The sequence below is a fragment of the Microcoleus sp. bin38.metabat.b11b12b14.051 genome (genome assembly GCF_013299165.1).
GTDB lineage: Bacteria > Cyanobacteriota > Cyanobacteriia > Cyanobacteriales > Microcoleaceae > Microcoleus.
Window position 1 is genome coordinate 57,672 of sequence record NZ_JAAFKD010000008.1, and the last position, 115,343, is coordinate 173,014.

Annotated in this window: 105 protein-coding genes, 1 tRNA gene and 1 pseudogene (2 of these 107 cut by a window edge); 52 read left to right on the top strand and 55 right to left on the bottom strand. The window is 45.9% G+C overall.

The genetic code is table 11. From position 1 onward, the window contains the following. Nucleotides 1-462, bottom strand: the beginning of a protein-coding gene (locus QZW47_RS10990) for an SEFIR domain-containing protein (RefSeq protein ID WP_293127027.1). The gene continues 2,121 nt to the left of window position 1, outside the view; the window shows 462 of its 2,583 coding nt (coding positions 1-462); the start codon lies at nt 460-462; the stop codon falls past the left edge of the window. Between the two features lie 377 nt (nt 463-839). On the opposite strand from QZW47_RS10990, the gene QZW47_RS10995 reads away from it, so the two are divergent. After that, entirely contained in the window at nt 840-1,391 is a 552-nt protein-coding gene (locus QZW47_RS10995) for a hypothetical protein (RefSeq protein WP_293127029.1), read from the top strand. A gap of 63 nt (nt 1,392-1,454) precedes the next feature. On the opposite strand, the gene QZW47_RS11000 is transcribed toward QZW47_RS10995, so the two are convergent. Both QZW47_RS11000 and QZW47_RS11005 read right to left on the bottom strand, forming a co-directional pair. Next, the gene (locus QZW47_RS11000; RefSeq protein ID WP_293127312.1) at nt 1,455-3,182 is read right to left on the bottom strand and encodes a succinate dehydrogenase/fumarate reductase flavoprotein subunit; all 1,728 of its coding nucleotides are present in this window, start codon (nt 3,180-3,182) and stop codon (nt 1,455-1,457) included. Nucleotides 3,183-3,312: 130 nt separating this feature from the next. Continuing rightward, complete coding sequence (locus QZW47_RS11005) at nt 3,313-3,627, bottom strand: hypothetical protein (protein ID WP_293127031.1); 315 nt, start codon at nt 3,625-3,627, stop codon at nt 3,313-3,315. A gap of 411 nt (nt 3,628-4,038) precedes the next feature. On the opposite strand from QZW47_RS11005, the gene QZW47_RS11010 reads away from it, so the two are divergent. Continuing rightward, nucleotides 4,039-4,764, top strand: a complete 726-nt coding sequence (locus QZW47_RS11010) for a 1-acyl-sn-glycerol-3-phosphate acyltransferase (protein WP_293127033.1) — start codon at nt 4,039-4,041, stop codon at nt 4,762-4,764. Nucleotides 4,765-4,925: 161 nt separating this feature from the next. Here the strand turns inward: QZW47_RS11010 and QZW47_RS11015 are convergent, their stop codons facing one another. Continuing rightward, nucleotides 4,926-5,126, bottom strand: a complete 201-nt coding sequence (locus tag QZW47_RS11015) for a hypothetical protein (RefSeq protein WP_293127035.1) — start codon at nt 5,124-5,126, stop codon at nt 4,926-4,928. On the opposite strand from QZW47_RS11015, the gene QZW47_RS11020 reads away from it, so the two are divergent. Beyond that, complete coding sequence (locus QZW47_RS11020; RefSeq protein WP_293127037.1) at nt 5,125-5,940, top strand: alpha/beta hydrolase; 816 nt, start codon at nt 5,125-5,127, stop codon at nt 5,938-5,940. The genes QZW47_RS11015 and QZW47_RS11020 overlap by 2 nt on opposite strands. A gap of 385 nt (nt 5,941-6,325) precedes the next feature. On the opposite strand, the gene QZW47_RS11025 is transcribed toward QZW47_RS11020, so the two are convergent. The 8 genes from QZW47_RS11025 to nadA all read right to left on the bottom strand — a co-directional run bounded on the left by QZW47_RS11025 (nt 6,326) and on the right by nadA (nt 13,727). Further along, a complete protein-coding gene (locus QZW47_RS11025) occupies nt 6,326-6,946 on the bottom strand; it encodes a DUF2996 domain-containing protein (RefSeq protein WP_293127039.1) in 621 nt (206 codons plus the stop codon). 93 nt (nt 6,947-7,039) lie between these two features. Then, nucleotides 7,040-7,927, bottom strand: coding sequence for a hypothetical protein (locus QZW47_RS11030; protein WP_293127041.1), 888 nt, complete (start codon nt 7,925-7,927; stop codon nt 7,040-7,042). A gap of 136 nt (nt 7,928-8,063) precedes the next feature. Further along, nucleotides 8,064-8,615: a hypothetical protein gene (locus QZW47_RS11035; RefSeq protein WP_293127043.1), complete on the bottom strand. Its 552-nt coding sequence runs from the start codon at nt 8,613-8,615 to the stop codon at nt 8,064-8,066. A gap of 700 nt (nt 8,616-9,315) precedes the next feature. Then, nucleotides 9,316-9,432, bottom strand: coding sequence for a photosystem I reaction center subunit VIII (locus QZW47_RS11040; RefSeq protein ID WP_293127047.1), 117 nt, complete (start codon nt 9,430-9,432; stop codon nt 9,316-9,318). A gap of 499 nt (nt 9,433-9,931) precedes the next feature. Next, on the bottom strand, nt 9,932-10,441 hold the full coding sequence (locus QZW47_RS11045; protein ID WP_293127049.1) for a photosystem I reaction center protein subunit XI: 510 nt from the start codon (nt 10,439-10,441) through the stop codon (nt 9,932-9,934). A gap of 114 nt (nt 10,442-10,555) precedes the next feature. Further along, a complete protein-coding gene (locus QZW47_RS11050) occupies nt 10,556-11,269 on the bottom strand; it encodes a TIGR04283 family arsenosugar biosynthesis glycosyltransferase (protein WP_293127051.1) in 714 nt (237 codons plus the stop codon). A 450-nt stretch (nt 11,270-11,719) separates the two neighbouring features. Next, nucleotides 11,720-12,337: a TIGR04282 family arsenosugar biosynthesis glycosyltransferase gene (locus QZW47_RS11055; RefSeq protein ID WP_293127053.1), complete on the bottom strand. Its 618-nt coding sequence runs from the start codon at nt 12,335-12,337 to the stop codon at nt 11,720-11,722. 421 nt (nt 12,338-12,758) lie between these two features. Next, complete coding sequence (gene nadA, locus QZW47_RS11060; protein WP_293127314.1) at nt 12,759-13,727, bottom strand: quinolinate synthase NadA; 969 nt, start codon at nt 13,725-13,727, stop codon at nt 12,759-12,761. A gap of 214 nt (nt 13,728-13,941) precedes the next feature. Between nadA and QZW47_RS11065 the strand changes: the two genes are divergently transcribed. From QZW47_RS11065 to QZW47_RS11075, 3 genes are all read left to right on the top strand, one after another. After that, complete coding sequence (locus QZW47_RS11065) at nt 13,942-14,862, top strand: TIGR04168 family protein (RefSeq protein ID WP_293127055.1); 921 nt, start codon at nt 13,942-13,944, stop codon at nt 14,860-14,862. 34 nt (nt 14,863-14,896) lie between these two features. Beyond that, nucleotides 14,897-14,983 (top strand) — tRNA-Ser (locus tag QZW47_RS11070). 401 nt (nt 14,984-15,384) lie between these two features. Further along, a complete protein-coding gene (locus tag QZW47_RS11075; RefSeq protein ID WP_293127057.1) occupies nt 15,385-15,903 on the top strand; it encodes a pentapeptide repeat-containing protein in 519 nt (172 codons plus the stop codon). A gap of 169 nt (nt 15,904-16,072) precedes the next feature. Here QZW47_RS11075 and QZW47_RS11080 read toward each other — a convergent pair whose 3' ends face one another. Then, the gene (locus QZW47_RS11080; protein ID WP_293127059.1) at nt 16,073-16,195 is read right to left on the bottom strand and encodes a hypothetical protein; all 123 of its coding nucleotides are present in this window, start codon (nt 16,193-16,195) and stop codon (nt 16,073-16,075) included. Nucleotides 16,196-16,333: 138 nt separating this feature from the next. Continuing rightward, complete coding sequence (locus QZW47_RS11085) at nt 16,334-17,470, bottom strand: transposase (protein ID WP_293127061.1); 1,137 nt, start codon at nt 17,468-17,470, stop codon at nt 16,334-16,336. A gap of 122 nt (nt 17,471-17,592) precedes the next feature. Between QZW47_RS11085 and QZW47_RS11090 the strand changes: the two genes are divergently transcribed. Beyond that, complete coding sequence (locus QZW47_RS11090) at nt 17,593-17,907, top strand: DNA-3-methyladenine glycosylase (protein WP_293127063.1); 315 nt, start codon at nt 17,593-17,595, stop codon at nt 17,905-17,907. A gap of 46 nt (nt 17,908-17,953) precedes the next feature. After that, the gene (locus QZW47_RS11095; protein WP_293127065.1) at nt 17,954-18,253 is read left to right on the top strand and encodes a hypothetical protein; all 300 of its coding nucleotides are present in this window, start codon (nt 17,954-17,956) and stop codon (nt 18,251-18,253) included. Nucleotides 18,254-18,456: 203 nt separating this feature from the next. Here the strand turns inward: QZW47_RS11095 and QZW47_RS11100 are convergent, their stop codons facing one another. Beyond that, nucleotides 18,457-19,953, bottom strand: a complete 1,497-nt coding sequence (locus tag QZW47_RS11100; protein WP_293127316.1) for a glycosyl hydrolase family 57 — start codon at nt 19,951-19,953, stop codon at nt 18,457-18,459. A 645-nt stretch (nt 19,954-20,598) separates the two neighbouring features. Here QZW47_RS11100 and glgA point away from each other — a divergent pair. From glgA to QZW47_RS11120, 4 genes are all read left to right on the top strand, one after another. After that, a complete protein-coding gene (gene glgA, locus QZW47_RS11105) occupies nt 20,599-22,074 on the top strand; it encodes a glycogen synthase GlgA (protein WP_293127067.1) in 1,476 nt (491 codons plus the stop codon). Nucleotides 22,075-22,605: 531 nt separating this feature from the next. Next, on the top strand, nt 22,606-23,361 hold the full coding sequence (locus tag QZW47_RS11110) for an SGNH/GDSL hydrolase family protein (RefSeq protein WP_293127069.1): 756 nt from the start codon (nt 22,606-22,608) through the stop codon (nt 23,359-23,361). A gap of 187 nt (nt 23,362-23,548) precedes the next feature. Next, the gene (locus QZW47_RS11115) at nt 23,549-24,370 is read left to right on the top strand and encodes a SirB1 family protein (RefSeq protein ID WP_293127071.1); all 822 of its coding nucleotides are present in this window, start codon (nt 23,549-23,551) and stop codon (nt 24,368-24,370) included. A 293-nt stretch (nt 24,371-24,663) separates the two neighbouring features. Then, nucleotides 24,664-25,338: an alpha/beta hydrolase gene (locus tag QZW47_RS11120; protein ID WP_293127073.1), complete on the top strand. Its 675-nt coding sequence runs from the start codon at nt 24,664-24,666 to the stop codon at nt 25,336-25,338. Between the two features lie 451 nt (nt 25,339-25,789). Here the strand turns inward: QZW47_RS11120 and QZW47_RS11125 are convergent, their stop codons facing one another. Further along, nucleotides 25,790-26,254, bottom strand: coding sequence for an SRPBCC family protein (locus tag QZW47_RS11125; protein WP_293127075.1), 465 nt, complete (start codon nt 26,252-26,254; stop codon nt 25,790-25,792). A gap of 148 nt (nt 26,255-26,402) precedes the next feature. On the opposite strand from QZW47_RS11125, the gene QZW47_RS11130 reads away from it, so the two are divergent. Both QZW47_RS11130 and QZW47_RS11135 read left to right on the top strand, forming a co-directional pair. After that, nucleotides 26,403-27,620 (top strand): transposase, encoded by a 1,218-nt coding sequence (locus QZW47_RS11130; RefSeq protein ID WP_293127077.1) that lies wholly within the window; start codon nt 26,403-26,405, stop codon nt 27,618-27,620. A gap of 85 nt (nt 27,621-27,705) precedes the next feature. Beyond that, nucleotides 27,706-29,406 (top strand): mechanosensitive ion channel, encoded by a 1,701-nt coding sequence (locus QZW47_RS11135; RefSeq protein ID WP_293127079.1) that lies wholly within the window; start codon nt 27,706-27,708, stop codon nt 29,404-29,406. 558 nt (nt 29,407-29,964) lie between these two features. On the opposite strand, the gene QZW47_RS11140 is transcribed toward QZW47_RS11135, so the two are convergent. From QZW47_RS11140 to QZW47_RS11150, 3 genes are all read right to left on the bottom strand, one after another. Then, on the bottom strand, nt 29,965-32,586 hold the full coding sequence (locus QZW47_RS11140; RefSeq protein WP_293127081.1) for a polynucleotide kinase-phosphatase: 2,622 nt from the start codon (nt 32,584-32,586) through the stop codon (nt 29,965-29,967). A gap of 168 nt (nt 32,587-32,754) precedes the next feature. Then, a complete protein-coding gene (locus QZW47_RS11145; RefSeq protein ID WP_293127083.1) occupies nt 32,755-33,015 on the bottom strand; it encodes an AbrB/MazE/SpoVT family DNA-binding domain-containing protein in 261 nt (86 codons plus the stop codon). A gap of 277 nt (nt 33,016-33,292) precedes the next feature. Continuing rightward, a complete protein-coding gene (locus tag QZW47_RS11150; protein ID WP_293127085.1) occupies nt 33,293-34,708 on the bottom strand; it encodes a 3' terminal RNA ribose 2'-O-methyltransferase Hen1 in 1,416 nt (471 codons plus the stop codon). 286 nt (nt 34,709-34,994) lie between these two features. On the opposite strand from QZW47_RS11150, the gene QZW47_RS11155 reads away from it, so the two are divergent. Further along, nucleotides 34,995-35,153, top strand: a complete 159-nt coding sequence (locus tag QZW47_RS11155) for a hypothetical protein (protein WP_293127087.1) — start codon at nt 34,995-34,997, stop codon at nt 35,151-35,153. Between the two features lie 78 nt (nt 35,154-35,231). On the opposite strand, the gene QZW47_RS11160 is transcribed toward QZW47_RS11155, so the two are convergent. The 4 genes from QZW47_RS11160 to QZW47_RS11175 all read right to left on the bottom strand — a co-directional run bounded on the left by QZW47_RS11160 (nt 35,232) and on the right by QZW47_RS11175 (nt 39,906). Continuing rightward, a complete protein-coding gene (locus QZW47_RS11160; RefSeq protein ID WP_293127089.1) occupies nt 35,232-36,251 on the bottom strand; it encodes a D-alanine--D-alanine ligase in 1,020 nt (339 codons plus the stop codon). Nucleotides 36,252-36,253: 2 nt separating this feature from the next. Continuing rightward, entirely contained in the window at nt 36,254-37,648 is a 1,395-nt protein-coding gene (locus QZW47_RS11165; RefSeq protein ID WP_293127090.1) for an ATP-grasp enzyme, read from the bottom strand. Nucleotides 37,649-37,813: 165 nt separating this feature from the next. After that, nucleotides 37,814-38,641 carry a class I SAM-dependent methyltransferase gene (locus QZW47_RS11170; RefSeq protein WP_293127092.1) on the bottom strand — a complete coding sequence of 276 codons (828 nt, stop codon included), beginning with the start codon at nt 38,639-38,641 and terminating at the stop codon, nt 37,814-37,816. Next, nucleotides 38,638-39,906, bottom strand: a complete 1,269-nt coding sequence (locus tag QZW47_RS11175) for a sedoheptulose 7-phosphate cyclase (protein ID WP_293127094.1) — start codon at nt 39,904-39,906, stop codon at nt 38,638-38,640. Before QZW47_RS11175 ends, QZW47_RS11170 begins: the two co-directional genes overlap by 4 nt. A gap of 77 nt (nt 39,907-39,983) precedes the next feature. On the opposite strand from QZW47_RS11175, the gene QZW47_RS11180 reads away from it, so the two are divergent. After that, nucleotides 39,984-40,175, top strand: a complete 192-nt coding sequence (locus QZW47_RS11180) for a hypothetical protein (RefSeq protein ID WP_293127096.1) — start codon at nt 39,984-39,986, stop codon at nt 40,173-40,175. 15 nt (nt 40,176-40,190) lie between these two features. Here QZW47_RS11180 and QZW47_RS11185 read toward each other — a convergent pair whose 3' ends face one another. Then, entirely contained in the window at nt 40,191-41,645 is a 1,455-nt protein-coding gene (locus tag QZW47_RS11185) for a GTP-binding protein (protein WP_293127098.1), read from the bottom strand. A gap of 673 nt (nt 41,646-42,318) precedes the next feature. Here QZW47_RS11185 and QZW47_RS11190 point away from each other — a divergent pair. The 3 genes from QZW47_RS11190 (at nt 42,319) to QZW47_RS11200 (ending at nt 44,262) form a co-directional block, all read left to right on the top strand. Beyond that, a complete protein-coding gene (locus QZW47_RS11190) occupies nt 42,319-43,146 on the top strand; it encodes a CPBP family intramembrane glutamic endopeptidase (RefSeq protein ID WP_293127100.1) in 828 nt (275 codons plus the stop codon). Between the two features lie 142 nt (nt 43,147-43,288). After that, nucleotides 43,289-43,798, top strand: a complete 510-nt coding sequence (locus QZW47_RS11195) for a hypothetical protein (RefSeq protein WP_293127102.1) — start codon at nt 43,289-43,291, stop codon at nt 43,796-43,798. Next, the gene (locus tag QZW47_RS11200) at nt 43,795-44,262 is read left to right on the top strand and encodes a hypothetical protein (RefSeq protein ID WP_293127104.1); all 468 of its coding nucleotides are present in this window, start codon (nt 43,795-43,797) and stop codon (nt 44,260-44,262) included. Before QZW47_RS11195 ends, QZW47_RS11200 begins: the two co-directional genes overlap by 4 nt. Before the next feature lie 267 nt (nt 44,263-44,529). On the opposite strand, the gene QZW47_RS11205 is transcribed toward QZW47_RS11200, so the two are convergent. Further along, a complete protein-coding gene (locus QZW47_RS11205; RefSeq protein ID WP_293127106.1) occupies nt 44,530-46,512 on the bottom strand; it encodes a bifunctional serine/threonine-protein kinase/formylglycine-generating enzyme family protein in 1,983 nt (660 codons plus the stop codon). Nucleotides 46,513-46,568: 56 nt separating this feature from the next. On the opposite strand from QZW47_RS11205, the gene QZW47_RS11210 reads away from it, so the two are divergent. Beyond that, nucleotides 46,569-46,889, top strand: coding sequence for an S-layer protein (locus QZW47_RS11210; RefSeq protein WP_293127108.1), 321 nt, complete (start codon nt 46,569-46,571; stop codon nt 46,887-46,889). Here QZW47_RS11210 and QZW47_RS11215 read toward each other — a convergent pair. From QZW47_RS11215 to psbH, 5 genes are all read right to left on the bottom strand, one after another. Next, nucleotides 46,851-47,246, bottom strand: a complete 396-nt coding sequence (locus tag QZW47_RS11215; protein ID WP_293127110.1) for a helix-turn-helix domain-containing protein — start codon at nt 47,244-47,246, stop codon at nt 46,851-46,853. The genes QZW47_RS11210 and QZW47_RS11215 overlap by 39 nt on opposite strands. A gap of 380 nt (nt 47,247-47,626) precedes the next feature. Next, the gene (locus QZW47_RS11220; protein WP_293127112.1) at nt 47,627-47,893 is read right to left on the bottom strand and encodes a DUF3146 family protein; all 267 of its coding nucleotides are present in this window, start codon (nt 47,891-47,893) and stop codon (nt 47,627-47,629) included. After that, nucleotides 47,890-48,552 carry an aminoacyl-tRNA hydrolase gene (gene pth, locus QZW47_RS11225; protein WP_293127114.1) on the bottom strand — a complete coding sequence of 221 codons (663 nt, stop codon included), beginning with the start codon at nt 48,550-48,552 and terminating at the stop codon, nt 47,890-47,892. The genes QZW47_RS11220 and pth overlap by 4 nt, the downstream gene beginning before the upstream one ends. Next, nucleotides 48,553-48,801, bottom strand: coding sequence for a TatA/E family twin arginine-targeting protein translocase (locus QZW47_RS11230; RefSeq protein ID WP_293127116.1), 249 nt, complete (start codon nt 48,799-48,801; stop codon nt 48,553-48,555). A 277-nt stretch (nt 48,802-49,078) separates the two neighbouring features. Then, a complete protein-coding gene (gene psbH, locus QZW47_RS11235) occupies nt 49,079-49,282 on the bottom strand; it encodes a photosystem II reaction center protein PsbH (RefSeq protein ID WP_293127124.1) in 204 nt (67 codons plus the stop codon). A gap of 211 nt (nt 49,283-49,493) precedes the next feature. Between psbH and psbN the strand changes: the two genes are divergently transcribed. From psbN to QZW47_RS11275, 8 genes are all read left to right on the top strand, one after another. Continuing rightward, nucleotides 49,494-49,625: a photosystem II reaction center protein PsbN gene (gene psbN, locus QZW47_RS11240; protein ID WP_193971847.1), complete on the top strand. Its 132-nt coding sequence runs from the start codon at nt 49,494-49,496 to the stop codon at nt 49,623-49,625. 9 nt (nt 49,626-49,634) lie between these two features. Then, a complete protein-coding gene (locus QZW47_RS11245) occupies nt 49,635-49,835 on the top strand; it encodes a hypothetical protein (RefSeq protein WP_293127130.1) in 201 nt (66 codons plus the stop codon). Between the two features lie 104 nt (nt 49,836-49,939). Then, a complete protein-coding gene (aroC, locus tag QZW47_RS11250) occupies nt 49,940-51,040 on the top strand; it encodes a chorismate synthase (RefSeq protein WP_293127132.1) in 1,101 nt (366 codons plus the stop codon). 1 nt (nt 51,041) lies between these two features. Beyond that, entirely contained in the window at nt 51,042-51,953 is a 912-nt protein-coding gene (locus QZW47_RS11255) for an MBL fold metallo-hydrolase (RefSeq protein WP_293127134.1), read from the top strand. A 910-nt stretch (nt 51,954-52,863) separates the two neighbouring features. Then, on the top strand, nt 52,864-53,787 hold the full coding sequence (locus QZW47_RS11260; RefSeq protein ID WP_293127136.1) for a hypothetical protein: 924 nt from the start codon (nt 52,864-52,866) through the stop codon (nt 53,785-53,787). A 590-nt stretch (nt 53,788-54,377) separates the two neighbouring features. Beyond that, nucleotides 54,378-54,971: a class II aldolase/adducin family protein gene (locus tag QZW47_RS11265; protein ID WP_293127138.1), complete on the top strand. Its 594-nt coding sequence runs from the start codon at nt 54,378-54,380 to the stop codon at nt 54,969-54,971. 351 nt (nt 54,972-55,322) lie between these two features. Then, nucleotides 55,323-55,877, top strand: coding sequence for an Npun_F5560 family protein (locus QZW47_RS11270; RefSeq protein ID WP_293127140.1), 555 nt, complete (start codon nt 55,323-55,325; stop codon nt 55,875-55,877). Continuing rightward, nucleotides 55,870-56,517 (top strand): hypothetical protein, encoded by a 648-nt coding sequence (locus tag QZW47_RS11275; protein ID WP_293127142.1) that lies wholly within the window; start codon nt 55,870-55,872, stop codon nt 56,515-56,517. The genes QZW47_RS11270 and QZW47_RS11275 overlap by 8 nt, the downstream gene beginning before the upstream one ends. A 212-nt stretch (nt 56,518-56,729) precedes the next feature. Here QZW47_RS11275 and QZW47_RS11280 read toward each other — a convergent pair whose 3' ends face one another. Together QZW47_RS11280 and QZW47_RS11285 are read right to left on the bottom strand one after the other, a co-directional pair. Continuing rightward, a complete protein-coding gene (locus tag QZW47_RS11280; RefSeq protein WP_293127144.1) occupies nt 56,730-57,074 on the bottom strand; it encodes an STAS domain-containing protein in 345 nt (114 codons plus the stop codon). Nucleotides 57,075-57,138: 64 nt separating this feature from the next. Next, nucleotides 57,139-57,339, bottom strand: a complete 201-nt coding sequence (locus QZW47_RS11285) for a hypothetical protein (protein WP_293127146.1) — start codon at nt 57,337-57,339, stop codon at nt 57,139-57,141. An 86-nt stretch (nt 57,340-57,425) separates the two neighbouring features. Here QZW47_RS11285 and QZW47_RS11290 point away from each other — a divergent pair, with 86 nt between their 5' ends. The 4 genes from QZW47_RS11290 to QZW47_RS11305 all read left to right on the top strand — a co-directional run bounded on the left by QZW47_RS11290 (nt 57,426) and on the right by QZW47_RS11305 (nt 60,970). Continuing rightward, a complete protein-coding gene (locus tag QZW47_RS11290) occupies nt 57,426-58,049 on the top strand; it encodes a DedA family protein (RefSeq protein ID WP_293127318.1) in 624 nt (207 codons plus the stop codon). A gap of 725 nt (nt 58,050-58,774) precedes the next feature. Continuing rightward, nucleotides 58,775-59,509, top strand: coding sequence for a hypothetical protein (locus QZW47_RS11295; RefSeq protein ID WP_293127148.1), 735 nt, complete (start codon nt 58,775-58,777; stop codon nt 59,507-59,509). Nucleotides 59,510-59,707: 198 nt separating this feature from the next. Further along, nucleotides 59,708-60,322 (top strand): Uma2 family endonuclease, encoded by a 615-nt coding sequence (locus QZW47_RS11300; protein WP_293127149.1) that lies wholly within the window; start codon nt 59,708-59,710, stop codon nt 60,320-60,322. Between the two features lie 75 nt (nt 60,323-60,397). Next, complete coding sequence (locus QZW47_RS11305; protein WP_293127151.1) at nt 60,398-60,970, top strand: Uma2 family endonuclease; 573 nt, start codon at nt 60,398-60,400, stop codon at nt 60,968-60,970. A gap of 57 nt (nt 60,971-61,027) precedes the next feature. On the opposite strand, the gene QZW47_RS11310 is transcribed toward QZW47_RS11305, so the two are convergent. Next, nucleotides 61,028-61,444 carry a hypothetical protein gene (locus QZW47_RS11310; protein ID WP_293127153.1) on the bottom strand — a complete coding sequence of 139 codons (417 nt, stop codon included), beginning with the start codon at nt 61,442-61,444 and terminating at the stop codon, nt 61,028-61,030. 44 nt (nt 61,445-61,488) lie between these two features. After that, nucleotides 61,489-62,070: a hypothetical protein gene (locus QZW47_RS11315; RefSeq protein WP_293127155.1), complete on the bottom strand. Its 582-nt coding sequence runs from the start codon at nt 62,068-62,070 to the stop codon at nt 61,489-61,491. A 550-nt stretch (nt 62,071-62,620) separates the two neighbouring features. Between QZW47_RS11315 and QZW47_RS11320 the strand changes: the two genes are divergently transcribed. Then, complete coding sequence (locus QZW47_RS11320; RefSeq protein WP_293127157.1) at nt 62,621-62,992, top strand: hypothetical protein; 372 nt, start codon at nt 62,621-62,623, stop codon at nt 62,990-62,992. Here QZW47_RS11320 and QZW47_RS11325 read toward each other — a convergent pair. The 4 genes from QZW47_RS11325 to QZW47_RS11340 all read right to left on the bottom strand — a co-directional run bounded on the left by QZW47_RS11325 (nt 62,983) and on the right by QZW47_RS11340 (nt 66,265). Next, a complete protein-coding gene (locus QZW47_RS11325; RefSeq protein ID WP_293127159.1) occupies nt 62,983-63,258 on the bottom strand; it encodes a type II toxin-antitoxin system Phd/YefM family antitoxin in 276 nt (91 codons plus the stop codon). The two genes, QZW47_RS11320 and QZW47_RS11325, sit on opposite strands and share 10 nt — an antisense overlap. An 83-nt stretch (nt 63,259-63,341) precedes the next feature. Further along, nucleotides 63,342-63,932 (bottom strand): Uma2 family endonuclease, encoded by a 591-nt coding sequence (locus QZW47_RS11330; protein ID WP_293127161.1) that lies wholly within the window; start codon nt 63,930-63,932, stop codon nt 63,342-63,344. 53 nt (nt 63,933-63,985) lie between these two features. Further along, nucleotides 63,986-64,678 (bottom strand): Uma2 family endonuclease, encoded by a 693-nt coding sequence (locus tag QZW47_RS11335; protein WP_293127163.1) that lies wholly within the window; start codon nt 64,676-64,678, stop codon nt 63,986-63,988. A gap of 384 nt (nt 64,679-65,062) precedes the next feature. Next, the gene (locus QZW47_RS11340; protein WP_293127165.1) at nt 65,063-66,265 is read right to left on the bottom strand and encodes an argininosuccinate synthase; all 1,203 of its coding nucleotides are present in this window, start codon (nt 66,263-66,265) and stop codon (nt 65,063-65,065) included. 338 nt (nt 66,266-66,603) lie between these two features. Between QZW47_RS11340 and QZW47_RS11345 the strand changes: the two genes are divergently transcribed. From QZW47_RS11345 to QZW47_RS11355, 3 genes are all read left to right on the top strand, one after another. Beyond that, nucleotides 66,604-67,542: a glycosyltransferase gene (locus QZW47_RS11345; RefSeq protein ID WP_293127167.1), complete on the top strand. Its 939-nt coding sequence runs from the start codon at nt 66,604-66,606 to the stop codon at nt 67,540-67,542. Nucleotides 67,543-68,135: 593 nt separating this feature from the next. Further along, nucleotides 68,136-71,351 carry a PAS domain-containing protein gene (locus tag QZW47_RS11350; RefSeq protein ID WP_293127169.1) on the top strand — a complete coding sequence of 1,072 codons (3,216 nt, stop codon included), beginning with the start codon at nt 68,136-68,138 and terminating at the stop codon, nt 71,349-71,351. Between the two features lie 511 nt (nt 71,352-71,862). Beyond that, nucleotides 71,863-73,977, top strand: a complete 2,115-nt coding sequence (locus QZW47_RS11355; protein WP_293127171.1) for a TIGR00300 family protein — start codon at nt 71,863-71,865, stop codon at nt 73,975-73,977. Between the two features lie 368 nt (nt 73,978-74,345). On the opposite strand, the gene QZW47_RS11360 is transcribed toward QZW47_RS11355, so the two are convergent. The 7 genes from QZW47_RS11360 to QZW47_RS11390 all read right to left on the bottom strand — a co-directional run bounded on the left by QZW47_RS11360 (nt 74,346) and on the right by QZW47_RS11390 (nt 83,926). Then, complete coding sequence (locus QZW47_RS11360) at nt 74,346-75,518, bottom strand: hypothetical protein (protein WP_293127173.1); 1,173 nt, start codon at nt 75,516-75,518, stop codon at nt 74,346-74,348. Beyond that, nucleotides 75,508-79,020: a hypothetical protein gene (locus tag QZW47_RS11365; protein ID WP_293127175.1), complete on the bottom strand. Its 3,513-nt coding sequence runs from the start codon at nt 79,018-79,020 to the stop codon at nt 75,508-75,510. The genes QZW47_RS11360 and QZW47_RS11365 overlap by 11 nt, the downstream gene beginning before the upstream one ends. Nucleotides 79,021-79,228: 208 nt before the next feature. Further along, a complete protein-coding gene (locus QZW47_RS11370; RefSeq protein WP_293127177.1) occupies nt 79,229-79,468 on the bottom strand; it encodes a hypothetical protein in 240 nt (79 codons plus the stop codon). A 226-nt stretch (nt 79,469-79,694) separates the two neighbouring features. Beyond that, nucleotides 79,695-80,840 (bottom strand): citrate synthase, encoded by a 1,146-nt coding sequence (locus QZW47_RS11375; RefSeq protein ID WP_293127179.1) that lies wholly within the window; start codon nt 80,838-80,840, stop codon nt 79,695-79,697. Nucleotides 80,841-81,064: 224 nt separating this feature from the next. Beyond that, nucleotides 81,065-81,559 carry a phosphohistidine phosphatase SixA gene (gene sixA / locus QZW47_RS11380; protein WP_293127181.1) on the bottom strand — a complete coding sequence of 165 codons (495 nt, stop codon included), beginning with the start codon at nt 81,557-81,559 and terminating at the stop codon, nt 81,065-81,067. Nucleotides 81,560-81,912: 353 nt separating this feature from the next. After that, nucleotides 81,913-83,187 carry a bifunctional oligoribonuclease/PAP phosphatase NrnA gene (locus tag QZW47_RS11385; protein WP_293127183.1) on the bottom strand — a complete coding sequence of 425 codons (1,275 nt, stop codon included), beginning with the start codon at nt 83,185-83,187 and terminating at the stop codon, nt 81,913-81,915. 241 nt (nt 83,188-83,428) lie between these two features. Then, nucleotides 83,429-83,926 (bottom strand): HNH endonuclease, encoded by a 498-nt coding sequence (locus QZW47_RS11390; RefSeq protein WP_293127185.1) that lies wholly within the window; start codon nt 83,924-83,926, stop codon nt 83,429-83,431. 377 nt (nt 83,927-84,303) lie between these two features. Between QZW47_RS11390 and QZW47_RS11395 the strand changes: the two genes are divergently transcribed. Beyond that, complete coding sequence (locus tag QZW47_RS11395) at nt 84,304-84,735, top strand: COP23 domain-containing protein (RefSeq protein WP_293127187.1); 432 nt, start codon at nt 84,304-84,306, stop codon at nt 84,733-84,735. A gap of 334 nt (nt 84,736-85,069) precedes the next feature. Here the strand turns inward: QZW47_RS11395 and QZW47_RS11400 are convergent, their stop codons facing one another. Next, on the bottom strand, nt 85,070-87,868 hold the full coding sequence (locus QZW47_RS11400; protein WP_293127189.1) for an AAA-like domain-containing protein: 2,799 nt from the start codon (nt 87,866-87,868) through the stop codon (nt 85,070-85,072). Nucleotides 87,869-88,094: 226 nt separating this feature from the next. Here QZW47_RS11400 and QZW47_RS11405 point away from each other — a divergent pair, with 226 nt between their 5' ends. Then, nucleotides 88,095-88,883 carry a 5-formyltetrahydrofolate cyclo-ligase gene (locus QZW47_RS11405; RefSeq protein WP_293127191.1) on the top strand — a complete coding sequence of 263 codons (789 nt, stop codon included), beginning with the start codon at nt 88,095-88,097 and terminating at the stop codon, nt 88,881-88,883. Nucleotides 88,884-89,374: 491 nt separating this feature from the next. On the opposite strand, the gene QZW47_RS11410 is transcribed toward QZW47_RS11405, so the two are convergent. Then, entirely contained in the window at nt 89,375-91,243 is a 1,869-nt protein-coding gene (locus tag QZW47_RS11410; protein WP_293127193.1) for an AAA-like domain-containing protein, read from the bottom strand. A gap of 278 nt (nt 91,244-91,521) precedes the next feature. Here QZW47_RS11410 and QZW47_RS11415 point away from each other — a divergent pair, with 278 nt between their 5' ends. From QZW47_RS11415 to QZW47_RS11425, 3 genes are all read left to right on the top strand, one after another. Further along, the gene (locus tag QZW47_RS11415; RefSeq protein WP_293127195.1) at nt 91,522-91,695 is read left to right on the top strand and encodes a hypothetical protein; all 174 of its coding nucleotides are present in this window, start codon (nt 91,522-91,524) and stop codon (nt 91,693-91,695) included. Between the two features lie 31 nt (nt 91,696-91,726). Continuing rightward, complete coding sequence (locus tag QZW47_RS11420) at nt 91,727-92,077, top strand: hypothetical protein (protein ID WP_293127197.1); 351 nt, start codon at nt 91,727-91,729, stop codon at nt 92,075-92,077. A gap of 261 nt (nt 92,078-92,338) precedes the next feature. Further along, entirely contained in the window at nt 92,339-93,661 is a 1,323-nt protein-coding gene (locus QZW47_RS11425) for a serine hydrolase (protein WP_293127199.1), read from the top strand. Nucleotides 93,662-94,438: 777 nt separating this feature from the next. On the opposite strand, the gene QZW47_RS11430 is transcribed toward QZW47_RS11425, so the two are convergent. From QZW47_RS11430 to QZW47_RS11455, 6 genes are all read right to left on the bottom strand, one after another. Then, nucleotides 94,439-94,804: a DUF4342 domain-containing protein gene (locus QZW47_RS11430; RefSeq protein WP_293127201.1), complete on the bottom strand. Its 366-nt coding sequence runs from the start codon at nt 94,802-94,804 to the stop codon at nt 94,439-94,441. Nucleotides 94,805-95,091: 287 nt separating this feature from the next. Then, nucleotides 95,092-97,005: a DNA mismatch repair endonuclease MutL gene (gene mutL / locus QZW47_RS11435; protein WP_293127203.1), complete on the bottom strand. Its 1,914-nt coding sequence runs from the start codon at nt 97,003-97,005 to the stop codon at nt 95,092-95,094. Nucleotides 97,006-98,158: 1,153 nt separating this feature from the next. After that, nucleotides 98,159-99,247, bottom strand: a complete 1,089-nt coding sequence (locus QZW47_RS11440) for an ATP-binding protein (RefSeq protein ID WP_293127320.1) — start codon at nt 99,245-99,247, stop codon at nt 98,159-98,161. A gap of 337 nt (nt 99,248-99,584) precedes the next feature. Continuing rightward, complete coding sequence (locus QZW47_RS11445) at nt 99,585-100,766, bottom strand: beta-ketoacyl-ACP synthase (RefSeq protein WP_293127322.1); 1,182 nt, start codon at nt 100,764-100,766, stop codon at nt 99,585-99,587. A 147-nt stretch (nt 100,767-100,913) separates the two neighbouring features. Continuing rightward, nucleotides 100,914-101,708, bottom strand: coding sequence for a peptidylprolyl isomerase (locus QZW47_RS11450; protein WP_293127205.1), 795 nt, complete (start codon nt 101,706-101,708; stop codon nt 100,914-100,916). A 139-nt stretch (nt 101,709-101,847) separates the two neighbouring features. Further along, a complete protein-coding gene (locus QZW47_RS11455) occupies nt 101,848-102,414 on the bottom strand; it encodes a photosystem I assembly protein Ycf4 (RefSeq protein ID WP_293127207.1) in 567 nt (188 codons plus the stop codon). Nucleotides 102,415-102,619: 205 nt separating this feature from the next. Here QZW47_RS11455 and psbD point away from each other — a divergent pair, with 205 nt between their 5' ends. From psbD to folP, 10 genes and pseudogenes are all read left to right on the top strand, one after another. Beyond that, a complete protein-coding gene (psbD, locus tag QZW47_RS11460) occupies nt 102,620-103,678 on the top strand; it encodes a photosystem II D2 protein (photosystem q(a) protein) (protein ID WP_293127209.1) in 1,059 nt (352 codons plus the stop codon). Nucleotides 103,679-103,834: 156 nt separating this feature from the next. After that, nucleotides 103,835-105,214 (top strand): photosystem II reaction center protein CP43, encoded by a 1,380-nt coding sequence (gene psbC / locus QZW47_RS11465; protein ID WP_293127211.1) that lies wholly within the window; start codon nt 103,835-103,837, stop codon nt 105,212-105,214. Between the two features lie 143 nt (nt 105,215-105,357). After that, the gene (locus QZW47_RS11470; protein ID WP_293127213.1) at nt 105,358-105,606 is read left to right on the top strand and encodes a hypothetical protein; all 249 of its coding nucleotides are present in this window, start codon (nt 105,358-105,360) and stop codon (nt 105,604-105,606) included. A gap of 264 nt (nt 105,607-105,870) precedes the next feature. Beyond that, nucleotides 105,871-106,671, top strand: a complete 801-nt coding sequence (locus tag QZW47_RS11475; RefSeq protein ID WP_293127215.1) for a GAF domain-containing protein — start codon at nt 105,871-105,873, stop codon at nt 106,669-106,671. 373 nt (nt 106,672-107,044) lie between these two features. Continuing rightward, complete coding sequence (locus QZW47_RS11480) at nt 107,045-107,872, top strand: hypothetical protein (protein WP_293127217.1); 828 nt, start codon at nt 107,045-107,047, stop codon at nt 107,870-107,872. Nucleotides 107,873-107,890: 18 nt separating this feature from the next. Then, a pseudogene (locus QZW47_RS30125) lies at nt 107,891-108,091 on the top strand (GAF domain-containing protein); the annotation flags it as partial. A gap of 96 nt (nt 108,092-108,187) precedes the next feature. Continuing rightward, complete coding sequence (locus QZW47_RS11485; protein WP_366930860.1) at nt 108,188-110,029, top strand: GAF domain-containing protein; 1,842 nt, start codon at nt 108,188-108,190, stop codon at nt 110,027-110,029. Between the two features lie 426 nt (nt 110,030-110,455). Continuing rightward, complete coding sequence (locus QZW47_RS11495; protein WP_006633749.1) at nt 110,456-110,641, top strand: PCP reductase family protein; 186 nt, start codon at nt 110,456-110,458, stop codon at nt 110,639-110,641. Nucleotides 110,642-110,709: 68 nt separating this feature from the next. Continuing rightward, nucleotides 110,710-111,435, top strand: coding sequence for a triose-phosphate isomerase (gene tpiA / locus QZW47_RS11500; protein ID WP_293127223.1), 726 nt, complete (start codon nt 110,710-110,712; stop codon nt 111,433-111,435). Nucleotides 111,436-111,768: 333 nt separating this feature from the next. Further along, on the top strand, nt 111,769-112,632 hold the full coding sequence (folP, locus tag QZW47_RS11505; RefSeq protein ID WP_293127225.1) for a dihydropteroate synthase: 864 nt from the start codon (nt 111,769-111,771) through the stop codon (nt 112,630-112,632). On the opposite strand, the gene QZW47_RS11510 is transcribed toward folP, so the two are convergent. Further along, on the bottom strand, nt 112,623-113,468 hold the full coding sequence (locus QZW47_RS11510; protein ID WP_293127227.1) for a stomatin-like protein: 846 nt from the start codon (nt 113,466-113,468) through the stop codon (nt 112,623-112,625). The genes folP and QZW47_RS11510 overlap by 10 nt on opposite strands. A gap of 773 nt (nt 113,469-114,241) precedes the next feature. Here QZW47_RS11510 and QZW47_RS11515 point away from each other — a divergent pair. Then, a complete protein-coding gene (locus QZW47_RS11515) occupies nt 114,242-115,009 on the top strand; it encodes a tetratricopeptide repeat protein (protein ID WP_293127229.1) in 768 nt (255 codons plus the stop codon). Nucleotides 115,010-115,191: 182 nt separating this feature from the next. On the opposite strand, the gene aroB is transcribed toward QZW47_RS11515, so the two are convergent. Continuing rightward, a protein-coding gene (gene aroB / locus QZW47_RS11520; protein WP_293127231.1) for a 3-dehydroquinate synthase crosses the window boundary here: on the bottom strand, nt 115,192-115,343 show its final stretch. It continues 943 nt past the right edge of the window; the window shows 152 of its 1,095 coding nt (coding positions 944-1,095); its start codon lies off the right edge, out of view; it ends in the stop codon at nt 115,192-115,194.

The following is a 115,343-nucleotide window of genomic DNA, read 5'->3' on the forward strand; positions in this document are numbered from 1 at the left end:
AGGGGTAGAACCCGGTAGAGGTGCCAGTCTTTGCAGCCAGTCAGATTTCCTAGACTCAGCCCTAGCTCGATGGATTAGATTGTATGTAGAAAGCCCTACATCTGGTCTGGGTTGAAATTTCTGTTTTGCCTTGCCAGGTTCCTTGCCAGATTCATAGCCATAGACTTTCGTGGCCGCTACCACGTCACCAAGGGCTACATCCTTGATGCCTCCAGCAATACCTACAAAGAATATGACGCTGGGATTGAAATAGGCGATCGCCCGTTCCGCCTCAACTGCTGCTCCCGCATTACCTGCACCCACCTCAACAATCCCGACTTCCCAAGACTTCCCGTTAGCAGCAAATTTGCCACGCTCGTAAATCGTTCCTTGGGGGTGCATCTCCTCCCGGAGGTCGTCAATATGGGTGCGAACAGCCATATACTCAATGGGGAGAGCAGTTACGATAACTGCACAAGGCATATTTTGACCCCCTTATTTGGTTTGAGTGTAGAATTCTATTCTTTATTCTGACGGTTTCATCAGTAATTTGCCTACCCTAAAAACCGAACAAAGTTCTGTCGATCGCGAATACCCTCCTTAACTTCAGGCAAGTTGTGGTATTTTCCATGCCCCAAGAATTAAAATATTGTTAGGCGATCGCCCCAAGGGCAGCACTTTTGTGACGAAATCTCTATCAAGTACAGTCCTGGACGCATCAAGAGCGAAGAAACCGGGCTTTTCACCTAATCTGCGGACTACAGCGAAGAATGTTCGTGAAAAACCCGGTTCTCGGCCACCGGTGCGTCCAGGACTAAAGTAGCTCAAAACGCGCCATCCATAAACTTGAGGAAAACAGTATGAGCGATCGAGAAAAAATATTTCAAGTATATCTACAAGAATATGAAAAATTAAAAGCAGAGCAGACGCAGCGAATAGGCTTTCGCGACAACCTGATTTACGCCACCCTCGGAGTATTTGGTACAATAGTCACCTTTGCCGTCTCCAGTCAAACAAATTATAATGCACTTCTGATTGTTCCTTGGGTTTGTCTGGTTTTAGGCTGGACTTATTTGGTCAACGACGAAAAAATATCGGCGATCGGCAGATACATTCGACTAACTCTAGTAGAAAAAATCAAAGAACAGACTGGTCACACAGACGTTGAATCTATTTTTGGATGGGAAATAGCCCATAGAAATGACACCCGCCGCAAACGGCGCAAGATAGAACAGTTGATTGTTGACCAAATTACCTTTGTTATTTCTGGAATAGTTGCCTTGATAGCCTTTTGGTTTGTCGTATCAAAGCCTCCCTTAGCAATTAGCATTATTTGGTGGATAGAACTGGTACTGCTGCTAATTTTGGGGGTAGAAATCATCATTTACGCGGACTTGGCAAAAGGTCGATAATGGAATTGATATCTAAACCTTGTTCCCGATTTTAACCAGGGAACAAGGATTTCAAACTAGCTTCTAATACTTCCTCTCCTGCGGCTCAAACATCGTAATCGCCACCGGCATATAAGCCAAATCAATCCCCGCAGGCGAATAATAGGCCAGCGTATGCTTCAAAAACTTCTCATCATCGCGATCGGTAAAATCTTCCCGCGAATGAGCTCCCCGGCTTTCCTGCCGATTTAAAGCAGAAGTTAAAATCATTTTTCCCACAATTATCAAACTCCGCAATTCCAAAGCTTCCACAATTTCCGTATTCCAAGATTTACCCTTGTCGTCCAAGTAAACTTCTTGATATTGCGTTTCCAATTCCTCCAATTTCCGCAAACCTTCCTGCATCAATTCGGCGCTGCGAAATACGCCGCAATACTCGGTCATCGTATCTTGGAACTTTTGCCGCACTTGATTGATACGGTATTGTCCGGGACGGTCTACAAGTGCTTGAATTTGTTCTTTTGCTTCGTTGATATAACGCTGTTCTTCTACTGTCGGCAACTTGCGATTTTGCACGAATTGTGCTATGGTTGCGCCAGTAACTTTGCCGTAAACTACGCATTCTAAGAGCGAATTACTGCCCAAACGGTTAGCGCCGTGAACTGATACGCAAGCTGCTTCACCGGCCGCAAAGAAACCGTCTACCAAACTGTCAGCACTGCCGCGAACTTGTCCGCCTATATTAGTTGGAATTCCGCCCATTGAATAGTGAGCTGTTGGACGCACGGGCATCGGTTGATCCACAGCATCAATTCCTAATAAGCGGTGCGCTTCTTCCCAAGCAAAAGGTATTTTGCTCATGATTTTTTCGCGTCCCATGTGCCGCAAGTCGAGGTAAATAAAGGGGCCGCCAGCACTACCATCAAGATTAATCCCGCGGCCTGCACGAATTTCTAAGGAAATCGATCGCGATGTAATGTCCCTAGGCGCTAATTCCATCCGCGACGGGGCATAATTCGCCATAAATCGATCGCCCTCGGAATTAATCAAATAAGCCCCTTCGCCCCGCACAGCCTCCGAAATCAACACTCCCACCGGATACAAACCCGTCGGGTGAAACTGCACAAACTCCATGTCTTCCAGGGGTAAGCCAGCCATCGCCGCCATCGCCAAACCGTCACCAGTCGAGGCGTAATCGTTCGAGGTGGTGTTGTAAACCCGACCGTAACCCCCCGTAGCAAACATCACCGCCTTCGCGCGCACGACGGCAATCTCGCCGTCTATGAGGTTGAACATCACCACGCCCTTGGCTTGGCCTTCTTCCAAAATTAGGCGCGTGACGTACCACTCCTGATAGATGTGAACTCCGTAACGGCGAAGATTGTTGACTAATTCGTGGAGAATAGCGTGACCGGTTTTGTCAGCGGCGTAGCAGGTGCGGCGGTGGGAATGTCCCCCGAAAGCGCGCTGGGCAATTCGGCCGTCTGGGAGGCGGGAAAACAGGACTCCCATGTGTTCTAAATCGATGATGACACCGGGTGCTTCGCGGGTGAGGATTTCTACGGCATCTTGGTCGGCTAAATAGTCTGAACCTTTTACGGTGTCAAAGGCGTGGGCTTTCCAACTGTCTTCTGGATCGACGTTTTGGAGGCTAGAGGCCATACCGCCTTGGGCTGCGACAGAGTGCGATCGAATTGGGTGAGTTTTGGCAACAACAGCTACCTTTAAACTGGGATCAGTCCGGGCAATTTCTACGGCTGCGCGGCAACCCGCTAAACCGCCGCCAACAATTATCACGTCGTGTTCTAGCATTGTTTGAGTCAAATGTTAAGTGTTCTCCTTCACATATATTGATGCAAAAAAAAAGTCCTCACCCAAAGGTAAGGAACTTTTTAACTTTTGATTGTTAGTTCTAAATCAAACCGTAAAATTTCAAATTGAATTAGCTGACACTTGGGACAGACTTTTGAGCCGATTGATTTCCCGTTGCAGAATGTTGAGCTTCGGTGGCGGGGTCTACCGAAAGCACTTCAATATTATTGAGCAGAGTTGTCACGAAAGCAAACAGCAAGAAAGGCAGAGACAGCACTAAAATCAAGCCGACGGTAGCCAAGGCGTAGATTTGGCGGGCGCTGCTCCAGAGGGCGAGTGCCGACGCTAGACTCAGGAAGATGACTATCAGCCAAACAATGATTTGACCGTAAATGTCGCCAAAGGTGAGGGTACATTTAAGGCGATAGTTTTGAATGTTATCCATTGATGCCTCGCGAGATTGCTATTACGACTTGTCGAAAAATACTTTTACAGTGCGTCAATGCCCACTGTTGAGTTTATAATTTTAGCTGGTGCAACTTGTTTTTGGCGCTGTTTTAAACATTTTTATAGAAGTTTGCAACAAGACTTTATAAACTTTTGCTTGTGACTGGGAAATTTTACCGAAATCAGAGTTACGCACTCCGACAAAGAAACCGGGTTTTTTACAGTTTTGGCGCCTGTAAGGAAGTATTTCGCAAAAAACCCGGTTTCTGACTCTCCCTGCGTGCAGCACTACGAAACCAAGGCACAAGGGGAAAGTCTACTTTTTGACCGATCGCGGATTTTGTAAAGTAATGTTAAGCTGCATGGGTATGGAATCAACGTTTATAGCGTCTTACCTGTGTTTTAGCCCATGTCTTCCGATCGCACATTGATGATTTCGCGCTGTTTCCTGGCTGGTGTGGGAACGCAGATGTTTGTACACCACCAGCCGCGGATTCCCCAACAGAGTCCGGTACTGGTGGTAAGCAATCACCGCAGTTTCCTAGATCCTGTGGTGTTGACGGCGGCTATGGGTCGATCGATTCGGTTTGCGTGTCATCATTACATGGGTCAAGTTCCGGTGATTCGGGAAATTGTCACGAATTTCGGCGCTTTCCCCTTGGAAGCACCGGAGCACCGACAAAAGCATTTTTTCTCTCAAGCGACGGCGCTGCTGCAAAGTGGGGAGATGGTGGGGGTGTTTCCTGAGGGTGCAGAACCGATGGTGAACTTTACTCAACCAAATACTATGGGGAAGTTTCAGCGGGGATTTGCTCACTTGGCTTTGCGGGCGCCAGTGCGGGATTTGGCGGTGTTACCGGTGGCGATTGCTTCGATGGAGGAACAGTCGGTGCGATCGGGTTTACCGCTGAAGTTGTTGAGTTTGTTCGATCCTTCGGAACCTTTGTTCGATCGCGCTGGGTGGCATCCTGTGATAGTTTATCAACGAGTAAATGTTTTAATCGGCCGCCCTTACTGGATTACAGTCGAGAGACAGCAGCAGTATCGAGGTAAAAAAGCCAAAGCAGTTGTGGCTGAACTTACAGAACACTGTCAAGGGGAAATTGCACAATTACTCGATCGAGGTTGTGTTTAACGCAGAAGTCAGTGGGCATGGGGCATGGGGCATGGGGCACTTGTCAGTAGTAAAAAGGAGCAATAAATTACCAACTACCAATTGCCACCCTTCGGCTTTGCGAGCAAGATTACCAATTACCAATTACCAATTACCAATTTTCAATTTCCAATTCCCAATTTTCAATTTCCAATTTTCAATTTCCAATTTTCAATTTCCAATTTCCAATTTCCAATTCCCATGCCCCGATGCCCGATGCCCGATGCCCGATGCCCGATGCCCGATGCCCGATGCCCGATGCCCGATGCCCGATGCCCGATGCCCGATGCCCGATGCCCGATGCCCGATGCCCGATGCCCCATTCCCAGATTAAGTTTAATCATGCCCACTACTAACAATAAAGTTCGTTTTCTCAGCCCCAAACCGGCGAAAACAGATCGCCCTTTATTTGTATTTCTGCCCGGTATGGACGGCAGCGGTTTGCTGCTGCGCCCGCAAATTGCGAAATTAGCCAATAATTTTGACATTCGCTGCTTAACTTTACCACCTAACGATATGGCTAGTTGGGAGGTACTGGTTAGGGAAACGATCGCCTTAATTGAAGCAGAAAAGGAAGCGAATCAGCGGCCTGTTTATCTTTGCGGCGAGTCATTTGGGGGGTGTTTAGCGATGAAAGTTGTTTTAGAAGCTCCTAAATTGTGCGATCGACTAATTTTAGTAAATCCAGCTTCTTCATTCCGACAACAGCCTTGGGTGCAGTGGGGTTCCCATTTGACTCAGTGGTTGCCGGCGAACCTTTATCCGCTGTCGGTAATCGGTCTGTTGCCGATATTAGCATCCTTGGGAAAGATCGGGCGCGAGGATAGACACGCTTTGCTGGAAGCGATGCAAGCAGTACCGCAACACACGTCTGTGTGGAGATTGGCATTAGTGCGATCGTTTAATGTGGATGAAAATCAGTTGCGCGGCATCAAACAGCCAACGTTAGTAATTGCTAGCGGTGCCGATCGCCTGTTGCCTTCCATAGCAGAAGCGAAGCTTTTAGTCAAGGTCATTCCCAAGGCCCAAATGGTGATGCTGGCTAACAGCGGTCATGCTTGTTTGTTGGAAACAGATGTTGACCTTTACGCGATTATGCAACAGCGCAATTTTTTGACTGAATCCGCAGAAAATTTGGCATTAGTTAAGAGTCATTAGTTAAGAGTCATTAGTTAAGAGTCATTAGTCATTAGTCATTAGTCATTTCAGCCTCCGAGCGAAGTCGAAGGCTAGTCATTAGTTATTAGTAGGGTGGGTCGCGAGCGAAAATTCTTAAAAAAAGAGCTAAAACTGAGAGTGCGACGCACCGATACGATTTGTTACTGGCGATTGTCAATTGGGAATCATATCAAGTGCGATCGCAATATGTCCTAGCTTGGTGTGACGAAGAGCAGATTGTCGATTTGCTCCAAATCTGGTCTGCTCTTCATCACACCCTACGGCATCTAATGACAGTTGACAGTTGACAGTTGACAGTTGACAGTTGACCAATGACCAATGACCAATGACCAATGACAGTTGACAAATGACAGTTGACAAATGACTAATTAAGATTCAGCCATTTTTGAGCGTTAAGCCGCTGGACGACGCCAAACACCATGAGGTCGAGAGTAATCTTGCGTTCGTCGATCAAAAAAGGTTCTAAAGTGCTGGTCTTGGTATTATTTTCAGCGCAAGAAAACGCTCTTTGACTTTGAATATCTTCTTGAGGAAAATACAAGTTAAATTGGCGCTGACCTGCTTGAAATTTACCAATTACCTGCCAGCAATCGCCGGCGGAACTCATACCGGCAACCGGGAGTTTTTGCTTTGCCAAACTCACTTCTAAATCCTTAACGCCCTGTTTAGTTAAAGCAGTTTGCAAGGCGGGCAAATAATCTTGTTGAATAAATTCCGCAAAGGGCTTGTCTTCAACAGCGGGTGCTTTTTCCTTTTTAGCTTTAGCTGGGGGCTTATCGCCGTCAGCGGCCTTGGCGGCGGGCTTTTTAGCAGCCGCAGGCGGCTTGTCAGTGGTGGGAAGATCCGTTGTCTCGGGTGTGTCGGAACTCGGGGCGTTCTCGATCGCAGCACTGGGAGTTTCTGATTCGCCAGCGGTAGGATTTGTCGGTTCTTCTGGCATTAACGGTTCCTTGTAAAAGTGATTGGTAGAGGAGTCAACAGTCATTAGTCAGCAGCCAGCAGACTCACGATCGCCCCGAAGAGTGATCGGAGACTCTGACTCATAACTAATGACTAATGACTGAGGACTCTGACTATTCTAAATCTCAGCGACAGCTCGTTCAATCAAACGGCGGGCGAGAGTTTGAACGCCGGTGTGTTCGTAGTAGTTGGTAGTCATGTCGAGAAAAGCGCCCACATAGTCCACTTTGTCGGCAGAAATTTCCACAAAACTCTGCAAGTGGCCCATGACGTTTTCGGGAGTCAAACCTCGATCGCTTACAAACGAGCCCATCCACCCGGAAACCGAGCCAAAGCTTTGGCCGATAAAGCCAAGTTGGCCGGCAGGATTACCGCCAGGAATCATGCCGCCGATCGCTTTAAACGCCGGATTGTCTTGCAAATCGCTGGGGGAGAGCTTTTCAATCCAAGACTGAGTAGCCATGATAAAGTCTGGGCCCAGGGGAATCAAACCATCAAAACAAACCAAAGCAGCCATCCGCATCAGCGATTCACCGCCGTAGTCGCCCAAAGCCCCGGCAAAATCGCCGATGCTGTCGCCGGGAATGCCGTTGATTTGGCAAAAAGCGAGCAATTCGGTGACTAATTTCAAAGAAAGGTCGATCGTTTGAGCTTTTTCTGGCTTGGGTGTGAGATTCCCTAGCATGGATAAAAAGGGCACATTTTGGGAGACTTTGTTGGCGAGGGCTGCGGTACCGAGGGCGCTTGAGGCACTGTCGATGGTTTGGTAGAGCCAGAGAGCGCGCTGATAGCCTTCTGATTTATCGTTGTAGAGGGTGATGGCGCGATCGCCAATTTGCTGGATCATATCTTCGTCGGTTTCGCCAGTAACGGTGCGAATCGTATTTTCAAAGCCAACTAAATTGTTCCACTCGCCGGGAACCACAAAGTCAAGCGCTCGGAGGGCTTTGACAGTCATGTTGTCTTTAGGTAGTTGATCGACTAATTCAAAGACTGTTTTGCTCACAAAAAACTCCTTGTTGAACTGAAATCAAAGGTATTACTTTTGGCAGATGGCAAGAACTTCACAGTCTGATTCTTGCCGGCGCAAATTGCGATCGTCTCATGCCCGAGTTGGACGGGAAACTCGATCTCAGAGAATGCTACTTGACGCTGGCGAGACCGCCGAGGTTAAATTTGGACAACCAAGCTTCGCGATCGCTAGCGGTAAAAGAGGGATCGCGGGATTGAACTTTCACCTGATAGCGATTTGCGACTAAAACAGCAGTGATGTTAGCGCCCTGATTGACAGCGGGATAGCCGCTAATTTGCTTGGTACTTTGCTGGAATTTAGCTCCGGCGCTGGGGTTGCCGGCGATGTCGTTAATCGAGAGTACCGCGACATTTTTGCCGCCTTTGTTGAGCTTAGCTTCAGCAAAACCAGATTTTTCTTGAGCGAAGACGCGATCGAATCCGCCGCCAGCAGACGGAAAATATTTATTTAATTTGCCGCCTGCAACTGCTTTCTTGGGAAGGCTGGGATTTTCAGCAGTGGATTTGTCAGCAGTTGTCTGCTTTGCTTTAGATTTTTGGGTGCTTTCCTGCTGAGCTTTGTCCCAGCGGGAGGGTGGCTGATTCTGACCGCAGGAAGTCACGAGCAGCAGTACCGAGATCAGGAATGGAGCTAAAATTCTGCGTGCGGGGGGAAATTGCATCGCTGTCTCCTCATGAGTAGGTTTCCATCACAATTGTGGCTCTTGACATCCTCTCCGGGAGTCAACGCCACGGAGATTCCAAGAATCGCTTCTTAGACCTTTCTGCTTCATTGCAACTGCCTCCACTCAAGCGAGAGATTTGGTCTTATGTTCGCTCCACAGACTAACCCCGCAAGCCCTGCGGTTTTAACAAACAGTCTAAAAACTTATTCAGTTTACGTCTAGAGAGGATGTTTGCCATTGCCTCTTAAGCTTTTCCCGGTCTACCAATTTTTCCTCGCCGTTGCCATACTTCTGGCAAACTTTGGTGTTAGGCTTTATGTCTCCATTGACGGACAGTGGGTCAACGACCACTTCTATTCTAGCAAAAGCCGTCGAGCGAAGGACGGGGTTTCTACCCATTTTTCTGATGATTTGCCAATTTGTCTTCCCCGATCGGGTAATTTGTGTTTTTTGTAAAAAAATCCTCTGCCTGCGGGCAGAGGATTTTTTTGCAATTGCGAGTTCTGAAGGAAGAAGAAAGATTGCTCCACAGATAAATTCTGGGGATGGGGGTAAAGAAACTAAGTTTTCTGATTGCCAGCAATCTCAAAACAATTTTTGCTGATTTTCCCTAGATTTATCTAGAGGTTTCAGAGCAATTGTTCGTCAATGGTGTTAATTCGGCCTTCCAACTTAGGTCTTGCTTTGTGGGTAAAGCTCAGGCGTCGCTTTCAATGTAGATAAACAACAAACCCATGACTACAACCGGCATGAGCCAGGTAATTAGGGGAATTAAAATCCAAGGCAAGAAAGAAGCAGCGTAGGAACCTGTCATAAAAAATAAATCTCCGTAAGTGGGAAACGAGCGTGGCTTGAGCCTCGGAGAGGGAAACAACGCGGGTGGTTTTAACCACCGTGAATCTTTCCATTACACGGGGATTGTTTGACTCTTGTGTACTTTTGTAATGTACTTTCAATGGGACAATTACCATTTCAAGCTTCACAATCCGCGATCGCATAATGGTTGCCTTTGTTGGGCCTCCCTTGCGGGGTAATGTTCGCTTCGCCAATGTTATGAGGGCTTGTGAGGCTAGCAGCACTGTCTCAGTGACTTTAAGACTGTTTAACCACTAGCGATAGAGCGGAAAACTAGCGTCGCATTCTCCGGTATCGTGACCCAAATAACGTAGACCTCAAAAGTCTTAGGCTGGTCAGAATAGCTTGCTTCGAGACTTGCTCGCGACCAAGCTCAGTGTCTTTAGACCTGAGTTCCTGACATCAAATTCTCCAAACTAAAGTTAGTGTGTTCCAACAGAGATATTGGGGAGTGGAGTCTAATTGTTGACTAAACCCCGGAAAATGGCATCAACGCCCTTAAAGTTTTCGAGTAAGAAGTAGGCAGCAAAAACGCCGCTCATGCCCCCAATGAAGAAACCAGCAGTAAGCTGACTCCAGCCTTCAGCATTTCTGAGGGAATCGGGAGTCATCGGATTAGCGCTGGGGTAGCTGGTGTTGTCTTGCTTGAAAGAGACCAAACCGTAGGCAGACATACCTAGGGTGCCAAGCAAAACTAAGACGAGGGCTGTAATTAGTCCGCCGAGATTAGCTGCTTCTGGATAATCCCGCAGCGGGCCGAAAACGATTTCGGGGCCGACGAGGAAATAACCGTGTGCCAAGCCGATTTCTAAACCTCGAACTAGGGGCGAGAGTCCTTTGCGGTAGGCGGGCAAGTTCCCAATGAATGCTTTGGTGAAATCAGAAGCACTGATGGGAGTTGCGAGATGACCCGTGAAGGGGTCGCCGTTAAAGGGTTTAATAAGCTCTGCATCTCTGGGATCGGCCATATGCTCTTTTTCCTCGCTGTGCGTAAAATTTGAGGCGTTCAAGTCATATTTTACGCAGGGACGTGTTTCCTATTTGCATAATTGGCACTGAGCTTTAGAAAAGTTCACTATTCTTTAGTTTTCGGAAGAATTTTTCTTTTGTCCTCTATACCAGAAAGCGAGTCGATCGGGCGACACTCCCAAAAAATAAGCAATAATTACTATTTGATTGATGGCGGTGGTGTGGATGACCCCAAGCTGGTGCCAGCGGCGGGCGTTCGTCAGCACCGGCTGGGGTAATATTTCGATGCGGCCTTGTTTTTTCAACCTGCACACGAATTCAAAGTCTTCCATGAGGGGCAAATCGGGAAAACCGCCGATTTTGTCAAAGGTAGCTGAATAGAGGAAAATGGCTTGATCGCCGTAGGGCATTTGCAGGAAGCGCGATCGCCAGTTTACCCCTATTTCTACCAGGCGCAGACTGTGCTGGGGCGCATCTATTTTGAGTTCAAAGGCCCCGGCGACTGTTTGGGGTTTTGCTAGAGCGAGGCGCACGCCAGAGTCGTAGCCCGGAGGCAAAAGAGTGTCTGCGTGGAGAAACAGCAGAATATCTCCAGTAGCTGCGATCGCACCTGCGTTCATTTGAGTAGCGCGGCCAGGGGCGGTGGAGATGACTGGGACGCCCAAAGATTTTGCTATTTCTGCTGTACCGTCGCTACTGCCGCCGTCAGCGACAATTATTTCAACATTTTTGGCCTCAAGGGCGGTGGATATGACTGAGGCAATTGTAGGTGCTTCGTTTAAGACTGGAATGATAATGGAAATTTTGAGATGATAATTTTCTGGCATACAGAATTAAGCAGCCCGTGGGAGAGAGCGGGTTTTGTACAAAGCTTATCTGTTATTTCGACAGGTAGTGACAGCTTCGTGAGAACTTCCAGCGCCAATTGCGTTTCTGAGATTGTAAGTGCGATCGCCCCCGCTGGCATTTTGAGGTCATAGTCTGAAACCTTTCATTTTCGCGATGGCAGCGGGTTGCCATCCCAGAGTATAGCCCTAAAACCCTGATTCTGCGATGGAAATCAAAAACTTTCCGAAGCGTTATTCTTTGCCAATTTATTTGCCCAAATTTTGCTTTTTCTCGCGCTTGCGACTATTGTCGCAAGCGCTGTCTAACCGCTGCATTTGGTTAGACAAATACATTTACTATAGTATGACCTTGTGGTTACACAAGCAAGTGTTTTTTATGGAAAATACATGAGAGTTTCTAATGAAAACAATCATTTTAATATAGTTTAGTTATTTCAAAATATTAATATCTAAACCGAGCAAATCCTCGGGTAAATCGATATCTGCAAGAGTGGGAAGATAAGCAATGTTGAGGTCGAGGTTTTGGGCGATCGCCCGCGTAGCAGCAAATACCTCACTCGTTCCCCAGTTAATGCCACCGAACAATTCTGGTATCACTCTGCCCAGCCCGATTAGATAATAACCGCCGTCTTTAGCCGGGCCCAAAACTAAATCGTGCTGGCTGAGTTTGTCAAAAGCTTGTGCCATAATTTCAGTTGTCAGATTGGGACAATCAGTGCCGATAATTGCGGTTTTGTCAACCCCTGAATTAAAAGAGTTTTGAAAGGCTGCTATCATTTTTGCGCCCAAATCACCGTCTATTTGATTTTGATAAACAATATCTGTTCCCAACCACTCTTGCATCAGTTGCTGGCTGCCACCTGCCCAGTGAATTTCAACTGATAATCTACCCGATTGTTGGAGAGAGAGGGCGCGGGCGATCGCCTTTTGGGCCATCAAGCGGTGCAGGTTGGCAGCACCTATCTTTCCGAGGACGGGAATTAGTCGAGTTTTGGCTTTTCCCGGTTCGGGATAGCGGGTGAAAACAATTAGTTTTTCGGAAATCATACAATTTTAGATTGGAAATTTGGGAATGAGTTAAGGATTTGGATCTGCTCTGCTAACTCCAAATCTGCTGGCGCAGTCTTACTTTAATTGCCTCAGTCTTTACATACAAAAGGAAACAGCCAATGAACGCACATTAATGCTGATAATTTCTACATGGGAGAGCTGACGGTGGAAAATTGAGTCTGTAAGTCACAGCGTGTCCCGTCAATTCCGTCCGCTATGCTCGTCATTAACAAGGTTTATAGTGAGCAGGAAGAATCAAGCGTCATGGATGCGGACTGAAGTCCTCACTACGAACCTATTTACTATTGTTTAAATTCAGCATCAAGCGTCATGGATGCGGACTTGCATTCCTTGCTACGAACCTGAAGAAGGACTAAAGTCCTCACGACAAACCAAAGTGACAATTAATTATTGGTTTTTAGCTCATTTCTAGCATACGCTGGATGGGTTGCAAGGCTGCTAGTTGTAAATCTTCGGACATACTAATTTCGGGAGTTTGATTTTTCATAGCTAGATACAATTTTTCCAATGTATTTAATCTCATGTGCGGGCATTCGTTGCAAGCACAACTATTGTTGTTTGGAGGAGCCGGGATAAAGCGTTTGTGGGGTGTTTGCTTTTGCATTTGGTGAATGATTCCCGGCTCAGTCGCGACAATAAAAGCTGGGCTGGAACTGGATTGAGAATATTTGAGCAAAGCGGTGGTTGAACCGATATAATCGGCGTGGCGAAGTACGGGAGGTTCGCATTCTGGATGAGCGATGATTTCGGCTTCGGGATTTTCGATTTTGAGTTGAACTATCTTTTTTTCTGAGAAGTTTTCGTGGACGATGCAGGCTCCTTGCCAGAGTTCCATCTGTCTGCCACTTTGTTCCATGACGTAGCGGCCGAGATTGCGATCGGGCCCAAAAATTATGGGCTGATTTTCGGGAATTTGATTGACTATTTTGACGGCGTTGGAGCTGGTGCAAATTATGTCGCTCATTGCCTTAATTTCAGCGGTACAGTTAATGTAGGAAATAACTAGATGTTCTGGGCGATCGGCTTTGAAGGCTGCAAAAGCTTCGGGCGGGCAACTGTCGGCGAGGGAACACCCAGCATTTAAGTCTGGTAGCAATACTAATTTGTCGGGATTGAGGATTTTTGCGGTTTCTGCCATGAAGTGAACTCCGGCAAAAACGATGACATCGGCTTTGGTGTTGGCGGCTTTGCGGGCAAGTTCGAGGGAGTCGCCTATGAAGTCTGCGATGTCTTGAATGTCGGAGTCTTGGTAGTAGTGGGCGAGAATGACGGCGTTTAACTCTTGTTTGAGGGTGTTAATTGCTGCAAACAAGTCGTCGGGGATTCGGGTTTGGGTAAAATTCGGAGCAGGTGTGGTGGTAAACACAGTTAGAATATTCCGTGGAAGGTGGCGGCTGGACTTAATATTTTGAATTATAGTTGCTTTCACCAAAAATGGGCGGACAGTTCCGGTGAACCAATCTAAAATCTAAAATCTAAAATCTAAAATCTAAAATTGCCTGGGGGAGAGTGCAAAAATTGGTCGCTGTTTCTTATGCTGATAAGAAGGGGCTAGGGATCGATCGCACATAACAAATCAAATGAATAAAGCTAAATCTATCAAAATTGCGGTGGTGGGGGACGTTCACGATCAGTGGGAAGCTGAAGACGGAGAAGCCCTGAAGCATCTGGGCGTTGACTTGGTGCTGTTTGTGGGGGATTTTGGGAATGAGTCGGTGGAGGTAGTGCGGGCGATCGCCTCTTTGGACATTCCCAAAGCTGCGGTGTTTGGGAACCACGATGCTTGGTACACGGCGACGGAGTGGGGCCGCACTCAGTGTCCTTACGATCGCACTCAAGAGAATCGAGTGAAACAGCAGTTAGATTTAATGGGAGAAGCCCACGTCGGTTACGGGAAACGGGATTTTCCAGAATTGGGCGTAACGGTTGTGGGAAGCCGCCCGTTTAGTTGGGGGGGTTCAGAGTGGAAGTACAACGATTTTTACTCGGAATGGTTTGGGGTAGAAAGTTTTGAGGAGTCGGCGAGGCGCATTGCAGAAGCTGCTGCGGATGCGGACTGCGAAAATGTGATTTTTTTAGGTCACACGGGCCCGACGGGGCTGGGAGAGGCTCCTGAAGCTCTCTGCGGGCGTGATTGGAAGCCGCTGGGGGGGGATTGGGGCGACCCGGATTTTGCGGAGGCGATCGATCGAACTCTGAGTTCTGGAAAGCAGGTATCCTTGGTAACTTTTGGTCATATGCACCACAAACTGCGGCACACGAAACAGGAGTTGCGGAAGTCGCTAGAGGTGAGTGCGGGCGGTACGGTGTATTTGAATGCGGCCAGCGTACCGCGAATTATTGTGGAGAGAGACTGCTCGAAACTGCGTAATTTCTCGATCGTCCTGCTGGAAAATGGAACAGTGTCGGAAGCGTCTTTAGTATGGGTAGGAGAAGATTTCGCGGTGGAAAGAGAACAAATTCTTTACCGACATACAGAATCTGCCACCGCTTGTAGTTAGCGGCAATTACTGGTATGATAAAATTTATGCGCCCGGAGAGGTGGCAGAGTGGTCGAATGCGCTCGACTTGAAATCGAGTGTGGCAGTGATGTCACCGTGGGTTCAAATCCCACCCTCTCCGTTTTAAATCAATACGTAGCAAGGCTTTCAAGGTTTTGTCCTTACTGGCAATTATGACAGGTGAGGCAATTATCCCTCACTGTTTTATAGAATTTGCCCATGATTTGTCTAGAAAACCAATTCTAGACAAATCATGGGCAAATTACTTTTCCCACACTTTCAACATCCGAGTCAGGATGTTGAATTACTTACGTCTACAATTAATTCCAAAATGGCTTCTACGTCGGCGAAGTCAGCCCTAGACTTTTTGCGCTTCCCCTTTAACTGATTAAGCAGTCGGCTACGCTTCGCGGCTTGTTTGAAATACAGGCAATTTTTTGTGAAACTTCGGGAGAAGCCGATCGCGCTGCTGTATTAATAATTAACCGAGACAGAAAGCCACCGAAGCTTTTGATAAATTTTATGAAAATCCAAAATATAATTACTGCTGGATTGTCGATCGCCCTTTTATTAGCTGCAACCAAATACATCCCTGATTTAAACCAGCAAAACCAAGTCAAGCAATTGCTGGAAACCAAACAGTGTCCCGAATGCAATCTCAGCAATGTCAACTTAAAGGGCATGGACTTACAAGGATTTAACTTGCAAGGAGCAAACCTAGAAGGTGCTAACTTATCAGGAGCCAAACTGGCGAATGCCAACCTCAAAAATGCTAACTTGAATAAAGCTAACCTGACTGGTTCTGATTTGGGCTGTAGCGGAATAAGTTTCAATGTTGATAGCAACAGTCAAGCAGCAAATATGGATTTTAAGGTAAGTGCAGTTCCCGAAAAAAATAACCCAGAAAATGCAGTAGTTGGTTTTAACATGAAATCAACAGATCGAGGAACTACAATGCGTTTCAATCTCCCAGGATGCGCCGATTTCGAGAATGCTAAATTGCAGGAAACTAAAATGCCCGATGGCAGCATTCATCCTTAATTTCAGCAAATATAGTAACCTGCTGTATCATCATTTCTAAACAGCTTTTCATTCTTTCTGCTCTCTATTTTCTCTTTCTCTGTGTCCTCTGTGGCCTCTGCGGTTCACAAAAAAACGGCTGTCTGCTATTGAGACAGCCGTTTTTTAAGCAAGTAACAATCTCCTAAAATTAGTGAGCAGAACCGTTACCGTGATACTTGTCGCTGTCGTAGAATCCGTTTTTTGTGCCGAAGAACAAACAGCAAACGGTGAAAATTCCTGTCAACACTGCTAAAACTAACTTAACGTCCATAATTGACTGTCTCCTGTTGAATGAGTGCAAATACTCAGATTTTGACACTCCGGGCGCGTGAACGCACAAGGATTCTTAGATCTTAGACCGGACTTAACTCAAGAACATTGCTGCACCTGACCCAGAGATCCAGTCTCCCTAAGCGTTTACGATCTCAAAGATCGAAGTTCCGACGTGCCCCGTCGTACTTATCCCGCGATTGAGGATATTAATTGCAGCGTTATGATCTCTGTCCATCTCACACCCGCACTGACAAATATGGGTTCGAGTGGATAGAGATTTCTTAACCACAACACCACAACTACTGCATTCTTGGCTTGTGTAAGCCGGATTTACCGCAATGGTAATCCGACCGAACACTTTTCCAAAATATTCTAAGAACATTCTGAACTGATACCAAGAAGCATCGCTAATCGATTTTGCCAGACAATGATTTTTGATCATATTAGACACTCTCAAATCTTCATAAACTACTACATCGTTTGATGTGATTACGCACCTTGCTAACTTAACAGCATGGTCTTTACGCTGTCTACTTATTTTGAGATGTCGCTTACCTAAAATCACTCTAGCTTTGCGGCGATTCAAACCACCTTTTACTTTCCGGCTTACAAGACGCCCGGCGCGTTTTAACCGTGCTTCACCTCTACGCAGAAATCTAGGATTGGGAACCATTTCGCCGTTTGAATCAGTGTAAAACTCTTTAAGTCCCACATCCAATCCAATCGTTTTGCCTGTCATTGGAACGAGTTCTACTCGGTCTACTTGGATGCAAAACTGGACGTAATATCCATCGGCTCGTTTAATTAGTCGAATTCGTTTGATTTGGTCTGGCTGATAGAAGTTAAGGTCGCGAGTCCCTTTTAGCTTCAGCTTGCCAATGGAGCACTTATCCGTAAATGTAATTGATTTCCGATCTGCTGCTAGCTTCCAAGAATTAGTTTTGTATTCAACGGATCGAGAGTCTTTTTGGAATTTAGGAAAACCAACTTTCTTTCCTTTGATACCCTTTTTGATATTTTCGTAAAATCGGGAAATGCTAGCCCATGCTCTCTCCGCACTTGCCTGTCTAGCCATTGCACCTAACTTGTTTGCAAAGTCAAATTCTTTGGCCCAAATTGCACAATACTTAGAAAGGTCGAACCAAGATTTTGCACCACCATCCATCCACAGCCGGATTGATTTATTGCGAATGAATTGACAAATTCTAATCGCTTCATCGATCGACTGAAACTGATTTGGTTTTGCGTAAGCCTTGAATTCGAGAACAAGCATTTTTCTATTCCTCCTGTTCCTACTATAGCACACTCGTCATAGGAATACTCAACGCTCTGTCAGAATTCGGATCAAGTCCCCCTAAAAGGGGGAGGCTCTAACCCCAAATTTTTGGTAGCGCTGTGTTGGTGCGAGCTTTGCAGCTAGATGCGCCTCCCGTCAAGTTTGCTGCAATTCCCCCAAAAAAGCAGTTGCGCCTCGCCTCTGGGCCAGGGAAGCTGTGTCAGGTGCTGGAGATCGATCGAACTTTCAGCGGTTTACCCCTAGATGCAGGCCAAGGGCTGCGACTGGAACAACGGAGCGAAGAGTTTCAGCAAGCCGTGGAGGAAGGTATAATAAATTTTGTGCAAACTACGCGGATCGGGATTTCGCAAGGCATTGATTTGCCTTGGCGTTGGTATATTGGGAACTGTACGGCGGTATCTACATTCAAGTAATGTCAAAGATGTCAGTGTAAATTTTGTCACTTATCTCAATCAAATTATGGCTTACTCTTCTGAAAACCCGATCGTACAACTGAAAAAATGCCTGACACTCGCTCAGGATGTTGGGAGTCACGCCGAAGCTAACCGAGCTTTCGAGCAATTGTGCGCCATTATAGATGCTGAAAATCCGATGGCGGCGCAACTTTTGGAGATGCTGTGGGAAGACACGATTATGGCGAGGCGTTCTGCTGTATTTTGGCAGCAAATGAGCGATGTTGAGAAAGATATGGCGAATAGAATGATGGAAAATATGACGCAGATGAGACAAAATTATTTGCGATTGATGCAGGAAATGTAGGAATTCGGTAATTGGTGATTAGCTAATAGATGCAGACGGCGGTTGAAACCGCGCCTACACAAACGATGTCCGCACTTCGACAAGCTCAGCGACCACCTCCGCGGACTAAGAAAATAACGTAATTTTAACGCCTTCGTCTTCAACCCGCGGAGGCTGGTTTTGTCTGTGTAGCCGCGGTTTCAACCGCCGTCTCATCTCATCTTCTACTTCATTAAAGCAGCGCCGCGGTTGTAAAGTTCGCGGGCGTAATCAGTCCAAGTTCCCTGTCCCCAATAGCGGAAACAGCTTGTTTGTAGCAGCAAATTGTAAAGCAAAGCTTGTTGGTATTCAAACTGCTTGGTAACGGCGGCATCTTGCTGCACCAGTCGATCGTACTTTTGGTGAAATGCGGCGCTGAGTTGATTCATGGGTTCCAGGACATTTTCGTAGCCCTTCACCCAACTTAAATCGTTTGTCCAAGAGGCACCATCCATGTGAAAATTGTGGTCTGTTTGCTTGAGTTGGACGATCGCACTTTCGACTTTTTCCGGTGTCGCACTATCTGGATCGACTAACTGCCAGATTTTGTGCTGGTTAACCCCTTGACACATCGGATAATCGTCAGGATTAACACCCGCCGCCTCAATCATCTCCAAATATTCAGTGCCATTTAAACCGACTACGCCGGATTTTCCGCCACCTTGAGAGCGATTTTCGTGCCAAGCTTTAACAAAGGCGCTGGGGAATTCATTCATCATCACGCCGCCATTTTCGCCATCGGCAATTTGAGTCACCAAAGAAGGAACTGTGACATTGCCAATTTGCTGTTTATTGCGGCCTTTCGCTTCATAATATGGCTGCATTTGCCCAACTAACTTTGTATCAGAACCTTGGGTTTTAATCAAAGCGGTGATACTGATGGTTTCGCCGCGAGAATTGCGGGCTTGCAAACGGTTGGGAATGTATTTTTGGTCTTGCGACAATCCTGAACCATCGGGATTTTCGACAGAATGTTCTTGTACCATCAGCCAGCGGTAGCCACATTCTTTCAAAGCTTTGATGTATTCGTAAAGTGTGTCAGGATGATTGGGAAAGTGCATTTCTGGTGGCGAAAAACCTTTGACGCGCTTGAGGGCGTCTATGCCAAAAATGGCAGCGAAATGATGTTGCCATGCTTGAATTTGGAGTTTGATGTCGGGAATTGGAGTTGAGGGAATGACAGCGTGACTCCACATTGTCCCCAGCCATTCTACGTGAGGTTGATATTGCGGATCGCAGGTAATACGTTTGAGATTGTCAAAGATATCATCGCGTCCCATTTGGCGCAATCCCCACAATAAATTACCCGAATAGTCGAGCATGATTCGCGGGTTGCAACCTTCAGCTATCAGTTGGGGAATGAATTCTCCCATGCGGGAATAGCACCAAGCAAAGACTCCGGCGTTATGATTGTCTCCTTGGTTGGGATTTTCAAACATATTCTGGAGATTGCAGATTAGTTCGCCGTTTGCACCTGCGGGAATTGTGGGTTGGTGCATATGGAGGGCGCAGGCGAATCCGGCTTGAATGTTTTCGAGGCGCAGATTTGTGGTATGTAAAAAGACTGGTTCTTTGCTGTTGACTGCGGCACTGATTTCTGCTTCAAAGCCACAAATGTTGGGTAATCCTGATTCAAGTTCTTTTAGAACCGATGGGTTGGGGGATGGTGCGATCGCAGACATAAGTTTTTCTCGCATAATTGTGGAGCGGCATTGTCTGCTATTGCTAAGATAGCTAGATAATTTAACAGTAGCAGACTCGTGCAAAATCTGGGATATATCGCAATCCTATTTCATTTGTGAATGAGATTGATTTAACTAAAGATGGCAAATTAAATAATTTACACAAGTTTGTGGGAGGGGCGGGAGAGCCCGTAAAGATCATAAGTTATTTAATTCTCATTCCTAGGTGCTTGCATGGCAAAGGAAGTGAAGAGAGAGAAAAAAATTAGTTGAAGTACGTTTGAGGGAGTTGTACGATCGATCTTTGGCACAAAACGATACAAACGGCGAGTGGCCTCAACAGCAGTTAACTTAAGCCTGAAAGTTAGACTGCGGTTGAAACCGCGCCTACAAAAACGTGTTAGCTTTCCCAAGGGTAGTCCGAGATCAGAGGGACTGAAGAACATAATATAAGCTTCACCGCCCGTTCTTCAACCCGCGGAGGCGGGTTTTGTTTGTGTAGACGCGGTTTCAACCGCCCAGTCTTCTGTATTTTAAGTATTTTTCCTGTATTCCCAATGGCCGACTTGCTTATTTACCGATAAATCCTATACTTTGTCAAGTTAAGAAAATATTTTTTGATTCATCCAGGAGTAAGCAGGAAAAATGTACATCGTACAAATTGCCTCAGAATGCGCCCCCGTCATCAAAGCAGGGGGTTTGGGCGACGTAGTTTATGGTTTGAGTCGCCAGTTGCAGAATTCCGGCCACACCGTCGAGATTATTCTGCCCAAGTACGACTGCATGAGGTATGACCATATTTGGGGGCTGCACGATGCCTATCGGGATCTGGCTGTACCCTGGTACGGCGGCGAAATCCTATGCGATGTGTACTGCGGCTGGGTGCATGGGGTGTTGTGCTTTTTCATTGAACCTCGATCGCAAGATAACTTTTTTAACCGGGGCTATTATTACGGTGGCAATGATGACAATATGCGGTTTGCATTTTTTAGCAAAGCTGCTTTAGAATTTTTGCTCAGAAGCAACAAGCGCCCGGATGTGATTCACTGTCACGATTGGCAAACTGGTTTGATTCCAGTCATGCTGTTTGAAGTTTATAAATACAATTGGATGGAAAATCAGCGAGTCTGCTATACCATTCACAATTTCAAACATCAAGGTATGGGCGGCAGCGAGGTTTTGCAAGCAACGGGTTTGAATCGAGATGATTATTATTTTCAGTACGATCGCCTCCAAGATAATTTTAACCCCTTTGCCATCAACTTTATGAAAGGGGGGATTGTCTACTCCAACTTTGTGACGACAGTTTCGCCACACCACGCTTGGGAATCTCACGTCGGCGAGTTCGGCTATGGGTTGGGCCACACTTTGCATATATATCAAGACAAGTTTCGCGGGGTGCTCAACGGCATCGATTACGATGTGTGGAATCCCGAGAGCGATCGCTACATTCCGCAGCACTACACTGCGGATGATTTGGCAGGAAAAGCCAAAACTAAAACAGCTTTGCGCGATCGGCTTTTCCTGCGCGATGCTGACAAGCCTATTATTACCTTTATCGGTCGTTTGGACGACCAAAAAGGCGTTCATCTCGTCCACCACGCAATTTATTACTGTCTGAGCAAAGGCGCGCAATTTGTGCTTTTGGGTTCGGCGACGGAAGCCGGAATTAATTCGCATTTCCAGCACGAAAAATGGGTTTTAAATGACAATCCAGACTGCCATTTGGAACTTGGTTTTAATGAGGAACTGTCGCACTTAATTTACGCAGGTGCGGATATCATTGTGGTGCCGAGCAATTACGAACCCTGCGGGCTGACTCAGATGATCGGGTTGCGGTACGGTACAGTGCCTGTGGTGCGCGGTGTGGGCGGTTTGGTGAATACGGTGTTCGATCGCGATTACGACACCAACCACAGCGCAGAAGAGCGCAACGGCTATGTATTTGAACAAACGGACTACTACGCTTTGGAGTCGGCGCTCGATCGCGCGATCGGATTGTGGTATGACTACCATGACGAATTTGAAAAACTCATGGTTCAAGGCATGAATTGTGACAATTCGTGGAAATATCCAGCCAAAGACTACGTGGAAATTTACGAGCTAATTCGACACAAATAATCCGTCAAGCGGGGGCTTGACTCACGTCACTAACTGTCCCGTGAGTCAAGCCCGCCCCTTTGCCGTATGTAAGGTGTGTGGCCCGAATGTCGAGCTTAGTTTCAAAATCTCGCTCTTTTATCCCGAGGGATATCTGGGATTTTGTGTAAGTGGTGTGATACCAATTGTGAAAAGTATTTATACATAGCGACATAGGCTGTGCTTAAGCTCGCTGCGGGGGGATTAAGGAAACGACCATGCTGTTTCTATACTCCAATATTTTAACAGTTACTATTAAATTGACAATTGCAGTAAGAATTGTGAATTTTATCAGAGAACGTGTCCGGTCGATTAGCATAACAATAACAGTTCGTTCGTAGTGCGGACTTCAGTCCGCTCTCAAGCTGCGGACTGAAGTCCGCACTACGAACCTTGATTATTGCGGTCAATCGACAGGACAAGATATGATTTATATAGTATAATGAGCGTTAAATCAGTTTTTGTATACCCACTATATTAATTACGATAAAACATGATTTAGCAACATAACAAATGAAAAATTCCATCGCAATTATATCTATTCTTTTGAATGTATGTTTAATATCTGCAAGCTTGCTTTATGCAGGAGGTCGGGGTTACTTGGGAAGATTTTTGGTGATGGCAAATGCCAATTATTTAGAACTGCCTACAGATACGCTAAGTTCTCAGTCTTGGTGGCAAGATGAGGTCAAATATCAAGTGGCGGTAACTCAGAATACCAAGATAAAAACTTGTATTTTTGGAGATTCGATAACTTCGATGCTGGGCAATACTCTGGGTAATGATTCTTTCAATTTTGCGATCGGTGGGATGAGCGCGATTTCTCAGTTGGAACAGCTTAAGTTGTTAACGGCGGCTCGAATTAGGTGCGAGCGAGCGATTGTGGCTCTGGGTACAAATGATGCTATTTACAGAACTATGGACGACCAATTTATTAAAAATATGCAGCAAATAATTATGACTGTTAAAAATGATATGGGAGCGAAACAGGTGGTTTTGCTTCCCGCGTTTTACTCGACTGTTGAAGCCAGTCGCGATGTCAGTATTGCTGCTCCTATTCCGAGAGTTGATAAGTTTAATGAGTTGCTGGGTAAAGTTGCTGTTGCTCAAAGGTTATCGGTTGATGGCTCAACTTTACAACCGTTATTTGAGGGTAAAGCTTTGAAGGCTGATTTGACTTCGGATGGCGTTCACCTCAATCTTGAGGGTAAAAAACTCTATCGTGAAGCTTTGTTAAAAATAGTGGATAATTTAGATAAAAAAAAGTAAATTAGATTATTGAAATGATGGCTGGCTGCTAATTTTTGTGGAAACAGGAAAGATGCCTGTTCTACAATAAATAATTCCTGGTTTAAGAAAGAGTCTATTTTAAAAATATATCTTTTGTTAAACAGGCCGGAGAGCCTGTTCAGAATAGTCGTATAAGATGTTAATTAAAATCACATAAATCATCAATATGGATTTTCCGCAAGCCCGACAACTCTTTTACCAAGAAATTAATCAGCCCGATCGCGCGATCGATCTGGCGAAAGCCGCGCTGTACGTGGCTTTGGAAGAATACCATAATTTCGATCCCCTGGAGTATCTCAACGTTCTCGACACGATCGCAGGTGAAGTGCGATCGCGCCTCCCGCCACAGAATTATCCGCTGCGGATCGTGCAAACTATTAACCGTTATTTATACGAGGATTTGCTGTTTGCGGGGAATGAGGCGGATTATTACGACCCTCGCAATAGCTTTTTAAATCAAGTGATCGATCGCCGCATGGGAATACCCATTTCTTTGTCTTTGGTTTATTTGGAAGTTGCGAAGCGGATTGATTTTCCGATGGTGGGGATTGGGATGCCGGGACATTTTTTAATTAGACCGGATTTTGAGGATGCTGGGATTTTTATTGATGCGTTTAACAAAGGCGAGATATTATTTCCTGAAGATTGTCAAGAGAGACTTGCTCAAATTTACGGTCAACCGATGGCGTTGGAACCGGCTTTTTTGGCGCCAGTAAGCAGCCGCCAGTTGTTAGGGCGAATGCTGGGAAATCTGAAGGCTATTTATTTGCAACAGCGGGATGCTGTGAGGGTGTTGGGGGCGATCGAGCGGATTTTGCTGCTATTTCCCCACTCGCTGTTAGAAATGCGCGATCGCGGAATTCTTTACTATCAACTGGGGCGCTTGGTCGAGGCGCGCTACGATTTGGAAATTTACCTGAGAAATGCTCCGAATGCTGAGGATGCTGCTGCAATTCGCCAATTGCTGGAACGGATCGATGGGAACTAAAAGTTAAATTTTATCGATCGCATAACATCCCGCGCACCATCCACACTCTATCAACTGCTGCCCGACCGTCAAATCTGGCTTTTATAAGTTTTGCAAAGCTGTCTCAAATTGTCAAAGCTCAGATCGTAACATATAAACTATCAAGTAACACCTATCTTGTGATAGGTTAAATTGGCTTGACATGACAGTAAAATAACTAGGTCGTTTACGTAACCCCTGAGTCCACTTTCCCGACTGATACCTACGTATTAGCTCGATCGAAAAAGTATTTTGACCTAAAGAGGCATAAACTCATGAACTTTAAGTTTCAACAAGGTTATCTCAACGCAATCCAACAGCAGTCAGCTCATTTAACTAAAAAAATGTCAAAGCGTTTATCATTAGGTTTGGCACTTTTGCTCTCGACAAGTACAGTATTCCTGAGCAGTGGCAAAGCCTTGGCATTAGACAAAGTTACCGTAAAATACGGTGCTGTTGACGTAACTTTACCGATGAGCGATTTGCAAAGCTTTGCACAAACAGGCAAACCATCATCTCAACTGCAAAGCGTTCTGAGTCTTGCGAAACAAACTCCCGAATCGGTGCGGGAAATATTAACGCGGGAAGTAGCTTTAGATTCCCAAATAGTATCGCGGCTGGCAAATACTTATTTTGGGGAAATTGTTTTCAAACAATTGGGCGAGGTTGCTTATACCCCAGCAACCAAGGCACAAAGCGCGCCGGCACTTCGCGATGCTTTCGTCGCCGCTTCCAAAGATGGCAAAATATCGCTGATGGAAGTGATGCAAAATTACACTCCTCCGGCTTTAGAAGTTGATGGCAATCAAGCTATGGCTATTTACCAACGAGTGATTAAAGACGTGCAAGATTTGCAAGCTATGTATCAGAATTCTGCGGCTTTGCAAAGTACAGCAGGTCAAGCAAGACAAATGATTTGTCAGCCGAATTCATCGGGAAGTGCGAAATAAATATAGCAGTTTTATCTGTCATATTGGCGGAGGTTTGGGGTAATGGGTAATCGGTAATCGGTAATCACTGAAAAGCTTGGCTCGTTTCGTATCTGGTGTCATACTAATTACCCATTACTTATTACCGATTACAGATTACCAGACCTAGGTCATTTTTTTGAAAAATTCCATAACTGAAATTGCATGAAATCGGAAATTTCTGATTGAAAATTGATATTTTCTTTCTATTTTCTCTGAGTTTTCAGCAATAACAAATGACAAATTACCAATTACCACCCTTCGGCTTCGCGAGCGGGTAAAATGACCAATGACCACCCTTCGACTTCGCTCGGGGGGCGAGATGACCAATGACCAATGACCAATGACCAATGACCACCCTTCGACTTCGCTCGGGGGGCGAGATGACCAATGACCAATGACCAATGATCAATGATCATTGATCAATGATCAATTACACCTTGCCAAGTTCTTGAGATAATTGCTCGGCTACCCGTTTGAGTCGGCGGAGTTGGCTTTTCATGTCTTTTTCCGTCCAAGCGGCGGCAAATTGATTGAAACCAAATCTAATTAAAGGATTGGGAATTTGAAATTCAAAGCGGTTAATTAAGAGAGTTCCTTGGATTTGGGGCTGGCATTCCCAGCGATCGCATCCTTTGAAATATCCGTCGAACCCCCACACAATTAAACCGGGTTGTCGCTCCAACACAACACTCTCTAAAGTGGGTTGCAAAACGGGAATTTTTATGATAAACAAGCTGCGACTTCCTACAGCAGTATCCCATTCGCCTTCGGGATCGCAGCGCAGCAAAGGATTGAGCCATTTGTGCATTAAAGTGCGATCGACTATACAGCGCTCCACCAAGGTAGCAGCAGCGCGAATTTCAATGGATTGCTCGAAAACTTGACGAATTGACATGGAAACCTGCAACAAGGAGAGTATTACAAGACTTTGCTTACTTTAGAGTTACTTACTTAGTTGTAGCGTCAATTTTTCCATAAAGTAAAACATTGACACACTCCTAAATACAGTGTATCATCGGGAAATAAGAGTATATATACCGATTATGCAGTTAGTTGAAAGGCACATCATCAAACCGAATCATAGGTTTTATCGAGAAGCCGATCGACTGTCATGGCTCTGCAAAAATCTTTACAACTCGGCTAACTACATCTACCGTCAAAACTTTTTCGCCAACCAACAAACAAACGCTCTGGCTGTTTATCACGCGATCAAAGCCAGCGAGGATTACAAAGCACTGCCCGCCAAGGTAGCGCAAACTACCCTCGGTTTGGTGCTCAAAGCGTGGACTAGCTACCATTTGGCGGTGCGAAACTATCAGGAAGACCCAATTAAATTTAAAGCACCACCGCAAATCCCCCATTATAAAGGTGCCAGAGAACACAAAAGAGCAGACGGGCGCTATGTAGTTGTATTTAATTGTCAAGCTGTCAGCAAAAGAGCCTTGAAAAAAGGATATGCTCGCCCCTCAGGGACTAATATTTGGTTGCCCTCAAAAGTGACCTCGATTCTGGAAATCCGGATAGTTCCCAAGGTGGGTTGTTATATTGTCGAGGTCGTTTACGAAAAGTTAGAACAGCCTTTACAAGTCAATCAGAGAGTAAGTGCCATAGATTTAGGATTAAACAATCTGGCAACATTAACCTACAATGTGGCTGGGTTAGTACCAAAAATCTACGACGGACGGGCGATTAAGTCTACCAACCAATACTGCAATCAAGCTTCAGCGACATTAAAATCGTTGCTGCCGGCCGCACAAAAAAACAGTAAAAAACTTGTTAAATTGTGGCACAAGCGTAATTGCAAAGTGGATTATTACCTCCACACAACGAGTTCGGCAATTATCAAAGAACTCGTCAATCATCAAATTGGGTTGCTGGTTGTAGGCTGGAACCAAGATTTTAAAGATGGGATTAATCCGGGTCTGGTTGACGGTCAAAAGTTTGCCAGCATTCCCCATCGGCGGTTCGTGCAAATGTTGCAGTACAAAGCACAACTTGCCGGAATTAAAGTTGTGTTAGTAGAGGAGAGTTACACATCCATCTGTTCGGCATTGGATTTGGAAGCAATTCAAAAAAAATCAGAGTACATTGGCTGTAGGCTAAAGAGAGGATTGTTCAGAACAAAAACTGGACAACTAATCAATGCAGATGTCAACGGTTCTTTGAATATTGGCAGAAAAGCAGTCGGAAATGGGTTTATCCCAAATTCGATAGAGGGTTTTGTAGTTAACCCAGTACGGTTAAAAGCGTACAAACATTGAATTTGGGCGATGTCTAGATTTGGTGGAACTATTCTTAAAGTTTCGTCTTCTCCCAGTCAAAATCTGACGTTAACCTGAGAAAAAAATGAATGAAACTTGGCAAGAAATAACTCAACCGATATCGGGCAAAATAGCGGTCATGTCCGATGGCTTACGCCCCGCTACGCTACGCATTTTGGCACAGGCTCCTGTCGCCCCGAATCCGCTGACAGATGCCCAAAACGGAATTAGCAATATATTTCAGGGCTCGACAAGCATTGAAAATCTCGTCTGGGCGATCGGCATCCTGCTAATTGGCTTGATAGTATCAGCCCTCGTCTCATCTTTAGTGGGGGGATTGCTCAAAAAGACGACCATTGACAACCGCTTAGCTGGTTGGATTACCGGGCGCCCGGAAGGAGAAGGATCTCCGCAAGTGGAAAAATGGATTTCCACTGCGGTATTCTGGATCATTTTTATCTTTTTCCTAGTCGCCTTTTTCAACAGGCTGAATCTCTCGGCGGTTTCGCAACCGCTGAATACTTTTCTCAATCAAATTGCTGGTGCTTTGCCGAAGTTAGCCAAAGCCCTAATTTTCTTGGGAATTGCTTGGGTGCTGGCGACAGTTTCCAAATTGGCTGTATCGCGTGCGATGCGGACTTTTGGGGTAGATGAGCGCTTGAACCAGCAGGTGGGTACTGCACCTACCGAGACTCCTTTGCTGCTGAGCGATACTCTGGCAAATGCGCTGTATTGGTTCATTTTTCTGCTGTTTTTGCCGTTGGTTCTCGAATCGCTGGATTTACAGCAGGCTCTGCTGCCAGTGAATAATTTGCTGAACCAAATTTTGGCGGCAATTCCGAAGATTTTGGAAGCGGTGCTGATTGGGTTTGTCGGCTGGCTGCTGGCTCAAGTTGTGCAGCGGATTGTCACGAATCTGCTGGCGGCGGCTGGGGCTGACAGTTTGGGCGCTCGCTTTGGGATTTCGCGGAGCTCTGGCGGACAATCGCTGTCGTGGATTATCGGCACAGTTGTCTATGTGTTGATTTTGATTCCCACGGCGATCGCAGCTTTGAACGCTTTGGACATCCAAGCGATTTCCTTGCCGGCAATCGCGATGCTCAATACGATTCTGGGCGCGCTTCCCAACATTTTTACAGCAGCGATAATTCTCGCGATTGCTTACATTTTGGGGCGCTGGATCGGCGATTTGGTGACAAATATCTTGACGGGAATTGGCTTTAACAATGTCTTTTCTTGGTTGGGAATGCAGCCGAAACAGCCGCTGCGACTGCCCCCGAGTTCGATCGATCCTGAAGCCACGATTCTTCAAGAGCCCGAAGTTCCGACTCGCACTCCTTCGGAGTTTGTGGGCATTGTGGTGCAAGTGGGTATTATCCTGTTTGCTGTGGTAGCTGCTACCGACGTGGTGAAAATTCCAGCGCTGACGGCGATTGTTAGCGGTATTGTGCTGGTTGCAGGTAGGGTTTTATCGGGTTTGGTCGTATTTGCGATCGGCCTGTATTTGGCGAATTTGGCCTTTGGTTTAATTGCCAGTTCTGGAACTCGTCAAGCGCGGCTGTTGGGTCAAACGGCTCGGATCGCGGTGATTGCATTTGTTGGAGCCTTGGCGCTGCAACAGATGGGCATTGGCAGCGATATTGTGAATTTGGCCTTTGGACTGTTGCTCGGGGCGATCGCAGTTGGGATTGCTCTAGCATTTGGTTTGGGCGGGCGCGAGATTGCGGCCGACGAACTTCGCGGATGGTTAGCGTCGTTTAAACAAGATAAGACGCCACGTTTGTAAGTCTAAAAAATGGCGTTTGTCAAGTACAAACGCCTTTTTTTTGTGCTTAATTTAAGTTCGTAGTGAGGACTTCAGTCCTCTGATTTTGATGAGGACTGAAGTCCTCACTACGAACTTTCCATATTTAAGTTCGTAGTGAGGACTTCAGTCCTCTGATTTTGATGAGGACTGAAGTCCTCACTACGAACTTTCCATATTTAAGTTCGTAGTGAGGACTTCAGTCCTCTGATTTTGATGAGGACTGAAGTCCTCACTACGAACTTTCCATATTTAAGTTCGTAGTGAGGACTTCAGTCCTCTGATTTTGATGAGGACTGAAGTCCTCACTACGAACTTTCCATATTTAAGTTCGTAGTGAGGACTTCATTCCTCTGATTTTGATAAGGACTGAAGTCCTCACTACGAACTTTCTATATTTAAGTTCGTAGTGAGGACTTCAGTCCTCTGATTTTGATGAGGACTGAAGTCCTCACTACGAACTTTCCATATTTAAGTTCGTAGCATCGGACTTCATTCCTCTGATTTTGATAAGGACTGAAGTCCTCACTACGAACCAAATTACAATCTCGGATCGACAGGTTCGCTTTCCATTGCTAAAACTCCGAAAACGCACTCGTGAACCTGCCTCAACGGAGCGCCCGCCACAAATCGCTCCAAGGCTTCTACACCAAGAGCAAATTCTCGCAAAGCTAAAGAACGCTTCCCGGAAAGCCCGCGCGATCGCAATTTGTCTAAATGTTCCGGCAAAGAATATTCCAGACCATAAATAATTCGCAAATACTCTTTACCCCGACATTTGATCGCAGGCTGTACCAATCCTTTGCTATTTTTTACAATAAATTCCATCGGTTTAACCACCATCCCCTCGCCCCCAGCATCGGTCATTTTTTCCCACCATTGAATCCCTGCGGATTGACTGTCAAGATCGGCAATTCTAACTACTTTGTATTCAGTAGCTAATAACAATTCTAGGTCAAAATTACAGATTTCTGCTATTTGTTCCATGTGCCAGCAGTGATTCTGATCGGTGTGAACATTTCCCTCGGTTGCCAAGATGTGAAAAGGCGCTAACTTAAGGTCGGAGATGGATTTTACGGGCCAGCAATAGCGCTGGTAGGCATGAATGTAGCGATCGCCCAATTCGGCTCTTTCTCGGTAGCTAGCCAACATAGAATCAACCTCAACTCCCCGCTGTTGCGCCTGTTCTAGGTTCAGAACCGCCTCCGCAAACCCGTGACGAGATGCGGTTCCTACAGCAGCATATTGTTCTTGCAATAAACCTTGAGCTTTTGCAGACCAAGGCATTAATTCGCAGTCCAAACAAACCCAATTAGTTTGAAATTTATCCCAAAAGTTGCTGGCAGAAAGAGCGCGATTTACCCGCGTTAAAAACTCTGTTTCTAAGATAGAATTATCGAAAAAATGTCGTCCTGTACGAGTGTAGCAAATGCCAATGCTGTTGTTGAGAATCCCAAAGCGCCGTTTAGCTACCGATTCGTCGCGACAAACAATGACAACTGCACGGGAACCCATGTGCTTTTCTTCACATACAACTGTCGATACGCCTTGCTGTTGGTAGTAGCTAAATGCTTCGGCTGGATGTTCTAAAAGTCCAGGTTCTTGGGAAGTTGCAGCGGGAGACATGGTGGGCGGTAAGTAAATTAGCCATTTGGGATTGGCTGCAAATCTGCTCATTACTTCCAAGGCGGCGATCGCATTTTCTTCGCGAATTGCTATGTTACGTTGCAGGCGTGTTGAAATGATGCGTTTTCCGAGCACGTCGGAAATGTCGAGCACGTCGTCAAACTGCTGTTGGGCGGTGAGATTTGGTGTGTCAAAACTGTCAATATCTTTGTTAAGTGAAGTTGAAGTGGATGGAAAGGCGATCGGTTTGGCGGGTTCGCAGTAAATCATCGCCGCCGGAACGCTGACAAATTCTCTTTCGGGATACCGCAAAGCTGTTAGTTTGCCGCCGAAAACACAGCCGGTATCAATATCCACAGTATTGTTCAACCATTCTGTTTCGGGAATCGGCGTATGTCCGTAAACAACAGCAGCTTGACCTCGATATTCGGCCGCCCAATTGTAGCGGACTGGTAAGCCGAATTCATCGATTTCGCCGGTGGTTTCTCCGTATAATGCGAAATCTCGAACGCGGGCGGATGCGCGTCCTTGAAGTTCTGCTTTCATTCCGGCGTGGGCGACTACTAATTTGCCGCCGTCGAGGACGTAATGTCCGATTAAACTATCGAGAAATTGGCTAATTTGTGCGATCGCAGATTCGTGCAATTCATCGGGTAAAGCTGCTATTTCTGCTAAGGTTTGTTCGAGTCCGTGGTTGATTTTGACGTTTTTGCCGCTGAGTTTTCGCAATAACTTGATGTCGTGATTTCCGGGGACACACAATGCGGTTGATGCGACTACCATGTTGTGCACGAGTTTGAGGGTGTCGAGAATGCGCGGGCCTCGATCGACCAAATCACCCAAAAACACGGCTTTACGCCCTTCTGGATGCGCGTAGGTGGGATAATCCCAAAAGCCGGATGCGCTGGAGTTTGGGACAATTTGATAGCCCAACTGTTGCAGCAATTGTGACAATTCGCCGCAGCATCCGTGAACGTCGCCGATGATGTCAAAGGGGCCGGTGTCCTGTTTGCGGTTGTTCCACAGGGTTTGTCTCTCGATTTGGACTGCTGCGATGTCTTCTGGGGAACGGAGGATGTGAACGTAGCGGAAGCCTTCGCGATCGAGATTTCGGAGCGATCGTCTTAAACTCTGAATGTGGCGGCGAATGACATGACTGCCAAAATTGCGGTTTGGACGCTGTTGATTGCGATCGGCACACAATTTCTCAGGTAAATCTAGCACGATCGCAACTAAAAAGCAATGATATTTTCGGGCTAATTCTAATAAAGGTTTGCGACTTTCCGGCTGAACATTCGTAGCATCAATCACAGTTAATTTACCCGCAGCCAGACGTTTAGCAGCGATTAAATGCAGCACTTCAAAAGCATCAGCGGTGGCCGCTTGATTGTTTTCGTCATCAGAAACGAGGCCGCGGCAGTAATCCGATGAAATGATTTCTGTCGGTTGAAAATGCTGGCGTGCAAAGGTGGATTTACCGGAACCGGATGCACCGATTAGCAGGACTAAAGATAATTCGGGAATCGTAATTTTCATAGTTTAATAATATTATTCAGATTTTTTTGCTACTATTTGTCAAAACTATTGCTACAAAATAATTGTCATCAACAGATCGGGTGCGTCGCCACTAGAAAATTCGATTATAGTTAGGGATTGTTGATGGCGACGCACCCTACAAATACGGTTTTTCGTCAAAAGGTTTGACTACCATTTCCAGTCAACCTCATCCCACTCAGTAGTCGTGAAATCATCAAGTAAGACATCATCATGTTGTTCTGCCATTTTTGTAAAGGCTTCATTCCAACCTATTCGCGGTTTTAGTGCTACACGAATGACAATCCGATCGCCCTCAACTTCGATTTCTACTTCTTCGCAAATACCAATCTGCTCTAATAAAGATTTGGGAATGCGAATTCCCTGAAAATCACCAATTTTAACGATGCGGGTTTGGATAGATTTACTCATGGCTGAAGCCTGCATTTTTCCAAGTATAACTAAATTGTAAGCTGTTTTGCATATTTGGAACGCTGCTCAAAGCCCATTCCACAAGAATTTTATTGATTGCTGTTTTCTATATTTGGAACGGGCTAGAAGTCCATTCCACAAGAATTTTATTGATTGTTGACAACTATTTAAATATTTGGAACGGGCTAGAAGCCCATTCCACAAGAATTTTATTGATTGTTGACGAACCATTTAAATGTAGAACAGCTTAAGGACAAACAGAATGTAGATATTATTTTCACCGGGTGAATACTGCCATTTGCGTAGGCGAACCCACCTCTAAATCCTCCGATCCAATTCCTCGAAAATCCACCCCAAAACCAAACCGTTCCGCAACCCCATGCGCCCAAGCCTGAAACTCTGTGCGCGTCCACTCAAAACGGTGATCGCGGTGGCGAAATTTGCCCGCCGGCAAGTTTTCAAACCGAACATTATATTCAATATTGGGAGTTGTGACGATCGCCAATTTCGGCCGCACAAACTCAAATAAAACCCGTTCAAAAGCAGCCAACCGTTCTAAATCAAGGTGTTCGATCACTTCAATCACCGCTGCTGCGTCAAAATCCGTCAAGCGACTGTCCCGATAGATCAGGGAACTTTGGATCAATTGTAAGCGAGATTGCTGTGCGGGAGAAAAGCGATCGACCTGCAATCGTTCCTTGGCAATTTCCAAAGCCCGATAGGAAACATCGACTCCCGTGATTTGGGCGATCCTCTGCGAGGGCTTCGCTAACGCACTTTCGGCTAAAAGCAATCGTAGCAGTTTTCCCTCACCGCAGCCCAAATCTACCACTCGCTGAGCACCGCTGGCTTTTAAAACCTCCATCACAGCTTCTAAACGTTGTTCGTTGAGGCTAATTCGCTGTTCTAAAACTTCCTCTTCCGAAGCACGAACAACTGCGATATCGTCAGGATCTAGATTATCTTCTTCTGCTAATTGTGCCACAGCAAGGCGAGTCAAACGGCGCTGTCGTTTCAAATAGCGATTAGCAATTTGTTCGCGGGCGGGATGCGAGTTCAACCAACCTTCACCGTGACGCAATAACTTATCGATTTCATCATCACCAACCCAATAATGTTTATCGTCATCCAACACAGGAATTAATACGTAAAGATGACTCAACAAATCCGCCAACCGCAGTGTATTTTCCAGTTCCACAGCAAAGTAAGGACTCGCGCCCCATTCGGGAAATTTATCATCAAGAATCAGAGGTTTTGCTGCGACTTGATAGCCCAGCGGTTCAAACATTTGCCGCAGGAACTTCTCGCCGCCACGACAGGGCAAAACCGACAGCTTAACAGTCAGCGGAATGGCAGTTTCTGCGAGTTCTGGGCGGTCTTTGCAGCGCCCGGATAGGGCTGTACCGAAGACCTGGGCGAGGGCGACACTGAGAAAGGAAGAGGCTACGTAGGGGCGATCGTTGACGTATTGTTGCAAAGGGCGATCGTCCGATTTCGACTTGCCGCGCACCAAACCCACCGGATCGACATCTAACAGCAAAGCCGCCGTGCACTTGTCTGCATTGGCTTCAGGATAAAAGACGCTGGCTTGTCCGAAAGTCATCGGGAAGCATTGAAGGCGATCGGGATGTTTGTGCAGCAAATAGCCCAAATCAGTAGCAGGAACGCGAGTTGTTGATATGGTTAATAACATATAATAATTGGTAGTTGGTAATTAGTTTATGAATAACACAAAAACATGGTTGTCTACGATAAATATTGATTATACCTCTTACAAAAATAGCTAGGAACAGGCATCTTGCCTGTTCCACAAGAATATTTTTTTGATGTGGAACGGGCATCTTGCCTGTTCCAAAAATTAATTAAAAGGACTTTGGCAAGATATCTGTTCTCTACATTGAGTTAAAAAGACTCGGTTTCTTTGCTTGGGTGTGCAACTTCTATAGAACCTATTTGACATCTTTGAGTTTTTGGGTTGGATGACTAGAAATACCGAGATTAACCGGATTTCTGAGATTTACGCCCGGGCCAAGAAACCGGGTTTCTACGAGTTTTTGGGTTGGGTGACGAGAAATACTCCTAGAAACCCGGTTTCTGAGATTTACGTTAAGACGAAAGAAACCGGGTTTTTTACCTAATCTGCGGGTTACAACGCGTCTTTTCGTAAAAAACCCGGTTTCTGACCCCTCGTGCGTCCAGGACTATTATTGTTTCTATCAAAGCGCGTTATTCAACATTGTCTGAAAAAGCGTATCCAGAGAAGTACCCGACGCTTTTACCATCGCAGAAATCACACTCGTTCGAGCAAAAGAACAATATAACCCAGCTTCCAAAAACCAAGGCTTACCGTTAGGATCGATGCGAAAATCGAACAGACTATAATGCCGGCAGCCCAAGGCTACATGACATTTTTTAGCAGCCTCCCAAACCCTCTCAGTAATCGGGTCACTAGGATCGACAATCCATGATTTATTATTATCCTTAGCAACCATAGTTAAGTCACCACTTTCATCTCGTTTGAGCTTATCTTCATAACTCCGAATCGGCCGCTCATCCTTGTCCATCAGGTACTCTTCCAGCGGTAAGCACACAAGCTCACCATCCTGAACAATAATGCCACATCTGACTTCTCTGCCGAGTTCAATAAATGACTCTACCAATACCTCATCTGAATAACCAAATGCTGTCTTCAAAGCAGAGTCATAATCAGCAGGATTTTTCACCAAGACTACCCCCAAAGAATTATCTGCATCCACAGGTTTGAGCACTGCGGGAGGGGCAATTGTGGGAGTCTCTCCCGCGCGCAGCAATTCTCCTTCGGGAACACTTACACCTGCGGCGGCTACAACGGCCTTGGCTTTGGCTTTGTTAGCAGTCAGCGCCATCACATCCGAAGTATTTCCGATGTAGGGAATGTTCAACAAATCAAACAAAGCTCGATAGTATGTCATGCCAGGAAGGCAAAACATTTGTGGTAACATTACATCAATGTTGAGTGCTGTCAGAACCTGAACTGCTTCAGCTAAGGACATGGGTTCGGCTTGGGCGAGATCCTCACTACTTAGAGATTTTGGAAAGCGCCATTGGCCATCGGGCGAAACGTAGGCAATATGAAATTCATAGAGTGCTGAATTGGCGGTGAATTCCAGACAATTTTCGGCGTAAAGCCGCGATAAATCGCCGTAAAATTCGTCAACAGCAGAACCCACCAAATGCAAAACACGCAATACTGACATAATTAATCTCCCGCCAATTCGACAAGCTTACCAATATTAAAGTCAATCCGAATCCAGCCTTTAAGTTGCCGCAAATTTCCTAACAACAAGCATGGTATATGTGCGTGGTGAACCATCAAAAATGGCAGTGGATCGAACCAGTCAAAAATGGCATCTTTGCCGCTAGCAATAATTTGCAACCTGCGCCATGTTTCCACAGGCGACCACAAATGCGTCACCAATCGCCAAACTTCATGATAAATCCAATAGGTGGGACGACTTGATGCGAGGGGTTTGATTGCATCAGACAAGGGTTCGCGTTCTAAATAAGCTTTTGCGACATCAGGATTGTTGTAAAACATGGTAATAGCTGAATGAGTTCGAGGGTTGCACTCGATCGCATAAATGCGTCCATCATCATTCGCCTGAATGAAATCAAAGGAAACTTGACCAGTTAAATTCAAACCAGCCACAAACTGTCTCACCCATGCTTCAATTTCTGGATGATCCACCATTTCATAATTAATCTGAAATGCTGATGACTCGCAGCAACAATGCAGCCGTAGTTCCCCATCGCGGACTGTGCTGTGGGTGCAGTATTCTTGGCCGGGAATAAACGCTTGCATGATCCAAGGATTACGCTCAGAAATCGGCAAATCCTTGACAAATGCTGCTGTCTCTGCTGGTGTATTGCAGGGTAGTTTAGTTAGGTCTAATCGGCGCACAGAGTCGTAGGGAATGCTCTTGATAATATATTTGCGGTCTTGCCCAGAAAAATCAAAATCAACCACTTGCTGGGGATCGGTGATGCAGTAGGACTCAGGTACAGCAAGACCTAATGATGTTGCGAGTGCGGAAAATTTAGATTTATCATCTAATTGCTGAACCATTTCTGGATCGACGTGCATGATTTCGCAATGTGGCGAAAGTGCTTCTTTAGCTAGAGCATCGTAATAACTAGCAACTGGACTACAAACGGGTACGTAAACATTTACCCCTTCTTTTTTGACAATTTCTAAAAGTGCATTGATGTAGTCAGGCGATTGAGGATTCGGTACTGTATAAAAGCGATCGACTGCCCAAGAAAATCGATGCCCGGTTAACCAGTATTTGTGTGCTTCGACCAATATTACCCGATGACCTGCCCGATCGAACGATCGCGCTAACTGCAACGCCTTGGTCATCTTCCCACCACTGACTAGAATGGTTTTGGGATTGGCGGCGACTGTCCGAGACTGAAACGGTTTAACTAAAATTGCTACCAACAGGGCGATCGTCGTTAAAGCGACATTCAGCGGTAGCACCAACAGCAGCAGACTGAGAGTTGCGACTGTTTTTACTGAATTCTGTAGCCACCCGTTACTTGCCATTGTTTGACGCTCAGGCTGTATCTGTGCGATCGATATTTTTTGCGTCATGCTTTCCTGAGCACCCTGAATAAAATCGGTTTGTAGATAAGACGCGGTTTCAACCGCCGAGTCTTCTGAATAAAAAGTGTTTGTAGTGAGGACTTCAGTCCTTCATGAATGCGGACTGAAGTCCTCACTACAAACCTATTTGATTGCTCGGTGTAGGATTGTCACCTAAACTCGGCGAATTAGCGTGAGTCCATCTCTCAAAGGAAGCAACACCTGCTCAATCCTCGGATCGTCTACGACGGCCTGGTTAAATTTGGCGATCGCCACCCCGTTAGCAGTAGCCTCACCTGATAGATAAGGCTGCCCCTGCATCAAGGTATTGTCTACACAAATCAAAGCATTAGGTGCTAGTAGCTTGGTGTCTAACAACAAGTTCAAATAGTCTACATATCCAGCCTTGTCGGCATCAATAAAGACCAAATCGAACACATCACCAGCGGCGGCTAACTCTTTGAGAGTCAACAGCGCCGGTGCAACCTTGACCGAAATTTTGTGGCCGTGGGGAGACTCTTTAAAACATTGCTGAGCAAACTCGGCCACGTAGGCATCTACCTCACACGCAACCACTTCGCCATCATCGGGAAGGGCTTCAGCCATAGCCAGGGCAGAGTAGCCGGTAAACATACCGATTTCTAACACTCGCTTCGCCCGAGTTAAATGCACAAAAAACTTGAGAGTTTGACCTTCGATATGCCCGGATAGCATTTCTTGCTCTAACTGCTGTACAGTCTCGCTGTCAGAAAACCGCTTGCTCCAATTTTCTGCTTGGGTGCGCTTAACCAGGGCGGCCAAAGCCGGAGACTCCGGCGTTGTACAGCTATTGATGTAAGGATCTAACCCATTTGCTAACTCACTGGCTTGTCGCAATTGAGACTTCAGATTTGCATCAACGTTCTCTAAGCCTTCGATCTGCTGTGTGAGATGTTCGAGTTGTACCGCCAAGATGCCTAGCGGTGTCACAGGTCTAGGGGCTACTGTAGGGGCTACTGTCACGCTTTTACCCCTGCTGCGATCGGAGTGCTAGCCGTGTCTAACGACATATACATATCTTCGCCATCTCCACCGCGAGGATAGTTACGACAGATTTCTTTGTGAATTGCCAGGGTTTCATCCAAAAAGGCCCTTGTCAAATCGTTCATGAACACACAACTGCCGATCGGCTTGGGAACTGCGGCCCGCACCAAACCATCGCGTGTCCGACTAATAGATTCTGTGGCTTTCCACAACAATTCAGGTGTTAAATGAGGGCTATCGATCGCCAAACCGATGCGGCTCATCAATCCTAAAATGCGATCGCGATCGAGGATCGAAATATAACCCCGATGCTGAGCAATAGTTGCCGAGAATGCCATATCAATGTTGACACTGTGACCGTGGAACATCGGAATGGACGGTGTTAATTCCAGAGTAGGGCTCCAGGTATGACCGTATGCGATGACGCGATCGAGATCGAGCTCGTGCAAGTTAGGCACTTCCAGCCCCAACATCGTGTTAATCGCATCATAAGTAACCTTGTGAGCAATTTCTCGGAGATCAGGCGTACCATTCAAGTAGCCAAAGTGAGTATGCAAGAGTGCTTCGCCATGCTCTTCCAACAGCTCAAAAATTTCGCTATTGGCGACGACAGCAATCTTGATCAACTCCGCCATGCCGTTACGCACCTGATCCACAGGCAGCGTTTTCAAGAACGAGAAGTCTAGAATCACCTTTTGAGAAGCGTGATAAGCACCCAATCGATTCTTTAACTTACCGTGGTTGACGGCGACTTTGATCGCGACACTCGCATCAATTAGCCCAATCAGCGTTGTGGGGACTCGAATATAATTAGTGCGACGGCGGTAGGTGGAACACGCAAAGCCAGCCACATCCGTAGTTAAACCACCGCCAACCACCAAAACAGGCTCTTTGCGAACCAGCCCAAAGTCTGAAAACGCATCAATGATCGTCTCAACAGTCCGTAACGTCTTATCTGTCTCTTTGATTGTTACCTGGAATACAGTTAAGTCAATTTGATGATGCTTGAAATAAGCGTGCATCTGCTTACCGTACAAGCCGTAGACTGTTTTGTCTACCACCATTAAACAGCGCCCAAAGTGACGGTAGCTGTCTGCAATTTCAGAGTTCTCAACTCCAAAGGCTCCATCCACATATAGTAAGCTGAAGTCGATTTTTTCATATCCCTCGACATGAAAAGCTTTTTCGGTAGCCCTAAAAGTTGCTTGAACGTTACCCATGAGATGTTCCTGATATCTTGACATTACATAACTTAACATTTTTTTTTATCTAGGGGGCGATCGTCCAACTTTTAAGTCGATTTTTGTCTGTAATTTTACTGATGCCCCAGATCCGGCTATTTTATACGATAAATAAAAAAATCTATTGTCAAGAGCGCAGTCTGTTTCTGCTCGTGGGTGACGCCCAAATGACGCAAGACGCTTGGATTAAGACTTTTTGGTCATTGCTGTACCCCCGCGTTAGCGCAGCTTTTGAATGGTGGCTGTTCGCGGGCGATCGTACTCCGGTATAATTCCCAAACAAAAAATTAATGCGATCGGTGTTTTTCCACACTCCCCAAATCCAACTTAGCCCGCAACTCATCCTTAATCCGATTTAAAATAGAATCTTCATCCAAAGAAGCCAAAATCTTGCTCACAACAGCCTTCGGCCCATCATCACCCCAAGAAGCACCATTAGCCAAATAAGCCTTAGTAACTTGACCAATTCCGTAACAAGAAACCCCAGCAATAGCAGCTTGAGTCACCGCCACAGAAATATAAGGCCCCAAAGCCAAACCCCCCGTCGCCGGCGTCGCCAAACCCAACAATCCTTTCAAAGAACTTAAGCCAAAATTAGCCAACAATTCGCCCGCAGTAATTCCGCCCATACTAATCGCAATCTTTTGCAGCAATTCCACCGCCCCCGCTTCGGTCATCGGAATGCCGTAAACTTTAGAGAGTGTTAATATCATCACCACATCAATTACAGCACCGCTGAGAATATCAACTACAGTAATAGGATTCAGGGCGATCGCCACAGCTTTAGTCATTACCCCATTCCAGATAATCCGATTAGCAGCAGCATCTCGAATCTCCATTTTCCGCTGCACCAACTGCTCGTTAATATCACCAGCACAGAGCATCGTATTCAGCGCCACCAAAGATTTACCTTCCCGGTCTAAAATCTCCAAGATTTTTAATTTTAAATCATCAACCTGTGGTAAACTGCGAGTCATTTTTACTCCCATACTTCCGTCTGGACGGCGCACCGCCTGCGCTGTCAAAGGTGAAGCAGCCGACATCACAATCTCATCGGGAGATAACAATTCTCTCACGCGATCGTCCCTAATTTTATGATAAATTGCCAGTCTGTCTGCATCGGGATACTGGTCAATTTTATTAAACACTAATAACATCGGTTTTCCGGCTTCCCGCAACTGCGAAAGTGCTTGATATTCCACCTTCGTAATATCGCCAGCCACGACAAACAAAATCAAATCAGCTTGTTGCGCGACGCGGCGGGCTAAAAGTTCGCGAGTTTCGCCGTCAACTTCATCTATTCCCGGAGTATCGATTAATTCTACTTGCGACAAACGGTAAATAACAGGCGAAAATCGAGGATTTGGTAAATCGTCATCAACACCATCTCCAACATCCCACTGGCCAATAGTTGTGGTGCGAGTCACCCCGTGAGTCGGGCCGGTTTCAAACACATTTTGACCCAAAAGCGCGTTTAAAACCGAAGATTTCCCCCTTCCCACCATCCCAAACACAGCGATTTGCACGCAAGCGCGCTCTAGCTTGTCGAGCATTGTTTCCAAGCCGCCAATTTCCGGCTCTAGTCCAGTTCGCTCTTGTGGTGTCAAATCGAGATGTTCTACTATATCTCGCAGAGCATCTTTAGCGCGGCGCAGGTTGAGTTCTGCTTGAATGTCTGCGAAACTTAATATTGTGTCGTCTAATTCGCGATCGACATTTGAGAAATCCGATACTTCAGTCATCTGATATTATGGCTTTGCTTTACTTAAAGTTTTAACCGATATGATGCTATTCTAGCTTTTTCTGTGGGCTTTGTACATTGGGGACGTGGCAATGGCGTGTTTATAATAATCTGCGTAGAAGACTCGGCGGTTTAAACCCGGCGGTTGAAACCCGGCGGTTGAAACCGCGTCTACACAAACAAAACCCGCCTCCGCGGGTTGAAGAAAACCCGGTGGTTGAAATTACGTTTTTTTGTTGAGAATACCCGGCGGTTGAAACCGCGTCTACACAGACAAAACCCGCCTCCGCGGGTTGAAGAAAACCAGAATACCCGGCGGTTGAAACCGCTACACAAACAAAACCCGCCTCCGCGGGTTGAAGAAAACCCGGTGGTTGAAATTACGTTATTTTCTTGAAACCCGGCGGTTGAAACCGCGTCTACACAAACAAAACCTGCCTCCGCAGGTTGAAGAAAACCAGATCGTTGAAATTACGTTGTTTTCTTTAAAAGATTCGGCGGTTGAAACCGCGTCTACACAAACAAAACCTGCCTCCGCAGGTTGAAGAAAACCAGGTCGTTGAAATTACGTTATTTTCTTTAGTCCGCGAAGGCGGACATCGTTTTTGTAGATGCGGTTTCAACCGCCGTTCTGTCCCTACAAATGTCATGTAAAATCAATTTAATTTACAACAATGATTAACCGCAAAAAAATAGCCACTTATCCATTTTTATTACGTGTAATTATTTTCCTATTAATATTAGCAGCAATCTGGCTGCCCATCGCCGCACCAATTTATCTGTTAGTTAAAGATAGCAACCTCGCAACTATTCTAACAATGGGATTGTTGTTTACCGAATTTCTGTTGCTAGTGCCGCGCTGGGGAAAACAGGTTTACGGACAAACTCAATTGCTGAAAAGTTACGGTTTAGTTAATACGCGACAAAACGGTTTTGAACTTTTGACTGGATTGGCGATCGGCATTTCGATCACTTTCACCCTATTTTTAGCGCAAGGAATGCTCGGCTTTGTCGCATGGCAAAATTCTCATAATTTGCCTCGAATCATTGCAGAAGGGCTATTAAGCGCCTTTGCAGTCGGTTTTGCGGAGGAGTTGGTATTCCGGGGTTGGTTGCTCGACGAGTTGCAGCGGGATTACAGTTATCCAATGTCTGTGCGGGCGAACAGTCTGGTATTTGCCCTATCTCATTTTATCAAATCTGTGGAGGGAATGCTGCGGACTTGGCCTCAGTTTCCGGGCTTGTTGTTGTTGGGTTTGATTCTGGTTTTGGCAAAGCGCAGCCGTCAAAATCGATTGGGTTTGTCGATCGGGCTTCATGCAGGTTTAGTCTGGGGATACTATATAATTAACGTCGGGGAGTTAGTACGATATTCTGGCTCTGTCCCGGATTGGGTAACTGGAATTAACGGCAATCCGTTGGCTGGTGCGATCGGGCTTTTGTTTTTGAGCGTGTTGGCCGTGGGAATGCGGCAGATGTCGGAACAGTCCAAACGTTTGTAATATATTCGTTAGGTGCGTCGCTGGTAGGGGCGGTGGATGGTGCGTGCCCGCCCGAATTTATCGCAGGCAACGCACCCTACAACTTAGCTAACTTAGTTAATTGATAATTATGTTATACTGAATTCATAGAGACGCAAAAACTATGCTAAGTGAATCTTCACGCCTTATTTACGGCGATGAATTAATTACCGCAACGGAATTGAACCAGCAACCGAATCGAGTTCTGGATTTGGCGATGGAGCACCCTGTAACTATCACTCGCAACGACCAGCATTTTGCTTTACTGCGCCGGGAGGAGATGACGCTGTGGGTAAAAGCTGCGACGCTTTCTTTGACTGTATTTGAAGTGACGGCGGCTGCTTACCGGCTGCGATTGGGAGAAGCGATTAGTTCAGCAAATCCCTATTATTGGCTGACAGTATTTGACTCAGATGAACTCAGCGAATTGATTGCTGAATTAGAAAAAGCTTACCGACTTGCTGAGTCGGAATCGGGCGCGTGGAATCAGATTGAGATTGTAATTCATGAATGGCATGAAAGCGCTAAAGCAATTGCTAGCCCGGAACTCGCAGCAGCTTTCAGCGATGAAATTGACGAAGTTTTGCTGACACCACCTCAAATAGAAAGCACTACTGAATCCACTCAGGTATGACGCATACTCCACCTACTCCAGATGATTCAGAAAACGGGGTTTCCTCTCAACAACTTTCCGCATCTGTACCCATGCTTTCAGAGTTGGTAATCCCGCCTGAAGAAGCACTTACAGCACCCAGAACATCCCTATCTACTAAAGAAAATGCAGCCCAAATTATCGCGCAATTGCCTGAATCGCCCTGGTTAGTAGTAGCGAAAAACCGACGGGTTAACCGAGATTGGGAAGCTTTATCGTTACGTGCTCCTGAGAATGCTCGTCGCTGCTATCAAGATTTATGTACTAGCCCGATGGTGAGAAAACCGAGGAGAGTTTTTCCGTTAAAAGGCAAACTTTATCAAGGTGCGTGGGAATATGAAGTAACAAGTTCAGATAGAGTATTTTATGTACCGGATGAACACAAACGCAAAGTGCTTGTTTACTACGCGGGAACCCATCCTAAATCAGCACCAACTCCTCCGTAAATAAACCAGACTATTTCAGCAGACTTGTCTCTACAGAAAGCATTGACACAGTGACAGCGATTTTCCCAAACAGAACTTACGCACAGGTGGCCAGAAACCGGGTTTTTTGACGATATCCTTCGCTGTACTCCACAGATTAAGTAAAAAACCCGGTTTCTTGGTCGGGAGTGCATCCAGAGTGCGAAAATAAATCGAGTCGCCAGAGGCGACAATGGGAAGGGAAAAAAGAAAGAAGGGTAAAGAGCAAAAGAGCAAAAGAGCAAAGTGCTAAGAAGTCCACGCAGCCGCACAAACAACCCGAAAACCGAAGGAGTAGCTGCCGCGATTGTCCGGCGAATGGTTGCCACGATACGCAGCGCGGCAATTGACCGCATCGATGAGCCACGAACCACCACGCAGCACCCGGTTTTTGCTATCTCCACCACTTTCCCAAGCACTACCATCAGTCGGCGCACCGTTATAATTATCGTGCCAAATATCTTGACACCATTCAAAGACATTCCCGTGCATATAATAAAGTCCAAAGCTATTAGGCGGAAAACTACCCACAGCAGTTGTTTTTTCACGATAGGTTCCCTTCGGTGCCGAACCATAGGGACTACTCCCCTCATAATTAACTAAATCAGTTGTAATTGTCTCCCCAAAATAAAAAGGTGTAGTCGTTCCTGCCCGACAAGCATATTCCCATTCGGCCTCACTAGGCAATCTATAATTGCGGCCAGTAAGTTGAGATAATCTTGCACAGAATTCTATAGCATCATTCCAACTTACTTGCTCAACAGGCAAATCATCACCTTTAAAATTAGAAGGATTAGCCTTGAGGTCAATCTTGACTGTCGGTAAACCTGCCACAGCACGCCATTGAGTCTGAGTCACCTCATATTTTCCCATGAAAAATGGAGCGACATTAACAGTACGCTGCGGCCCTTCATCGTTACTTCGTTGTGCTTCCGTATTGGGGGAACCCATGACGAAACGGCCCCCAGGAATTGCCATCATCTCTAAAGTAATGCCATTGGCGATAGTTTCTGTAAAAACCTGTGCTTGACTTTGGCTGCGCTTGGTGATTTCCCCCTTTGAATTCACTGTCACCGTTTCAAATTGAACTGTTTTTAGCGGATTTGACGATACTTTTGGCGCTGGACTTTTTGGTGTTGGTGGTTCTGGTTGTGGAGTTTCTGGAGGTGGCAAAGGAGATGGTGTATCCTTCGGTAATATCGGTGGCGATGGCTGATCCGTTGGAGTTTGAGAGGAGTTTTTAAGCAAACTTTGACTCACAACTACACCGACAAGTCCCAGTCCACCAAAACCCAATAATTGTAATACAGTTCGCCTTGTCGTGTTAGTCGAAATTACGCGCACTGTCGAACCTCGTGGTGGTGGTGGTGGTGACGGTGGTGGCGGGGAAGGCCGCGACAAAGATAAAATTGCTTGCAATGCTTCATCTGCATTTTGATAACGCTGACTGAAATGGTCTCGCACCATTTTATCCAAAACATTCGCTAAATTATTGCTAACTTGAGCCTGATTTCGCCAAATTACCTCTCCTGTCTGCGTATCTTCTGGTAAGGTATGAGGAAGTTGACCAGTCAAGGCTTGAATCCCAATCATCCCCACTGCATGAATATCACTAGAAAGTCTAGGTTTGCCGCTTGCTTGTTCGCTCGGCATATAACCACGAGTACCAATTGCAATAGTTAACTCCGTTTGCCCTTGAGCATTCACAACCATTGCGGTAATTTCCTTGACCGCCCCAAAATCAATCAAGATAATTTTATCATCTTGACGACGACGCATTAAATTAGCAGGTTTCAGGTCGCGATGAATCACATTTTGCTGGTGAACAATTGCTAAAACTTCTAAAATATCGTGCAATAATGTAATAGTATAGGATTCGCTTAATTTTTTACCTAGAATCAGTTCTGTCTTCAGGTCATGTCCGTCAATAAAATCTTGCACCAAATAAAATTGCCCCTTTTCCTCAAAATGAGCAGAAAGGCTGGGAATTTGCTTGTGTAGCTTACCCAATTTATGCAAAGTTTCGGCTTCTGTGTTGAAGAAGCGTTTGGCAAGTGGTAAAAGGTTAGGGTTAGGGTTGTCAGGGTCAGGGTGTTTCGGTTGAAGATGTTTGACAACGCAGTGGGGATGTCCGGGTAAGTCTAAATCTTTGGCGAGGTAAGTGTCACCAAAACTACCTCCGGACAAGTATTCGATAATTTGATAACGATTGCGGAGAATACGACTCGGCATAGTTTTCATGAAATGGAGTGAAAGTTAGGATATATTGTCGCACAAAAACTAATAAGATGCTTAAACTCAGAATCGTTTCCACAATTATACTGCTAGTTAGTGCTTTTTGTTCATCTCCCGCACGATCGCAAAATCCTACACAACCAAAGCAAAATAACTCTTTAGTTCAAGTCCAGCCAACCCGCGAACAAATCCTCAATGCTTGCGTGCTCAATCGCGCGGAAACTCTGCCAAATCCTTTTACAGATGTGCCATCAAATCACTGGGCTTACAAAGCAGTTTTGACCATGTATTATTGCGGCGCTTACCGAGAAGCAACTGCGCCTGCTTTTCAGGAATCAGATAGTAACAACACTGATTCCTGGAATCGCAGGTGATTTGAGCTTTGGCTTCACCACAATTTGCACATCGCACCCTAAAGCATTTAAAAACCGAAACAACCTTTCTGTCGAAAAACCTGTTAGCTTTCCTCTCATCAAAGCTGAAACTTTGGGCTGGTCAATTCCTAATACTTCTGCGGCTTGAAGTTGATTCAGTTTTCTTTGAGTAATTATCTGATTTATCTGGCGCACCAGTTCAGCCTTCATGAGCATTTCATCCGCATTAGGCATACCCAAATCCGCAAATATATTACCACTACTAACTTGAATGTCGATTTCTTTACTCATGATTATCCCTTTTTTTATATTGTCTTGGTTATTTTTCAATACTGTTGGGTTAACGCTATTTGTCATTGCGAGCTCTTAGCGAAGCAATCGCAAAGACTATGCTACTTCTCAATTAAGTAAGGTACGCTTGAACCTTTACTCTGTCTCAATTATCTTGTTTTTAATGTATCTTGTACGATAATAGGGAATTATCTGAGTCTCTGCGATTGCTTCGTGCCTCGCAATGACAGTTTTAGGCAATTATCCGAATACTAACTTTTCGTTTATTGAGGAAGGAAATTATCTGAGTCTCTGCGATTGCTTCGTGCCTCGCAATGACACTTTTAGGCAATTATACGAATACTAACTTTTCGGTGTTTATTGAGGAAGGAAATTATCTGAGTCTCTGCGATTGCTTCGTGCCTCGCAATGACACTTTTAGGCAATTAACTATCGCAAAAACACACTTAAAACTGAGCTCGAACTGTAAACGAATAATCGCCCCCAGGCTCAAGCTGATAATCCCATTTTTCTAGAAAACGGTGCAGCGGTTCCTGAATCAATGCTCTACCCTGAGAAGGCTCAAGTATTAGTGTTTTTTCTTCCCTGAAACGCCATTGAAACTGCCACTCAAAACTGCCGGCAGTCACTTCACCTTCAAGTGTGCCTTTTAGCCAGGATTGGCCTGTAACTCGGACATATGCAGTTGTTTCCGGCAAACCTCTCGAACTCACCCTTTTGTTTCCGCGTTTGTTTCTACAATGGTACGATTGTTATATAGACTCATCCCTTTTTCTACTCCTTGCTGTAGACTTAGCTCGATCGCCTCTACAACCAGTTTCAACATCTTCTCTACTAACTGACTTTCCTCTGACGAAAATTTTCCTAACACGAAGGAAATCGTATCCTTCTCATTTTTAGCAGGATCGCTTTGAGGTTTGCCAATCCCAATCCGCAATCGGGGAAATTTGTCTGTGCCCAAATGAGAGATTGTCGATTTCATGCCGTTGTGCCCGCCTGCTGAACCGGCTAGCCGCATTCTCATTTTCCCGATCGGCAAATCCATATCGTCGTATACTACTAACACGGACTCCGCAGGTATTTTGTACCAGTCCGCCGCCGCCCGAATCGATTGGCCTGACAAATTCATGTACGTCAGCGGTTTCAGCAACCTAATTTTCTGTCCGCGCGGCCGATTTCCCTCGCCGAAGATGCCTTGAAACTTGCGATTTTCCGACAGCGAAATCTGCCAAGCTTTTGCCAAAGCATCTACTGCATTAAAGCCGATATTGTGTCGCGTGCGATCGTACTTTGGTTCAGGATTCCCCAAACCCACAATTAGCTGGGGAATCACTAACTCCGCTGGAGTTGCCGACTTCTGAGTGTTGTTCATCTAACTGTCTGTGCTATCTTCCTTAGCAGCCGCGAGTTTTTCTGGTTCCGGCTTTTTCGCCACTGCTTCTTCTAACTGCTTTGCTTCCCGCGTAAACTCTGACTCAAAATCCCGCGAAGCATCTTGAAAACCCCGAAGTGCTTTCCCGAAACTCCGACCAATTTCTGGTAATTTTTTCGGGCCGAATACCAACAGGGCGATGGTGAAAATTACTGCCATTTCCGGCAAGCCAATGCCAAAAATATTCATTTTGTTTCTCCTGCAATTTGTTTAATTAGTTAGCATTTAATTACCAGAAAGAAGTGGTTTAAAGCCTCTCACTTAAAGGCGAAAAAGTAAAATCAGACTATTCATTACTCCAATCCTCGGACTGACCGGGAGAGGTAGCTGTCAACTGTCAACTGTCAACTGTCAACTGAAGAGGTACTAACGGGAAAGGGCAAGGGAAAATGGGAAAACTTAGCTTTTACCATTTCTCCTCTACCCTCAGCTTTTACTGTTAGTCTTAAATTTCGGTGCTCAAAATTTAGCGGCCGAGGCTCGACCAATCGACATCCACATTCTCTAGAATCAGAGAAGAGTTGTAGATTTGCAAAATAATCAACAAGAACACGAAAAACAGTCCGATGAATACGCTCATCAATAGGGTGGTTCCCCAACCGGGGGCTACCTTGCCGTATTCTGAGTTAAGGGGTTTTAGTCTGTCTCCCAACCAAGTCCGTTGTGCCATAAGTCACTTACCAATGAATCTCTACAGAAAAGTTTGACATATTTCCACCCCTAATTGCGATCGCAATTTTTGAGATCCCCGAGTCCCCCACTCTCTCGCTCTCCCCTTAGAACCCTGCCATACCGTACCGCGACTAAAATCGCTCGAATATTAGACGAATTGTTATTTTTTGTAATATTATAGAGGGAATCACTCATAATGGCTCTTCAATATGGAACCAGCAGCAGTTCTCGGCATTTCTCTCGGTATGTGTCTGGTGGCAATCACCGGTTTCTCGATCTACACGGCTTTTGGCCCTCCAGCTAAGGAATTGAGAGACCCTTTTGAAGAACACGAAGATTAAAGATTAAAGATGAAGGAAGAAGGAAGAGGGAAGAAGGAAGAAGGAAAAAGGATAAGGAAAGAAGGAAGAAGCAAGATTTTGCCAATTCTCCCACTCTCCCACTCTCCCCCTCTCCCCCTCTCCCACTCTCCCACTCTCCCCCTCTCCCCCTCTCCCACTCTCTCACTCTCCCCGATGCGATCGAACTTCTGTGCAGCCCGATCGACCTGAAACCCTCAGTCAATGCTATATTCTTCAAAATACGCTAAATCTATAATTTCAGAAATCTATCTTCCAGTTAAAGTAAAAATTATCAAGTTTCACGCGAAAGCACTATGGGCAATAGCTTTGGGCATCTATTTCGGATATCGACATTTGGGGAATCTCACGGCGGGGGTGTGGGAGTAGTAATTGATGGTTGTCCGCCGCTGGTGTCGATCGACGCCTCGGAAATTCAAGCGGAACTCGATCGCCGTCGCCCCGGACAAAGCAAAATTACTACACCCCGCAAAGAAGCTGATACCTGCGAAATTCTCTCCGGGGTGTTTGAAGGCAAAACTCTAGGAACTCCGATCGCCATCTTAGTCCGCAATCAAGACACTCGCCCCCAAGATTATGGCGAAATGGCCACGACTTACCGCCCTTCCCACGCTGATGCTACCTACGATGCTAAGTACGGGATTCGCAACTGGCAAGGCGGAGGTCGCTCGTCGGCGAGAGAAACAATTGGTAGAGTAGCAGCAGGGGCGATCGCCAAAAAAATTCTCTTCCAATCCGCTGGCGTCGAAATAGTCGGCTACGTCAAACGCATCAAAGACTTAGAATGCGTCGCCGACCCAGACACTGTTACCTTAGAACAAGTAGAAAGCAACATCGTCCGCTGTCCCGATGCCGAATGTGCCGATCGCATGATTGAACTGATCGAAAAAGTGCGCGACAGCGGAGATTCGATCGGCGGTGTCGTCGAATGCGTCGCCCGCAACGTACCCAAAGGTCTGGGAATGCCCGTATTCGACAAACTCGAAGCCGATTTGGCCAAAGCGATCATGTCATTACCCGCTAGCAAAGGCTTTGAAATTGGTTCGGGCTTTGCCGGGACTCTACTTAAGGGCAGCGAACATAATGATGAATACTATACTGATGAACAAGGAGAAATTCGTACAGTAACGAATCGCTCAGGCGGAATTCAGGGTGGCATTGCTAACGGTGAAAATATCATTCTGCGGGCGGCTTTCAAGCCAACTGCGACAATTCGCCAGGAGCAGCGTACAGTTACCCGAGAGGGTGAAGCAACGCTGCTAGCGGCAAAAGGACGGCACGATGCTTGCGTTTTGCCAAGAGCTGTGCCAATGGTGGAAGCAATGGTAGCTTTAGTTTTGTGCGACCATCTGCTGCGCCATCACGGACAATGTGGAACCTTAAAGTCTGAATTTTAAAATGGAAATCAGCTTGTCCTCTGTAGTGGCAAATCCCCTGGATTGCCCTCAACCCTCCGAAGCAATAACAGGTATAGATGATTTTGTAGTACAGTTCTGGGGCGTGCGGGGCAGTGTTCCGACACCGGGACAGGAAACTGTTCGCTACGGCGGCAACACTTCTTGTTTGGAAATGCGAGTCGGTGGAAAACGCTTGATTTTTGACGGCGGAACAGGCTTGCGGATGCTGGGAGACCAGTTGGTGCAAGAAATGCCCGTGCAAGCTTATATGTTTTTTACTCACTATCACTGGGATCACATTCAAGGGTTCCCGATGTTCGCCCCAGCTTTCATCCGTGGCAATCGCTTTGATATTTACGGGGCAATTCCCCCCGATGGAGATTGCCTGAAACGGCACTTCGTCGAACGGGTTCTGCACTCGAATTCGCCGGTGCCTCTGATGGGTTTGCCGGCTGATTTGAATTTTCATGAGATCGATCACAACCAGACGATGATGCTGGACGATATTGAGATTAGGACGGGTTCTCTCAATCACCCGAATACTGCTATGGGATATCGGGTGACTTGGCAGGGACGTTCTGTTGTTTACTGTTCTGATACGGAACATTTTCCAGATCGACTCGATGAGAATGTTTACAATTTAGCCCTCGATGCTGACGTGCTGATTTACGATGCGATGTACACAGACGAGGAATATCACAACCCCAAGTCTCCGAAGGTGGGCTGGGGACACTCGACTTGGCAGGAAGCTGTGAGAATGGCTAAGGAAGCCCGGGTGAAACGGGTGGTGATTTTTCACCACGATCCGGCTCATACAGACGATTTTCTCGATCGCATCGCCGAAGACGTGCAAATCGCTTTTCCTAAGGCTGTTATGGCCCGCGAGGGTCTGATTTTGCCGATCGGCTTCTGAACATTGACCGTCATAGGTCGATCGTACCTTGCTCAAACCATCATTGAATGTGGAGCCGGTCTCGCCACCTGCTCCACATCTTTTTTATTTGTAGCAAACACTCTGAAGGCATGGTATAATTCTTGGCTAGTAACTTTTTAGGAATAATATTTAAGGTTTTTTTCATTGTTTGACAGGCTCTTATTTGAGAAGATCGAGCACGGAGTAGCAGTTTGCGATGAGTGAGGGGAGTCGATCGCATCGAGTCTTGAGGCGCGATGATGGGCTTTCTGTAACTGTCACGGATTTAAATATGGCGGCGGTAAAAAATATCTAGTTTGGCAACGTCCCAGACTTTGGCGAAGTGCCGCGACACAACTAACGTCGCCACTAAACCAAAGTAAAAAATTCTTGCGACGTGTTATTATCTGCGATCGAATAACGACGCACTTGCCCGATAGCTTCCGCAAAACGCACAGCAAGAAGTAAAATAATTGGAGGATTGACCGAGGCTCCCAAGAGAAAGTTTTGAATGTCAACAAACACGGCGAAGCTCGTGCCCTAGCTCGCTCTGGCACGAGGCGCCACAGGTGGCAGCAGACTTTCTGAATCCTTGTCACCTATTAATTTTTTGAGTAATTCCTCAAGATAAAAGCTCAGGTTATAGTTACCATAAAACATAAGTACGATGCTTTTTTCCGAGCGTGAATATTGGCAAATCTGAAAAGCCGGTCTGAGAGCTTTTCGCTACAATCTGAGAGATTTTTCAGCAGTCAATTTCACTCAAAAGAAACAGATCGTCGCTCTTTGGTTTGGGACTAGCTGCAAGCAAAGTGAAAGTTATGACTTGACTATCAAAATGGGAAATTTACGTTTTAGATCTTCAGCAAATCGATACAGATGGATTGCCTTAGGCAGTTTTGCTGTAATTATGGGTATTTCAGGGGCCCTTGCCTACCGCCTAGCTCCGCCGCCCGGATTTATGGCTCAAGGCACTCTCACTTCTAATAATCCGCCAGTCAAATTTTCCAGCACGGGGACGACAATTCTCAAGCAGGGAGAGCAACTGACTCCGGATGTTCTGCTGGCAGATAATGTTGTCAAAGCAGTGGCAGATGCTGTTAAGCTGTCGCCGCAGCAAGTTCGACAAAATGCTAGCGTCAAGATTTCTAAGCCGGAACAACCGCTAGAGATTGCTGTTGGGTATCGATCGCTCGATCAGCAGCAAGCAGTGCAAACGGCGGATATGTTGATGAAGGGCATGGTGGAAAAAAGCCGCCTGATTAACAGATATCGGTGGCAATCAGTCAATCAAACGCTCAACCAACGCTTGGCACAAGTCACTCAAGACCTGAAACAAGCTCAGCAAAAACTCGACCAATACGAAAGAGAGCGCGCTCGCCTGTTGCAGCAAATGAAGCTTCAGCAAGACGTTTACAACAAAACTCAGCTAGCGATGGCGGATACGCAAGCTTCGGAAAAAGAAATGGTGAGCAGTTTGGCCGCCGCCGCAGCGCCGCAAATTGTGGCGACACCCACGAGCGATCCGACTGTGCCTCTAATTTTGGGAGTTGGCTTGCTGTTGGCGATTTTAGTCAGCCGCGGTTTGATTCCTTCGGTGGCCGATTGGCAGAACAAAACAGCTTTTCAGCGAGAAGAGAGCGAAAGGCTTCAAAGTGCTTTGTACCGACTGATCAAAGAAGGCAGTGGCGAAATCACTCTGGTGCGGTTTGCGATGGAGACGCGGCTGTCGCCGGATGTCGCCCAGCGTTTTTTGAACCAACAAGCTGAAGTCTTTAATGCCAATTGCGAAATTAAAGACGACGGTAGTATCTTATATCACTTCCACATTTAAAGGACAGCAAGGGCTGCCCCACAAAAAACCAAAAGCCGATCGAGCAGCTTGTTGCTCGATCGGCTCTTGGTTTTTAGGCAACAATCTAAAAAATCTTTGATTTTTTTGTTCGACTCGGTTAAATGTATGTATAATTTAAAAAATTAAGTAAATCTACGGTTGTTTTTTACGTAAGTTACCGGATGAGGGCTACTTGCTCGTTAAATATTTCTTAGGGAGTAAGTCACCTCAGTATAAATGCTGTAGTCTAGAACGAGAAGTGGTTCGGATCTGTTACATAGTTTCACATAAGAAACTCGATCGGGCAAGAGCCTGGAACAAACTCCCAGCCGGAAAGTGTGCGTTTTCACATTCAAGTTTTGTAATCACCTGTTGAGGGACAACCATGATATTTGGCATAATTGGCTCTTCTTTCGTAGTTTACTTTCTGCTGATGTCGATCGCCAATTACGGTGACACAGGAATGTAGACTATTAAACGCACTCATGCACTACCGACAAAAAGCAGCAGGCAAAAAAGCAGATTCACAACTTCGGTGAAGTCGGCTCCTCAGACTTGCGTGTGGTGCCGGCGACAGGCAGTAAAAATAAATGGATGAAGGAGTCGTTAAGTACCGCTGCGACTGGAAACAGGCAGAACCCGTATCTGAGTCGGAGATAGCGGATTTGATAGACTGGCGCGATCGACTCCACTCGTGGGGACTAATTGGCGTCTACGAAAATGGTATTGGGTTTGGAAACGTCAGCCTCAGGATTGGCAATTCTTGCCAGTTCGTGATTTCCGGTACCCAAACTGCACACCTGCGGGCTATGGGCCCGGAATCGTACTGTACCGTTACGGAATTTAACTTAGAACAAAATTTCCTCGGCTGTCAGGGCCCCGTACCAGCTTCGTCGGAGTCCCTGACTCACGCGGTACTATACCTTCACAGAAAGGATGTGGGGGGGATAATTCACATCCACAATCCTCAACTATGGCAGCAACTGCTGTTTAAAATTCCTACTACTAGAAAAGAAATACCTTATGGCACTCCCCAGATGGCTTGGGAAATGTTGAGACTTTTTGACGAGGAGAATTTAGCAGATCGCAAAATTCTGGCGATGGCCGGCCACGAGGACGGAATTATCTGTTTTGGTAGCAGCTTGGACGCAGCCGGCAAAGTGCTCTCGGCGGCGATGGGTTAGACACGATCGCTCTCACCACCTTCAGACAAAACTCAAAAACCACGTTTCTAGACCAATAGTTCCGAGAGTTTCCTGGCCCGGGCGATCGCTAGCTAGAAACCAGCTTGATACAAGTTTTGCAACCACAGACGAGAAATCAACAAAATCGGGTCGGGTTTCTCAGGTCAGGAAGTCGCCACAGATGAAACTGATTTTGACGCCTGATGTGAGGTAGAATTGGCTTGATCGTTGACCTATGGTCGATCGACCGCCTGCTTGACAGGTTCAAAAGTTTTAAATTGCCTCTTGCCTCTGCGCTAAGGCAAAGATATTTTAAAGAAACACAATATATAGCAAAAGCTGAGAGTCATCGTGAATCAAACTAAACTTGTAAGCTCAAAAGAACTGCAATCAGAAGTATCTCGTCTCACCGAAGAGCTGCAAATGCGAGACCAACTGGTGCAGCAGTTGTCTCAAGAACTTTTTAGGCTGGTAAAGGGAAATTCGAGTTTTGTGCCGGCACCGGAAGTTTCAGACCGTCACCAATCTCAAATGCAGGCGATGCGCGAACAACTGCAATCTGTGGAAGAACAGGTAAGTTTTTATCAAGAACAAATCGCCGATCGGGATACTGAGGTTTACCAACTGCGGCAATCGGTGCAAGAATTGACCGATCGCTCTAGAATGCTCGAACAAGTGGTTCAGGAATTGCCAGGGGTTTACCGCCAAAAGTTCGCCGAACGGATCGAGCCGATTAAGGAAAAATTGGATCAACTACAAAAGGAAAACCGCCAGTTGCACACCGAGTTGCAAAGCGTTACTTACCGTCTGGCGGTACGCAATCGCAAGGCGAAGGGCCTGGATCTGCCGAGCGTCGATCCAGATGACGATCGCGGGATTCAAATGCCCAGCTTTGGGAATGTCTAAGGTTTTGATTGTGGCGGGCGGCGACAAAACCGCGGCCGATATTCTCCTGGAGGCGATCGCTCAATCAGATCCTGTAACAGAAGTTGATATCTGTGGGGTGGCCCAATTAGGCTCAGGCGAACTCGCCGATGGGGCGATCGTTTGTGCTTTGACGCTGGATCTACCGCCAAATCTGGTTGGGCCCAGTCAAGATGTGTTTCGATTTGGCGCCAATGTGTCGGCGGCGCGCGATCGAGTCGCCGAGGAACTACAAGTGCCCGTCGGCGATGGCAATTTTTGGCTGCCGGTGGTGCTGACAGCCAGGGGGCCGCTGTATGCTGAGGCGATCGCTGCGGAATCGGACAAGTTGTCAGGCGAGTTGATTTACCGTCAGCCGCTGCACTTGTCGGATGTTTGGCGCCAGCAGTTGTACGATTTGGCTTACCGCTTGCTGAGTCTTTTGAATGCGCCTCCGGCGACTTATTTGATGCAGTTCGGGTTCGTTGGCGACAGGATTTGTTTCGATCGCCTGTGGCCTTTTCCGGCTGCGCCTGCGATCGCTTCTGTCGGTGTTCAAGAGCCGGATTTATTTGTCTGTCACTGGTACTGCTTGACAAATAAGCCGATTTACGATATACAAATTACTTCTTTATGTTTGTAGTGAGGACTTTAGTCCTTTCTTAATGAATAAATCAGGACAAAAGTAGTGATGTTTGTAGTGAGGACTTTAGTCCTTTCTTAATGAATAAATCAGGACAAAAGTAGTGATGTTTGTAGTGAGGACTTTAGTCCTTTCTTAATGAATAAATCAGGACTAAAGTCCTTACTACGAACCTAATTATGGGGAATTAACCCGAGATAGTATAATTTTTATCAAGCAACTAAAGCAAGAGTTTCTGTTGAGATAACTTGCTCGAAACTGTCAAAAATTTCAAAAAGTTGGTCGAGTTGAGTAATTTCAAAAATCAGCCTGACTGTAACTGAGAGGTTGCAAATAACCAGGCGACATCCCCGATGGCGGGCGGCGTTGAGTCCCCCGACTAAGGCACACAAACCCGAACTGTCGATAAAATCTACGTCACCCATGTCTATTACCCAGAGTTGGTAGCGATCGGGCAAAATCTCGGCTAGCTGTTGCTGGAGGAGGGTGCCTGCTTGGGAGTCGAGACAGTTGTGAGGTTGGATGACGATGTGTTTCTTGAAGTTGGGGAATTCCATAGCAGTTATCCTACGATTGTCAAGTATGAGTCAGTGAATTCACTGGCTGATTCTCTCAACAGAATCAGCGGATTTTAGCTAAGGTTTGAGGAGGCGCGATGCCGGGATCGTGGGAATCGGTGGCGATCGCCCGGGCGATCGATTGAGTAGGATGACTCCCAGGCGGCGGGCGATCGCCAACCGCAAGAATTCTCGATTTATCTATAATCCTCTGAAGAGTAGTTTTTTGTTGGGCGGGCGATCGCAAGTGTAGTGTGTTTTTCATCACAGCGAAAGATTGCACTATTGGCCGAATCGAGCCAATATATAAAAGTATTGAGCTTTGCAAAAGTTTACGAAGGCAGTATCGAAATGTCTTTTGAGTTTTTATCCTTAGATACTATTCAGCAATTTGCGCGAGATTACGGCTACTGGGCTGTATTTCTGGGGATTTTGCTAGAAAATCTGGGAGTTCCTCTCCCAGGCGAGACAATTACGATTGCTGGCGGGTTTTTAGCCGGCAGTGGGGAACTGAATTACTGGTATGTACTCGGAAGTGCGATCGCCGGTGCGACGGTGGGCGGAAATATCGGTTATGCGATCGGTAGATACGGCGGCTGGCCCCTACTCCTGAAGCTGGGACAATTTTTCCGCTTTCGGGAAGAACAACTGTTTGACTTAAAAGAACAGTTCAGCAAAAATGCAGCTAAAGCCGTATTTTTGGGCCGTTTCATCGCACTGCTGCGAATATTTGCCAGCCCTCTAGCAGGTATCGCAGAAATGCCCTTTTTGCAATTTTCATTCTTCAATATTTTGGGTGCCGCAAGCTGGGCATCTGTCATGGTAAGTTTGTCATACTTCCTAGGACAAGTTGTGTCTTTAGAAAAGTTGGTAGCTTGGGCTGCTCAATTTGCAGTAGTTGCTTTGCTATTAACAGTTGCTTGGATTGCAATTCCTATTTGGTTGGAGTCGCGCAATTTGGACAAGACTAAGTAGGGACACAACATAGTTGTATCATGAGATCCGATACCACTAAAGTAGGGACACAACAATGTTGTGTCCTTATTTTTAGTATAGTTGTGTACTGATTTTTGGTATGGTTGTGTCCTGATTTTTGGAGCGTGCAAAATAGGGATATAACAATTCAAGACTTACGCATGAAGACCAAAGAAACCGGGTTTTTCACCTAATCTCTGGGTGACAACGAACAATTTTCGCAAAAAACCCGGTTTCTGACCACCCGTGAGACCAAAGAAACCGGGTTTTTACCTAATCTCTGGGTGACAACGAACAATTTTCGCAAAAAACCCGGTTTCTGACCACCCGTGAGACCAAAGAAACCGGGTTTTTACCTAATCTCTGGGTGACAACGAACAATTTTCGCAAAAAACCCGGTTTCTGACCACCCGTGAGACCAAAGAAACCGGGTTTTTACCTAATCTCTGAGTGACAACGAATAAATTTCGCAAAAAACCCGGTTTCTGACCACCCGTGAGACCAAAGAAACCGGGTTTTTACCTAATCTCTGAGTGACAACGAATAAATTTCGCAAAAAACCCGGTTTCTGACCACCCGTGAGACCAAAGAAACCGGGTTTTTACCTAATCTCTAAGTGACAACGAATAAATTTCGCAAAAAACCCGGTTTCTGACCACCCGTGCGTCACTCATACATTAGTTATTCGCAGCAATTTTTGATGTTTAATTGGCAAGGATTTAAAGATGGGATACACTACAATTTTCGACGGAATTTTTCATTTAAACAAGCAACTATTGGAGAGGGAAACTCTTTACTTATTAGAGTTTGCTCGGACTAGACGGATGAAGCGAAATCCTGCAATTTTGCAAAATGTTCCCGATGCGGCGAGAACAGCGGTGGGTTTGCCTTTAGGTGAAGAAGCCTGCTATTTTGTCAATGAAAGCTGGGATGAATATTCCGAAGATTCCATCATAAATTACAACCGCCCGCCGAAAACTCAGCCCGGATTGTGGTGTAAGTGGATTCCCACTTCTGACAGCAGGGGGATTCAGTGGAGCGGTGTGGAAAAGTTTTATGATTATGTGGAATGGTTGCAGTATCTGATTGAAAATTTCATCGAACCTTGGGGTTATGCTTTGAGAGGCGAGGTGAACTGGCAAGGGGAAAGAGAGGAAGATGTGGGTATGATTTGGGTTGAGAATAATGTGATTATTTTGCCTGAAGGTGCAGAGGAATTGCTGAGATATGCGGTATCGCCAGTATCGGTACCAAAAGTAGTTTGGGATTGTTTGGAAGCGGTGGAAGCAGCGGGGAAACCTCTGACAGATTGGTATGGGATAATCGATCGGGCTGTGGAGTTGGGACACGGGGAAGCGGCGCTGTGGATCAAGCCTAATATGGATAAGTATTTGGATGGTTGGGAGAGGGGTTTTGAGTTTGAAGGGAAGGTAATTAAAATGACAGATATTGAGATTTGAGCAGTTGTTTTGATTGCGGATAATTCGGCTATAATTTAATACCCTCGCAATGACATTAATGTCATTGCGAGCGATCGAGCGAAGCAATCGCAAAGACTATGACACTTCTCGATGAACTAATGTGTACGCAGAGCAATTAGCTTTGTAACCCAAGCATATTGGGTTATAATTGTGAGGACGATCGCACGAGGATGTACTATGACGGCATCAACAGAAATTCGCGCAGAAGTAGTTGAGAGTCAGCCACAGCCTTATTACTCTCCTGAAGAGTATTTAAAGCTGGAAGAGGTAGCCGAATTTAGAAGTGAATACCACGATGGCAAGATAATTCCTATGACAGGCGGAACACCAAATCACAATCAGATTGCCCTGAATTTGGGCGGGGCAATAAATTTTGCTACGAAAGGACAACCCTACAGAGTAAATGTAAACGATTTGCGTTTGTGGATACCATCGAAGCGGGTTTATACTTATCCTGATGTGATGGTGGTTGCGGGTAAGTTGGAGTTTGCTGAGGGTAGGAAAGATGCGATTACTAATGTGGTGATGGTGGCTGAGGTTTTATCGAAATCAACAGCAAGTTACGATCGGGGTGACAAATTTAAACTTTTTCGCACGATTCCTACTCTAAGGGAGTATGTTTTGATCGATCAATACGAGATGCACGTCGAACAGTTTTGCAAGACGGATGATAATAAGTGGATTTTGTCTGAGTATGATGGTGCTGATGCGGTTCTGGTGTTGAGTTCGGTGCGGTTTGAGGTGTCTTTGGGCGAAATGTACGATCGCGTAGATTTTGAATCTGAGGAGTGATCGGCATTAAATAACATGATTAAGTAAGATGGAATTCAGCGAGTAGATGAAATCGTAAAAATCGAGGAAAACCTAATGATTGCCAGCAAGAGTTATCCTAATGTTTCAGTAAAAGACTATTTAGAAGGTGAACTCGTAAGTCCCATCAAGCATGAATATAGGAACGGACAAATCTATGCAATGGCAGGGGCAAGTAATCCCCACGTTTTGATTTGTCTAAATTTGGCAACTCTGCTGAGAAATCATCTGCGCGGAACTGGTTGCCTGGTTTTTATGGCCGACACAAAAGTGAGATTTGAGACAATTAATACTTTTTATTATCCCGATGTAGCTGTATCTTGCGATGAACGAGATACTACTTCTGTTGCCGATTTTATCTGCTATCCTTCGCTAATTGTGGAAGTCCTATCTCCAACAACTGAGGCGTTTGACAGAGGAGATAAATTTGCGGATTATCGATCGCTATCCACTATGCAAGAATATGTATTAATCGGTCAACAACGGATGAATGTAGATTGCTACCGTCGCGATGTGGAAGGACGTTGGGTTTTTTCTTCCTACGGTGAGGGGGAATGTCTAGAGTTGGCTAGTATGAATTTTCAGTGTCCAATCTCTGCTTTGTATGAGGATGTTCCTGGATTGAGTTAAGGGGAGAGAAATGGCGATCGCAACTCTGAGGCGTGTTCTAAGAGTTGCGAACACTTACTAAAACCCAAACACTTTAGTAATCAATGGTAGTAACTTACTACACGCTTCTACTAATTGGGCTGCTGTTGGTATCCCAGAGATAATACGTCCAAGCATCCTACCTGCTTTTTTAGCTTTCTCCTTCATTCTCCCATCATTGGGATTTTTGGCTGCTTCTGCTAAATCTTTTACTTGCTCTAAAGCGTCATTCCTGTCATCTTCACTCAAGTTTGGATCGGCTGAAATTGCTGCTTCGAGTTCGATCAGTAACTCTTTGATTCCGGGTTTATCAGGTTCAGAGGATGCGGGTAATTCGTTTATAGCGAATGAAACATCTCCTCCAACGTGGCTTGATGAAGTGCCTTGAATATTACCTCCTGTAACAGGACCTCCAACACTTCCTCCGATTTGAATTTTACTTTGTTTATCTTCCATTATTCCCTCCTAATTTGATTTGTCTTTGAATAACACTGTTATTTTTAGTCATTTCGCGAAACATTTCCTCCAACGTAACTGGATGAATCACCTCCAATGTTACCTCCTGTGAAGGAACCTCCAATACCTCCTTCTATTTTGATCGAGTTATCATTTGAATAGACTACATAACGACCTTCTTCATTACTTTCCATGAAATCATATAAGACTGCAACTACTTTTTTTAACCCTCGCATATCGCTGGTAATAAATATTGGCAAGGGAGAACCTGAATTTAGGTATAATTTAAGACCGTATGTTAGTGGCCAAAACATATTGTAAATAAATGCGAGAAATGCGATAAATATCATAGCGAATCCCGCACTTTTTTGGCCATGATCATCATTATAAAAAATGAATAGAAAAAGTCCAACTATAAAGAATAACCCAATCAATAGTAATGGCACTTTAAATGTCCGAACAGGGCATACACCAAAGCCCGTGACGTTACGAAACTGATAGACATCTGAACCAAATTTAACTGTATTTTTGGTAATTTCTATTGTGGCCTTCCTGATGGGTATTTCAGTATTTTGTTGTGATGTGTTATTTCCACCCATCATCATAGTTTGAATCAATCTAAGCATTAACTTGCTCCATAAATGAAATCCTTGGGACTACCACTTAATGCTATTGCCATTGACAATAGTCCGGACAGTTTTCAATTACCAAGCATACAATGAGAGTTTTTCAGCGGTTTTCCTAAGTTTATGGTGTAGACGGTATCACAAACAACATTTAACGAGCCTGTAATGCAGTTTATGCAAGCATATGCGGTTTGCTTATCACCACAAACCTAGGACAGCCGTTTCAGCTTCCTCACTCTGTCTGTCAAATTACAAACGGTAGAATGCGGGTTTGACTCGCTGCCTAAAAAAACTGTCCGGAGTATTGATTGACATCCCTGTGTATCTAGAGATATGGCGACTTAATAGAAGCTTCAACAGTGATAAAAAGTAACAAAAAAGTAATAAAACTGATTTAGATAAAACCATAACCGCTGACACTGAAACTGAATTATATGACAATACGGTTCACTTAAGAAGATAATTGCTCGGCGCGCACCTGACTTAACCGAGAAGTGTCATAGTCTCTGCGATTGCTTCGCTAAGAGCTCGCAATGACAAAAAACGTTAAGTGAACCGTATTGAATTATCTGACTCTGAAAGCACGATTGACTGGAATGGTTTTTGCTTCCACTCCGACGCACAAGTGAAAATTGCCGAAACCCTCGATCGCACTTCCGCCCTTTTTATCCCCAATTCCCAACTGCGACTGACAACACCCGCCGGGAGACAAAACCAAAAAGCTCAATTTCTCGTCTTCCACCAAGGCAAATTAGGGATTCTTCAGGTTGACGGGCCCGAAGATGCAGCAGAAGATGAAGCGGTAGATGTTTTGGCGATAAATTCTGGTATCTGTGTTGTCAAACATTACGAAGCTACCCGATGCAGAGAACAACCGGATCTGGTTGTGCAAGAGTTTTTGGAAATATTGAGTCAAGCGTAGATATGAAGGTTTAATTCTGCTTTCAACTGTTGTAAGTCTATTGTTTCTCCATTCTGGGCTTGTTGCATACCCGATCGCAACTGCGCCATAAATTCGCGATCGGAGAGAATTTCTATCGTTTCTAACAGAGATTCAAATTGTTTAAAACTGAGGGCAATTATTGCCGGTTTTCCATCCTTAGTGATGATAGCTGGTTCTGCCACTAAGTCATCCGGCCACTTTGGTAGTTGTTGTTGCGCTTCTGTAATTGTCAGGTATTTTGGCATATTTGCAATTCACTTTTTGTGAGCGTAAATTATTACCATTTCTATTATACCGTACTCACCCTGTTTTTAAGCTAGCCACTCGTTCAATTCTCTATTTCCGAATCATTCGTAGTAAATACTACAGCTTGATATATGGTATCAATGCTCGTGCGAAAGTCAATACTAGCCAAGTAAACTTCGCTTCCCTGCGTGTAAGAAGTCAAAACCCACAACCCCTCAGCATTGCGGCGAAAACACTCCACTCGCTGCCGTTTTTGGCTAATCAATACGTACTCCTGAAGCGTTTCTAATTCCTGGTAGTCAGCAAACTTATCTCCGCGATCGAATCCTTCAGTTCCATCAGACAAAACCTCGATAATTAAACAAGGATATTTTTTAAGAGATTTAAAAGCTTTGTCCCGTTCATCGCAACTCACCATCACGTCAGGATAGTAGTAGATACTTGCTGTGTCAATTCGGGCTTTCATGTCTCCAGTGTAGAGGTTACAGCCATTGCCCCGAACATGATCTGTTAGTGTTTTAACTAAATTGACACATATTGTCACATGAGATTCAGTAGCACCCGCCATTGCGTAGACTTCGCCCCGAATATACTCATGCTTGATGGGGCTGAGTTCTTCTAATTTCAGATATTCTTCTGGGGAGATGTAATTTTGACTTTTATTAGCAATCATTGTTTTTCCAGAATTAAGTTTTTTATGATTCTAGTATCCGCAATCATATTATATCACGAGCGCTCTGTTTTTAAGCTCGCAATCTGTTGAGCAAACCACATGGCTGCACTGCCGTTTGTTTCTGCACTCAAGCGTTCCAAAGTTTGATTCAATAAAGAAATTGGTAGTCCAGACAGTGCTAGAGAAGTCTCGCATTCTTGATACTTGCCGTTTGACTGCAATTGAAAGGCAAAAACTCGCAAACCTTTAACGTCAATTACCCAATATTCAGGAATTCCCAAATCGGCATAGAGATATTTCTTCTCATCTAAATCTATTGTTAAAGTTGTGTCCGAGATTTCGCCAACTAAATCGGGGACTCGCCATTGTTCTAAGTTAATGTAACGCCGTTCTCCTGTTTGCCAAGTTGGGTATTCGCTACCCACATAGACCATTAAATCTGGCGATGCAGCTTGCTTTTTAGGTTTTTCTAGCAAGCAGCCACCCAGGGAACTGAATATCAGTCCTGGTGTTTGACTAAACCAGAAAGCAAATAACATCGTAAACAAGTTATTGATGCTGGCGTGATTGATTCCTTCTTTTCCCATATCAATTACCAAGAGCCGATCGCAATTAAAGCACAATCCGATATTATCATCGTTTTTAGCGTCGCGATTAGCCAAGTAATCTTCCCAAGTGGCGGTTTTCCACTGGGATGCAGTTGCCGTAATATCTGTTTGAATAACTTTTGAGATTGAGGCTGTCATGGCATTTGCGGGGATTTTTAAATTATTCTATTTATAGTTTAGCAAATGCGGTGCGGAGTCCGCCGGGGGTTTAAACCCCCGGCTCAAAGCTAAAGTCGTCTAAAGACGACTGAAAAACTTAAATGAAATTAGGTTAATACCATGCGTGAAAAATTGTTGCTACGGTTATTAAACGTATAAAAATTATCTGTCATTGCCATAACTCTGGGCCGGACACGGCAGTGCCGTTTCCCTACAGGCGATCGCCTCTAATTTCTGATTCTGCAATATTTTTTACAATTGGTATAATTAGAGAACTCATAAATTATTCAGTCCTCTTTTAGAGGACTTTCGCTATTAGCCAGGGGTTTAAACCCCTGGCGGACTTATGCGCCCTACTAATTCCTAACCTCGATTCTTCTCCGACCAAATACGGGTTGGAAGTCCCCAAACGTAGACAAATCCTTCGGCGGCTTTGTGGTCGAATTCGTCCTCGGCGCCGTAGGTTGCTAAGTCGAAACTGTACAGCGAATTTTCGGATTTGCGGCCGACGATTGTCGCATTTCCTTTGAACATTTTTAGTCGCACGGTTCCAGTTACTCGCTTTTGCGTGTCGTGAATAAAGGCATCTAACGCTGTTTTTAAAGGGTTGTACCAAAGACCGTTGTAAATCATTTGGCTGTAGGTTTCTTCGATTCCTCGCTTGTATCGGGTGACATCGGCTGTCAATGTTAAACTTTCTAAGTCTCGGTGCGCGTGCATTAAGACTAAAATTCCTGGGGTTTCGTAAATTTCCCGCGATTTAATCCCGACTACGCGGTTTTCAATCATGTCGATGCGGCCGACTCCGTGATTTCCAGCTATTTGGTTGAGTTGGGTAATTAAGGCGACTGGTGCTAATTCTTTGCCGTTTAAACTGACTGGTTTTCCGCAGTCGAAACCGATTTCTATGTATTCGGGTGTGTCGGGAGTTTGTTCGATCGCCTTTGTCATCAAAAACACCTCTTCCGGCGGTTCCGCCCAAGGATCTTCGAGGATGCCGGCTTCGATCGCCATTCCTAACAAATTGCGATCGATACTATAAGGCGAAGACTTCTTCACCGGCGACGGAATCCCGCATCTCTCGCCGTAGGCGATGGTTTCCTCGCGGCTCATTTTCCACTCCCGCGCCGGTGCTAAGATTTTAATCTTGGGATTCAGCGCGCCGATCGACACATCGAACCGTACTTGATCGTTTCCCTTACCTGTACAACCGTGGGCGATCGCATCCGCACCGTATTTTTCCGCAGCTTCTACCAACAATTTAGCAATCAGCGGGCGGGCTAGCGCCGTAGAAAGCGGATACCGATTTTCGTAAAGCGCGTTGGCTTGAATTGCTGGAAACGCATAATCTTTGACAAATTCTTCGGTAGCATCGATCACCAACGATTCCGAAGCACCAGATGCTAAAGCTTTCTTGCGGATGGGTTCTAATTCGTCTCCCTGTCCCAAATCCGCCGCCAGAGTAATTACCTCTTCGACTCCCCACTCCTTCATCAGGTAAGGAATACAGACGGAGGTATCGACTCCGCCGGAATATGCTAGCACAACTTTTTTAGCGCGACTCATTGCTATTTACATCCTGAATTTAACTTAATACGGTTGGGTTAAGACTGTTTATTGCCCGGAGATCCCCCTCGCATCCCCCGATCGAAGGGGGACTTTGATCAATTTCTTGTCCCACCCCCTACTCCCCTTTTTAAGGGGGGTTAGGGGGGATCTGGGTTAACCCAACCGTATTGGAATTTAACCAACTTTGTATTATGCACCTAATCGACCTAGATTCTTGTCAGGAATGGTACAGATTTAGATATTCTTTTTTTGGTCAACTTGGCTATTTCTCGGCTCGGTTGCTGCGAAAAATCTGCTACCGTGGGATACGGTAACTGTGGCGATGGGGAAAAGCCGTGTTTTTTAGTGTTGTGATTCCGACGTACAATCGTAAACCGATTTTGGCAAAATGTCTACTGGCTTTGGAAAATCAGCAGTTTGATCACATTGTCACAGATTATGAGGTGATTGTAGTCGATGACGGTTCGACGGACGGGACGATCGAGTGGTTGGCCGCCGATGCCGAGTTTTTGCCGCACGTGCGATCGATCTGTCAATCTCACCAAGGCCCCGCCGCCGCCCGGAATTTGGGCGTTGAAGATGCTAAAGGCGAGACAATTATTTTTATAGACAGCGATTTAGTCGTTACAAAGGATTTTTTGCAAGCACACGCAGATGCTTTGCTACAAGGTTATAGAGATACTGATGCGGTTTTTACTTACGGCAGCGTGATTAATACTGCCAATTTCGACAATCCCACTGCGGAACCTTACAAAATAACCGATTTTTCCGCCGCTTATTTTGCTACGGGAAATGTCGCGATCGCCCGTCACTGGCTGCTGGAAGCTGGACTATTTGACAATCGCTTTCAACTGTACGGATGGGAAGATTTAGAATTGGGTGTGAGGTTAAAAAAATTAGGTTTAAAACTGATTAAATGTCCGCAGGCTGTCGGCTATCACTGGCATCCACCTTTTAGTTTGCAGCAAATTCCTGGCATGATCGACCGAGAAATTCAGCGCGGGAGAATGGGAGTTTTGTTTTATCAAAAACATCCGAGTTGGGAAGTGCGGCTGATGATTCAAATGACTGTTTTGCACCAAATACTGTGGGGAGTTTTATCTTTGGGCGGGATGCTCAATGAGCGCACAATGAAACCTTTTTTGCAGTGGTTAATTGACCGAGGTCAACCGCAGCTCGCTTTAGAAATTGCTCGGATTTTTCTGAATTGGTACAATGTGAAAGCCGTGTATGCTGCTTACAGTGAATTCCAGCCAGATACAAAAGTGCCATAGGCTAGCGATCGCGCACAAATAAAATATAAGATATTTTAGGAGCTTTTACAGGCTTGTGTAGTTGCCGAAACAATAAAGTAAGTATAAATACTGAAACTACACAAGTGGCGGCAGCCCGGTAAATGCAGGTGAAACCGAATTCTCAAGGGTGGAAAATTTTTATGTTTAATAAAAAAAATTGTGGGATTAGCCGGTAATTTTAGGAAGTTCGGCTGTTTTTTAGAGATGTTAATTTTTTTTAAAATAATAAAATACCCACAGTTAGACAGTTCTGATACAATTACTACACACGATCGAGGGTGTGCAATCTTGGCGAGCGATCGGACAGTTCCACCGCCCTAGCGTAAAAAAGAGGCTGATAGCCTGATTTATGCTGCCATAGCTGATAAATGTATCGCATAGAGTCGCTCTTTGACCGCCAAGACTCAAAAAACAGGATGCAGAGCTGATTTAAACTTGTATTGCTCAAATCCGTGCAAAAATCAACATCTACCAATACTCTAACTGCTACAACCTAATACTTCTACGTGCAAACAGTGGTGGAATTTTAAATTTAAAAAGAAACATTAAATAATACCTTGAGGGAGTATGTTGTGAATAAAATTGACAAAATAAACGTAAAAATACCAACACTGGCATTTCAAAATAAGGGTTTAAAACCAAACATTTTAATGGTGGACGACCACCCAGAAAACTTGCGCCTTTTATCCCAGGTTTTGTCTCAGCGGGGATATAAAGTGCGCCCAACACGGGACGGCCAATTAGCTCTCAACTTTGCTCGAACGAGTCCACCGGATTTGATTTTGCTAGACATCATGATGCCGGGTATGGATGGCTACAAAATCTGCGAACTGCTAAAAGCTTGTCCGGAAACCAAAAATATTCCTGTGATTTTTATCAGCTCTTTAAATGAAACGTTTGATAAAGTCAAAGGTTTTTCCCTGGGGGCGGTAGACTACATTACTAAACCGTTTGAAACAGAAGAAGTGGTAGCCCGCGTCGAAAATCAACTGCTTCTCAGCAGGCTTTCTAACCAAATTGTAGAACAAAATGCGGTGCTCGAAGCAGAAATCGAACAACGCAAGCGAGTCGAAGAACAACTGCGAGAAAGTCAGAACTGGCTGTCGGCAGTAATTAAAATGAATCCTAATGTTTTGTACGTTTACGATGCCATCGAGCAGCGGACTCTGTATCTCAATCGCGAACTTTATACCGATATTGGCTACTCGCTTGCTGAAATACAGCAAATGCCAGCAGCATTTCTGCCTAACTTAATACACGCTGAGGATTTGCCCGCATTCTCAGAACACATGAGCAGGATTGAGACAGCAAAAGACGGTGAAAGCTTTGAGCTTGAGTATCGAATCCAGCACAAAAACGGTGAATATCGTTGGTTTTTGAGCCGGGATACCGTGTTTGTCAGAGCAGCAGATGGCAAACCTTGGAAAATTCTGGGAACTGCTACTGAAATTAGCGATCGCAAACAAGCAGAATTCGAGTTAAAAACAGCCTTATCTGCTTTGGAACGGCAAATTAAGCAAAGATTTTTGTTAGAAACAATTAGTCTGGAAATTCGCTACAGCTTAAAACAAGACCAAGTTTATCAAACAGCAGCGGCGCAAATATGTCGGGTTTTCAATGCCGATAGCTGCTTGATTCACACCTACAGCGAACATCCAGTTCCTCGGATTTATTGTATGACTCAGTACAGGAAATCTGAAGCGGGTTCGCTTTGCGATGTAGTAGAAATTCCGGTGCAGGGAAATCCTCACGCTCAATTGGTGTTGTCTCAAGATAGGCCAGTCGTTTCTGATGATGTTTTTGCCGAGCCATTGCTCGAAAATGTTAGAGATTTGTACCGTCAAATAGGTTTGAAGTCGATGATAGCCATCCGCACTTCCTACCAGGGAAAAGCCAACGGCATGATGTGCTTGCACCAGTACGATGAGCCGCGCCACTGGACGCAAGATGAGATCAGATTATTGAAATCTGTGGCCGCGCAGATGGGAATTGCGATCGCCCAAGCCAATCTGCTCGCACAAGATAAACAGCAGCGACTTAAAATCGAGCAGAGCGAAGCTAGTCTAGCAGCAGCCCAGAAAATTGCCCATATCGGCAATTGGGAATTTGATATTGCCACAAATAAAATTATTTGGTCTGAAGAAGTATTCAGCATTTTTGGTCTAGACTCAACTGCACGAGAACCGACATATGTCGAACTTTTACAGATGTTTCATCCCGATGACAGAGAGTTGTTACTACAAACTGTCAGCCTCGCTATCTCACAAGGAACTTCCTACAAAAAAGAGTTCCGAAGTTTGCATTCCAGCGGTCAAATTCGATACGTAGAAGCAAGGGGAGGATCTGTTTTTAACGAAACAGGAGAAGTAATCAAACTGTTGGGAACAGTAATGGATATCACCGATCGCAAACAAGGCGAAGCTGCTTTGCAATTTAGCGAAAAACGTTTTTATCTGGCATTTGAAGGCAGTGCGACGGGATTGTGGGATTGGAATCTTGCTACGGGAGAAGTATACTTTAATTCGCGGTGGAAAACCATGCTCGGATATGAAGTAGACGAGATAGAAAATAGTTTTGCATCGTGGGAACAACTGTTACACCTAGAGGATTTGCCATTGGCTACAGCAGCGCTCAATGCTCACCTGGAAGGCAAAAAACCCACCTACGAAGCGCAATTTCGGATGCTGACAAAATCTGGCGAGTGGAAGTGGATTTTGGCTCAAGCAAAGGTGATGGAACGATCTGCTGCGGGAAATCCTCTGCGGATGACGGGCACGCACATCGATATTAGCGATCGCAAACAAGCCGAAGTAGATTTGCAATTTAGCGAACAGCGAGAACGAGAAAAAGCCCAACAGTTAACACAAACTCTGCAAGACTTAAAAAATGCTCAAGCCCAGCTCATTCAAGCCGCAAAAATGTCAAGTATTGGGCAAATGGTAGCGGGAGTTGCTCACGAAATTAATAACCCTGTCAGCTTCATCTACGGCAATATTCTTCCCGCCGCACAGTACGCTCGCGACTTGGTAAAATTGATCCAACTTTATCAGCAATATTATCCCGAACCAGTTCCCGAAATTGCGGAAGAATTGGCAGAAGTAGAAGTAGATTTTATAGCAGATGATTTCCCGAGAATCATGGCTTCAATGGAGCAAGGTGCTAACAGAATTAAGCAGATTGTACTGTCTTTACGCAACTTTTCGAGACTGGATGAAAAAGAGCGCAAAGTAATCGACCTTCATGAAGGGATAGAGAGCACTTTGGTGATTTTGCAGCACCGATTGCAGTCACAGCCACAACGTCGGGAAATTCAAGTTGTTAAAAATTACGGCAAACTGCCAAACGTCGAGTGCTATCCGGCACAATTAAACCAAGTATTTATGAATTTGCTCTCCAATGCGATCGATGCTGTGGAAGAGTCATTAGTCATCAGTCATTCGTCATTAGCAAACAATATTTCAACAGTTACAAATGATGCTGGACAAATGTTTGATAAAAATCCTCAGATTCGCATTAGCACTGAAATAAATAGGGACAATCAAGTTGTTGTGCGGATTGCTGACAGCGGGCCCGGTATTTGTCCCGAGGTTCAGTCAAGGATGTTTGACCCATTTTTTAGTACAAAGCCGATCGGTAGCGGCACTGGTTTGGGATTGTCGATTAGTTACCAAATTGTGAAAGATCGCCACGGCGGTAAGTTGTGGTGTGATTCAGAAGTTGGGCGGGGTACAGAATTTGCGATCGAACTACCCATATCCCAAAAAGTCAAAAGTAAAACAGGTTTGTAGTGAGGACTTTAGTCCTTCTTTCAGGTTTGTAGTGAGGACTTTAGTCCTTCTTTCAGGTTTGTAGTGAGGACTTTAGTCCTTCTTTCAGGTTTGTAGTGAGGACTTTAGTCCTTGTTTCAGGTTTGTAGTGAGGACTTTAGTCCTTCTTTCAGGTTTGTAGTGAGGACTTTAGTCCTTCTTTCAGGTTTGTAGTGAGGACTTTAGTCCTTCTTTCAGGTTTGTAGTGAGGACTTTAGTCCTTCTTTCTGAGGATGCGGACTAAAGTCCTCACTACGAACCTTTTATTAAGGCTCATTGACTGGAGATAATATCAAAAATTGATATTTTCTGCGATATTTCATGGAAAGCGTCTGCGGTTTAGTTAGATTTCAACCTAGCCGTGATACAATTAAAAGCTACTTTTTTCGCTGCGAGACGCCGCACTCTTTCTCTTGGGAGTGAATTTGAGAGTTGATTTGATACATACTATCTCAACTTGCGTCTGTAGCATCTACCACATTTTAACTGAATTATGACTGACTCAATTCGCTTCCTGATGTGCGCTCCCGACCACTACGATGTGGATTACGTGATTAACCCTTGGATGGAGGGTAACGTGCACAAATCATCGCGCGATCGCGCCGTCGAACAGTGGGAAAAACTCTACCACGTCCTGAAAGAGAACGCCGTTGTAGACTTGGTACAACCCGAAAAAGGCTGGCCGGATATGGTGTTCACCGCCAATGCAGGCTTACTTTTAGGCAATACTTTTGTCCTCAGCCGCTTCTATCACAAGGAACGCCAAGGCGAAGAACCCTATTTCAAAGCATGGTTTGAAAGCAAGGGTTTTACCGTGCACGAACTCCCCAAAGACTTGCCGTTTGAAGGTGCGGGCGATGCTTTGCTCGATCGCGAAGGACGCTGGTTGTGGGCGGGATACGGCTTCCGTTCCGAACTCGACTCGCACCCGTTGCTAGCAAAATGGCTGAACATTGAAGTGCTATCGCTGCGTTTAGTAGACGAACGTTTCTATCACCTAGACACTTGTTTTTGTCCGCTCACAGGCGGCTATTTGCTTTACTATCCAGCAGCATTTGACTCTTACTCAAACCGCTTAATTGAAATGCGAGTGGCGCCGGAAAAACGGATTGCCATTCAAGAAGCAGATGCCGCCAACTTTGCTTGCAATGCTGTCAATATTGACAAAGTTGTGGTAATGAATAAGGTTAGCGAAGGCTTAAAAAATAGCATTACTAAGGCGGGCTTCCAAGTTATTGAAACCCCGATGAGCGAATTCTTGAAAGCTGGCGGCGCCTGTAAGTGTTTGACGCTGCGGGTGAATGAACCTGTGCAAGAAGATCGATCGGCAAACGTGATGGTAGAAAGCCGCACGATTCGCATGGAAGGTCACTTGCTGGATGCGGGTTTAATCAGCCGCGCTTTAGACTTAGTTATCGAAAATGGCGGCAGTTTCCAAGTGCTTAATTTCAATTTAGGAGAGCAGCGCCAAAGCACATCATCTGCGGATGTGAAAGTTTCGGCACCTTCCCATGATGTGATGGAAGAAATCATCGGATTGCTGATTGACTTGGGTGCCGTCCCGCCGCCGCAAGATATTTGCGATGCTATTTTAGAACCTGTCGTGCAAGATGGAGTCGGGCCAGATGACTTTTACGTTAGTACGATTTATCCCACAGAAGTGCGGGTAAAGGGTCAGTGGGTGAAAGCGCGAAATCAGCGAATGGACGGCGCAGTTGCGATTACTGAAACCGCAGAAGGCCCGGTGGCTACGTGCAAATTGTTGCGCGATTTGAAAGTAGGTGAAAAAGTCGTTGTTGATGTGGTCGGCATCCGCACCATCCGCAAAACAGAATCGCGGGAACAGCGCAATTCTCAAGAATTTAGCTTTATGTCCGGCAGCGTTTCTAGCGAACGCCGCGTAGAATTGGTAGTGGAACAAGTAGCGTGGGAATTGCGCCAAATTCGCGATCGGGGAGGCAAAGTTGTAGTGACAGCGGGGCCTGTTGTCATCCACACGGGCGGTGGCGAACATTTAGCACATTTGATCCGCGAAGGTTATGTGCAAGCATTGTTAGGTGGAAATGCGATCGCGGTTCACGACATGGAACAATCGAGCATGGGAACTTCTCTGGGAGTTGACATGAAACGCGGCGTTGCTGTGCGCGGCGGACACCGACACCACTTGAAAATGATTAACACTGTGCGCCGTTATGGCAGTATTGCTAAAACAGTGGAAGCTGGCGTGATTACTAACGGTGTGATGTACGAATGTGTGAAGCACAATATACCGTTTTCGCTGGCCGGTTCTATCCGCGATGATGGGCCACTTCCTGACACGCAAATGGATATGGTTAAGGCTCAAGAAGACTATACTGAGCTGTTACGGGGCGCGGATATGGTGTTAATGCTGTCATCTATGTTGCATTCGATCGGGGTGGGAAATATGACTCCGGCGGGCGTAAAGATGGTCTGTGTGGACATTAATCCGGCTGTGGTGACGAAATTGAGCGATCGAGGGTCGATCGAATCTACTGGTGTTGTGACTGATGTGGGATTGTTCCTGAGTTTGTTGGTGAATCAATTGGATAAGTTGACTAGCCGTCATCATGTAACTCAATCTGTGTAGATTCGGCGCGGATTCGGCGCGGATGGTTGGTGTAGACTCGGCGGTTGAAACCGCGTCTACACAAACAATGTCCGCACTTCGACAAGCTCAGCGACCACCTCCGCGGACGAAAGAATAGATAAGACGGCGGTTGAAACCGCGTCTACACAAGCGAAGTCCGCCTCCGCGGACGAAAGAATAGAGCGCGTAGGGTGTGCGGCGGCGGACTTTCCTCAGCCGATCGCGCAGCGCGTTATTAGACTCTTACAAAAATAGTTAGGAACGGGCAAGATGCCCGTTCCACAAAATTATTTTTTTTTCTGTGGAACGGGCATCTTGCCCGTTCTAAAAGTTAATTAAAAAGACTTTTGCAAGATATATATTCTCCCTCAAAATGCGCCCCAGTAAATTGAACTATCGCCCTTTTTATCGCCGCTATCATTTGCAGGGGATTTAATTTCTGAATTAGCTACAGCGACGGGAGACAAATCGCCCGGTAAAGACCTAATCCGCAACTCGTTTAGCAAACCATTAATATTGTGCGGCTTTGCATCCAGAATACTTGCAAGCGGCAGCAGATTTTGCACTGCATAGTCGCCGAGTTGAGCGTTAATACTCTCTGCTAAATAGCATAGCATAATGTATCTGCTACCGCTACTGATAATATGAAATATTTTATTGAACTCGTCAAAATATTGAGTACCCGGTATAGCTGAAGCGATTTGAGTTTCACCCTCCCAGAATAAATCTACATTAATGTGACTGACTGGCGCAACTTTAGCTTTAGCAATCCAAAGCATATCAAGGATTGGTTCGCAGTCGTGTTCGTGGAAAATCAGCCGCTTTAAACCAAAGCTAAATTCTGGGGAATTGAGCGTTTTTTGCCATTCCAGACACCAATCATTACTTTGAGGATTTAAGGTATTTTTGACAGCCGCCGGACGTTCAACAACATCTTTTAATAAAGAAAGACTTCCGGCAGATTTGGCAAATTTTGGGGAGATTTGCTGGTGCAGTATTCGGTTGGAATCAATGTAATCTTGGCGCCAAGGTGCATCAGGAATCAGAACTTGACAGGCGGGAACCAGCGTGCTGTTTGCAGTAAGCATCGGTGGGTTGTTAACTGTGCACCCTTCTAATAACTGTTGAGATTCTAGGCGGCTGATTACCTCGATTGCATAGTTTTTGTCGGCTGCGTTTAATGGTGTGTTGCTGTACTCGGCTGCTAATTCTTCGAGAAAATCTAGGTAATCTTGCACAACGGGCGAGATTCCTTGTCCTAAAAGCTGATAAACTTCGGAAAATGGATGAGAAATAGCTATAGTTGTGCGGCGGTTCCCAAAAAAAGGCACGTCATCTAAAAAAGCGTGTTTGGGACGCCAAAACTTGCTGCTAGACTCATCCCACAGACATTGACGGCTAGCAAAACGCTGTTGAATTTGCTGGCGTTGTTCCCTGGAAATATTACTTTTGATGAAAGTCTCATCGAGATACTGATAAATTGCCTTGACTGATTGTACTTGTGCGTTTTTATCATCTGGTATTGCAATTTCAAATGTCATTTTCCCAAGTTTTTATTAATGTATCAAAGTGATCGATAACTGTACTGGTATCTACTGGCTGAAAACCCAGTGCATTCCTGATTTCGGGCTTCAGCAAGTCCCGCTGAGGGCGTACAAATAAGAATTTTTGGCTCGCAACTAAGCGAACATCTTGAATAAAACAGATATCTTTAGCGCGATACAGCCTCGGTTCGGGTATCGCAGCAGCGGGATATTCGCTTAGCTTCTGAGGATTTTGCTCGACAGGAAGCCAAGGTTTATCTGCGAGTGTTTCAGACAGTGTTTTGTTGGTGTTGCCAATTTGGGTATGTTTTAGTGCATCCCAATGCTCGACGATGTAGTTAAAAACCGCTATGCAAGCATCGGTTACTGCGCCTGTACCTGAACGGTTGGCTGTTTGAATTAGATTGTCAACACAAGCTACAATATCATCTGCACTCAAGGTTTTTCGCATACCCAAATTCTCGAAAAAGTCGAGCCAGAGTGGATAATCCTGCGAGTAAAATTCCATGTCGGGAATAGCTGCTAAATTTCCCAGAATGTTGCGAATTACTTGACTTTCGGGATTGTAAATTAGTTCGGCAGAGCGCAATCTGCGATCGCCACAGCGTACCAAACGCGCCTTTTTTAGCTCTTGCTGGAATGAAAAAGCATCTTCTCCCGCCTTTTCTAGTTCTTTGCAAGCCTCGCTCAGATTATCTCGAATCCACACCAGCGCGATTAACTGTTCTTCCGGGGCAAACGACGCATATTCAGGCAACAAACACTCGCGAATTAGTCTAGCACGATTCAGTACCGGAACTTGCAAAAGTTGGAACAGTCGCAGCCATTCCCGGTTTTTGTCTGTGCGTAAAAGCCTTAGCGTACCTGCAATTTCCGGCGGTTCGTATCCGCCGCCAGGAAGGTAGACATTTTCATCGGTGAGGGCAACTATTTCGTGGGATGTTGTGGGGTATATTGGAAGTTGACGCAGCTTATTGAGGCTATCTCCGTCGTAATTTGTTGGCTCAGAATCTGCCAGGAAGTTGAGGAGAGACGTATAATGCTGTTGGTGGTATGGTGGCAAACCTCGATCGCACCGCGAAGATACCGTGTCTAGAACATCTGGGCCTGTGAGAAAATAGACTAACAGATTTTGGTGTCGTTGAGCAAATTGGGCGATCGCACTTTTAAGCTTTGCCGGTGCTCGGACAAGTGTCACCCCAAAATACTTTACAGCCTCGATCGTTTCCGCCGTAATATTATCACCACACAACAAAGGAGTGTCAACTTTTCCTCCTTTATAAAGCTTACCATCATTTCCCGGAACCAACGGAACTTTCTTCAATTCCTCGACTGTTTCCTGCGACAGATATCTGTGGGAGATATTGAAAAAATAATTATAAACGAGAGTCAACCAATCTGCATTTGGTGGATGTTGTGCATCAGCTTGCCAATCACATTCCGACTTGGTTGAACTAATTACATGAACCAATTTCTTCGCTACTTCTGTAGCATTCATCTCTGACACGCCAATCATGTTATGTAGAGGCACTACATTGGTTAAATCTTGGTGTAAAAACCATTCTAGATGATTGGCAAATATCTGCCTTGCTGTATCCTCTGAAATGTAAATAGTTCCGATCGGGTTGTTACCAAATACTTGCAGAGTGTTGTTAGCGAGAATAGCTAAGGGTAAACCGCGCAAATCTCGGTGATTGTCGCTGATGCAATAGCGCAGCATATGGGCAATCCACTGTCTATTTTGCAAGCTTGGTTTCGGTGCATCTTGCAACGGCACACCTAGCTGTTGGTTTTCGGTTAAGTGCTGCCGCAAGTTAGCAGCAGTGAATGTTGGCAAGGGCAAACCTGCATCTTTAAAAGCTGCCAAAATAGAGTCTGGTAATGGCGGTTTGGGAATGTCGATATTGTCGGCGCGCAGCGGTGCTAATAATTCGTCCCACCACTTTTTTGAGGGTAGATTTTTGACTGTCGGAGGCGTCACCCATCTGGTGTGTGACATCGCAGGCCCGCTGAATTGACCTTCAATTACAGCGTGTTCTACAGCCGATCGCACAACTGGCCTCTGATACAATAACTGTATGACAAAGCGGTGCAGTTCTTCGAGGGCTTTGCTGACAGTAATTTTGCCAACAGGCCAAAATCTGTAAAATTCCTCTGGCTGATACCTGCCGATATCTTGCACTAAATCAACAATTAAATTAACATAAGCGTGGGACAAAACGTGCTGCGCGAGTAGATGGTTCCAAATAGCTCTCGGTCGGTCTTTTCCAGTTTGTCCGCTGTCGCTGCTGAGGTTGTCGCGCGAACTATTTAAGTTGAAAAAACCGTTAATATGAACGGGCAGCCCAGTTTCGAGGGGAAGCGGCAAAAAACAGTAAACTTTGCCGCTAACAGGTTGAGGATTTCCCTCGGTGCTCACAGCATTAATCCTCGCAGCAGCGCCCGCCCAAGGTAATACTTTTTCTTGGCTTTCGTACATTGCTTGTATGACTTTTGCCAACTCGCCACCTGCGTCTGTGCGAATTAAACTGACTGTTCTCCAAGTTGATTTTGTATTGCGATTTCGGCTAATTGTTTCTATCTCATGGCGGTAAGAAACAGAGACTAAACCTGCTGGATTATTGTGGCACAATTCCAGCAATTTGTCTGGTGTATCGGGAATAGCATTGAGGAGTTGTTGGCGCGATTCTTGTACTTCTTGCTGGTTCTGGGTGACAATTGCGAGAATTTCTTGTCTGGTTCCTTGGCTGTTGGCGGGAATTTCGTAAACTCTAATTTCCTGCACAGATTTCAAAAACAGCAGCAGTTCCTCACCGGAATTAATCAGTTCGTCTAGCAGTTCTTTGACGTTGGATTCGGTAAACGCTTGTTTGCGAATTTCGCTCTTTTCCGCGTGTTCTGCGGTTCTTAAAGGCAAGCGAAACAAAGTGCCTTGAAAATTTGTATCTCCTAATGGCAATCCTCCCGCTGCGTAGACTTGCATAAAATCGGGATATTTTTCGTACCATTTAGTATTGACTAAATTCCACTCGCGCCCGGGTTCCTGTCGAGAAGTGCCAGGAATCGCTGCGCCGTGGGGGTCGAAAAAGATGATGCGATCGCGCGAAATGAAGCTGGGATAATCTGTAACGTGATATATTGCGTTAAATCCGACGCCAAATCTACCAGTTTTCTGCAAGTCTCGCGCCTTCTCGCTTTGTCCCAGACTGCGAATGCTGTCAAAGTCTTTATCTGTAAATACGCGATCGTTGTAGACTAACATCGCCGGCCCCATGAGCTGTATCATGCGATCGTCAGGCAATTGTTTGACCTGATGGTGGTGACGCCAATCCAGAGTAATTTCTACCCGCGTTGCTTTAGCATCGTCAGCATTTTGAATCAACTCTTTGATAATGCCAACGCCTTCGGGATAATCTCGGATAATCCCTCTCAACCGGGCGATTAAGGGTTCGGATTGGTAGAAAGACTTGCCATCAAGTTCGTTGTTGCTGTAAGTCATGGATGTTACGTTCGCTTTCTACCTAATACTATACAAGCAAAGCGTAAATACAAGCAGGATTCCCACGGAGTACCCTACCCAAACAGGACTTATCCAACTAGGACAATTAGTAAGGTGCGTCATCTTAGTAAATCCTAGTTTTTTGTGCTATATCCAAAAATGACGCACCCTACAATTCTTAGCAACGAAGCCAACCATTTTTGTTGACCTAATCTCTATCAAAGAATGTGAGACGAAGTGCTGGTTTTCCACGGTAGTAAGTGCGACAGAACTGTACTTTCTGAGACTCGTATGCGTGGTCTTGGATCGTTCCTTGTGCATCATCGAGAGACATTTCACTCCAGTCAGGAGCGACTAACATAAGACTATTGTTAGCACTGAGTATTTCGTCTAGGTCATTCCAGGAGCCAATCCAGAGCATTTCCTTTGCTGTATTACTGAGACTCATCCTATTTACCTAAGTTGTAATTATCCCACAATTGCAGTTAAACCGTAGGGTGTGTCGCCATCGACAATCCTTCATCAACAGCAACAATCTCATGGCGACGCACCTGTTTTTTTCTAGAGATGAGGAAACAAACCAACATTTTGGTAAGGTGCGTCGCTACTGGAAAAGTCTATTTTTATTGACAGATTTTTGGATGGCGACGCACCCTACGGCTACAGCTTTGAGGTTAAGATGAGAGTCTTTCCTCGATCGCAATATAAGGCTCACCGTGAGTACCCGTATAGATTTGAGTCGGGCGATAGATGCGGTTTGTCTCTAGCTGTTCCTTCCAGTGAGCTAGCCAACCTGCAACGCGGGCGATCGCAAAAACTGGTGTAAACAAGTCTGTCGGAATTCCCATTTTCCGGTAAACTAGACCAGAATAGAAATCTACATTAGCATAAATTCCTTTGTGAGCTAATTTCTCCTCAACTACTTCTTCCAACTTGACAGCAATGTCGTAATAATCATCGCGTCCGAAGTTGTCAAATAACTGTTCAGCTAATCCTTGAAGAATAGTTGCTCTCGGATCTTTCACCTTATAAACTCGGTGTCCGAATCCCATGATTTTGTCCTTGTTTTCAACACTCTTCTCGACAAAAGCCCGCACGTTTTCCACTGAACCAATTTGCTCCAACATCTCAATCACTTCTTCATTCGCTCCCCCATGCAGAGGCCCCGCCAAAGTACCAACTGCTGAAGCAATCACCCCGTAAGGATCTGTCAGCGTCGAAGCTGTTACCATTGCTGAAAATGTAGAAGCATTGATGGTATGTTCCGCATGGAGAGTCAGACAAGCATCAAAAATATTAGCCAACAGCGGATCGGGTTCTTGCTCGTTGAGCATATACAGAAAGTTAGCCGAGTAGTTCAAATCATCCCTAGGCCGCACCGGGTCATTACCCCGCCGCATTTGCTGGAACGCTGCTACCATTGTGGGAATCTTAGCTAGCAGCCGCACTACAGCTTCTCGAATGTATGCTGGGTTAGCCAGAGCTCGGCGCGAGTAAAATAAACCTAAAGCCGCTGCTGAAGCTTGTAGGGCATCCATAGGATGTCCTCTTTCGGGAAAGCATTTCATCATGTCGCGGATGCGATATTTGATCCGGCGGTGATAGCGAATTTCATGCTCGAAAGCTTCTAGTTCTTCCTTTGTCGGAAGTACGCCCCAGATTAATAAATATGAAGTTTCCACAAAGGAACTTTTGAGTGCTAGTTCCTCGATGCTAATCCCGCGATATTCCAGCACCCCTTTTTGTCCGTCTACGTAACTAATACTGGACAAGGTGGCGGGAACACCTTCTAAACCTGGTTTGAATTCGCCGACGACCATTGCGATACCGTGTTGTGTGAGTTGAATCTAATCAAATTACATTAGCAGAAAGCAAGAGAGTGTCACCGTCTTGACAAAGAATCATTCGATCGCGACTCCGGCGTAAGGATGCTCAGAAACTGGCTTTTTCAACGGACTTGCCGATCGCACCCCTAGATATTTTAGCCCCTAAAACCCAGTTTTTGTGTCCGAGAAAGCGGGTAATAGAGGGCGCTTCCCGGTTTCTAGCAGAGCAAAAACTTGGGCCCACTCAGCCAGAACATTTGGCTGCGGCCGACTGGTGAGCCTGTTTCGGGGAGAATTAAGCCGATGATACCTGCTTTTTTGAGAATCAGCGTTTCGTGCGATCGCCCCCAAAGCAAAGTTTCAGCCCAATTGCCCAAATCTGGTTGGTGTCCCACCAAAGCCAAGCTGCTGTTTCCTGTTTCCTGCCACTGTTTGTACCACTTCAGCCAGTCGCCAATGTCTCCTGAGGGTGCCAGGGCGGCGGATTCTGCTATTTGGGAACTCAGATGCGCTGACAACAGGATTTGCGCGGTTTGCGAGGCGCGCAGTAGGGGACTGGCGACAATCAGATCGAACTGAATTTCGAGATTGTACAGGCGCTGGGCGACTTTCCGCGTTTTTCGCTCGCCCTCTTTAGTCAGCGGGCGTTCCTCGTCGGTTTCGTATTCTTCGGGTTCCGCTGCGATGCCGTGACGGACTAGATAGAGATGCACTGTCGCTGTCCTTTTTGATAGTTGTGCGATCGCCCGCGAGCTTTGAAGTTTGGCGCGATCGACATTTCCGGGCTATTTTACAACTGAATTGACATTTGGCGCTGTCGTCTAGTTTACCGTCATCACAGGGGATTTAAGCCCCCACCTTTAGGTGGATTGTTTTTAGGCAGGGGCTTAAATCCCCTGCCTAAAAACTTCGCACTCCTTGCGTCAACTGTCAACTCTTCGACTCCCCTCGACTTCGCTCGGGGCAAGTCGCTCAGCGCAAGCTGTCAACTGTTAAGCTTCTCGGCTGTGCGATCGGTATTTCCCTGCTCTTGCTGGCATAAAAACCAGACCTACAAACTCCAGAGTTAATGATCGTAAACAGGATTATCTTTAGGACTAATTAAATTCAGCAATTTATGCTTAATTTGAGCATCGAATACTTCCCATTTGTGCCTTGCATAGTCGCTGTTCTCATTGCCGCCGGAAAGAAATCCTACCGGAATTTCAAAACCTCCAGCTTGACTTCTGCCGCCTCCAAAAAAGCGTCCTTGAGCATCTTGACCGAAGGCTTCTTTAATGAATTCGTCGGGGTCGAGAGTTAGTTTATTCGTTCGCAGCGAGCCGATTACTACTTCGATTTCTTCGTCTTTGTCGTGAACAATGGCGTAAACAACTGCTGTGTGTACGTTCTCTTCTGTTACTAGAAAGTCCGCTGCTTGGGGAATGGAATCGCGATCGTCATAACGGAGGTAGCCGATGCCCGCGATCGAGAAATTGTTCTGGACGATGCGGTGTTTGAGCGATCGCTCGATCGCATCCATCACCCATTTAGAACGAGACGACTGTAACACCGCATTCAGCAACTGCGGGTCATAAAATCGGCTCAAATAAGCCGCAGCTAAAAAATCCTCCTCCTGAGCTTGTCTGAGGGCGTTGGTATCCGATCGCAAACCGTGCATCAAAGCTGTAGCGCACTTGACGTGCTGGCTGATACTGCTGTCGAGAGTTAGCATTCCGGCCTGCAAATATTCGGTAAAAATCGTGGCTGTAGCGCGGATATCCGGGCGCAAATGCGTAAATTCTGCGTTGATTTCCCCCTGCAAACTGTGGTGATCGATCACTGCTGCGATCGGCACTCCAGCCCCTAAAATAAACTCAGTTAAGTTACAAGTCGTGCCTTGGTTGTCAATAAAAACACAGCCCTGATACACCGACAAATCCTTCGTTTTTGTCGTTTCCAGCGTCCAGCGCTGCAACGGTAATCCGGTTAATCTAACTAAAGCAATATTTTCTTGGTGGCTGAGGGCGCCGGCGTAGATCATCTCGCATTGAATATCGTACTGTTCGGCGATTAATTTGTAAGCCCAAGCGCTCGAAAGTGCGTCGGGGTCGGGAAAATCTTGTAATAATATTAACTGGCGATCGCCTCGGTGTCGATCGAACATTTGGCGCAATTGCTCGATTTTGCGATCGTGCAATTCCTCCCGCAGACTGGGGCGATTCTCTTCTAAAACAACTTCTACTTTGTGGCGCCGTTTCCCGGGCGTGCTGGCTGCGGGTACAACCTCGCGAACGGGGTCAACCTCAGCTTCGCGATCGTCAGACATATCATCAGAATGGGTAGTAGGGTGCTCTTTCATTGTTAAAAATTCACAATCTAATTCTATCAGGACTGGCGCGCCAAAAGCGCTCAAACCCGGTTTATTTTTAGGTGGGGCGGTGTCATACCCAATAAGATTGCTGGCGGGAAACCCGATTTAAGAGCGTAAATTCTGTGTTTAAATTAACTATTTAACTCCAGACTATCGGGCGCGGCGACTGGGCACCGCCTCCAACTCCTAACTTTCGCAAAAAACCCCCGCGCTTGCTTGCGACAGGGGTTTAAAGGCCGATTACATATTTTTGCCATTCTTTGTGCATACCACTCTTAACGTGTTTAGTCACTTCAAAATAAAGACCGCTGTGAGGTTTCCTCGGCGGATAGCGCAGCAGCATTCCGGCTTCTTTTGGGGTGCGGCTGCCTTTATGGACATTGCAGCGCACGCAGGCTGTAGCGAGGTTTTCCCAACTGTCGCCTCCCCCGCGCGATCGGGGAATCACGTGATCTAGCGTCAAATCGTCCCCAGTATACCCACAGTATTGACAAGAGTGCGCGTCTCGATGCAAGATGTTCCGGCGGGTCAACGGAATATCCTTATAGGGAACTCGGACGTAATGCCGCAGTCGGATCACAGTTGGTAGCGGGAAGTTTGGCGCGATAAATTTCCCGTTATGTTCTACCTGTTCTGCTTTTCCTTTCAGCAACAAAACTACCGCTCTTCGCCAATTGGTGATGTTGAGCGGTTCGTAGGAGGCATTCAGCACCAGAACATTGCCCATTGTTGATTATTAAAGAGAAGATTTTTATCGATGCTAACACAGGTTCCAATTTAGGGGGGGCAGCCTCTGTCAGGGCAAGGCTCAACAAAAAACTGTGAAAAACCGCACCTTTACCCTATCCTTCGCGCCCGGGCCCCTGTGGCTGCACCTAATTTCTGCCTTGGGTGCGTGTGGCGACAGGATTTTTCCCTAAGTTTAACCCCTTATGAGGCCAGTACGGGCGATCGGCAAAACTTTATAGAACCAATTTTATTTTTTTCCCTAAATGCCTAATCTTCCCGGCAAGCAGCCGTCTAACTTTTTAGAGTATTAGTAACCATAAATTAAAAAGCTTATCACTGCCCATGAAATTTCGGGTCTTAAAGTCAGTTTTTAGCGTGTCAATTATTGCCCTCGCAGCGCCGATTTTAGCAAACAGTCCCGCCTTTGCCCAAACCCCGTCATTTTTCTGTGGCGCTGCTGGCGGCCGCCCAGCGACAATTGCTGTCCAACAAGGCAAAAATATTCCGGTTATTCTGTGGCTGGCGGACAACTATTTTAATGAATCCGGAGAAGACACAATTACTCGCTGCACACGAGTCTCGGGAATTCTCAACAACTCACAATCCCAAGGAAGCTGGGACAATACAGTCACAGCAGGTGCCTCTGGCAGCGGTCAACAAATTATTTGTGCAGCTAATCCTCAAGACGGTTCCTGTAGATTATTATATCAAGTACCTAGAGGGCAAAATCCCGAACAAGCCCGACAAGAACTCTTACGAAGAGTCAAAAATCCTAATCTAAATACTTCGCCTGTTCAAGTAAATTAAACAGTTGACAGTTGACAGTTGACAGTTGACAGTTGATAGTATTTGTAGGGTGTGTCGCCATCGATAATCCCCAAAAAAAAGAGCGACAATCTCATAGCGACGCACCGCACACACCATACAAACCATAATAGATGTGGCAAAAATAGCTAGGAACGGGCTCTTCGGCCCGTTCCACAAAATTTCTTTTCTGTGGAACGGGCATCTTGCCCGTTGCAAAATTTGATTAAAAGCGACAATCTCATAGCGACGCACCGCACACACTACAAACCAGGACAAAAAAAATCCATCGGTAGGGAAACGGCATTGCCGTATCCGTATTTTCCCGGGTTTTTTACTACTGACAAATAGTAGAAACCCTTCTCAAATACTCCGGTTGATTGCTAAGAAAATTGCAGCTTTGCTTCAGCAATTCTGCCAACCCTTCAACCTGTCTCAGCCAAACAGTGCCGTTACTTCCAGCTACAGCAATTTGCTTTCCATCTCCACTCCAGGCGACACTAACAACATTCTCCTCAAACTCAAATTGAGCAACCTGCCGCCCCGCTAAATTCCACAGCCGCACAGTCTTGTCAATTCCCACAGTAGCCAGCCGTTCTCCGTCGGGACTAAAACTAATTGATTTCGCATCTAAATGCAAGGTGTCAAATTCACTAACTAATTGTTTTCCTGACAGATTCCACAGCCCAACTCTGCCATTTAATGTTACTGTGGCAAAGCGATACTGCTGTTTGTCTGCACTGAAACTGATACCAATTGCTTGAACTGGGAGTGTTTTTTTGAGTTGTCCAGATAAATCCCAAATTCTGACGGTAGATTGGCTATCTAAAGTTGTTAAAAATTTGCCATCAGGGCTAAAATTTATGCCGATCACTAAACCGTTGTGATTGGGCAATTTAACACTATACGATATTAACTTTGGCAGTTGTGACACTTTCCAAATTGCAGCCATGGTGTCTATTCCTGCTGCCGCTAACAACTTGCCTTCCGGACTAAAACTGATGCTGGTAACAGAGCCTTTAATTCCTGGCAATTTTGAAAGATTTTTACCTGATAAATTCCATAATTTAACTGTACTGTCCCTGCCGGCAGTCGCTAAAAATTGACCGTCAGGGCTAAAGCTAACCATGTTTACTGACTGTTGTAAAGCTTTCCATTCAGCAACTTTCTGCCCAGAAAAATTCCAAATCTTAACTTTATCGTCTATGCCTGCGGTTGCCAAGATTTTACCATCCGGGCTAAAGCTGACGCTGGTAACAGCACCTGCATGAGCGGGTATATTCATCTTTCTTTGCTGCGGAAATGAGAGGGCTTTTATTTGTGGTTTTTTGCTGATTTTATCAAGGATAAATTGTAGGGCTAACAGCGGTCTAGTTGCAGGATATTGTTCGAGATGGGTTGTATTTTTAACTATATTTTTTAATTTTTTACCTGAGGCGATCGCCCTGAGCAATGCTTCGGATAAAGCTTCGGTATTTTCGGTTTTTTGAGATACTGCCAACAGTAAAGCATCGCTGCCATTTTGTTCGATTTCAATGCTTGCTTGTGCGAGTTTGAACCGCTGGTAAGCGAGAGTTGAAAAACCGATCGCCCCAACCAACGATCCTGCGAGTACCGCCGAACCAATGCCGATCCACTGTTGGGCTTTTTGCTTGGCTGCGCCAGCTTCACTCAAAGCTGTTTCGGCATCGCGCGCCGCTTTTTGGGTTTCTAGTGTAGCTGCAAGCAGCAGTTGATTTTGGTGGCTGAGAATCTGTTTTTGGCTGGCTGTCAAAAATTGAAAGTCTTCGTTTCTCAAACTTTTATCTGCCGCCCAAACTAAGGCTGACTGCAAATCTTCCCCTCGCAACAGTTGGGAATTATCTTGAGAGTTAGAATTTAACCAAACTTTGATTGCTTCCGAGTAAGGCGAGAGTTTTTCTAATTTTTTTGCGATTAACTCTTGGTTAAATACAGCTTGATAAATAGGATTAGAAATTGTCAGTTTTTCCCGGCGTTTGACGATCAATCCACTCAATCGCAATTCCATTTGTTCCGCACTACCATCGGGGACAATTTCAATTTGCTGTAAAACTTGTTGGTACAATCCCAGTCTTCTGATAATCCGCTGGTTTTCTCCCAAAAGCCGATCGCGAATTGTAGACAAATGTTCGGGCACATCCTGAGATTCCCAATGCTCCACAATCTTCAACCGTACCACTTCCTCAACCCAAGCTTGGGGATTTTGAATCCTATCTTCCTCCCCCCCTTGACAAAGATTGTGAATCAAATCTTGCTCCCCCCCTTGACAAGGGGTGTGAATCAAATCTTGCTCCCCCCCTTGACAAGGGGGGGCTGGGGGGGGTGCATTTTCAATTAAGAGTTTGCACAGCTTTTGAGTCAAAAAAGGTTGCCCGCCAGTCCAATACAAAACCTCTCTCAAAACATCAGCAGAGCGGTCTGTAATCTCTGCCAACCCCGCTGCTAGGGGTTGAGCTTCTGTTTCGTCAAAACCAGTTAATTCGATCGCCCTGCCGATATTAAAAGGCGTGTTGCTAACCAAATTCTTGTCGCGGCACAGATCCGCCGGCGATGCTACGCCTAGGAGTGCCCACGTCAGCCGATCGAACTCTGAGTTATTGGCGCGCTTGTTGTAGCACGATCGAATTAGGGCTAGGAAATCATCAGCGGGGAAATCCAGGGCGAGAATGCTGTCGATTTCGTCGATAAAAATGACAATATTGCTGCGAATATTAGCTAACAGTACGGTTTCGATGAATTCGCTCAATCTTTGCACCGGAGTTAAAAAATTGCGATCGCGCCACCAAGTCCGCACGTTGACAACATCCGACAGATTAAAGTTATTTTCGAGAATGCGAAGTAACCCAGCATACCACTGTTCGGGAGTCACGCCGCGGTTGCCGATTTCCGAAATGTCGATCGCAGCACAAGCAATTCCCTGATGTCTGAGCCGTTGAATTGTCCGCACCTGCAAGCTAGACTTGCCCATTTGCCGCGAATTCAAAACATAGCAAAATTCCCCCGCCTTCAATCCGTTATAGAAGTCGTCATCTGCTTGACGCTTCACGTAATTCGGAGCATTATTGGTGAGACTGCCGCCGACTTGATAGTATGATGGTTGGGGATTTGCGCTCATTACCTAGTTTTTGCAGATAAAATCAGTCTGTAGTGCGATCGCTAATTTGATTGTATAATAAAGTGAACAAATCAGCTTCTTAGCTGGCGAAAATAAATGTTCAGTCGATCGCACTATCGCCCCAGAAACCCGGTTTCTTTGTAGATTTTTCGTAACCCGCGAAAAGACTCCTAGAAACCGGGTTTCTTAGCCCACGCGCTATCCTTTTTATGAAATTCGGCAAGCTATGAATACCGAGTGGAGTGGCCACCATCACGACAAAGACCAATTAAGAGCAGAAATTTGGTCATCTCTAAAACAAAATAACGCATCAATTGGTGATCCATTCGGACACATCCCCAATTTTGTCGGTGCAGAAAAAGCTGCCGAACTTCTGACAAAATTACCAATTTGGAAACAAGCAATAGCAATCAAGTGCAACCCAGATTCGCCGCAAATTCCCGTGCGACTGCGCGCTTTGCAAGACGGGAAACGCTTGTATATGGCTGTTCCAAGATTAACTGATCGGCGCTGTTTTGTCGAATTAACCGCAGAGGAATTGCACAGCCGCAACATCCCGCTAGCCGAAGCTGCGATCGCCAAAACAGCAGTCAAGTGCGGGCGGTTAGTGAGTTTTGCAGAAATGCAGCCAATTGACTTAGTAATAGTCGGTTGTGTAGCGGTAACTCGCGACGGGGGACGCACTGGAAAAGGTGCAGGATTTGCTGATTTGGAACTGGCGATGCTGGCGGAATTTGGATTAGTAAAAACTGATAGTCCGATTGTCACAACAGTGCATTCTTTGCAAATTGTGGCAGATTCGCGCTTGCCAATGCAAGCTCACGATTGGCCGCTGGATTGGGTTGTGACTCCCGATGAGGTAATTGCAACTAATACAATTTATCCGCGTCCAACGGGATTAAACTGGGATAAATTGCGGGCGGAACAGTTGGCAAATATTCCTATTTTGCGAAAGTTGGAAGCGAAGTTTTTAGATCGGAAAACGAACCGCGAAGGCGCTAAGGACGCGAAGTAAGAAAGGAAGAAGCAGGTAATTTCACAGCAGCATTATTCATGTGAATGCAATAAGTAAGGTTCGTAGTGCGTCCTGGCGTCCGCTCTCCTGCTGCGGACGCCAGGACGCACTACGAACTATGATTGTTATGGTAAGCGACCGGACATGATATAAAATCTAATTTGCCGCCATAATGCGCCACATAATGAAAACAGTCAAGCCGAGATAGCAAAACACGGTTATCCAATCTAGCCAATTATCGGAGGTTATCAAAAATATATCGTTCATGGGCTGGGTTTAGTTTAAGTTTTTTCTAGTGTTTGACTGGATTTTACACTAAATCGGGTTTGACTACTTTAGACAATAAACAAGATTTTACAAACAAGTTTTTCAATCAATTTTTGGGACGCTGCTCAAAGCCCATCCCACAAGAAAGAAGAAGTGTGGGATGGGCTTTGAGCAGCGTCACAGTTAATTTGGCACTCGGGTATAAGATTTATCCAACAGGTTGATTATGCAATTTGACTCAAGTGCGATCGAAAATATTGTCGATACAGTTCGCATCTCGGCACACATTCATTTCCCTGCAATTTCACTAATCCCAAGCTATCTAATTTAAATGCCTGCATTGCTTTTAATTGCACCGGAGAATCTGCTGCTGCAATTTCTCTCATTCCTTGGGCTAATTCTGGATATTCTTCTAAATTCCACAGTTGGCGGCGCAGGTGATCGTTATAAATTCCGGCATCGCTGGTAGCATTTTCTTTTAATTCATCGAGGGTCAAATCCGATCGCGAAATGTGATATAGTGCAACTCGCACTAAATACGGATGACCGCCGACTATTGCCATCAGTTGCTCAACTTCCGCATCCGCCCACTGTAAATTGTGGCGCGCTGCTAAATCTTGGATTTGCTGGTGGTTGAATTCCGGCAAGTCTACGGGTAAGCCGACATTGAAAGGCGATTGATTGATGTTCATCGGGATGTATACTTCGGTGGAGTGAACTACAATTAGTCGTAATTTTTTCCAGATGTCGCGCCGCTTCGATTCTTCGTGCCACGCCCGCAGCAGTCCTAAAAAGTCTTCGGCTATGTCGGGATATTGGAAAACGCGATCGATCTCGTCTAATCCTAAAATTAAAGGACTGTCGATTTGTGGTAAAATGTATTTCTCGAAGTAATCTTTGCAGTTGACTTTGCTGCCGAAAATATCGTCCCAGTAATCGTCTAATTGATTTGCTAAGTGCAACTCGCGCCCGACGTAAGCGCAAAACCATTTTAAGAATTTATCTAAGTTGGCGAATACGGCTTTATCTACTAACTGAAAAGTTAGCGGCACTGTGCAATAACCTTGACGGCTGCCGTGATGCAAAATTTTTGCCATCAAAGATGTTTTGCCCATTTGTCTTGGTGCTTTGATTCTAATTAAGGCGCTGGGCTGTACAATTGTTTGATAGCAGCGTTCTTCGATGGGCGAACGTTCTACATAAAATTGAGAGGCGACATCGACTTGTCCTCCCGGTAATTCTGGTTCGGCGGCGGGTTGCGGTATTTCGTCGCTGCTAATTTCTAATACTTGGTTTGGACTAAAATCTTCTGGTTGTTCTTTGACTGTTCCGGGAGTTTCTGCTAGCAACTTTAGCACTTCTTCGATCAAAATTGGAGTGTCCGCGCTGGTTTGCCATGCCCTCTGTTCAATGCGGTACAGGTAGCCGCGCAAATCGTGGTTTAGGGGCGCGTTTAGCCCAAAGCCGACGCGAATCGGTAAAATTATTGGTTTTTTTTCGAGACGGGAATCTTGCAGTTCTTTTGCTTGCTGGACTTGATATGTCAGCAGTTCGCTTTGGCTGCCTCCCGGCGGCAGTAGCAACAGCAAGTAATCGCATTCTTTGAGGAAATAGTTAATGCGATCTAACCAATTATCTCCTAATCTAATGTTATTTTCGGCGGTAAAGACTGTATGACCGATCGCGCTTAATGCCATTTCTAACTGTTTTCCCAATTCGCGATCGGGTTCGGCGCTGCGATAACTGACAAATACTTTAACACTCCTGCTGCTTGTGGCTGTTTCCCCTGCTGCGGGTAAATTGTCCGACTCGCCGATATCTTCGGCATCGTCTAGTTTAGCCGATCGGTGGTCGCCATTCGCCAGAGTCAGCTCAAAAGCCGCGAACAATTGACGAATCTTGCTTAAATCAGCACCTTCTCTACCTTGCTTAATTTTGCTGACAGTATCCGCACCGACGCCACACTCGGCCTCGATTTCCGTGAGAGTTCCTCTAATGTTATATCGGTCTGACCATTCTTGCAGCGCTTCGTTAAGTTTCTTTAAGCCCGGGGCTGTGAGAATTCGACCGCGATCGCGTTTTGACTTGAGCACTTCTGTTGCACTGAAATGGGAAGGAATCTAGGAAGTTTAACGCCTTAAGTCCTTATTTTAAAGGATTTTAAGGAAGATAGTCACCCAGCCGGAATTTAAGTAATTTTACTACGCCCGGGGTTTTGGGCGATCGATTCCTCAAACTCTTTCCTGATAACGCCTTCGCCCTGTGAATATATTTCAAGAGAAGAAAGTTTTCTTAACTCCCCAATCTCCCCTGCTAATCGCCGCTTAATTTTTTAAAGTAGATACATCAAGCAAAACACAGGAGCATCACCATGAACAAAATCTTACACCGATTGGCTATGGCCGCCTTAGGAACTGCTTCAATTGTGACAATTAATACACTTAATAATTTAACAGAAGCATCGGCCGCTGGTAAATTTGACCAACCCACAATTCATCAGAACACCATTTTTCCAATTGCTGTCCCCCATCAGTTGCATAAATAGAGAAATTCATTCATTTCATTAAGGAGAAGTTATGAAATCTACACTTTGCTCGCCGCAACCTGCCGCTATAGAATGTCATTTAGCTGATGCTGATGCGATCGATGCCTGCACTGCACTTGCATGGGTTGAATTGGTGGCGTTAGATAACAGCGCTCTCACGGGCGATGATTGGCTGGTGCTGTGCGATGATATTGATAGCGGGGAAATCTACCGCGGCTGGTTTCTGTGGCAGGATCGCGAAGTTAGCGGTAATTGGGAAGCTTACGACCATTTGAGCGATCGCCGATTTGTTGCTCAAACCAAAGTTTTTGCCGAAAGTGCGATCGACTCTATCGAAGATGCGAGAAATCGGGCGATCGCACAACTAGAATTTGTACTCTAAACCAAATACAATGCGCGCCCAGGAAACAATAATTCGTGACTGAATCAAGTTTCGTACCTACGCGAGACGAGAATAAACAGGTGTCATATAACCGGATGCGATATGATTCCCGGAAACCTAATATTCTCAAATAAAATAATAAAAATTACGGGTGCGGGCAAGAGTTGACTGTATGATGCTAGGTGGTTTGCCTCGAAAGCAGTTGAAACAAAGCTTTCAACCGCTTTCTCGTTGCAGCCGTTCAACTCTTACTCCTCACACATGACTCCAAAACTGCAATGGCTGTTGCCGGCTTTAATTAGTGTTTTGTCGATCGCCCTACCTGCCAAATCTGACACACTCACATCCTGGCACTTCGACACCCGCCAAAATCAACTGAATTTAACCACAGATTCAGGAGTCGAACCAGAAGTTAAACTGATCGCCAATCCCACCCGCCTAGTAATTGACTTGCCGGGAATAGTCTTAGAATATCCCGAAAGTCCTCAAAATTACAACTCAGCTATCCAAGAAATTAGAGTCGGGCAATTTGATAGCGAAACCGCCAGGTTAGTGATACAATTAACTCCCGGTTATAAATTAGACCCGCAAAAAGTCCGAGTAATTAGAGAATCTGCCACTCGCTGGTCATTTCAGTTACCAAATCCCGAGCAACTAGCAGCAAACGAGTCTTTGCCACCAGTAGCTATTACCCAAGTAGAACAAAAATCCGCTCAAGTTCCCTTAACTGTTGCTGACGCAACTCCCAGAAACTCTGCTGCTGATTTAGCGATGCGGGCGGGTTCGGAAATGAGCGCCATTAAGCCACAAGTCGAAAGTGCGATCGCACAATACAAGTCCCTCAGCGCCGGAATGTTCTTTCTGGATTTAGATACAGGAGAATATTTGGATATCAAAGGCGATCGAGTATTTCCGGCCGCGAGTACAATCAAACTGCCAATCCTCATGGCATTTTATCAAGATGTAGACGCAGGCAAAGTTAGCCTCGACGAAACATTAGTTATGAAGTCAGACTTAGTAGCCAGCGGTTCTGGAACCATGCAAGACGAACCAGATAACACTCGGTTTAGCATCAGAGAAACCGTAGATAAAATGATTACCATCAGCGACAACACAGCCACAAACATGATTATCGAACGTTTGGGGGGAATTGCTAAACTCAACGAGCGTTTTCGCACTTGGGGATTAACTGATACCAGAATTCGCAATTGGCTCGGCGATTTTCAAGGTACAAATACCACAAGTTCTGTAGACATGGTAAAATTGCTGTCAATGCTGTCTCGCGATAAATTACTTTCCGAATCTAGTCGAGAACAAGCTTTAGAATTATTGCGGAATACCACAACTAGAACATTATTGCCTTCGGGTTTGGGACGAGGAGCCGTGATTGCTGACAAAACCGGAGATATCGGTTTTGTGGTTGGCGATGCAGGCATAATTGATATGCCAAATGGCAAGCGTTATTTAGCCGCAATTTTTGTCAAACGTCCTTACAACGATCCGATTGTCAGAGATTTTGTGGGCAGAATTTCGCGGATTGTCTACAATTATTTAGATCGGCCTTCAGCCAAAGCCTCGAATTAAGCTGTTGAGCATTTCTCTTTTTCAGACTCTGCCTAGGGTAAAATGAGACTAGAAATACCGAGGCTCTTCCTCGATTATATGCGTTACCAGGCAGAGGCTAGTAACGAGAGTAATGCCATTACAAGCGAAAGCGAAGCAATCGCCAACTCTGGGATTGCTTCGCTTCACTCGCAATGACAAATTATATTGTTTCCTCGATTATATGCGTTACCAGGCAGAGGCTAGTAACGAGAGTAATGCCATTACAAGCGAAAGCGAAGCAATCGCCAACTCTGGGATTGCTTCGCTTCGCTCGCAATGACAAATTATATTGTTTCCTCGATTATATGCGTTACCAGGCAGAGGCTAGTAACGAGAGTAATGCCATTACAAGCGAAAGCGAAGCAATCGCCAACTCTGGGATTGCTTCGCTTCGCTCGCAATGACAAATTATATTGTTTCCTCGATTATATGCGTTACCAGGCAGAGGCTAGTAACGAGAGTAATGCCATTACAAGCGAAAGCGAAGCAATCGCCAACTCTGGGATTGCTTCGCTTCGCTCGCAATGACAAATTATATCGTTTCCTCGTTTTCAGGCTCTGCCTGGAAATGAATACCAAGAGGCTCTGCCTCCGGTAAAATGAGACTCGAAACAGCGAAGCAGAGCTTCTAGATATGCGTTAACAGCCTCTTCCTGGTAACGAGAGTATTTCCGATGTTACGGGATTTGATATTAGATGACAAATGACAAATGACCAATGACCAATGACAAATGACCAATGACAAATGACAAATGACTACTCTTTCCGCTCGATAACCACAGTCAAATGAGCCACTACTGCCCCAACTGTCGCCAGTACAGCAGCAATGGGAAATACCACAGCCCCTGCAACCCCACCTACCAATCCGGCCATCAGGGGAATGTCTGCTAAAATCCGCCCTTGGGGGTTTTTGATGACGAGGCGGCGGAGTTTTCCTTGCAGGATTAATTCTTTGACTTTACCAATTAAACTGTCGGCGCTAATTTTAAATTCTTCCACTCTAACTTTCTCCTCTGTTACAAATTCTGAGGTGAATAAAGGAGTTTCAACTGTTGGGTTGGCTGCCTCTGCTGCTGTGTTGTCTTGGATGATTGTTGCTTGTTGTTCTAGTTGTGAGTTCATTTTGTGTAGGGCAGGCGAACACCAGCCGTTAAATTTCTATACTTCTATCTTGCCCGATCGCACTTGGCAACGACAGGCAAGGAAACCCTACAATCTGCATTCGTAGTTTCCCCCTCTGCCTTTTTACTCAAAACTTTAGATAGGTTCGGAAAGCAGAGTTTATCTATTTCTAAAGGTATAGCTCCCCCTACGCTGCTGGGCATAATCTCATGTCCTAACTAAGATTAGTTCGTAGTGAGGACTTTAGTCCTCTGAATTATCATGACTAACGAACAATCAAACAGCAATTAAATCCCGTGACTTTTACCAATCACCCAACTGCGCCGGAAAATACGAGCCAGAGTCGATTCTTCTAAAGCAAAATAGATGGGGCGCCCGTGGGGACAAGTCCGCGGATTGCGAGTTTGCTGCCATTGATCCAGCAAATTTTGCATTTGCAAAAGACTTAAAGGAGTACCGTTGCGAATAGCGCTGCGACAAGCAGTCGCTACTTGAGCTGCTTGCAAATCTGCGACTTTACTGAGTTCAAAAAGCGCATCCGCACAGTCATCTCGCGAGGCTAACAATTCCGGCACTTGGCGCGCCGCCCATAGCTGTTCGCCAAAAGTTTCTACTTCCAAACCCAAGCGGGATAAATTCTCAATTTGCAGCGCCGATAGTTGACTCAGAATCACGGGTTTTTCTAGACATTTTAGCTGCCAAGCCGCGCACAGTTGCTCGTACAAAACGCGCTCGTGAGCGATGTGCTGTTCTACTAACCACATTCCGCTGGAATGTTCCGCTACGATGTAAGTATTGTGAATTTGAGCGATCGCCCTCAATTCCATCAATCCTATTTTACGATTTTTTGCTCGTTCACCGCCGCCATCGTTCTGTGGAGCCGAAAGCCCGACACTGTAAGCGCTTTTCTGTTCCGATGCTTTTAGCAATTGGCCGACGCGATCGGGAATTGAAGCATCTGACAAAACTTCATCGTTGAGGTGCAAAGCCCGATCGATTGCCGCGCTAACTTGTGCTTGCCAAAAACTCGGATCTTGCAGGTAAATTTCCACTTTAGCCGGGTGGCGGTTCCAGTCGATTTCCGCGGGAGAGATTTGCAGGTGGACAAAACACACGGGATAGCGATCGCGCGGACAAGTGCGGGCGAAGGCGCTGAGAATAGTTTGCTCTAATTCGGGCGATCGCACAACCCGCCGGTTTACCGCCACCTTCACCCAATCCGGCCGCCTGCGGTGACAGCGATCGGGCAAGCCAATTACCAATTCACAAGACTGAGAATTGCTAACAGGTAATTTGGCCTTAGCAACTACTGGCAATTGATAAGTTTGGGGGATTGTAGCTCCCACAAGTTGAGTTTCTTGCACCAAACTTGGTGATTTCTGATTTTCAGCAATCCCCGGCAAATCTAACTTTAAATACTGCAAATCGCTGGCTCGTACTCCGCGCACTAATTGAGGTAAAATCTGTTCTGCTGTAGTGCCTGGAGTTACGTAAAAACAAGGCGTATTTCCTTGACGCAACTGCCAATTAACGTGGGGGTGACAAATAGCTATTTGTTGAATAATTGATTGGATCGATCGCATTTGCTGTGCCGGCGTCAAAAACGTGCGGCGCACAGGCCAATTGCCAAACAAATCAGCAACAGTGACTACCGTACCCGGAGCGATCGCCGCTGTTTCCACATCCACAGCAACGCCCGCCTTGTTGTAAACCACCCGCCAGCCCGATCGAGCATTTTGGGCTCCCCCCTTGTTAAACGATGAATTTTCAACTACTCCCCCCCTTAACAAGGGGGGGCTGGGGGGGGTTTGCACAGACTCTCGATTTTCCCAAAAATCGCCCAATCCCAGATCGTTCGATCGGCTCAAAACTTCCAAACATCCCAATTGAGCCAAACTGTGCAAAGCTTCCCCGCGAAATCCCAAAGTAGCAATTTTGTACAAGTCTGCTTCCGTGGTAATTTTGCTCGTACTGTGAGGGGAAGCCGCCTGCTGCAAATTTTCCAGATCCATTCCCGTACCGTTATCAGCAACTTGCACCCGCCACTGTTCGGGCCAAACAGACACAACGATGCGAGTTGCACCAGCATCTAGAGAATTTTCAACTAATTCTCGTACCGCAGCGGCGATCGAGTCAATCACTTCGCCTGCGGCAATTAAATCGATCACCTCTGCGGGTAAGGTTTGAATAGTAACTGGCATCTGATTCTTAGCAGTTCGTTAATCCAATTATACTAGATTTGGCGCTGTTACATAGTAAAGTTTAATTGCTATTTATGGGAGATCCATTCAGGAAATCTACCTGTGTCAATCAGCCTTTGCCTGCGGTTTACCTCTCAATTAATAATTAATATAGCAGTTCTCAGAAAGATGAGGTATTAACCAATTAATCCCTCAATCCCTCAATCCCCCAATCTAAAATCTAAAATCTAAAATCTAAAATCAGAACCTGTACCTCACATGAGTGAGAAAGGCTATAGTATAAGTCTAGCCAGCTCGATATGCGTTTAATTTGCACCTGCACAAATAATCTCATTGTGGTGGAATTTTCCTCAGACTTTCCGCAAAAGATACAATTTATACTAACCGTGAGAAAACGTTGCTACAAAAAATAAATTAGAGGTTTTTATCTGTAGGGAATTAGGCACTCCCTCCGCTACGCTTCGCCCAAAGCCGTGTCAACTTAATGTCAAACGTCGTTAGAGATTGCTATTTAGTAATTAGGGCCCCTAGCCCCCCCCCTTGTTAAGGGGGGGGACAAGAATATTTTCTTTCGTCCTTCTTAGCAAGGGGGATGCGAGGGGGTGAGAAACTTGACTAAGAACAAGATTTATCATCGCCTGAGGGCGATTGTTGACAAGGCTTTGGACACTGCCGTATCCGGCAATTTACGATCGTGACCGATAATTTATCTATGCTTAATGCTAGCAACAATTTGTCACGCATGGTATTAAGTGTTGCACCGCTTATTGAGATTTACCATAAATAATTTGTTTAAAGCCCGTCCTTTATAGGGCAATACAGTTCAATTAAGACCGCATTGGGGGTAACACAGTATCAAAAATAAACTCGCTCGTTTGATTTCATAAAATATCGCTGCGAAGAGCCTTCCTCGCTGCGGACAATCTTAAGTGAACCGTATTGCCTGATAGGGATAAATTAAAATCAGAAGATTCATTACTCCAATCCTCCTGGTTCTAGATAGAGGTCAACCATCAACTGTCACCTGTCAACTCTTCGACTCCCCTCGACTTCGCTCGGGGCAAGTCGCGAGCGCGCTCTTCTGTCAACTGTCAACTGTCAACTGTCAACTGAATAAAGCTGTCAACGCACCTAATGAAAACACTCTTATCAGTTATGATTTCGGCAGTCGTATGTAAAAAGTTGTCCCTTTTTTGTTCTCCGACTCATAACTAATTTGCCCTTTATGAGCATCAACGATAGACTTAGCAATCGCCGTTCCCAAACCCGTGCCAGTGCGCTTTCCATAAGTCACAAAAGGTTCAAATAACTTTTCCTTAATTGCCTGCGGAATGCCCGGGCCGTTATCGTAAATACTAATTTCTGCCCACTCCTCGCTTTGTCCAATAGCAATCTCAACCCTACCTCCACGCCCGCCAAAAGCTTCAACAGCATTTCCAACTAAATTTTGCAAAACCCGCAATATCTTATTTTCGTCCGCTTCCACTATTACTTCTGTTGCGCGCAGCACCAAATCTACTTTTGCCGCCTCAAAATAAACTCTGTTCAACTTTTCAAACTGATTCAATGTTTGGAGGAGATTAACAGGTTTTTTATTTAATGCCGAGTTGCCACGCGAAAACTCCAATACTTCTTCAGCCATTCCCAACATTCGCTGCACCTGCAATTGAATAAGTTCGCACCACTCCTGAGTTTCTTCATCAGGGTGCATTTCTTTGAGCATTTCGCTGGAGAGTTTAATGCCAGTAAAAGGACTTTTAAAATCGTGAATAATTGTACTGACCATTTCTCCTACTAAAACCATTTTTTGTTTGTGTACGAACTGGTCAACATATTGATCCGTAGTAGACCGCAAATTTTTAATAATGAAACTAAACATTTGCAGTACGGAACTGCCTTTAGCAAGTTCGAGAGTTGCTATTAGCTCTTCGCGACCTAATTTTGCTAAAGTCGAGCCACCAACTGCCACAGCTCTAGCACTGCGCGGCTCTCCGTCTAAAACTCCGAGTTCGCCAAAAAAATCGTCTGGTTTGGCGACAGCAATAGTTTGATATTTATTATTTTCAACCCGCTTGCTAAACTCGACTTCACCTTCTAAAACTAGATATAAAAAATCCGCTGTTTGTCCTTCTTCAAAAACCAGCGTTTCCTCAGCAAAAGTCTCCAAGACAGCTATTTCGCACAGGTGAGCAGCTTGCGGAGGTTCAAAATAAGACATAAATCGATGAGATGCCAGATCCATGTGAAAATACCTGAGGCTTAATTGAAACAATTTCTTTCTTATATCTTCGCCGATCGGCATCGGTGCTGGAATAAAATACAATACTGCTTGGATCTGCCTCGATGTTCTGGCACGCGGTTGTGAGGGAAGTGTTACCCGCCGGATGCAGAGCCAAACGGGTGCATCCGCACCAATTTCACCAAAATTATCACTGAATTGACTAAAATACCTAAATATGATACTGTCTGTCAAATTAAAACTGGATTTGCGATCGCCCTCTGGGACGCCCCACCAGATTTTATCTGTAACATAGAGAATGCGATTTAAATGCCGATCGACTGGCACGGCCAAAAATTAATTAGCGATCGCCCGATAAGACAATCGCAGCATTCTGCCCGCCAAAGCCAAAACTCAAACAAACCGCATTTTTCACAACAGTCGATCGCGCCGAGCGAACAAAATCCAAATCAAACTCCGGTTTTTTCATGCCAGCGCCCGGTGGCAGCATCTGGGATTGAATACCCATCAAACAAAAAGCCGCGCCCAAAGCTCCCGAAGCCCCCAAAGTATGACCAGTAGCCCCCTTAGTCGAACTAACAGCCACAGAGGGGCCAAACAATTTCTGAATTAACAGCGCTTCATGTCGGTCATTTAACTCAGTTGCAGTACCGTGAGCGTGAATAAAATCTATATCAACCGCCGCTAAATTGCTGCGTTTCAAACATTGATTTACCGCTGCGATCGCACTTTTCCCGCCCAACTCCGGCGCATTAGCATGACAAGCATCATTTGTCAACCCAAAACCGGAAATTAGACCGTAAATTTTAGCACCCCGGCGCCTTGCCAAGTCGGTAGATTCTAATACAAATAAAGCCCCGCCTTCGCCGAGAACAAAGCCTTCCCGATGTTCGTCAAACGGATAGCAGCCAGTGTTTGCCAAAGCACCCATCCGGTTAAATCCAGCCACAGTCAAGGGTGTAATGGGAGCTTCTACAGCACCTGCGATCGCCCGCTGACACTGGCCAGTGCGGATTAAATCAACAGCGCGGGCGATCGACTGTAAGCCCGTAGCACAAGCAGCCATCGGCGCCAGCACAGGCCCTGTAGAGCCAATAGCCCTCGCCGCCGCGATCGCCCCCATGTGAGGCAAAAAATCCACAAATCGGGAATTAGTAATTGGGAATTGGGAATCGGTAATCGGTAATCGATCGTCCCGCAATTCTCCGCCTCTCCCCATGTCCCCATCTCTTAGCAACAGTTCCAAATTTCCTTGAAAGCCGCGACTAGAACCGATCGCAATTCCGCAATCAGGCAAAGGCAAAGTCAAATTAGCATCTTGCAAAGCATCAGCCAAAACCTGCCGAATTAAAGTTATTAAATCAGCAGGTTTTTTGCCAACCAAAGCCAAAGGTAGCGGTTCAATTTCTAAAAAAGGTTGATGTTGCCGAATCCCCGAATCCCCAGCCAACAATCTTTTCCAGCTCTTTTCCAGAGTACCCAAAGCTGAAACAACACCAATTCCAGTAACAACAACATCCATCCATTCATTAATGACTACTGTCAACTGTCAACTGTCAACTGTCAACTGTCAACTGTCAACTGTCAACTGTCAACTGTCAACTGTCAACTGTCAACTGTCAACTGTCAACTGTCAACTGTCAACTGTCAACTGTCAACTGTCAACTGACTAATTAACAGCCTTAAAATTTTCCAAACCCTGAGTAACAGTAGCCTTCTCAATGCGATCGCCCGCTTGAATTTTATCCACAACATCCATCCCTTGCTTCACGTAGCCAAAAACCGCATAGCTACCATCCAAAAAGGGTACATCGCTCAGAGTAAAGTAAAACTGAGAAGAAGCCGAATCAGGGCTCTGCGATCGAGCCATAGCCACAGCCCCGCGACTGTGAAGCAACACGGGTTTCTGAGAAATCCCAGCTTGTTCTAGCGTTTGGCTGTAAGTCGGGTTCGGTGCACCTTTAGCCTTAATTTCCAGAGGAATCCTGCGTTCGACAGATGTTTTCGGGTCAATAAAACCCCCAGTTCCCAGTCGCGCCGTAGGGAATTTAGGGTCTTTACCCTGAGGGTCGCCGCCCTGAACCACAAAAGGCTGAGGTTCCCGCACAACTCGGTGAAATACCAGCCCGTCGTAGACTCCCTTCTGAACCAAATCGACAAAATTGCCCGCAGTAATTGGGGCATTTGTGCCGTCGAGTTCGATCGTAATTGGAGCACCTTTAACCGTCATCACCACCGTTGCTTTTTGGGTCAAGCGCGGTAAATTATTAAATTGCTCAGATGCCGCCACAACAGCACCAGATGCAGGCTCAGAAGGGGGTGGAGACAAAGAAATGTTTTCACCAGACGCCGGATTCGGTGTCGGAGTTGAGTTGCTCGCAGCAGGGGAACTACCGCATCCCCCGACAAACAAAGCACCAATTATTAAAACTGAGAACAACCACCGCTGAATTTTGATTTGCATTTGCATTTGTATTTTCTACTTTCACTCAACGACGTAAGGTGCGCCGAGGCGCACCCTAGATTTATCGATTTTGTGCGCCTCCCCGTCCCACCTACAAGACATTAACAATCGAAAATCCAAAATCCAAAATCCAAAATCTCTACAGTCCTTCGAGGGGAACTTGCAAAAATCTAGCCAATTCGGCAGCTTGATTTTCCACCTGAGACAAAGCAATCGGCTGTCCGACTCTAGTCAGGGGAAACTGACGGCGGTCTTTGAGCTTAAGATAAATACTGCGGCGGGGATTGAGACCTTCTTTAATGTCCACCCGCACAGATTGCACGTCCGATGTCTTGCAAGTAAAATCAAGTTTGCGGTTTTTGCCGGGAAATCCCCAGCGAAAGATCCGAATGTTACCAGTTTGGCGATCGAACTCATTGTATCCGCCACCGACATCCCAGAGAATAGTCAGCCACAGGTAAAGCGCCAACAGCACGCCGCAGACACCGTAGAAACCCATCGCGATGCCTTGAGGGATGAAAACAAGCCGAGTCGGGTCAGAAAAAGGCAGCAGGTTCACGTGCAAGTAGCTGGAAATGCCCGACAGCAGGAAACCAGTCCCTCCAATGGTGACAATCGTCCCCCACCAGAAGTTGCTGAAGCGGCGAGAACCCAAAACCTCGTAGCGCAGGACAGAATCGATCGAGGTCATTGTTTTTGCAGTCATAAGATGTAAACAGCCTTAAAGCCAAATTTTAATTCAACTCGCCCACCTCTGCGTCATACTTCGCTGGGGCGATCGCGATGGGGCGATCGCGATTCTGTATCAACTCTTGGCGTTTTAGTTGAAAATTAATGAACTTATAATGTATAGTTATGTTAACTTTAATTAGAAACCTTGGTCTTTTAACAAGCAAGAGGATTTTATCGCTATGACAATCGCAGTCGGACGCGCCCAGACCGAAAGAGGCATCTTTGATGTCCTCGACGACTGGCTCAAGCGCGATCGCTTCGTCTTCGTAGGCTGGTCTGGCATCCTGCTATTCCCCTGCGCCTACATGGCCATCGGTGGCTGGTTGACAGGCACCACCTTCGTCACATCCTGGTACACCCACGGTTTGGCAAGCTCCTACCTCGAAGGAGCCAACTTCCTCACCGTCGCAGTCTCCACCCCAGCCAACAGCCTCGGACACTCCCTGCTGTTCCTGTGGGGCCCCGAAGCACAGTGGGACTTCACCCGCTGGTTCCAACTCGGCGGCCTGTGGGCATTTGTCGCCCTCCACGGCGCTTTCGCCTTGATCGGGTTCTGCCTGCGTCAAATCGAAATCTCCCGTTTAGTCGGCATCCGCCCCTACAACGCTCTGGCATTCACCGGCCCCATCGCCGTGTTTGTGTCAGTGTTCCTGCTTTACCCCTTGGGTCAATCAGGCTGGTTCTTCGCCCCCAGTTTCGGCGTCGCAGCAATTTTCCGCTTCCTGCTCTTCCTGCAAGGCTTCCACAACTGGACGCTTAACCCCTTCCACATGATGGGCGTTGCAGGCATCCTGGGCGGCGCGCTGCTGTGCGCTATCCACGGTGCTACCGTAGAAAACACCTTGTTTGAAGATGGCGAAGGCTCAAACACCTTCCGCGCCTTCAACCCAACTCAGTCTGAAGAAACCTACTCAATGGTGACAGCTAACCGCTTCTGGAGCCAAATCTTCGGAATTGCGTTCTCCAACAAGCGTTGGTTGCACTTCTTCATGCTGTTCGTACCCGTCACAGGCTTGTGGATGAGCTCTATTGGCATCGTCGGTTTAGCATTAAACCTGCGCGCCTACGACTTCGTATCACAAGAATTGCGCGCTGCTGAAGATCCTGAGTTTGAAACGTTCTACACTAAGAACATTCTGCTTAACGAAGGCATTCGTGCTTGGATGGCTCCGACCGACCAACCCCACGAAAACTTCATCTTCCCTGAAGAAGTTCTGCCTCGCGGTAACGCACTTTAAAAAAATCAGGATTTGGATTTCAGCTTAATTTATGTTTTTTAAATTCAAACTAGAAATCCAAATTCCTATTCACCGGGTGGACGCAGTGCTCCTGCGGTCACCCGGAGAACAAAAAAACCGAAATCCAAAAACTAACATCGTTGGAGGTTCTACCGCGTGGTAACGCTCTCTAATTCCTATGCAAGCGGTCGCGACCAAGAATCCTCCGGATTCGCTTGGTGGTCAGGCAACGCTCGTTTGATCAATCTCTCAGGCAAACTGCTGGGCGCACACGTCGCTCACGCTGGTTTGATCGTGTTCTGGGCCGGAGCAATGACTTTGTTTGAAGTCGCTCACTTTATCCCAGAAAAACCCATGTACGAACAGGGCTTAATCTTGATGCCCCACGTCGCTACATTGGGTTGGGGCGTAGGCCCTGGCGGTGAAGTCATTGATATCTTCCCGTTCTTCGTAGTCGGCGTTCTGCACTTGATTTCATCTGCTGTCCTCGGTTTGGGCGGCATTTATCACGCTGTTCGCGGCCCCGAAGTTCTCGAAGAATACTCTTCTTTCTTCGGCTACGACTGGAAAGACAAAAACCAGATGACCAACATCATCGGCTATCACCTGATTTTATTGGGTGGCGGCTGCTTGCTGCTGGTTGCTAAAGCCATGTTCTTCGGCGGTGTCTACGACACTTGGGCTCCGGGCGGCGGCGACGTGCGTATTATCACGAACCCCACTCTGAATCCGGCTGTGATTTTTGGCTATTTGGTTCGCTCTCCTTTCGGTGGCGAAGGCTGGATTGTCAGCGTCAACAACATGGAAGACATCATCGGCGGTCACATCTGGCTGGGCCTGATTTGTATCGCTGGCGGTGTTTGGCACATTTTGACCAAGCCTTTCGGCTGGGCTCGCCGCGCCTTAATCTGGTCTGGCGAAGCTTACCTGTCATACAGCTTGGGCGCTTTGTCCCTCATGGGCTTCATCGCTTGCTGCTTTGTCTGGTTCAACAACACTGCTTACCCTAGCGAATTTTACGGCCCGACGGGCCCGGAAGCTTCTCAAGCGCAAGCTTTGACCTTCCTGATCCGCGACCAACGCTTGGGTGCTAACGTCGGTTCTGCACAAGGCCCTACCGGTCTGGGTAAATACCTGATGCGCTCTCCTACTGGCGAAATCATTTTCGGCGGTGAAACGATGCGTTTCTGGGATTTCCAAGGCCCTTGGTTGGAACCCTTGCGCGGTACTAACGGTTTGGACTTGAACAAAATTAAGAACGATATTCAGCCTTGGCAAGCTCGCCGCGCTGCTGAATACATGACTCACGCTCCTTTGGGTTCTTTGAACTCTGTGGGCGGCGTGGCAACTGAAGTTAACTCGTTTAACTTCACGTCTCCTCGTTCTTGGCTGTCCTGTTTCCACTTTGTGATGGGTTTCTTCTTCTTAATCGGCCACTTGTGGCACGCCGGTCGCGCTCGTGCGGCTGTCGCTGGCTTTGAGAAGGGTATCAATCGCGAAAATGAACCAGTGCTGGCTATGCCTGATTTAGACTAATCATCGAATTTATTTCTGATTTGATGGTCTAATCGAAAAAAGCTCCTGCTTAACGGCAGGAGCTTTTTTTTGAGCAAATATAGCAGATGTTGAAGGAAGAAGGAAGAAGGAAGAAGGAAGACTGAAATTCGGCAACGAGCAATGTGCGGGATGGAAGGAAGAAGGAAGAAGGAAGAAGGAAGACGGAAGAAGGAAGACGGAAGAAGGAAGACGGAAATTCGGCAACGAGCAATGTGCGGGATGTAACGGATGGAAGGAAGAAGAAAGAAGCAATCTACCGCGTGGCTTTGGGCAATCAAGAACGTCCTAACCGTCAGGGCGGTATATCTGGAAAAATGGCTCAAAAGTCGATCGACCTTTCTCTGAATGATTCTGCAATTATTGAAACTTGACAAATTTAATTATTTATGGTATGAAGCTTGCAAGACCGGCTCTACAAAGTTTATATTTGAACTAGAAAAGTTTTAATTGCACAAAAAAATTGAAAGTTGTAAGAGAAAGTTGCAGTTTGAAGGCAGCTTGCTAACTGTGCAAAACTCATCGACCATCGCCGTCAGGGTATTCATATTTTATTAAATCGCTGTGCTTGCCGAATTTTATAACACGCACAAAATTTTTGGGCCGGTTACTGTTATTGCTGGGAAAGCAAAAAATTAATGGACTCATTAAAGAACCAAAATGTCATCAAGGTGAGGTACGATCGAGCAAATTTACTCTCGCGCATTGCCAACCGCATTCGCCGCTCTCTAGAATTGCCAGAAATTCTCAGCGCCACAGTAGCAGAAGTTCAATCGTTATTGGGAACTGACAGGGTAAAAATCTATAAATTTCATAGCGACGGTAGCGGTGAAGTGATTGCCGAATCAATCAACGACAACCGCTTGCCCTCCCTACTGGGGCTGCATTTTCCCGCAGACGATATTCCCCCTCACGCCCGCGAATTGTTCGCCCAAGTACAGGTGCGATCGATCGTCGATGTCGCTGGAGGGCTGCTAGGCCAAAGTCCCCACCTTGACACGGTTTCCGGCGAACTGCTGCCCGACGAAGTGCGGTACAGCCCGATCGACCCCTGCCACGCTGAATACTTAACGGCAATGGGTGTCAAGGCTTCGTTGGTAGTACCAATTTTTCACGGCGCAGAATTCTGGGGGTTGTTAGTATCTCACCACTCAGAGTGCTGGAGTGTGGCAGAGTACGAACTCCAAGCCGTTCAGATGGTGGCAGATCAGCTCGGTGTCGCCATAGCGCAATCAACCCTCCTCGCCCAAGCGAGGGCGAAAGCTCAGCGGGAAGCTGCCCTCAACCGCGTCGCCGCAGCCCTGCACTCCCAGTCTGCGATCGAACTGCAAGTAGCTTTGACAGAATCTGTAGCTGCACTAGACGCAGCCGGCGGCAGGCTGTGCATTTTCGACAGCAGCAAAGTCACCAAAAAACGAGAGGGAAGCCCCTGGCTTTAGACATGGGGAGGAACTCGGTAGCGGTTTCAACCGCCTTCAATATTTTTTTACGCAATTGATCGAAAGATTTGTTATGATTAAGTTGTAAGTAAAAAAACCATCTACGTGTTGAAACATTCTAGTATCGGAGAAATCCCGGCGAGCGTGAGCCACCACACTCCTCAAAGAGTAGTAAGCCTGTTTAACTGACAAGTAACGGCAGAATGTGAAGCGTACCTATCTGGCAAAAGTGATGGATTATGAAAGCAAACAATTCAAAAGTAAGCGCAATTGCAATACCTTTTATATTGGTAGTTGTTTTGAGCGTCTAGAGGTGCTTTGATAACGCCTTTGAGAGTTTTCGGATTCATTCAAGAATCCCCCTGATTCATCAGTGGGGAGTATCAAGAGTTTAATTCCCTACTCCGACAATTCCACACAGGCACTCAAAGTCTACACTTACGGCACCGGGCCGAGGATGCAAATTTCGGCCAAATACCAGCAGGTAGAGCAATACAGCGTCTGGCACGACTATTTTCAGTCCGGCGAGCAACAGGTTTGGGCAATTCCCGACTTGTACAAAATTAGCAGTCTCAGAAGCCTGCAACCGGCATTTCGACCGACAAAAATCCGCAGCATCTTAATCGTACCCCTCAGAACCCGCCAGCAAATATTCGGTTACTTGAGCATTTTTCGAGAAGAATTTGACACGGAAACTGTCTGGGCCGGACAGTTAGATGCCGACGGGCGGCTCGCCCAATCTCGAATATCTTTTGAAGCGTGGAAAGAGTCAAAAACTTCCCAAATTCGCGAATGGAATCCTGAAGAAATTGAATTAATACAATCTTTTGGCAGCCATTTTTCTGAGGCAATTAACCACTATCAACTAAATCAACAAATAGAGGCACTTAACGCTAATTTAGAAAATCAAGTTCAAGAGCGTACAGCTCAACTGCAACAATTAACCCAACAGCAGCGAGTGCTGTTTGAAGTCGTGGCAAAAATGCGGAAATCCCTCGATTTGAACCAAATTTTTAGCACCATGTCTCAGGAAGTGCGACGGGCTTTAAATGCCGATCGCGTTGGGGTTTACCGCTTCGATCCCGCATCGGAATTTAACTATGGCGAATTCGTAGCTGAAGATGTTTTGCCAGATTTTACATCAGCAATGGCAGTCAGAGTAAACGATGGCTGCTTTGGAGAAAACTACGCCAATCTCTAGTCTCAGGGGCGAGTTCACACCCTCTCAGACATCAGACAAGCTGGACTGCAAGATTGCTTTCTCCAAATTTTAGAACAATTTGAAATCAAAGCTACTTTAGTTGCACCGGTCATGAAAGGTAACGAGCTTTGGGGGTTACTGTGCGTGCACCAGTGTTCGGCTCCCCGCAACTGGGAATCTTCCGAAATTCAGTTTGCTACTCAAATTTCCGCCCAGCTCAGCATCGCACTAGAACAAGCAGATTTGCTCGCTCAAACTCAGCAGCAAACAGTTGATTTGCACTACGCTGCCGAGCAGCAGCGGATACTGTTTGAGGTGGTTGCTAAGATTCGAGAATCTCTCGATTTAGATACAATTTTTCGCACGACAACTACAGAACTGCGGCGGATTTTAAATGCAGACAGAGTTGGAATTTATCGCTTTGACCCGGATTCCAATTTTAATGAAGGGGAATTTATTACAGAAGATGTTTTGCCAGTTTTTGGTTCCGCAATGGCTGTGAAAACTCGCGATCAATGTTTTGGCGAAAACTATGCGAATAAATACAGTCAGGGACAAATTAAAGTGTTCCCAGACATAGCAACTGCTGGACTCTCAGACTGCCACGCTGATATTTTGGCTCAATTTGCAATTAAGGCACAAATAATTATGCCACTGATGAATGGCAGCCAACTGTGGGGCTTGCTATGCGTGCATCAGTGCGACGGTTCGCGCAATTGGAAAACTTCGGAAATCCAGTTTGCGACGCAAGTCGGAACTCAGTTAAGCGTAGCATTAGAACAAGCTGATTTGCTCGCTAAGACGCGGCAGCAAACGATCGATCTCCAGTGGGCGGCCCAGCAACAGCGGATACTGTTTGAAATTGTGGTTAAGATTCGAGAATCTCTCGATATCAATGCGATTTTTAAGACTGCAACCCAAGAAGTTTGTCAGTTTATGCAAGTCGATAGAATTGCTGTCTATCGCTTTAATCCTGATTGGAGCGGTCAATATGTTGCCGAGTTTGTGAAAGATGGCTGGAGCAAATTGGTAGGTGAAGGTATCAATACGGTTTGGGAAAATACTTATTTGCAGTCACACCACGGCGGCAGGTATATCAATAATGAAACTCTCGCCGTTAATGATATCTATCAAGCTTGTCACTCGGAGTGTAACTTCACTATTTTAGAGCGTTTTCAGGTGCAGGCTTATGCGATCGCGCCGATTTTTGTAGGACAAGAACTTTGGGGTTTGCTGGCAGCATATCAACATTCTGCGCCGCGCTGCTGGGAAAGTTCAGAACTTAAGTTTTTAGCTCAAATTGCCAATCAGTTAGGCGTGGCTATCCAACAAGCCGATTTTCTAGAGAAAACCAGAGGTCAATCAGCACAAATTGCTCAAAATTTAAAGGATTTGCAAGACACTCAAGCTCAATTGATTCAGACTGAAAAAATGTCGGGTTTGGGGCAACTGGTGGCGGGGATTGCTCATGAAATTAACAATCCAGTTAATTTTATTTATGGCAATCTCAATCATGCTACTGATTATACTGAAAAATTGCTGAGTTTACTAGAACTTTACCAGCAGCAATATTTCGATGCTAGTCCTGAGATTGGCGAATTGACTGAAGATATTGACTTGGAATTTCTACTCGAAGATTTGCCTAAGTTGCTATTGTCTATGAAGGTGGGAGCCGATCGCATTCGTCAAATAGTTTTGTCTTTAAGGAATTTCTCTCGTCTGGATGAAAGTCAAATGAAGGCTGTCGATATTCATGAGGGCATTGACAGCACGCTGTTGATTTTGCAGCACAGGCTGAAATCTAGTTCGGATATTGGAAACATTGTGCTAGTTAAAGAGTACGGCAATTTACCTCTGGTTGAGTGTTATGCCGGACAGTTGAATCAGGTGTTTATGAATGTGATCGGAAATGCGATCGATGCTTTGCAATCGGAGAAGTTGAGCGATCGCAAATTCGTGAACCCTCAAATTAAAATCTCTACTGCTGTGGGTCAAATTAATGGCGATGTTCCTAGCGCGGTGATTCGGATTTCTGACAACGGTTCGGGAATCTCGGAATCGATGAGAGAACGCATATTTGACCCTTTTTTCACGACTAAGCCGATCGGAAAAGGTACTGGATTGGGACTGTCAATTAGTTACCAAATTGTGGTATAAAAACACGGTGGCGTTTTAAAGTGTACTTCCCAATTGGGGAAGGGTACTGAATTTGCGATCGAGATTCCGATTAGTCAGCAGTCAGTTGACAGTTGACAGTTGACAGTTGACAGTTGACAGTTATTGTAGGGTGCGTCAGGGTGGCTGAATGTTTTCGTCACCTACTCAAGGATTCGCGCCCCCTGACGCACCCTACGGTTGGTTAGTCAGTTATTGTAGGGTGCGTCAGGGCGGCTGAATATTTTCGTTACCTACTCAAGGATTCGGGCCCCCTGACGCACCCTACGGTTAGCTTCGTTATTGTAGTTCGATCGCCCGCCAGCGTTGCTTGCAGCATGGGTTTGCCCCAAAACATGGTAAATTCAGTTAGACAGACTTTTGTCAAAATACAGAACTGAGCACTTGTAGTCGATCGACCGATACGCCATGCCAGATTCCGAATTCTCAGACGATTTAAAATGGACGCCCGAAGCCAAAGCCAAGCTAAAAAATATTCCCTATTTTGTCCGGGGACAAGCTCGCGTGCGAATCGAGCAATTGGCCCGCGAAGCCGAAACAGAAGTCGTTACCGTTGACTTAGTTGAGCAAGCTCGCATCGAGTTTGGGCAATAAGGGATCGAAATGTACCCTAAAGCTTTAGACTATAAATTGCGTTGTAAGGACAAGGATTTAACAAAGTAGTGCGGAAAATAGTTATAGCTGGCAACTGGAAAATGTACAAAACTAGGGCAGAATCCCTAGAGTTTCTTCAAGGATTCATGTCCTGCCTGACGGAAACCCCAGAAGAACGGGAAGTCGTGCTTTGCGTTCCCTTTACAGATTTGAGTGTCCTCTCGAAAAACCTCCACGGAAGCCGGATCAGGCTCGGTGCTCAGAACGTTCACTGGCAAGAGTCGGGAGCTTATACTGGTGAAATTTCCGGGCAGATGCTAACAGAGCTTGGGGTGCGCTACGTCATCGTCGGGCACAGCGAGCGCCGGCAATATTTTGGGGAAACTGACGAAACAGTGAATTTGCGGCTGAAAGCTGCTCAGAAATCCGGTTTAATTCCGATTCTGTGCGTGGGAGAGACAAAGCAACAGCGGGATGCTGGAGAAACGGAAGCTCATATTTTTTCTCAGTTAGCGCAGGATTTGGTTGGTGTTGACCAAGATAATTTGGTAATAGCTTACGAACCGATTTGGGCGATCGGCACTGGCGATACTTGCGAAACGAAGGAAGCTAACCGAGTTATTGGTTTGATTCGCAGTAAATTGACTAATCCTGATGTGCCTATTCAGTACGGCGGCTCTGTGAAAGGAGACAATATTGATGAAGTTATGGCGATGCCTGAGATTGACGGGGTTTTAGTAGGCGGTGCGAGTTTGGAAGCTGCGAGTTTCAATAGAATTGTCAATTATAAATAATTGGTAATTGGTAATCTTGCCCAGAGCGCAGCCGAAGGGTGGTAATTGGTAATTCGTAATTGGTAATTAACTGCTTCCCACACGCTTATGCTGGGAACCGATATCATATCCTGTCTGGTCGATCGCAATCAATAAGGTTCGTAGTGTGGACTTTAGTCCGCAGTATTTTGCGGACTAAAGTCCACACTACTAAAGGTTTTTGTGATGGTAATCGACCAGACGCAATATTGCTTTTGAATAGCGATGCTCTTCAAAATGGAGGCTCGGCCTCGGAATGTGAATTAACAGGCTAAGCGCTTGCTAACGAGTATAAATAGGGCTTGAAAATAACTGATGACCGATCGCAAATTAACTATTAGAAATCAAACTTTCGTGTGGGGAAAACGCACTTATTTAATGGGCGTTTTAAACGTAACCCCTGACAGTTTTAGCGACGGCGGCGATTTTAATACCATAGAATCGGCTTTAGCGCAAGCTGAAAATATGGTGAAATCCGGGGTAGATATTATTGATATTGGCGGTCAATCTACGCGGCCCGGTGCAGCGGAAATATGTTTAGCAGAGGAACTCGACCGCGTTATACCTGTCGTACAAATGCTGAGACAAAAAGCCGATATGTTTGGCTCAGTTCCGATTTCTGTGGATACTACCAGAGCACAGGTTGCTAAAGCTGCGGTTGAGGCTGGAGCTGATATTGTCAACGATATTTCCGGAGCAACTTTTGACTGGGAAATGCTGTCAACCGTTGCTCAGTTGCAAGTTCCGATAATTTTGATGCACATTCGGGGAACTCCCCAGACGATGCAAAAACTTACAGATTATCGGGATTTAATTGGAGAAATTAGGGAATTTTTGGAGAGTCGAATTGCAGCGGCAGTTGCTGCGGGGATTGACAAATCTCAGATAATTCTTGACCCCGGTATTGGCTTTGCCAAGACTTACAATCAAAATTTAGAAATTCTGCGGGAGTTGCCCAAATTCCGGGGTTTAGACTGTCCGATTTTAGTCGGAGTATCGCGCAAAAGCTTCATCGGTCAGATTTTGAATCAGCGGGAAGCTAAACAAAGAATCTGGGGGACAGCGGCGGCTTGTACAAGTGCGATCGCAAATTCGGCAGATATTTTACGAGTTCACGATGTCAGAGAAATGCACGATGTTTGTCTGGTTGCCGACGCTATCTTCAGAAATCAATCTTGAGCGGTAGATTGATCGATTAGTTTGAGTTCTCGCTCTCCCCCGTGAGCGTTCCCCGGGATATCTGGCATAGAACCCATCAACTCGTTGAGGGCTTCTGTCATGTTTCTCGGGTCCATAAACAGAATTTTGGCGTTGTCGCTTTCGCCTAATTTTTGTTGAGCGTCTAAGTATTTTTCGGTTACTAAGTAATTCAAAACTTGCTTGCTGTTTGGATGGGAGTCTAAAGCTTCAACTAAGAGCCTCATGTACTCCTTAGTGCCAATGGCTTTGTTAACCATTGCTTGCCATTCGCTCTTAGTAGCCCGCTCCAATTCCATAGCTTCTTGCACCCTTTTCGGAGGTGTAATGCTTTGAATTTCTACGCGAATCACTTTAACTCCCCAAGTTTCGGTAGCTTCGTCCAACTTCTTGAGTAACTTTTTATTCATGTCATCTCGGGAGCCCAAGATGTCTTGCATGGGCAACCGACCAATTTCAGCGCGAAACGTCGTTAAAACTAAGTTGGCGATCGCATTTTCAATTTGATCGATGCCATAATAAGCTTTCTGCAAATTCACAACCCGCCAATACACAACGGCATCGACTTCTAGGGCCACATTATCGCCCGTGATTGCTGACTGAGGTTTAATGTCTAAAACTCGTTCGCGACTTGTGTCCACGCAGACGACTTTTTCGACCAGGGGACTGATAAAGTGGAATCCCGGCTTGAGGGTGCGCTTGTATTGACCCAAACGTTCGACTAAAGCTTCGTCGCCACCGCTGACTATTTTCACGCTTGAGTTAACAGCGTAGCCGAGGATGAGCGCAAACAGCATGGTGAGAATAGACTGCCCCATTTCTACTTTCCTGCTAGGGTTGACTGAGAATCGATCGGGAATCCACTCTAATTTAACTCAAAATCGGTCGCACAGTGCTAAAATATCACGACTGTTAATAAGTCCTAACAGTTACCGGTATTGCCTGGGACTGAATGGCCATGGCTTGAATGGCGCGACTGAATGTCTCCGACTAGACGGCAGGATATCAACCAATACCGTTGGGTTAAGACGGTCTGGGAGTCAAAACGATGGGATAAATAGACACGGAGATTGCTGTCATCTCACACATCGCCAAAGAAGAGCGTTCATTTCTTCGGACAAGCCTAACCCAAGCGTATTCGGATATCAACAACAAGTTTTGTCAGTAACTCAGCCCTAAAGGGACTGAGCTTGCAAGAGAAATCAAGCAAGCTATACTGACCAGTCTAAGTCTTAACTGACTACGTTATTTTGGTCACGACACCCTGTGGATGCGAAGCCAGTCCCCTGCTCTGTCGCTAGTCGTTAAACAGTTCTAAAGTCACTGGAACGGTGCTGCTAGCCTAACAAGCCCTTATAACATTGACGAGGCTCACATTACCCCGTAAGGGAGCCCAACAAAGGCAACCATTATGCGTACAGGACTGGGAGATTTGAAACGGTAACTGTCCCGTTGAAAGTGCAACACAACAGCACACCGAATTAACCAGTTCCAAGGCGGTAATGGAAAGATTCAACGCGGTTGAAACCGCCTGGTCGCTTCCCTAGGAAGGACTAAAGTCGCTGAGTTTCCCACTTACCGTATTTCTTTTATGAAAAACGATCGAGAGTTTCGCCTTTTCAAACCTTTTACCTGGATGGGCCCAAGCATTGTGGCGGCGGGAATATGGTATGTGGCTGTTGTCCAACCCGCACAAGCTGCATCGAGCACAGTGCAAAATTCGCCAAACTTGCAGTCGCAAAACTCGCAGCCACCGCGCCGAGGGCCCGCAGTGCCCGAAGTTATATCCTACGAGATGAAGGGAGACGATCTCAGGATTTGCAAGCAGCAAGGCAACTCCGAGAAAAAATGCGAAGTTGTAGGAAAAGGCTACACGGTGGGTTTGAGAACTGCTAACGACCTTTACGCCCAAGGAAATCTTGTCAATGCCGAAGCTTTGTACCGGCAATTAATCGCTCGCTATCCCAAACAAGGGGATATTTATTACAAGCTAGGAACTCTGCTCTCGGGGCAAGGTAAAATGAGCGATGCGATCGTCCAATTCCAAAAAGCAATTGAAGTCAACCCGAAACACGCCAAAGCTCACAACGATTTGGGCGTGGCGATGGCAAGTCAAGGAAAGTTGCCCGAAGCGATTGTGCTGTGGAGACAAGCTGTTAAAATTAATAGCCAATATCCCGATGCTTTAAATAATTTGGGAGTCGGTTTGTACCAGCAAGGAACCAAGGAAAACCAAGCAGAGGCAGTAGACAGCCTCAAAAAAGCGAAGGAGTTATTTCTCAAGCAGGGCAGAACTCAAGCGGCTACTAGAGTCGATCGAATTTTAGAAGAAATCAACTCCCAGTCGAGCGGCTCTTAAAATCATCCATAGCCGATAGATCAGAAATAAAAAAAGGTTTGTAGTGAGGACTTTAGTCCGCATTTTCTGAGGACTTTAGTCCTCACTACAAAACAACGATCGAACATTGACAGAAAAAACTGCTCGGGCGATCGGCATAAATCGACCTTGTGGAGCGGTGAAACACGCCCATAAACCTTAATTTAAAGCATTTCCTTCAAAACTCGTAAAATCACATCTCCGTCCACGCGATCGCTCACAGCAGCTTCGCCCAAACGCACCGGCAGCACAAAGCGCACCTTGCCATCCTGCACCTTCTTATCAAGTTGCAAAGTATTCAAGATTTCCTCAACAT

Bases quoted from the DNA above. Each gene is read 5' to 3' on its own strand.
- QZW47_RS10995 (WP_293127029.1), top strand. From the start codon at position 840: ATGAGCGATCGAGAAAAAATATTTCAAGTATATCTACAAGAATATGAA.
- QZW47_RS11000 (WP_293127312.1), bottom strand. From the start codon at position 3,182: ATGCTAGAACACGACGTGATAATTGTTGGCGGCGGTTTAGCGGGTTGC.
- QZW47_RS11005 (WP_293127031.1), bottom strand. From the start codon at position 3,627: ATGGATAACATTCAAAACTATCGCCTTAAATGTACCCTCACCTTTGGC.
- QZW47_RS11010 (WP_293127033.1), top strand. From the start codon at position 4,039: ATGTCTTCCGATCGCACATTGATGATTTCGCGCTGTTTCCTGGCTGGT.
- QZW47_RS11020 (WP_293127037.1), top strand. From the start codon at position 5,125: ATGCCCACTACTAACAATAAAGTTCGTTTTCTCAGCCCCAAACCGGCG.
- QZW47_RS11015 (WP_293127035.1), bottom strand. From the start codon at position 5,126: ATGATTAAACTTAATCTGGGAATGGGGCATCGGGCATCGGGCATCGGG.
- QZW47_RS11025 (WP_293127039.1), bottom strand. From the start codon at position 6,946: ATGACTGTTGACTCCTCTACCAATCACTTTTACAAGGAACCGTTAATG.
- QZW47_RS11035 (WP_293127043.1), bottom strand. From the start codon at position 8,615: ATGCAATTTCCCCCCGCACGCAGAATTTTAGCTCCATTCCTGATCTCG.
- QZW47_RS11040 (WP_293127047.1), bottom strand. From the start codon at position 9,432: ATGACAGGTTCCTACGCTGCTTCTTTCTTGCCTTGGATTTTAATTCCC.
- QZW47_RS11045 (WP_293127049.1), bottom strand. From the start codon at position 10,441: ATGGCCGATCCCAGAGATGCAGAGCTTATTAAACCCTTTAACGGCGAC.
- QZW47_RS11050 (WP_293127051.1), bottom strand. From the start codon at position 11,269: ATGCCAGAAAATTATCATCTCAAAATTTCCATTATCATTCCAGTCTTA.
- QZW47_RS11055 (WP_293127053.1), bottom strand. From the start codon at position 12,337: ATGATTTCCGAAAAACTAATTGTTTTCACCCGCTATCCCGAACCGGGA.
- QZW47_RS11065 (WP_293127055.1), top strand. From the start codon at position 13,942: ATGAATAAAGCTAAATCTATCAAAATTGCGGTGGTGGGGGACGTTCAC.
- QZW47_RS11075 (WP_293127057.1), top strand. From the start codon at position 15,385: ATGAAAATCCAAAATATAATTACTGCTGGATTGTCGATCGCCCTTTTA.
- QZW47_RS11080 (WP_293127059.1), bottom strand. From the start codon at position 16,195: ATGGACGTTAAGTTAGTTTTAGCAGTGTTGACAGGAATTTTCACCGTT.
- QZW47_RS11085 (WP_293127061.1), bottom strand. From the start codon at position 17,470: ATGCTTGTTCTCGAATTCAAGGCTTACGCAAAACCAAATCAGTTTCAG.
- QZW47_RS11095 (WP_293127065.1), top strand. From the start codon at position 17,954: ATGGCTTACTCTTCTGAAAACCCGATCGTACAACTGAAAAAATGCCTG.
- QZW47_RS11100 (WP_293127316.1), bottom strand. From the start codon at position 19,953: ATGTCTGCGATCGCACCATCCCCCAACCCATCGGTTCTAAAAGAACTT.
- glgA (WP_293127067.1), top strand. From the start codon at position 20,599: ATGTACATCGTACAAATTGCCTCAGAATGCGCCCCCGTCATCAAAGCA.
- QZW47_RS11110 (WP_293127069.1), top strand. From the start codon at position 22,606: ATGAAAAATTCCATCGCAATTATATCTATTCTTTTGAATGTATGTTTA.
- QZW47_RS11115 (WP_293127071.1), top strand. From the start codon at position 23,549: ATGGATTTTCCGCAAGCCCGACAACTCTTTTACCAAGAAATTAATCAG.
- QZW47_RS11120 (WP_293127073.1), top strand. From the start codon at position 24,664: ATGAACTTTAAGTTTCAACAAGGTTATCTCAACGCAATCCAACAGCAG.
- QZW47_RS11125 (WP_293127075.1), bottom strand. From the start codon at position 26,254: ATGTCAATTCGTCAAGTTTTCGAGCAATCCATTGAAATTCGCGCTGCT.
- QZW47_RS11130 (WP_293127077.1), top strand. From the start codon at position 26,403: ATGCAGTTAGTTGAAAGGCACATCATCAAACCGAATCATAGGTTTTAT.
- QZW47_RS11135 (WP_293127079.1), top strand. From the start codon at position 27,706: ATGAATGAAACTTGGCAAGAAATAACTCAACCGATATCGGGCAAAATA.
- QZW47_RS11140 (WP_293127081.1), bottom strand. From the start codon at position 32,586: ATGAAAATTACGATTCCCGAATTATCTTTAGTCCTGCTAATCGGTGCA.
- QZW47_RS11145 (WP_293127083.1), bottom strand. From the start codon at position 33,015: ATGAGTAAATCTATCCAAACCCGCATCGTTAAAATTGGTGATTTTCAG.
- QZW47_RS11150 (WP_293127085.1), bottom strand. From the start codon at position 34,708: ATGTTATTAACCATATCAACAACTCGCGTTCCTGCTACTGATTTGGGC.
- QZW47_RS11155 (WP_293127087.1), top strand. From the start codon at position 34,995: ATGACTAGAAATACCGAGATTAACCGGATTTCTGAGATTTACGCCCGG.
- QZW47_RS11160 (WP_293127089.1), bottom strand. From the start codon at position 36,251: ATGTCAGTATTGCGTGTTTTGCATTTGGTGGGTTCTGCTGTTGACGAA.
- QZW47_RS11165 (WP_293127090.1), bottom strand. From the start codon at position 37,648: ATGACGCAAAAAATATCGATCGCACAGATACAGCCTGAGCGTCAAACA.
- QZW47_RS11175 (WP_293127094.1), bottom strand. From the start codon at position 39,906: ATGTCAAGATATCAGGAACATCTCATGGGTAACGTTCAAGCAACTTTT.
- QZW47_RS11180 (WP_293127096.1), top strand. From the start codon at position 39,984: ATGCCCCAGATCCGGCTATTTTATACGATAAATAAAAAAATCTATTGT.
- QZW47_RS11185 (WP_293127098.1), bottom strand. From the start codon at position 41,645: ATGACTGAAGTATCGGATTTCTCAAATGTCGATCGCGAATTAGACGAC.
- QZW47_RS11190 (WP_293127100.1), top strand. From the start codon at position 42,319: ATGATTAACCGCAAAAAAATAGCCACTTATCCATTTTTATTACGTGTA.
- QZW47_RS11195 (WP_293127102.1), top strand. From the start codon at position 43,289: ATGCTAAGTGAATCTTCACGCCTTATTTACGGCGATGAATTAATTACC.
- QZW47_RS11200 (WP_293127104.1), top strand. From the start codon at position 43,795: ATGACGCATACTCCACCTACTCCAGATGATTCAGAAAACGGGGTTTCC.
- QZW47_RS11205 (WP_293127106.1), bottom strand. From the start codon at position 46,512: ATGCCGAGTCGTATTCTCCGCAATCGTTATCAAATTATCGAATACTTG.
- QZW47_RS11210 (WP_293127108.1), top strand. From the start codon at position 46,569: ATGCTTAAACTCAGAATCGTTTCCACAATTATACTGCTAGTTAGTGCT.
- QZW47_RS11215 (WP_293127110.1), bottom strand. From the start codon at position 47,246: ATGACAAATAGCGTTAACCCAACAGTATTGAAAAATAACCAAGACAAT.
- pth (WP_293127114.1), bottom strand. From the start codon at position 48,552: ATGAACAACACTCAGAAGTCGGCAACTCCAGCGGAGTTAGTGATTCCC.
- QZW47_RS11230 (WP_293127116.1), bottom strand. From the start codon at position 48,801: ATGAATATTTTTGGCATTGGCTTGCCGGAAATGGCAGTAATTTTCACC.
- psbH (WP_293127124.1), bottom strand. From the start codon at position 49,282: ATGGCACAACGGACTTGGTTGGGAGACAGACTAAAACCCCTTAACTCA.
- psbN (WP_193971847.1), top strand. From the start codon at position 49,494: ATGGAACCAGCAGCAGTTCTCGGCATTTCTCTCGGTATGTGTCTGGTG.
- QZW47_RS11245 (WP_293127130.1), top strand. From the start codon at position 49,635: ATGAAGGAAGAAGGAAGAGGGAAGAAGGAAGAAGGAAAAAGGATAAGG.
- aroC (WP_293127132.1), top strand. From the start codon at position 49,940: ATGGGCAATAGCTTTGGGCATCTATTTCGGATATCGACATTTGGGGAA.
- QZW47_RS11255 (WP_293127134.1), top strand. From the start codon at position 51,042: ATGGAAATCAGCTTGTCCTCTGTAGTGGCAAATCCCCTGGATTGCCCT.
- QZW47_RS11260 (WP_293127136.1), top strand. From the start codon at position 52,864: ATGGGTATTTCAGGGGCCCTTGCCTACCGCCTAGCTCCGCCGCCCGGA.
- QZW47_RS11265 (WP_293127138.1), top strand. From the start codon at position 54,378: ATGGATGAAGGAGTCGTTAAGTACCGCTGCGACTGGAAACAGGCAGAA.
- QZW47_RS11275 (WP_293127142.1), top strand. From the start codon at position 55,870: ATGTCTAAGGTTTTGATTGTGGCGGGCGGCGACAAAACCGCGGCCGAT.
- QZW47_RS11280 (WP_293127144.1), bottom strand. From the start codon at position 57,074: ATGGAATTCCCCAACTTCAAGAAACACATCGTCATCCAACCTCACAAC.
- QZW47_RS11285 (WP_293127146.1), bottom strand. From the start codon at position 57,339: ATGAAAAACACACTACACTTGCGATCGCCCGCCCAACAAAAAACTACT.
- QZW47_RS11290 (WP_293127318.1), top strand. From the start codon at position 57,426: ATGTCTTTTGAGTTTTTATCCTTAGATACTATTCAGCAATTTGCGCGA.
- QZW47_RS11295 (WP_293127148.1), top strand. From the start codon at position 58,775: ATGGGATACACTACAATTTTCGACGGAATTTTTCATTTAAACAAGCAA.
- QZW47_RS11300 (WP_293127149.1), top strand. From the start codon at position 59,708: ATGACGGCATCAACAGAAATTCGCGCAGAAGTAGTTGAGAGTCAGCCA.
- QZW47_RS11305 (WP_293127151.1), top strand. From the start codon at position 60,398: ATGATTGCCAGCAAGAGTTATCCTAATGTTTCAGTAAAAGACTATTTA.
- QZW47_RS11310 (WP_293127153.1), bottom strand. From the start codon at position 61,444: ATGGAAGATAAACAAAGTAAAATTCAAATCGGAGGAAGTGTTGGAGGT.
- QZW47_RS11315 (WP_293127155.1), bottom strand. From the start codon at position 62,070: ATGCTTAGATTGATTCAAACTATGATGATGGGTGGAAATAACACATCA.
- QZW47_RS11325 (WP_293127159.1), bottom strand. From the start codon at position 63,258: ATGCCAAAATACCTGACAATTACAGAAGCGCAACAACAACTACCAAAG.
- QZW47_RS11330 (WP_293127161.1), bottom strand. From the start codon at position 63,932: ATGATTGCTAATAAAAGTCAAAATTACATCTCCCCAGAAGAATATCTG.
- QZW47_RS11335 (WP_293127163.1), bottom strand. From the start codon at position 64,678: ATGACAGCCTCAATCTCAAAAGTTATTCAAACAGATATTACGGCAACT.
- QZW47_RS11340 (WP_293127165.1), bottom strand. From the start codon at position 66,265: ATGAGTCGCGCTAAAAAAGTTGTGCTAGCATATTCCGGCGGAGTCGAT.
- QZW47_RS11355 (WP_293127171.1), top strand. From the start codon at position 71,863: ATGACTGACTCAATTCGCTTCCTGATGTGCGCTCCCGACCACTACGAT.
- QZW47_RS11360 (WP_293127173.1), bottom strand. From the start codon at position 75,518: ATGACATTTGAAATTGCAATACCAGATGATAAAAACGCACAAGTACAA.
- QZW47_RS11365 (WP_293127175.1), bottom strand. From the start codon at position 79,020: ATGACTTACAGCAACAACGAACTTGATGGCAAGTCTTTCTACCAATCC.
- QZW47_RS11370 (WP_293127177.1), bottom strand. From the start codon at position 79,468: ATGAGTCTCAGTAATACAGCAAAGGAAATGCTCTGGATTGGCTCCTGG.
- QZW47_RS11375 (WP_293127179.1), bottom strand. From the start codon at position 80,840: ATGGTCGTCGGCGAATTCAAACCAGGTTTAGAAGGTGTTCCCGCCACC.
- QZW47_RS11385 (WP_293127183.1), bottom strand. From the start codon at position 83,187: ATGAAAGAGCACCCTACTACCCATTCTGATGATATGTCTGACGATCGC.
- QZW47_RS11390 (WP_293127185.1), bottom strand. From the start codon at position 83,926: ATGGGCAATGTTCTGGTGCTGAATGCCTCCTACGAACCGCTCAACATC.
- QZW47_RS11400 (WP_293127189.1), bottom strand. From the start codon at position 87,868: ATGAGCGCAAATCCCCAACCATCATACTATCAAGTCGGCGGCAGTCTC.
- QZW47_RS11405 (WP_293127191.1), top strand. From the start codon at position 88,095: ATGAATACCGAGTGGAGTGGCCACCATCACGACAAAGACCAATTAAGA.
- QZW47_RS11415 (WP_293127195.1), top strand. From the start codon at position 91,522: ATGAACAAAATCTTACACCGATTGGCTATGGCCGCCTTAGGAACTGCT.
- QZW47_RS11420 (WP_293127197.1), top strand. From the start codon at position 91,727: ATGAAATCTACACTTTGCTCGCCGCAACCTGCCGCTATAGAATGTCAT.
- QZW47_RS11425 (WP_293127199.1), top strand. From the start codon at position 92,339: ATGACTCCAAAACTGCAATGGCTGTTGCCGGCTTTAATTAGTGTTTTG.
- QZW47_RS11430 (WP_293127201.1), bottom strand. From the start codon at position 94,804: ATGAACTCACAACTAGAACAACAAGCAACAATCATCCAAGACAACACA.
- mutL (WP_293127203.1), bottom strand. From the start codon at position 97,005: ATGCCAGTTACTATTCAAACCTTACCCGCAGAGGTGATCGATTTAATT.
- QZW47_RS11440 (WP_293127320.1), bottom strand. From the start codon at position 99,247: ATGGATCTGGCATCTCATCGATTTATGTCTTATTTTGAACCTCCGCAA.
- QZW47_RS11445 (WP_293127322.1), bottom strand. From the start codon at position 100,766: ATGGATGTTGTTGTTACTGGAATTGGTGTTGTTTCAGCTTTGGGTACT.
- QZW47_RS11450 (WP_293127205.1), bottom strand. From the start codon at position 101,708: ATGCAAATCAAAATTCAGCGGTGGTTGTTCTCAGTTTTAATAATTGGT.
- QZW47_RS11455 (WP_293127207.1), bottom strand. From the start codon at position 102,414: ATGACTGCAAAAACAATGACCTCGATCGATTCTGTCCTGCGCTACGAG.
- psbD (WP_293127209.1), top strand. From the start codon at position 102,620: ATGACAATCGCAGTCGGACGCGCCCAGACCGAAAGAGGCATCTTTGAT.
- QZW47_RS11475 (WP_293127215.1), top strand. From the start codon at position 105,871: ATGGACTCATTAAAGAACCAAAATGTCATCAAGGTGAGGTACGATCGA.
- QZW47_RS11495 (WP_006633749.1), top strand. From the start codon at position 110,456: ATGCCAGATTCCGAATTCTCAGACGATTTAAAATGGACGCCCGAAGCC.
- folP (WP_293127225.1), top strand. From the start codon at position 111,769: ATGACCGATCGCAAATTAACTATTAGAAATCAAACTTTCGTGTGGGGA.
- QZW47_RS11510 (WP_293127227.1), bottom strand. From the start codon at position 113,468: ATGGGGCAGTCTATTCTCACCATGCTGTTTGCGCTCATCCTCGGCTAC.
- QZW47_RS11515 (WP_293127229.1), top strand. From the start codon at position 114,242: ATGAAAAACGATCGAGAGTTTCGCCTTTTCAAACCTTTTACCTGGATG.